Raw genomic sequence first — 113,323 nt, 5'->3', positions numbered from 1 at the left:
GCGCCGTCGAGCAGGCCGGGCACGAACCACTTGAACCCGACCGGCACCTCCAGCAGCGGGCGGCCGAGGTCGGCCGCGACCCGGTCGATCATCGAGGAGGAGACGAGCGTCTTGCCCACCGCCGCGGCCGGGCCCCACTGCTCCCGGGTACGGAACAGGTGGCCGATCGCCACGGCCAGGTAGTGGTTGGGGTTCATCAGGCCGCCGTCGGGCGTGACGATGCCGTGCCGGTCGGCGTCGGCGTCGTTGCCGGTGGAGACCGCGTAGTCGTTCCGGGCGGCGATCAGCGAGGCCATCGCGTTCGGTGACGAGCAGTCCATCCGGATCTTGCCGTCGCCGTCGAGCGTCATGAACCGCCACGTCGGGTCCACCAGCGGGTTGATCACCGTCAGGTCGAGGCGGTGCCGGTCGGCGATCTCCCCCCAGTACGCCACGCTCGCCCCGCCCATCGGGTCCGCGCCGATGCGCACTCCGGCGTCGCGGATCGCGTCGATGTCCAGCGCGGCGGGCAGGTCGTCGACGTACCGGGCGAGGAAGTCGTACCCCCCGGTGGTGTCGGCGGCGCGCGCCCGCGCGTACGGGATGCGTCTCACCTCCTTGAGCCCGGCGGCGAGGATCGCGTTCGCGCGGTCCTGGATCCACTTCGTGGCGTCGGTGTCGGCGGGCCCGCCGTGGGTGGGGTTGTACTTGAACCCGCCGTCGGACGGCGGGTTGTGCGACGGGGTGATCACGATGCCGTCGGCGAGGCCGCTGGTGCGGCCCCGGTTGTGGGTGAGGATGGCGTGCGAGACGGCGGGCGTCGGGGTGTAGCCGTCGCGGCTGTCGCGCAGCACGGTGACGCCGTTGGCGGCGAGCACCTCCAGCGCGTCGGCCTCGGCCGGCGCGGAGAGCGCGTGGGTGTCCCGGCCGAGGAACAGCGGCCCGTCGAGGCCCTGCTCGCGCCGGTAGTCGCAGAGCGCCTGGGTGACGGCGAGGATGTGGTCGGAGTTGAACGCGTGGCGCAGGCTGGACCCGCGGTGCCCGGAGGTGCCGAAGGAGACCTGCTGCGCCGGGTCGTCCGGATCCGGGTGCTCGGCGTAGTAGGCGGTGACCAGCCGGGGCACGTCGACCAGATCGTCGGGCTGCGCGGGCTGGCCGGCACGGGGGTGGGCCACTGCGGGATCCTCCTCGGGTTGCGGTGGTGCTGCTCAGGGCTCGACGCGCTGGCCCTTGCCGATCACGACGATGCCGTTGTCGGACACGGTGTAGCGCTGGCGGTCCTTCTCCAGGTCGACGCCGATCTCGGCGCCCTCCGGGACGTGGACGTTCTTGTCCAGGATCGCGCGCCGGACGACCGCGTGGCGGCCGATCTGGACACCCTCCATCAGCACGGCGCCGTCGACGTGCGCCCACGAGTGGACCTTCACCTTCGGCGACACGATCGAGTTCTCCACCAGCGAGCCGGAGATCACCGAGCCGGGCGACACCATCGAGCTGACCGCGCGGCCGACCCGCTCGCCCCAGGCGTGCACGAACTTGGCCGGCGGGTACGGCGGCTGCTCGGTGTAGATCGGCCACTCGAAGTTGTAGAGGTTGAACACCGGGTGCACGTTGATCAGATCCATGTGCGCGTCGTAGAACGAGTCGAGCGTCCCCACGTCCCGCCAGTAGCCGCGGTCCCGGTCGGTGCTGCCCGGCACCTCGTTGTCCTTGAAGTCGTAGACGTTCGCCTCGCCGCGCTCGACCAGCATCGGGATGATGCTGCCGCCCATGTCGTGCTTGCTGGTCTTGTCCGCCGCGTCGCGCTCGACCGCCTCGCACAGGGCCTTCGTGGTGAACACGTAGTTGCCCATCGAGGCGTAGATCTGGTCCGGCGCGTCGGGCAGCCCCACCGCGTCGGTGGGCTTCTCCCGGAACGCGCGGATGCGCTTGCCGTCCTCGCCGACCTCGATCACGCCGAACTGGTCGGCCATCGACAGCGGCTGCCGGATGCCGGCGACCGTCACCCCGGCGCCGGAGGCGATGTGGTCGTCGACCATCTGCCGGGGGTCCATCCGGTAGATGTGGTCGGCGCCGAAGACGATCACGTAGTCGGGCTGCTCGTCGTTGATCAGGTTGAAGCTCTGGTAGATCGCGTCGGCCGAGCCGGCGAACCACCACGGGCCGCGGCGCTGCTGCGCCGGCACCGGCGTGACGTAGTTGCCGAGCAGCGTCGACATCCGCCAGGTCTTGGTGATGTGCCGGTCCAGCGAGTGCGACTTGTACTGGGTCAGCACGACGATCTTGAGGAAGCCGGCGTTCGCCAGGTTGGACAGGACGAAGTCGACCATGCGGTACATCCCGCCGAAGGGGACGGCGGGCTTCGCCCGGTCGGTCGTCAGGGGCATCAGGCGCTTGCCCTCCCCGCCGGCCAGGACGATCGCGAGCACCTTGGCAGCCATGCTCAGACGCTAACGACCCGGAACCGACTTCACCACTCGGACGCCCACACTTGCGCACCGCGTGCGACACGCCGCTCTGCACTAGGGTGCGGGCATGGCACCGATGCGCGTCGACCTGCTCACCCGCGAGTACCCGCCGGAGGTGTACGGCGGCGCCGGCGTGCACGTGGAATACCTCGCCCGCGAGCTGCGCCGGCTCGCCGACGTGCGGGTGCACTGCTTCGGCGCGCCGCGCGACGAGCCCGGCGTCACCGCGTACGCGGAGCCGGCCGCGTTGGCCGGCGCGAACGCCGCGCTGCGGGTCATGGGCGTCGACCTGGAGATGGCCGCCGGCACGGCCGGCACCGACGTGGTGCACAGCCACACCTGGTACGCGAACCTGGCCGGGCACACCGCGAAGCTGCTGCACGGGGTGCCGCACGTGGTCACCGCGCACAGTCTGGAGCCGCTGCGCCCGTGGAAGGCCGAGCAGCTCGGCGGCGGGTACGCGCTCTCCTCCTGGTGCGAGCGGACCGCGTTCGAGGCCGCCGACGCGATCATCGCGGTGAGCGCGGGGATGCGCCGCGACGTGCTCACCGCGTACCCGGCGGTTAACCCGGACCGGGTCCGCGTGGTCTACAACGGCATCGACACCGCGCAGTACGCCCCGGACCGGAACACCGACGTGCTCGACCGGCTCGGCATCGACCCGTCCCGGCCCAGCGTGGTCTACGTCGGGCGGATCACCAAGCAGAAGGGCCTGCCGTACCTGCTGCGCGCCGCCCGCGAGCTGCCCGCCGACGTCCAGCTGGTGCTGCTGGCCGGCGCACCTGACACGCCGGAGATCGGCGCGGAGGTCGAGGAGCTGGCCGCCGAGCTGCGCGCGAAGCGGTCGGGGGTCGTCTGGGTGGCGGCGATGCTGCCCAAGCACGAGGTGATCCAGGTGCTCACCCACGCCACGATCTTCGTCTGCCCGTCCGTGTACGAGCCGATGGGCATCGTCAACCTGGAGGCGATGGCCTGCGAGACCGCGGTGGTGGCGACCGCCACGGGCGGCATCCCGGAGGTGGTGGCCGACGGCGAGACCGGGCTGCTGGTGCCGATCGAGCAGGCCGGTGACGGCTCCGGCACGCCGCTGGACCCGGAGCGTTTCGTGGCCGACCTGGCCGCGCGCATGAACGAGCTGCTGGCCGACCCGGAGCGGATCGCCGCGTTCGGCGCGGCGGGGCGGCGGCGGGCCGTGGAGCACTTCTCCTGGGACGCGATCGCCCGCCAGACGCTCGAGGTCTACCGCTCGGTGGGCGTGTAAGGAAGGGCCCCTTCTTAACGCCTCCGGTAGAGGAAGGGCCCCTTCTCAACAGCCCGCCCCTCGCGGTCGGCGGCGGATACAGTCCCCGGATGCCGGATGCGATCTTCGCCCATCCTCGGCTCGCGCCGGTCTACGACGCGTTCGACGGCGACCGGGACGACCTGGACGCGTACCTCGCGATCGCCGACGAGCTGGACGCGCGCGTGGTGCTCGACCTCGGCTGCGGCACCGGGAACCTGGTCCTGCTGCTCGCCCGGCACGGCCGTACCGTCGTGGGGGTCGACCCGGCCAGGGCGTCCCTCGCCGTCGCCCGGTCGAAGGACCGCGAAGGCCGCGTGCGCTGGGTGCACGGCGACGCCACGACGCTGCCACCGCTGCGCGCCGACCTGGCCGTGATGACCGGCAACGTGGCGCAGGTGTTCTGCGCCGACGACGACTGGGCGCGCACCCTGCGGGGCGTCCACGCGGCGCTGCGGCCCGGCGGGCATCTCGTGTTCGAGACGCGGCGTCCCGAGCGCCGCGCGTGGGAGGAGTGGGCGGCGGACACCGCGCCGGTGACCCGGGACGTGCCGGGCGTCGGGCCGGTGGAACGACGTCTCGAGGTCACCGCTGTGGACCTGCCGTTCGTGTCCTTCCGGTTCACGTACCGGTTCCCGGCCGACGGCGCCGTCGTCACGTCGGACTCGACGCTGCGGTTCCGCGACCGGGACGAGGTCGAGGCGAGCCTGGCGGCCGCCGGCTACCGGGTGCTCGACGTGCGGGACGCGCCCGACCGCGCCGGCCGGGAGTTCGTCTTCGTCGCCCAGCGGTCGACCTGAACGTCGCCGTCGGCGGGCCAGAGCGCCCGCAGCCCGCCGACCCTGTGCCCGAGGCGCGGAAAGAGGCCGTTCGTGGCACGGGGCCGGCCGCCGGAAGTCCGCCACCCGTTCGGTGGAACGCCATGGGTGCCTCAGCGCCCTTTTGACACCCATAGCGTTCCACTCACCGCAGCCCACGCTCGTTCGGTGGAACGGCACGGGTGCCTCACCGGCACGAACTCGACGCCCTCGTGAGCGGGTTGAGGGCTCAGGTGAAGTCGCCGAGCGCGAGAGGATCTCGCGCAGTAGGTTGAGCGGGTGACTGGACGGTTCCCGATCGAAGACGTCTCCCCCGTCGTCTCCTGCGGTCGCTACCCGGCCAAGGCGGTGGTCGGCGAGGTCGTGCCGGTGTCGGCGCGGGCCTACCGCGAGGGCCACGACGCGCTCGGGTGCAACGTGGTCTGGCTCGGCCCGGACGGCGCGGCCCGCCCGTTCACCCGGATGCGCCCGGGCGAACCCGGCCAGGACCGCTGGCACGCCACCATCCGCCCGGACGCGGTTGGCCTGTGGCGCTTCGCCGTGGAGGCGTTCCAGGATCCGTACTTAACCTGGCAGAACGCGGTCACCAAGAAGCTCGCCGCCGGCCAGGGCGCGGCCGAGCTGGCGAACGACCTGGCCGAGGGCGTACGGGTGCTGACCGCCGCGCTGGAGCTGGTGCCGAAGGCCGACCGGGATCGCGTACGCGAAGCCGTGCGGGCCCTGGCCGACGACGGCTTGGACCTGCCGCGGCGGGTGAGCGCGGCGCTGGACCTGGCCGACCTGCTCTGGGAGCACCCGGTCCGTGAGCTGGTCACCACCGGCGAGGAGCGCACGCTCTGGGTGGACCGGCCGCGGGCGCTCTTCTCCGCCTGGTACGAGTTCTTCCCCCGCTCCGAGGGCGCGGTCCCGGCGACAGTCGACGCGCCCGCCCGTTCCGGCACGTTCGCCACCGCCATGGAGCGGCTGCCGGGTGTCGCGGCGATGGGTTTCGACGTGCTCTACCTGCCGCCGATCCACCCGATCGGCCGGGTCAACCGCAAGGGCCGCAACAACGCGCTCACCGCCGGGCCAGACGACGTGGGCTCGCCGTGGGCCATCGGCGCGGCCGAGGGCGGCCACGACGCCATCCACCCCGACCTGGGTACGCCTGAAGACTTCCGCGACTTCGTCGCGGCCGCCGCCGAGCAGGGTCTCGAGGTGGCGATGGACCTGGCGTTGCAGTGCGCGCCGGACCACCCGTGGGTCACCGAGCACCCGGAGTGGTTCACCACCCGCGCCGACGGCAGCATCGCGTACGCGGAGAACCCGCCGAAGAAGTACCAGGACATCTATCCGCTGAACTTCGACAACGACCCCGAGGGCATCCGGGCCGAGGTGCTGCGGGTGGTGCTGCACTGGGTCGGCGAGGGCATCCGGATCTTCCGGGTGGACAACCCGCACACCAAGCCGTTCGACTTCTGGCACTGGCTGATCGCCGAGGTCAAGAAGGTCGACCCGGACGTGCTGTTCCTGGCCGAGGCGTTCACCCGGCCGGCGATCATGCACGGGCTCGGCAAGATCGGTTTCACCCAGTCGTACACCTATTTCACCTGGCGCACGACGGCGGCCGAGATGCGGGAGTACTGCGAGGAGCTGGTCGCCTCGGTCGACTGGATGCGGCCGAACTTCTGGCCGAACACGCCGGACATCCTGCACTCGTCGTTGCAGCACGGCGGCCCGCCGATGTTCAAGATCCGGGCGGTGCTGGCCGCGCTGCTCTCCCCCTCGTGGGGCATGTACGCCGGGTTCGAGCTGTTCGAGCATGTGGCCCGTCCGGGCGCCGAGGAGTACCTGGACAACGAGAAGTACGAGCTGCGGCCCCGGGACTGGGACGCCGCGCTGGCGCAGGGCCGGTCGCTGGCGCCGTTCATCACCACGCTGAACCGGGTACGCCGGGACAATCCCGCCCTGCACCGGCTGCGCAACCTGCGGTTCCACGACATCGACAACCCGGCGCTGCTGTGCTGGTCGAAGCACGACCTCCAGACCGGCAACACGGTGATCGTGGTCTGCTCGTTCGACTCCCGCGAGGTGCAGTGGGGCAACACCACGCTCGACATGCCGGCGCTCGGGCTGGACTGGCACGAGCGGTTCACCGTGCGCGACGAGCTGACCGGCGCCGAGTACGACTGGGGGCAGCGCAACGCGGTACGCCTCGACCCGTACCTGCAACCGGCGCACGTGCTCACCGTGCGCCGCCCGGCCGCACCGGCCCCCGCCGAACCGGAGCAGCCGGCCGCACCAGACCTGACAGTCGAAGACGTACCCGCCGACCTCTCCGGCGGCACCGCCCCGACCGCACCGGCCGACAAGGACGACGCCCGATGGACCAGCTGATCACCGGCGAGGTACACGACCCGCACGCCGTGCTCGGCGCGCACCCGGCCGGCGGGAGCACCACGATCCGGACGCTGCGCCGGGGCGCCGGCGAGGTGACGCTGCTCGTCGACGGCGAGGCGCACCCGATGAAGCGGGTGCACGACGCCGGTGTCTTCGAGGCGGTGCTCCCCGGCGAGGTGCTCGACTACCGGGTCGAGGTGGACGGCACGACGCACGACGACCCGTACCGTTATCCGCCCACGCTCGGCGACCTCGACCTGCACCTGATCGGCGAGGGCCGGCACGAGCGGCTCTGGGCGGCGCTCGGCGCCCGGGTCTTCGACGAGGGCGTCGCGTTCACCGTCTGGGCGCCGAACGCCCGCGCGGTGCGGCTGATCGGCGACGTCACCGGCTGGGCGCCGGACGACGGCTGGCCGATGCGGTCGCTCGGGTCCAGCGGCGTGTGGGAGATCTTCGTGCCCGGCCTGCCGGTGGGCACCCGCTACAAGTACCGCATCCTGGGCGCCGACGGCAGGTGGCGGGACAAGGCCGACCCGATGGCCGCGCGCACCGAGGTGCCGCCGGCCACCGCGTCGGTGGTGCACGAGTCACGGTACGAGTGGGGCGACGCGGACTGGCTCGCGCGCCGGTCGCGGCAGGCGCCGCACCAGGAGCCGATGAGCGTGTACGAGGTGCACCTGGGCTCGTGGCGGCCGGGCCTGGGCTACCGGGAGCTGGCCGAGCAGCTCACCGCGTACGTGCTGGAGATGGGCTTCACCCACGTGGAGTTCCTGCCGGTGATGGAGCACCCGTTCGGCGGCTCGTGGGGCTACCAGGTCACCGGCTACTACGCGCCCACCGCCCGGTTCGGCGACCCGGACGACTTCCGGTATCTGGTGGACCGGCTGCACGCCGCCGGCATCGGCGTGCTCCTGGACTGGGTGCCGGCGCACTTCCCCAAGGACGAGTGGGCGCTCGCGCGCTTCGACGGCACCCCGCTGTACGAGCACCCCGACCCGCGTCGCGGCGAGCACCCCGACTGGGGCACGTACGTCTTCGACTTCGGCCGCAACGAGGTGCGCAACTTCCTGGTCGCCAACGCGCTGTACTGGCTGGACGAGTTCCACATCGACGGGCTGCGCGTGGACGCGGTGGCCTCGATGCTCTACCTGGACTACTCCCGCTCCGACGGGCAGTGGGCGCCGAACGTGCACGGCGGCCGGGAGAACCTGGAGGCGATCGCGTTCCTCCAGGAGGTCAACGCCACCGTCTACCGGCACCACCCGGGCGTGCTGATGATCGCCGAGGAGTCCACCGCCTGGCCCGGCGTCACGAAGCCCACCTCCGAGGGCGGGCTCGGGTTCGGGTTCAAGTGGAACATGGGCTGGATGCACGACACCCTGCTCTACACCTCGAAGGACCCGATCTACCGGCAGCACCACCACCATCAGCTCACGTTCTCGCTGGCGTACGCGTGGAGCGAGAACTACGTGCTGCCGATCAGCCACGACGAGGTGGTGCACGGCAAGGGCTCGCTCGCCGGCAAGATGCCCGGCGACACCTGGCAGCGGCTGGCCACCGTGCGGGCGCTGCTGGCGTACATGTGGGCGCACCCGGGCAAGCAGTTGCTCTTCATGGGCTGCGAGCTGGCCGACGACAGGGAGTGGAGCGAGGAGCGCGGCCTCGACTGGTACCTCACCCACGACCCGGCCCGGGCGGGCGTGCAGCGGCTCGTCGCCGACCTGAACCGGGTCTACCGGGCCAGCCCGGCGCTCTGGGCGCAGGACACCGACCCGGCCGGCTTCCGCTGGATCGCCGGTGACGACGTCGCGAACAACACGGTGTCGTTTATTCGGATCGCGCCGGACGGGCAGACGCTGCTGTGCGTGGCGAACTTCTCCGCGCTGCCGCTGGACGACTACCGGATCGGCCTGCCCGCGGCCGGTACGTGGGCCGAGGCGCTGAACACCGACGCCCACCATTACGGCGGGTCCGGGGTGGGCAACCTGGGCGAGGTGCACGCGGAGAACATCCCCTGGCACGGCCTGCCCGCGTCGGCCTCCCTGCGTATCCCCCCGCTGGGCGTTCTCTGGCTCCTACCCGCAACTGCCTGAGTGCGAGTACCGCCAGAACAGCCACGGCGGCCGGCACTGAGACAGCGTCTTCGGTTGGGCGGGTTGGTTCAGCACTCGTTCTGTTCCTGGAAGTCGATGATCGCTTCGCCGTTGTCTCGAGCCCAGTCGGTCAGAACCTTGATCGGCTCGACCAGGGTCTGCCCGAGTGGAGTGAGGCTGTACTCGACGCGTGGGGGTGCCTCGGCGTAGGCGTGGCGTTCAACCAGGCCGTATGCCTGCAGGCGGCGCAGGGTCTGGGTGAGGACCTTGTGGGAGATGCCGCCGATGAGTTGGGCCAGCTCGCCGGGGCGCCGGGGTTGCAGGCTGAGTGCGAACAGCACGATCACCGCCCACTTCTCGGTGATGATCTCGACGGCCAGGCGGGTGGGGCAATCGGCGAGGAAGACCGGGCCCGGGGTGTCGTGCACAAAGTCGAAAGGTACCAGCGGGTTCCTATCGGCTCCGTAGCGTCTTGCGGCGAAGCCCTTCAGGAACGCAAGGAGCCATTCATGCCACGAGTAGTCGTGTTCGACGAGACCGGCGGTCCGGACGTTCTGCGCGTCGTCGACGAGCCGGTCGTCGAGCCCGCGGCCGGCGAGGTACGCGTACGGATCGAGGCCTTCGCGGTCAACCCGCTCGACCAGATGGTCCGGGCCGGGCAGTCCCCGCGGCCCGTGCCGTTGCCGCACGCGCGGCTGGGCGTCGAGGGGACCGGTGTGATCGACGCGCTCGGGTCCGGGGTGACCGGGCTGGCCGTCGGCGACCCGGTCATCCTCGGTGCGATACCCGACTTCGAGACCAGGGGTGCGTACGCCGAGTACACAGTGCTGCCGGCCGACCGGGTCGTGCCACGGCCCGCCGGGCTGGAGCCCGTCGCTGCGGCGGCGCTCTGGGTGTCGTACTTCACCGCCTACGGCGCGCTGGTGGACAGAGCCGGGATGCGGCCCGGGGACCAGGTCCTGATCACCGCGGCGTCGGGCGGTGTCGGGCGGGCCGCGATCCAGATCGCCAACCAGATCGGCGCCGTGCCGATCGCGGTCACCCGGCAGAGCGCCAAAGTGGAGAGCCTGTTGGCCGCCGGAGCCGCCGCGGTGATCGCCACCGACCGGGAGGACATCGGGGAGGCCACCCGGCGGCACACCGGTGGGGTGGGCGCCGACATCATCCTGGACGCTGTCATGGGCCCGGGCCTGGCCGAGCTGTCGCTGGCTGCGAAGCTCGGCGGCACCCTGGCCACGGTGGGCTGGCTGGACCCGCGCCCGGCGTCGTTCCCGGCGAATCCGTCACTGACCATCTATCGCTACATGAGTTTTGCGGACATGGTCGACCCGGTGACCGCCCGGCGCGTCGCCGCGTTCCTGGCCGCTGGTGTCCGCACCGGCGTGCTGCAACCGATGGTGGACCGGGTGTTCACGTTGAACGACATCGTCGAGGCGCACCGGTACCTGGAGAAGGGAACGGCGACGGGCAAGATCGTGGTGACGCCGTGACAGTCGGCCGCCGATCATGAGGTTGACGGCAGTTGTTGATCTCTAAAAGGCGGTCAACCTCATGATCGACGCGAAGAGGAGGGGCCGGCGGTCAGACCAGGTCGGCTTCTCGGAGGAGCTTCCAGAGGCCGGCGCCGTCGGGGGCGCTCAGCCACTTCTGGCCGACCGGGCCGGACGACGGCCGTCCGGCGGGGGCGGGCAGGCTGCCGGCCAGCACCGACTGGGTCGGCGACAGCTGCCGGATCGCCACCCCTGCTACGTGGTCCGGGTGCGCGGCGGCGAACTCCCGGTAGATCTCCGGGTCGTGCTGCCCGTCGTCGCCGATCAGCAGCCACCGCACCTCGGGGAACTCCCGGGACAGCCGGGCCAGCGTGGCCCGCTTGTGCTCCCGGCCGCTGCGGAACCACCGGTCGGCGGTCGGCCCCCAGTCGGTGAGCAGCAGCGGCCCGGCCGGGTAGAGGTGGCGGGACAGGAACCGGGTGAGCGTCGGCGCGACGTTCCAGGCGCCGGTGGACAGGTAGAACACCGGCGCGCCCGGGTGGGCGGTGGCCAGCCGCTCGTACAGCACCGCCATGCCCGGCACCGCCGTGCGGGCGTGCTCGTCCAGCACGAACGTGTTCCACGCGGCCAGCAGCGGCCGGGGCAGCGCGGTCACCATGACGGTGTCGTCGATGTCGGAGAGGATGCCGAACCGGACGGCCGGGTCGAGCACGCGGACCAGCGCCTCCACCGGTTCGGCGTCGGCGACGCTGAGGCGTACGCAGCCCCAGCCGGGGGTGAAGTCGGCCTCGATCACGGTGTCGACGAACCCGCTGCGGTCGGCGGTCACCTCCTGGCGCACGCCGTCGGCCTCGATGGTCACCCGGATGTGCTTGGCGGGCAGCGTGGCGAAGCTGCGCCAGCCCCGCACCTTGTCCAGGCGGCCCCGCCGCCGGGTGTCCGGGCGGCCCAGCAGCACCCGGCAGAGCACCCGCGCCCAGCCCGGGGCGCCGTAGCCCGCGTACGCGATGATGTTGGGCTGCCACCCGGTGCGCCGCAACCGGCGCTCGACCAGGCCGTGCACGGCGTCCTCGAAGCGCGCGGCGCGGTGCAGTCGCGGTACGGCAAGCTGGTCCGGTGGTGTGGGTGGCACGCTGCAACACTGCCACACCCGGCCGGGCCCGGCCACGCGAGTGATCCACACCGATCGGCCCTCGGAGCCGCGTTCCGCCGTGACAGACTGCGGTCGGGGCGACGACGGGGGCGTTGGTCGTGTCGACGACGAAGCGGGACCGGGTGCGGCCGCGTCCGGACGCGCCGGCGCTGGTGGCGTTGCTGCTCGGTGTGGCCGGAGTCGGCTACCGCCTGGTGCTGACGCTGCTCACGGTGCCCGCGTCGAACAGCGACGAGGCCACGTTCGGGCTGGCCGCGCTGCACATCGCCGAGCGCGGTGAGCGGCCGGTCTTCCTCTACGGCCAGCGCTACATGGGCGTGCTGGAGTCCTACCTGGCCGCGCCGCTGGTCGGCTGGGCCGGGCCGAGCTGGCCGGTGCTGCGGCTGCCGCTGCTCGCGCTGTTCGCGGTGTTCCTGTGGCTGGCGTACCGGCTGACCCGCCGCCTGTTCTCCCCCTGGCTGGCGGTCGTCGTGGTGGGCCTGCTGGCGCTCGGCTCGGAGCGGGTGGTCCGCGACCAGCTCACAGTGGTCGGCGGCCGTCCCGAGGTGAAGCCGGCGGTGCTGGCGATGCTGCTGCTCGCGGTCACGCTCGGCGAGGAGCGGGTCCGGCACCGCTGGCTGGCCACCGGCGCGTTCGGGCTGCTCGCCGGGCTGGCGCTCTGGTCGGACTGGCTGATCGCGCCGTACCTGCTGGTGGCGGGCGTGGTGCTGGTCCTGGCCATGCCCCGGGAGCTGATCGGCTGGCCGGGCGTGCTGCTGGTGGCGGGCTTCGCCGCCGGGATCGCGCCGGTGGTGAAGGACAACATCGTCGCGCCGGCCGGGCAGGACTCGCTGTCGGTGTTCCGGGAGATCAGCACCAAGGAGGGCGTCGCGCCGTCGCTGGCCGAACGGCTGCGCGGCGGACTGCTGGAAGGGGTGCCGCTGGCGTCCGGCCTGTGCCCGATGGACGGCTGCGCGCGCTGGGCGCAGTGGTTCGGCGTGCTCTACCCGGTGCTGCTGGTGGCCGCCGCGGCGCTCGGGCTGGTCGCGTACCGCCGGGCCGCCGACCACGCCGCGCGGGTCCGGGCCGCGGCGATCCTCGCGCTGGTAGTGGGCGCGGCGTTGACCCTGCTGGCGTACGTGCGCAGCCCGCTCGCCGCGACCGACCCGCTCGGCAACTCCAGGTACCTGTCGGTGCTGCAGATCTCGCTGCCGGCCGTGCTGTGGCCGCTCTGGCTGGCCGCCGCGCACGCGCTGCGCAGAACCGCCGGTCCGGCCGCCCGCCTCGGCGGCGCCACGGCGGCCGTGGTGCTGGCCGGGCTGACCGCCGCCACGCTGGCCGGGACCGTGGCGTTCCTGCCCGGCGTGCCGGGCGTACGGGAGGAGGAGCGCACGGCCCGCCGCCTGGCCGACACGGTGCGGAACGCCGGTCTGCACGAGGTGTACGGGGACTACTGGACCTGCAACCGGCTGATCTTCAACACCGGGGAGACGGTCGCGTGCGGTGTGCTCGACGGGGCGCTCACGCCGGGGCAGAACCGCTATCCGGCGTACTGGCAGCGGGTGGCGCGCGCGCAACAGCCCGGGTACGTGCTGGACGTCGGCTCCCCCGCCGAGCGCACACTGCGGCGGCTGCTTGGTGACCGCGCCGACGCGGCGGTGGTGGCCGAGGTGGGCGGCAGTCGCGTGTACCACCCCGACCGTGCCGTGCGGCCGTGGCGCTGAGCCCGGCCCGTACGCTGTGCCGGTGCTCATCCTGCTGCCCCCGTCGGAGGGGAAGGCCGAGGCCGGCACCGGCCGCCGGCTGGACCTGTCCCGGCTGTCCCTGACCGAGCTGAACCCGGCCCGGGAGGCGGTGCTGACCGCGCTCGTCGACCTGTGCGCCGGGCCGGACGAGGCGGCGGCCCTGGCCGCGCTGGGCCTCACCGAGGGGCAGCGCGGCGAGCTGCGCCGCAACGCCCGGCTGCGGGAGGCGGCGACCGCCCCGGCCGGGCGGCTCTACACCGGCGTGCTCTACGAGGCGCTGGGCCTGGACACACTGCCGCCCGACGCGCAGCGGGCGGCCCGCCGCCAGGTGCTGATCAGCTCCGGGCTGTGGGGCGCGGTACGCCTCGCCGACCGGATCCCGCCGTACCGCTGCCCGATCGGGGCGCGGCTGCCCGGGCTCGGGGCGCTGTCGGCGTACTGGCGTGGCGCGCTCGGGCCGGTGCTGGAGCCCGCCGCCGGACGCGGCCCGGTGCTGGACCTGCGCTCCGGCGCGTACGCGGCCACCTGGACGCCGCGCGGCGCGCTCGCCGAGCGGACGGTGACGGTGCGGGTGCTGCACGAGCGGACCGTGGACGGCACGCCGACCCGGTCGGTGGTGAGCCACTTCAACAAGGCGACGAAGGGCCGGCTGGTACGGGATCTGCTGCTCGCCGACGCCCGGCCGCGTACCGCCGACGCGCTGGTGGGGGCGCTGCGGGAGCTGAAGTACACGGTCGAGGAGGCGCCCCGGGCGGCCGGGCGGCCCCGGCAGGTCGACCTGGTGGTCACCGAACTCTGACCGGCGGGCTTCCCGCAAATTTTGCTCAAGGCTCGGCCGCATCGGTTCCCGACCCGGCCGTTGGCGGCAACGGTAGAGGTACCCCGACTCTGACCGAGGAGCTGCGCCGATGCTCGCCGAGCCCACCTCGCTGCTCGACCGCCCCCGCCCGTCCCCGCCGCTGGACTGGCTGACCCTGACCGACGCCTTCGAGATCGCCTGCATGGTGCGCTGCACGCCGCCGCCGGCCGCCGACGTACGCCGCCTGGACCCCGGACCGCACCGGGGCGGGATCGCCGAGTTCAACCGCGAGGACGCGGCGCACCGGATGCGGCAGCTGCTGGGTCGACTCGACGTGCCGGTGCAGCACGAACTGACCACCGGTGGCCTGCGCCGCCGCTACGAGCTGCACCGGCTGGCGGTGCCGCCGCAGCACCGGGCGGCGTACGCGAATCTGCTCACCACCGGCTGGCGGCAGGGCCGCCGGGAGCTGCTCGGCGGGCCGTTCCCGGGCGCCTCGGCGGCGCGGCGGCTCTGGCGGCCCCGGCTGGCGGCGGCGGCCTGGCGGGCGGCGCTGCTCGCCGGCGGCCGGCACGTACGCCGGCACTGCCTCGGCATCCGGCTGGCCGACCGTGACCTGGCCGCGGTGCTGGTCCGCAGCGCGGCGCTGCTGGAGGTGCCGGCGGCGTTGCGGCCGGGCGCGGGCTGCTTCCTGGTGATCGTGCCCAACGGAGAGCACCGGACCCGGATCACCGAGAGCGCGGAGCTGGCCGCCGCCGGCTGACCGGCCCGGCGGCGGGCTTGCGCGGCGGCGGGTGCACGGCGCAGAGTGCAGCCCGTGAGCCGACACTGGCCTGTGCGCGCCGCCGCCCCGCTCGTGCTGGTGCTGCTGCTCGTCTCCGGCCTGGCCGGATGCCGGGACGAGCCGGCCGAGCCGACCCGGATCCGCATCGCCACCGGCAGCCCGACCGCCGTCTACCACGCCTTCGGCCAGTCGCTCGCCGCCGTGCTCAACCGGGAGCTACCCGGGGTACGGGCCGAGGTGGTGGTCACCGCCGCCTCGGCGCAGAACGTCCGGCTGGTCGGGTCCGGCGCGGCGGAACTGGGCTTCACCCAGGCCGACGTGCTCCCGGCACGTGAACCCGAGCATCCGTCCGTGCTCGCCGTGGCCCGCGTCTACGACGACCTGCTGCACCTGGTCACCCGCGCCGGCGGCCCGATCCGCACGCTCGCCGACCTGCGCGGCCGGCGGGTCTCGGTGGGCGCCGACGGGTCCGGCACCGAGATCACCGCCACCCGCCTACTGGAGGTGGCCCAGCTCGACGGCGACCGGATCCGCCAGGAGCACCTCGGGCTGGACGACTCGATGGCCGCGCTGCGGGAGGACCGGATCGACGCGTTCTTCTTCTCCGGCGGACTGCCCGTACGCGGCGTCGCCGACCTGGCGGAGCGGACCTCGCTGCGGATCGTGGACCTGGGCGAGTGGACCGAGGCGCTGCGCCGCGGGTACGGGCAGGTCTACGTGACCCGGGACATCCCCCGCTCCATGTACCAGGCGGAGCCGGTCAGCACGGTGGCGAACCCGAACTACCTGATCGTCCGCGCCGACCTGCCCGCCGCGCTGGTGCGCGACGTGACCCGGCTGCTGATGGAGCGCCGGGCGGAACTGGCCGCCGCGCACCCGGCGGCGGGACGGATGAGCCAGCGGTCGGCGATCGTCACCACCCCGCTGCCGCTGCACCCGGGCGCGGCGCAGTGGTACCGCGCCGCGAAGCCCTGAGCCCGCGCGCGGTCAGCGGGTGGCCGGCTCGCCGTCGTGTCGCGGGCCCACCGGCTCGGCGGTCTCGGCCTCCCCGCCGGCCTCACCCGGATCGTCGGCGGGCGCCGGGAACCACAACTCGGCGACCAGGCCCCGGGGCTCGCCCCGGCGCATGGTGAGCCGGCCGTCCGAGGCGTCCACGAGCACCGCCGCGATGGTCAGCCCGAGTCCCGCGCCGTCCACGTTCTGCACGTCCGGCGCCCGCCAGAACCGTTCGGTGGCCTGGTCGAGCTGGCTGGCCGTCATGCCCGGGCCGGTGTCCCGGACGGTGAGCGTCGTACCGCCCTCGGCGGCGCGGACCGTCACCGTCACCTCTCCCCCGGCCCCGCTGAACTTCACCGCGTTGTCGATCAGGGCGTCCAGCGCCTGGTCGATGGCGGTGGGTACGGTGCGGGCGTACACCGGCTCGCCGTCCGCGTCCAGGCGCAGCGCGACGTCGCAGTGCCGGGCCAGCGGCAGCCAGGCGGACACCCGGGACGCGGCGGTGGCGGCGGCGTCCACGGTGACCCGCTGGTTCTCCTCCCGCTCGGCGCGGGCCAGGGTCAGCAGCGCGTCGAGCACGGTGGCCAGCCGGTCGGTCTCCTCCAGCGCCAGCCGGTGCTCGGCCCGCCCGTCCGCGTCGCTGAGGCTGGGACCCAGTTCCTCGACCCGCAGCCGCAGCGCGGTCAGCGGGTTGCGGAGCTGGTGGCTGGCGTGCGCGACGAAGGCGCGCTGCCGGTCCATCACGTCGGAGACCGCGTCGGCCATGTCGTTGAAGCTCGTCGCGAGCCGGCGCAGCTCGGGTGGGCCGAGCCGGGGGCGCACCCGCGCGGTCCGGCGGCCCTCGGCGATCTCGTGGGTCACCGCGTCCAGCTCGGTGACCGGGCGCAGCACCCAGCCGGCCAGCCCGAACGCGGTCGAGACGCAGGCCAGCACCGCGAGCAGGCCGATGCCGGCCAGCAGCAGCCACCACGCGCTGACGGTGCGGCGCACCCCGTCCGCCGGGCTGGTGGTCACCACCGCGCCGAGCACCTCGCCGCCGTCGTTGATCGGCACGGCCGTCACCACCGGCCCGCCGTCCCACGGCCAGACCGACTCGGGGCCGCTGAACTGCTGCCCGGACAGCGCGGTGTCGAGCGCCGCGCCGGTGCCCGCGCCCGGCTCCCAGGCCGACGAGGCGGCCACGGTACGGCGCTCCCGGTCCACCACCGCGGCACCGATGCCGTAGAGGGCGTCGTAGGCGGCCAGTTCCCCGTCGAGCGGACCGGGGCTGCCGCCGCGCAGCGCCGGGCCGGCGAGCGAGGCGAACCGGGTGGCGTCGGCGAGGCGGTCGGCGCGTACCCGGTCGGTCTCCCGGGAGGCCAGCGTGAACGCCAGCGGCGTCTCCAGGGCGATCAGGACGAGCACCATCAGCAGCAGGTAGCTGATCACCAGTCGGCGCCGCACGGGCCCCTCCTCACGCGCCGCGGAGCCGGTAACCGACCCCGCGCACGGTCTCCACCAGCGTCGCGTCGCCGAGCTTGCCGCGCAGCGACCCGACGTGCACCTCCACGGTGTGCCGGTCGGCCCAGGTGGTGCCCCACACGTCGAGCAGGATCCGCTCGCGCGGCACCGCCACCCCCGGCTGGCGGGCCAGCGAGAGCAGGATGTCGAACTCCTTGCGGGTGAGCGACACGTCCCGGCCGTCCACGCTCACCGTCCGGCCGCCGACGTCGATGCGCACCGGCCCGGCCTCGATGAGGTGACGCTCCGGGACGGTGTGCGCGGCGCGGCGCAGCACCGCCTCGATGCGCGCCTGCAACTCCACCATCGAGAACGGCTTGACCACGTAGTCGTCGGCGCCCAGCCGCAGGCCCAGCACCCGGTCGCGTTCCTCGCCACGGGCGGTCACCGCGATGATGCCGAGCTGGCTGCTGCGGCGGCGCAGCTCGCGGCACACCTCGGTGCCGTCGCCGTCGGGCAGCGTCAGGTCGAGCAGCACCAGGTCGCAGGGGGCGGCGGAGAGCGCCGCGGCGACTGTGGCGGCGTGTTCCACCTGGTAGCCGCGCCGGGTCAGCGCGGACGACAGCGCGGCGGCGACCCGACGGTCGTCCTCGACCAGGAGGATCCGCACCCGTTCCTCCCTCCGCTCGACGTGTGCCCTGCGAATGGTGGCAGACGCGCCGCCGGGACGCGAGGCCGCTCTAGGCTGCTGGCGTGATCTACAAGATTCTCTCCGACGACGAGTGGGCGCGGGCACGGGCGGACGGGCGGTTCGCCGGCACCGCGATGGACCGGCAGGACGGCTACGTCCACCTGTCCGCCGCCGACCAGGTGGTGGAGACCGCGCGGAGGTTCTTCGCCGGGGTCACCGGCCTGACCGTGCTCGCGGTGGACGAGTCCCGGCTCGGCGACGCGCTGCGCTGGGAGGAGTCCCGCGGCGGCGCGCTGTTCCCGCACCTGTACGCCGCGCTGCCGGTGGACGCTGTCGTCGCCGCGCATCCGCTGCCGGCCGACCGGCCCGCCGCCGACGCGGTGGCCGAACTGCTCGGGTGAGCGCTCGTTATGCTGCGTCGAGCCCGCCCGACGGCGCGACGCGCCCTGCCACGATGCGAGTTGAGATGACTGACAGCAACGACCGGTCCGCCTCCGTCTTCGTCCACCCGACGGCCGACGTGGAGGACGGCGCCAAGGTCGGCGACGGCACCAAGGTCTGGCACCTGGCGCACATCCGGTCGAGCGCGCAGGTCGGCGCCGGCTGCGTGATCGGCCGCAACGTCTACGTCGACGCGGGCGTCACGGTGGGCGACCTGGTGAAAATCCAGAACAACGTCTCGGTCTACCAGGGCGTGACCATCGAGGACGAGGTGTTCGTGGGTCCCTGCGCCGTGTTCACCAACGACTTCCGCCCGCGCGCGCAGAATCCGGACTGGACGATCACGCCGACGCTGATCCGGCGTGGCGCCTCGATCGGCGCGAACGCCACGCTCGTCTGCGGCATCGAGGTGGGCGAGTACGCGATGATCGCCGCCGGTTCGGTGGTGACCCGCGACGTCAAGCCGTACCAGCTGGTGGCCGGCAACCCGGCCCGGCCGAAGGGCTGGGTCGACGCCAAGGGCGAGGTCGTCTCCCGCGACGTCGACAACCCGCCGCACCAGGGCTGACCAGGCGACGAGGGGCGACGACCAGGCCGGTCGTCGCCCCTCGTCATGGGTACGCCTCAGCCGCAGAGCCGGCCGATCTCGTCCCGGAAGCGGTCCATCGGGTTCGACCCGGCCGGGCCGAGCAGGTACTCCTTCAGCTCCCGTCGCGCCCCGGTCATCGGGTCGTCGCCGGACCGCGTCACGTCGAGGATCTTCGCCAGCTCGCCGCAGTCCGCCGAGAGCAGGTACGCCGCGCGCGCGGTCGGGAACTGCCGGCGGAACTCGTCCTCGGACAGGCCGGCCGGGTTCGCCACCACGTACGGCCGCTCGCTCTGCACGAAGTCGGAGACCACGCTGGACACGTCGCTGACCAGCAGGTCGGTGACGTTGAAGCAGTCGAACAGCCCCGGCGTGCGGCCGGTGACCACCAGGTGCGCGGTCCCGTCCAGCGAGGACGGATCGGTGTCGCCGCCGGCCGCCTTGATCCGGCCCACGATGCGCTCGTGTACGGCCCGCGCCTTCGCCGACCGGCTGCCGGTCAGCGGGTGCGGCTTGTAGATGACCCGCACGTCACCGGCGGCGAGCAGCCCGGAGACGATCCGCTCCCCCATCAGCACCAGCGAGGTGTGGTACGGGTCGTCGTCGAGCCAGCCCTCCCAGGTGGGCGCGTAGAGCACGGTGAAGCGGTGGTCGGCGGCGCCGGAGCCGAACGTGTGCACCCCGGCGAGCTGCGGCCGGCCGACCTCCACGATGTCGCGGTCCAGCACGCCGACGTCGGCGCGCGCGTACCGCTCCCGCCCGGCCGGCCCGGCCACCCAGACCTCGTCGTACACCTTGCTGTACGGATTCACGCTCGCCTGCTTGTCGCTGTCGCCGTGGCCGACGAAGACGTGCTTGACGCCCGGTTCCCGCAGCAGGTGGATGTTGGCGCCGACGTTCGCGGCGTACAGCGCCACGCGCAGCGAGCTGAGGTCGAGGTTCATGAAGTCGACGCCGGCCGGCACGCAGATGACCGGCAGCCGGGTGTCGGCGAGCTGCTCGAACGCGTCAGCGGCGCGCAGCAGAACCACCGCGCGGCGACCGGTCGCCTCCACCGGCGCGAGCCACATGTTGGCCTGGTAGACGTCCTTGGCCGGGCCGGCGAAGTAGAGCGCGACCTCGGGCCGTTCCCGGGCCATCCAGTCGTGCACGGCCGGCAGCACGCCCGGCTGGCTGCCCCGGCCGCGCAGCGCGGTCAGCGCCAGCACCGCGGCGGTGACCAGGCCGACGGCGAGCGTCACCAGGCCGGTGACCACCACCGGGGCGACCCGGTCGAGCGCGGCGGCCACCACCGCCGCCGGCACCAGCAGCACGTTGAGCAGCGGCATGTTCAGCCCAGCCAGCCACCGCGCCCAGGCCGGCGGCACCGGGACGCGCCGCAGCGCGCCGAGGTCGATGTTGCGGGTGTACGCCGGGGGGTCGACCCGCCCGTCGATCACCTTCGTCAGCGCGTTCGTGGCTACCGCAACGGTCCAGAGCGCGGCGGGCAGCAGCAGCACCGCGATCGTGCCGGCCACGCCGGGGCGGGCCGAGACGACCACCAGCAGGACCACCGACAGGTCCCGCACCAGCCGCCGGAAGGTCTCGCCGAGCCCGGCCTTGTCGAGCAGTTCGGCGGTCGGAGTGTGCCGCCCGGCCAGAGCCAGTTCACCGGCGAAGGCGACCACGGCGGCCACCGCGAACGGCACCACCAGGCCGAGTACTCCGGAAAGGACCATGACCGCGTAGCCGAGGAGCGTCGCGCCCACCGCGGCGAGACCCTGCTGGCTGCGAATTCTGCTCAACAACGACACGCTCCCTGTCTGCCCCGACGTCGGCCAGGTTCGATTCGGACCGCTGCGACCCTAAACGGGTCACATGACACAAGTATTGCCGGGGTGTCCGGCAGGTGAACGGCGGACGCCGATCGGCTGGTGGCGACACGCGACGGGCCCCGGCCGTGATCACGGCCGGGGCCCGGTACGCGCGTGTGCGGTCAGCCTCCGATGACCACCCGGCGCACGCCGGTCCAGCGCTCCGGGTCGGTGACCCGCCGGCCGTCCACGAGCACCGTCACGCCGGGCAGGTCGGCCGGGGAGAGCGTGCGGTACTCCGCGTGGTCGGCCTGGATCACCGCGGCGCCGAGCGGCTCGCCGTCGTAGCCGGGCAGGCCGTGCGCGGCAAGCTCCTCGTTGCTGTACATCGGGTCCGACACGTACGGCACCGCGCCCCGGCGGCGCAGCGCCTCGACGGTCGGGAAGACGCCGGAGAAGGCGGTCTCCTTGACGCCACCGCGGTAGGCGGCGCCGAGCACCAGCACGCCGACCCCGGTCAGGTCGCCGTACGCGGCGGCGAGCAGGTCGACCGCGTACTCCGGCATGGCCGCGTTGGCCTCGCGGGCCGAGCGCACCACGGTGGCGGCCGGGTCGTTCCACAGGTACATCCGCGGGTAGATCGGGATGCAGTGGCCGCCGACCGCGATGCCCGGCGAGTGGATGTGGCTGTACGGCTGCGTGTTGCACGCCTCGATGACCTTGGTGACGTCCACGCCCACGGTGTCGGCGAAGCGGGCGAACTGGTTCGCCAGGCCGATGTTCACGTCCCGGTAGGTCGTCTCGGCGAGCTTGGCCAGCTCGGACGCCTCGGCCGAGCCGAGGTCCCACACGCCGTTGGGGCGGTCCAGGTCGGGCCGCTCGTCGAAGTCGAGCACCGCCTCGTAGAACCGGACGCCGTGCGCGGCCGACGTCTCGTCGATGCCGCCGACCAGCTTCGGGTAGCGGCGCAGGTCGGCGAAGACCCGGCCGGTGAGCACCCGCTCGGGGCTGAACACGAGGTGGAAGTCGGTGCCGGCGGTGAGGCCGGAACCCTCGGCGAGCATCGGCGCCCAGCGGTTGCGGGTGGTGCCGACCGGCAGCGTGGTCTCGTAGCTGACCAGCGTGCCCGGCTTCAGCCCACGGGCGATGGCCCGGGTGGCGTCGTCCATCCAGCCGAAGTCCGGCACGCCCTCGGCGTCCACGAACAGCGGCACGACCACGACGACCGCCTCCGACTCGGCGACCGCGGCGGCGGTGTCGGTGGTGGCCGACAGCAGGCCGGCGGCGACCGTCTCCTTCAGCTTGACGTCCAGGTCGGCCTCGCCCGGGAAGGGCACCGCACCGTCGTTCACCAGCTGGACGACCCGCTCGGAGACGTCGGCGCCGATCACCCGGTGCCCCTTGGACGCGAACTGCACGGCCAGCGGCAGACCGATCTTGCCGAGCGCGACGACGCAGATGTTCATGAACTACTTTCCTCCTCGGGGGAGCCGGCGCCGAAGACGGGCCGCGACCCGGCGAAGCGTCACCGGCCAGACGGTGAACGCCAAGTGACCTTTGTGGTTGTTGTTGATCGTGACCAGATGCAGTCGGGTGCCGTCGCGGTACACCACCCGGTGGATCAGCGGCGGCCGGAACCCCCGCACCGGGACGGCGGCGCTGTCCGCCACCCGGACCCGGACCGCCCGGGTCGTTCCCGCCGGACCGAGGTCGGCGGCCAGATCCGGGAGCCGGAACGTGGCCTCCACAGTCGTGCCCATCGGGTCGGCCGGCAGCAGCCGCACGGCGGCCTCCGCCTCACCCACCCGCACGGACATGTCCCCGCCGACCAGGTCGGCGAGATCCGGCCGGGGACTGCGGGCGAGGATCTGCACCCGCCGGTCACCGTCGGGCCCGGTCACCGAGCGTACCGAAACCGCGGTCAGCGCGGCGAGCCACCGGCTCGCCGCCGGCTCCAACTCGTACCATTCGTCACTCAGGCCACCCGCCTCACCGAAGCCCGGGAACGCGGCGAACCAGCGCTGGTCGCGGACCACCGTCGAGGGCAGGCCGTCGGCGGCGGTCAGCCGGATGATCGCCACCAGGTCCTCCGGCCGGCCGTACGCGGCCGTGCCGACGAGCACGCGGGTGGCCGCGTCGAGCCGGTCGCGGATGCCGTCGGTGAGGTACTCCCGGACCAGCTTGCCGACCCGCGACCGGACCTGCTCCCGGGTCTCGGCGTCGAGCTTGAGGTAGTCGGGGCGGAACAGCTTCGCGATCTCCCAGGCGAAGTGGCGCCGCAGCACCGCGTCGCGCCGCTGCCCCGGCTCCACCATGTCGGCCACGAACCGGACGATGCGCTCCACACACTCCAGCCGGGCGAGATGGTCGCTGCGGTAGGTGATGTTCGTGGAGTTGAGGCGCTTGACCGCGAAGTAGTAGTCGTAGTCGGCGAGCACCGAGATGCGGGCCGCCCGCAGGCACGCCTCCAACGTGAACGGCTGGTCGCTGCCGACCGCCATGTCCTCCGGGAAGCGCAGGTGGTGACGCTCGATCAGGTCCCGCCGGAACAGCTTCGTGTTCGACAGCGAGAACGGCAGCGGCGAGTCGAACAGGTCGATGTCGGACCGGGTCCGGTCGTAGATCTCCTGGTGCACGTAGCGCTTGTTCACGCCGACCATGCGGCCGAGCACCACGTCCGAGCCCCACCGGTCGGCCGCCGACACCAGCCGCTCCAGCGCCTCGCGGCCCAGGTGGTCGTCGGCCCCGATGAAGAATACGTACCGGCCGGTGGCCAGGTCCAGCGCCCGGTTGCTGGGGGCGGCCGGCCCGCCGGAGTTGGGCTGGTGCACCACCGTCAGGACCGAGGGGTACGCCGCCGCGAACCGCTCCAGCTCCGCGCCGCTGCCGTCGGTGGAGCCGTCGTCGACCGCGACGATCTGCAGCCGGTCGTGCCCGATCGTCTGGTTGACGAGCGACTCGAGGCAGGTGGTGAGGTCCGGCATGGTGTTGTACACCGCGACGACGACCGTGACGTCCGGTCGGCTCACCGCCCGGCCGCCGTCCGGGCCGAGGTGTCGATCGTGACGGCGCCCCGTGCCGCGGCTGCCGCCCCCAGGTCCGCCGCAGAGATCGCCCCGTCAGAACCCATGCCCGTCCGTCTCCGTGTCAACCACTGTCGCACGTGCGACCCGAGCGAGTGTACGACAAGCGCGGCGCGGGAGGCCGATGCCCGGCCGTGCCGGGAAGCCGGTGTCGCCGTTGCTACCCTGCACCCGGCTCCCGGGCGAGCGCTCCCGCCGGTCGCCGACGCCCCGGACGCCGACGCCGGGGGCGAAGATCACTCGGACAGGACCACGCATGACCGCACCGACGCGCGGCCAACAGCCGCCCGCGGAGACGGTTTCCCAGCACCGGGCCTCCTTCGGGCACCGGCTGGCGACCGCCTTCCGCAACGCCCTGCCCGCGCTCGTCGGCTACGTCGCCGTGCGAGCGGTGGGGCTGGTCACGCTCTGGCTCTGGGCCCGCGCCACCGGGGCCCGGCCGGCCGCGCTGCTCACCGGGTCCGACGGCGTGTGGTACCTGCGGATCGCGCGCGACGGCTACGACGGCTACGCCCGGGTCCAGAGCGACATGGCCTTCTTCCCGCTCTATCCCCGCCTGGTCGGGGCGCTGGAGCCGTTGACCCCGCTCGGCGCGCGCGCCACCGCGCTGGCGGTCGCCGCCGTCGCCGCGCTCGCCGCCGCCTGGGGTCTGTTCGCGGTCGGCGAGCGGCTGTACGACCGCCGCGTCGGCATCCTGCTCGCCGTGCTCTGGGGCGTGCTGCCGCACAGCATCGTGCAGAACATGAGCTACAGCGAGGGGATCTTCACCGCGTTCGCCGCCTGGTCCCTGTACGCGCTGCTGCGCCGCTCGTGGCTGCTCGCCGCCGTGCTCAGCCTGTGCGCCGGACTGACCCGGCCGACCGGCTCCGCGTTGCTCGCCGTGGTCTGTCTCGCGGCGCTGATCGCGGCGTTGCGCCGCCGCGACGGCTGGCGCCCGTGGGCCGCGCTGGTGATCGCGCCGGCCGGCTGGGTCGGGTACCTGGCCTGGGTGGGTTGGCAGACCGGGCGGCCGGACGGCTGGTTCCACATCCAGGACGCCGGCTGGGGCACCACCTTCGACTTCGGCGCCGACACGGTCCGGGTGGCGCAGCGCGTGCTGGCGCAGCCCACGGCGCTGACCATGTACGTGGTGACGCTCGTGGTGCTGATCGCGCTGGCGCTGTTCGTGCTCAGCGCCCTCGACCGGCAGCCCTGGCAGCTCCTGCTCTACAGCGGCCTGATCCTGCTCACCACACTCGGCGCGGCCGGCTACTACCACGCGAAGGCGCGCTTCCTGCTGCCCGCGTTCCCGCTCCTGCTGCCGGTCGCCGTCGCGCTGGCCCGGGCCGGCTGGGCCCGGGCCGTCACCGTGCTGGCCCCGCTGCTGATCGTCTCCGCCTACTTCGGCGGCTACGTCCTGATCATCTGGAACCGGTCGCCGTAGGCGCGCCGCTCAGTTGCTGAACGGCCGCACGTCCCAGAGCCACACGTCGTCGACCTGGCGGCCCGGCCCGTACAGGGCGTCGAGCACCACGCGCAGGTCTTCCTGCCGGCGGTGCTTGGGCAGCGCCACCGCGTCCGCCCGCCAGTAGCGGGCGTCGGCGCGGGCCTGGGCGACCTCAGCCGGCGTCACGTCGGTGCCGCGCTTGCCCTCCGCGACCAGCGTGAGCAGCTTCGCCGTCGGCTGCGGCTCGACGCCCCACCGCCCGGTCGGGTCGTCCTTGGACGTAGGGGCGAGGAAGTAGCCCTGCGGGACCGCGAACTCGGCCAGCGCCGCCGAGCCCCAGTAGACCGAGGTCATGTTCGCCACCGGCACCGGCACCAGGGTGCGGCCGGGGGCCACGTGGTCACGCCAGGTGCCGGCGGTGACGAAGTCCGGCACCGCGGGACGGCCCTGGGCCGGCAGCGGGGTGGGCAGGATCGGCACCAGCGCGGCAGCCACCGCGACGACAGCGATCCGGGCCGGCAGCCGGTCCCCGTCACGCGCGAGACTCGCCACCCGGTCCAGAGCCAGCGCCAGCAGGACACCCACGGCCATGGTGGTGATGAACCCGAAGCGGGCCACCACCACGGCGTCGAAGACCGGAAGGTGCTGCAGCAACGCGAACGGCGCCGGGATCGTGGTCCGCTCGGTGCCCCACGTCCAGGTGGTGCCCATCGACAGCAGCGCGCACACCACGGCGACCAGGGTCAGCACCCGGACGGTGACCTCCCTGCGCAGCCACCACGCGGCGGCGACCGCCACCACCACCAGCGACCAGCCGAAGAAGCTGACCTGCTCGGTGGTGTTCGGGCCCCACCCGCCGGCGCTGGTCGGGCTGCCGGCGATCGACTCGGTCGCGTAGCGCACGTAGGAGCCGAGCTTCAGGGCGTAGACGTCGGGGCCGCCGGGGTGCCCCATCCGGTGCTGCGGCCCGAAGAACTGCATCCACAGCGGGTACGCGGTGACGACAGCGACCAGCGCGCCGGCCACCCCCAGCCCGCCCAGCAGCCGGGGGGCGCGCCGCAACGCGACCTTCGGCGCCAGCGCGAGATGGGCCAGCGCGGCGAGCAGGCAGCCGAGCGCGAGCAGGAAGAGGATCTCCACGCTGATGAAGAACTGTGCCGCGATCAGCGCGCCGAGCACCAGCCCGTCCCGCAGCACCCGGCCGCCCCGGGCCAGCGCCAGCACCCGCCAGCCGATCAGCGGCACCAGCCACTGCGCGGTCATGTGCGGGTGCCCGTTGCTGTGCGACACCAACGCCGGCGCGAACGCGCAGAACAGGCCGCCGACGAACGCGGCGGCACGGGACCGCACCACGTGCCGGGACAGCACGTGGTACCAGGCGTAGCCGGTGCCGACCAGGTTGAGCGTCATCAGCAGCACGTACGCCGTCGGGGCGCCGAACAGCAGCGTCACCGGCGACAGCAGGATCCCGGGCAGCTGCATGCCGACGTTGGTCATCAGGTTCACGCCGTCGGGGGCGTTCTGCGCGGTGGTGAAGAACGGGTTCTCCAGGTGCCGGACCGCGTGCGCCGCGTACGCCAGCATCCACTCGTTGAATCCCTGGTCGTCCGGGCGGCTGCCGAGCAGGCGTCCGTCCGGGTTGCGCCACCCGCGGGCGGTCACCAGGAGCGCCCAGGCCAGGTAGACCGCCGCGACGACGCCGTCCCACCGGCTCCACCGCCGGACCGGCCGCTCGCCGGTCCCGTCGCCGGCCTCGGTGCGGCCGCCGTCGTCCGTCCCGGTCTCCGCCGGCTCCGGCGCCCGGCGGACCTCCGTGTCGCCGGGCGAGGTGTCGCCGGGAGTGGCCGCAGCGGGGTCGGTGGGACGGGTGTCCGGAACGGTCATGAGGCAGGAGTTTACGGCTGCGCGGCGTCGTCGCCCGGCACCCCCCGGGCCGCCCGCCCGGCGCGTCTCCACGGCCTGGTCAGCGCCGCGTCGAGCGCCGCCACGGCCAGCACCACCAGGCTGATCCGCAGGTAGATCGCCTCCTGGATGCCGAACCGGCTGTACTCCCCGGCGGACAGCATGAGGCTGGCGAGCACACTGACCAGGCTCACCACCACACCGAGCACGCCGGCCAGGACGAGCCACGGCCGCCGGCGGACCGCGCCGGTGAGCACGCACGCCAGCACTGTCGCCACGACGGCGCCGGCGAGCAGAGGAAGCACCAGGTCGCGGCGCGGGTACCAGACCCTCTCGACCGCGTCCGGCAGCATCGACACCGGGCGGCCGTACGTGTGCAACTCGGTGCTGCCCAGCGCCATCGGCAGGATCCGGCCGACCATGATCTCGCGGTAGTGATCCGGCTCGGCCATCGCGTACCGGAAGCCGATTGCCATCTCGTGCTCCTCGGCCCACCGCTGCAGTTCGGGGCAGTTCGCGTACGCCTCGGAGAACTTGCGGACGTTCCACCGCCGGACCAGGCTCGGGTCCTCGATCGCCACGCACCGCGGCATGCCGAGCTCGCGGTGGTAGACCTGCCGAATCTCCGGGTCGCGCTGCACCTCGACCATCAGCCGGTAGAGGAACGTCTCGTCGGTCTGCGAGCGGCCCGACGCGCTCCACCTGGCGAACGTCTCGTCGGTGGGACCGAGCAGCGCCGCGTTCCAGCCCAGCCCGGCGCCGATCGCGACCAGCGCCACCACCGCCGCCCAGCGGTGCGGGCGGCTGCGCCACGCCAGCACCGCCAGCACCGCCGGCACCAGCGCGATGAACAGCAGCATGTCCTGCCGGACGAACATCCACCACACGGTCACCACGACCGTGGCGGCGAGCAGCGGCCACGAGCGCCGGCGTACCCAGAGCACCAGCAGGCCGAACGCGAGCAGGCCGAGGCTGATGGAGAGCGACTCGGCGGTCAGCGTGTGGTCCCACACGTAGACCGCGCGGGTCAGCGCCAGCACGAACAGCGCGACCCCGGCGCAGACCCGGGCGGTCGTGCCGCGCAGCATCGTCCAGAGCGCCAGCACGAGCACCACCCACGCCGCGGTGCTGATCAGGGCCTGCGCCCACGCGCGGGCCGGATCGCTGCCGGCGAGCGTGTAGAGCAGCGGCGTGCCCCACAGTCGCGGCGCGTGCCCGGTGAAGGAGAGCGTCGCGGTCGGGTTCGGCCCGTCGAGCAGCCCGGCGTACGACCGGGTGTCGAAGGTGCGGAACGCCTCGGCCCGCGCGGCGATACTCAGCCGCGCGGCGACGAACGCGACGACCAGGCCCGCGAGCACGAGCTGCGCGGGGCGCGGCCGGGGACGCGGCCGCCGGGCGGCGGGCGGCTCAGCCGGCTCCTGCGGGCGCTCTTGAACGACCGACGACTCGACCATGACGGGATTTCCTCGCGCTCGTGCCGGCCTTGTCGGCGTCCAGAAGCGGAATGCCCCGATGTTAGCCTGGATCGCCCGCGTGGGGGTTCCCCTCACCGGCCGGCGCAGCCGGTTCCGCGGGGCGCCCACGGACGCCGCCCCGGTCGGACGGACAGTCAATCGGAGGGATCACCCACATGAAGGTCGTCAGCATCGTTGGCGCCCGGCCCCAGCTGGTCAAACTCGCACCGATCGCCGCGGCGTTCGCCGCCACGGAGCACGAGCACGTCATCGTGCACACCGGGCAGCACTACGACGCCGACCTCTCCGACGTCTTCTTCTCCGGGCTCGGCATCCCCGACCCGGACGTGCACCTGGGCATCGGTTCCGGCAGCCACGGCGTGCAGACCGGCAAGACGCTGGCCGCCCTCGATCCGGTGCTCGCGGCCGAACGACCCGACTGGGTGCTGGTGTACGGCGACACCAACTCCACGCTGGCCGGCGCGCTGTCCGCGGTGAAGATGCACCTGCCGGTGGCCCACCTGGAGGCGGGGCTGCGTTCGTTCAACCGCCGGATGCCGGAGGAGCACAACCGCGTCCTCACCGACCACTGCGCCGACCTGCTGCTGGCGCCCACCGAGGAGGCGGTGCGCCACCTGTCCGCCGAGGGCCTGGCCGCCCGTTCCGTGCTGGTCGGCGACGTGATGGTCGACGTGTGCCTGCGGGTCCGTGACGCCGTGCTGGCCGGTGACCAGCCGCGTCCCGAGCTGCCGGCCGGCATCGACCCGGACGCCCCGTACCTGCTGGCCACGCTGCACCGGGCGGAGAACACCGACGACCCGGAGCGGCTGGCTGCGCTGGTGGGCGCGCTCGCCGAGCTGCCGGTGCCGGTCGCCCTGCTGGCGCACCCGCGCCTGCTGGCCCGCGCCGAGGAGCACGGCATCAAGCTGGGTGGCGGCGCGCTGCACGTGGGCCGGCCGCTGCCGTACGGCGGCATGGTGGCCGCGGTGCTCGGCTCCGTCGGTGTGGTGACCGACTCGGGCGGCCTGCAGAAGGAGGCGTACCTGCTGGACCGGCCCTGCACCACGCTGCGCCCGGAGACGGAGTGGGTGGAGACCCTCGCGGACGACTGGAACCGGCTGGTTCCGGACCCGTCCGCGCTGGGTGCCGACGGCTGGGTGCGGACCGCCACCCGGCCCCGGCCGGCCGCCGCGCGGGGCAACCCGTACGGTGACGGCCGCGCGGCCGAGAACGTGGTCCGGGTGCTCGCCGAGCACGCCCGCTGAAATCGGACCGGCCCGCCGGGCGCCGTCGCGATCGACGGTGCCGGCGGGCCGCTTCACGTGGTGCGGCAGGCGGCGTCAGGCCGCCGCGGTGAGCTGCGCCAACGGGGGCGGGTCGAGCGAGGTGGTGGCGACCACGTTCGGGAAGCGGCGGGCCAGCCGCCAGCCGAGCGTGATGGACAGCGCGTCGGAGGCCACGATCAGGTCGACCGGGTCGCGCTCCAGGTCCAGTTCGGACAGCCGCTTGTCGGCCAGCCGGGACAGCACCAGCGGGCGCACGTTCGAGTAGGCCTTCATGAACACTCGCTTGTGGAACGCCCGGCTCAGGCGCTCCTGCCGCCGGCTGAGGCCGCTCGCCGTGCCGCCGCCGGCCAGCCGGCTCAGCCCGCGTGCCACCCGCCGGGGCCCGCTGGTGACCACGATCCGTTCGGTACGCAGCAGCGGATGCCGCTTCTCGGCGGCGCCGAGGGTGAACAGCCGCACGTTGGGCCGGCCGGCCAGGTCCGCCCAGTTGGTGTCGCTGAGGACCACCACGTCCAGCCGGGCGCCCTCGTCGAGGAGCCGCTCGGCCAGCGCCACGACCTTCTCGTGCGGTTTGTGGTTGAACGCCAGCAGCAGCGCCCGCGGCGTGCGGGACGCGCCCGCGGTGGGCGGCTGGTTGCCGGCTGCGTCGTCGAACGTCACGATGCGATCCTTCCCGCCTCGATCTTGCGCCGCACCATCGAGCGCAGCCTGGCCTCCAGCGGCGCCGTGACCGCCTGCCGGGTGAACGTGTCGGCGTGCGCGCGCGCCTCGGCACGCTGCTTCGCCGACATGTCCCGGGCCGCCTTGCCGGCGGCGATCATCGACTCGGCGATGTCGTGCACGTCGAGGCTCTCCGGGTTGAACCAGAGGGGATAGCCGGCCAGCACGTCCTGCGCGGCGATGCCGGGCGCGTGCACCGAGACGATCGGGCTGCCGCTCGCCATGTACTCGAAGATCTTCCCGGAGGTGACGTACCGCGCGCCGCCGGCCAGGAAGACCAGCACGTCGCTGTCCTGGTAGACCTTGCCGACCTCGGTCTTGGAGACCGGGCCCCGGTAGTGGATGCCGTACTCGGGCAGCGCGTGCCCCTGCTCGCCCTCGACCAGGCCGAGCCGCGCGATGAGGTCGGTCTTACCCTGCTTGAAGTAGCCGAGGTGACCGTGGATGTTCAGCTCCGCGTCGGCCAGGTCGGGATGCCGCCGGGCGATCTGGAACGCCTCGGCCATCTGCTCCACCGGCTGGGTGCTGTTCATGGTGCCGAGGAAGGAGAAGCGCAGCGGGCGGTCACGGTCCGACTCGGACGGCGGCGTGGGCGCGTCGAGCTGGGTCAGCAGATCCGGGTCCCAGCCGTTGGGGACCACCATCATCCGGTCCGCGGCGTTCGGGTAGCGGTCGGCGTACCAGGCCAGCAGCGGCTGGTTGACGAAGATCGAGGCGGAGGCGTCGCGCAGGATCCGGCGCTCCCAGCGCCAGGCGGGGTGGCCCGGCTCGTACCCCGGCTCCTCGGTGAACATGTTGAGCGTCCAGGCGTCGCGGTAGTCGACGGCGAACGGCACGCCGGTGGCCTTGTGGATCATCCAGGCGGCGGCGAACGAGGCGAACGGGTTGCCGGTCGCGAGCACCACGTCGAAGCGCCGCCGGGCGTGCATCCGCAGCGCCTTGCGCACCGACGCCAGCGCCCAGGACAGGTAGTGCTCGGGGAAGAACTTCTTCAACCCGAAGTTGTAGAGGTTGCGGGCCAGGATCGGCGACATGCCCCGGAACCGGCCGTAGGCGTGCAGGTCACGTTCCCAGGCGAAGTGGCTGATGTTGGGCCGCTCCACCTGGACCGACGGGTGCACGGTCTCGGCCAGCTGCTCGTCGACCGAGCCGATCACGCGGTGCAGGAACGACAGCGGCGACGCGAAGGCGGTCACGTCCCAACCGTGCTCGGCCAGGTAGTTCGCGGTGGCCCGGGCCCGGTACACGCCGCTGGCCCGCGACGGCGGAAAGTAGAAGGACAGGTACAGGATGCGCGGTCGGCGCGTCGGGCGCGTCATGGATTGTCCCCCTGGGCGGAATCCGGGTCGGGTCGGTTCTGGCCATCGGTCGCCACTCCAGAGTAGTCGTAACTGAAGCAGACTCTCGGGCTCGCGTGACCGCGTCGGCGCTCCAGCAGGCGCACCGCGTACGGCATCGCCACCGGATCGGTGACGACGAGCACATCCACCGTGGGACGCGCGCAGGCCCGGGCGAGAAGCCGGTCACGCTGGTCGCCGCGCATCCGCACGAACGCCCGGTGCGCCGGGTCGGCGAGGCGCCGCTGGAACGCCCGCTCGGCCCGCTTCGACACCTTCCGCAGCGGACCGCGGCCGATGGTCCGCAGCAGCTTGCGGGGCGCCTTGTACAGCGCCGCCTGTTCGACCCGGTCGGCCGGCAGCCGACGTTGCAGGGCGGCCAGGTCGATCACCCGCACGCCGGTGGCGAACGTCTCACGACTCCAGGGGCCCATCTTGTCGACCACCACGGTGGCGGCGCCCCCGTCGGCGATCACCTGGCGGGACTCCTCCACGACCGCGCGCCGCCGGACCGACCCGACGGACAGGAAAAGGACGTGCATCTCACTCCATCAGCTGCGGCGCCCGGCGTCAGACCGCCGGGTCGGCCTCGTCGGAGAACCACAGGCGGCGGTGCGTCTCGGCGACGGCGGCGTAGCCGTACCGGTCGGCGAGCGCCTTACGGGCGTGGGCCGGTTCGAGGTCGTCGGGGAACCGGGACCGCAGCCGCCGGTATCCGGCGACGATCGTCTCCGGGTCGTCTGTCACGTCGATCATCTGACCGGCGGCGTCCTCGATGCCGGCCAGCGTCCGCTCCGGACCGCCGCAGCGGGTGACCAGGACGGGCAGCCCGGCCGCGATCGCCTCGATGACCGCCACCCCGAACGTCTCGCGGCGGCTCGGGTGCACCAGCAGGTCGTGCTCCCGCATCAGCTCCAGCGCCCGCTCGGGCGGGACCGCCCCGGTGAACGTGACCGCGTCGGCCACCCCGAGCTCGGCCGCCCGGGCGGTCAGGCTCGCCAGCAGCGCGCCCTCCCCCACCAGCGTCAGCGTCAGTGCCGGGTCGTCCTGCCGGCACCGCGCGAACGCCTCCAGCAGCAGCGGTACGCCTTTGAGCTCGGAGAGCGCGCCGACGAACAGCCACCGGCGCAGCGCGGTGATCGGCGTCGGGCGGGGCCGGTCGAAGGAGATCGGGTTGGCGATCGCGCCGATCCGGTCCGCGTGGTGCGGGAACGCCTCGACCAGCGGGGCCCGGACGCCCTCGCCCACGGCGAGGAAACCGGCGCACCGGTCGAGCACCTCGTCGTACATCTCCCGGCCGCGGGCGGTCTCGAGCACCTTGTCCAGGAAGCTGGCGTGCTCGGTCACGTAGACCCGGGTGTCCGGGCCGGCGTTGCGGATCGCCGCCCAGCCGCTGGGCAGCCCGACGTGGGCGTGCACGACCGGTGCGGTGAGCGGACGGCCGCCGAGGGCCGCGCGCAGCGCCTCGTCGTGCCGGTCGGCGATCTCCGCGTGCCCCAGCCCGCGGGGCACCGGCACCGGGACGTAGACCAGGTCGGCGCCGCCGACGGTCGGGGTGCGGTGCCGGGCGTGGCCGAGCAGGACGCGGTGGGCGTCCTTGACCCGGCGCTCAGCCGCCGGATCGAGGGCGGCCACCCAGGCGTCGCAGTGATAGACGGTCATCCGGTCGGAAACCGGTGCGGTCGCGTCGACCATCGCCTGGACGAACGAGCCGCGGAAGGGCAGTTCGCGGGTCGGGAACCAGGGCGTGAGGACGACGACGTCCCGTGCTGAAGTTGCCGGCACCCGAACCTTCCTCGCCGCAAGTAGGGACCGCGCCACGTTAACATGCACGAACCGCGCTCGCCGACCACGCGGGTCGGCGTTGCGGCGCCAGCCTCCGCGATCGGAAGGACCCAGCCCAGATGGGCAGCAAGCTCGCAGCCGGCGTGCTCCGTCGCGTCACCGCTCCCCGGGTGGTGCGTCACCGCGCGGCGGCCCGTCTGATCCACGGCCTGGCGGCCGCGCCGCTGCTGCCGGCCGGCGCGCGGTCGTCGCTGGCCCGCCGCCTGCGCGCCGGCATGGTCCGGGCCGGCTGGCCGGCGGCGGAGTCCCGGGCCGCGCTGGTCGCGGTGGCCGGTGGCGTGGGCCCGGCCGCCCGTGCCGACCTGCTCGCGCAGGAGGCCGCCGACGAGATCGCCGAGGGACGCACCCCGGCCCACCTGACTGCCGCCGTCGAGGCCGACCTGGCCGAGGCGGACCGGGCGTACGCCCGGGGTGACGGCGAGGCGGCGGCCCGGCGGCTGCACCGGGTGCTGCACACCCAGTTCCACCGGGTGATCCACTTCGACCAGCTCGACTCGCCGCTGGCGGACGATCCGGCGGCGTTCCTCGCGCCGCTGCACGGCAGCGCCGTGGGTCGGGCGCTGCTGACGCCGCGCGGCCGCCGGCAGCCGGCCGCGCCGCCGCCGACGGACCGGCCGCAACGGGTGCTGCTGCTGCTCAACGGAAGCGCGCACTTCGTGCAGGCGATCCGGGAGCGCTACGCCGCCCACCCCGATGTGGAGCTGCGTTACGTGCGGCTGGACGACGACCCGGTGGCCGGGCCGCTGATCCGGCAGTCCAGGCGCATGACCGCCGAGGCGCTGCTGCGCGACACCGAGTACGGCAGGCAGGTCGAGGCCTGGCTGCGCCCGCACCTGGACTGGGCCGACACGGTGTTCGTCGACTGGGCCGTGGCGACCGCTGTGATGGTCGGCCTGGTCGACCCCGGCGACACCCGGGTGGTGGTCCGGCTGCACAGCTACGAGGCGTTCGGCAGGTGGCCGAACCTGATCGACTTCAGCCGGGTGGACGACGTGGTCTTCGTCTCCGAGCACCTGCGTGACTTCACGCTCCGGGTGGCGCCCGGGCTCACCGGCGCGCACGCGCCGCGTACCCACGTGTTGTGCAACGCGATGGACCTGGCGCCGTTCGCGCGGCCGAAGGACTCCGCGGCCCGGTTCACGCTCGGCCTGGTGGGCACCAGCGCGGTCGCCAAGGACCCGCGGTGGGCGATCGAGGTGCTGCGGCTGCTGCGCGCCGCCGACGAGCGGTACCGCCTGCTGCTGGTCGGCGGGAGCATCGACACCGGGATGAGCCGGGCGGCGCGCGACTACGCGGCGGCGCTGGAGACGGAGCTGGCCGAGCTGGCGCCCTCCGGCGCGGTGACCCGGCTCGGCCACACCGACGACGTGCCGGGTGTGCTGACCGGCATCGGCGTGGTGCTCAGCAGCTCGGTGCGGGAGAGCTTCCACTGTGCCGTGGTGGAGGGCGCCGCGAGCGGGGCGGTGCCGGTGGTGCGGGACTGGCCGTTCTTCGCCGGCGGGGAACACGGCGCGCGTACCGTCTTCCCGGCCGACTGGGTGGTCGCGACGCCGGCCGAGGCCGCCGCCCGCGTCCGTGCGGTCACCGCGGACGAGCAGGTCTGGCGGGCCGCCGGCGAGGCCGCGGCCAAGCACGCCTCGGCCACCTGGGACTGGTCGGTGAACGCGGCGTGCTTCGACCGTCTGCTGGGGATCGACTGACCGGGCCGGCCGGGCGTCGGTGACGCCCGGCCGGGCCGGTGTCAGGCCGGGGTCGGCTGCAGGCCGCGCCCGTCCCGGTCGGCGGCGGCCGGGCCCACGGCCACGGTACGGCCGTCGGACGCGGACTCCAGCAGGGCGGCGGCGACCTGGACGGTACGCAGGCCCTGCCGCAGGGTGACGATGTCGCTCTGCTTGCCCTCCACCGCGTCGCGGAACCGCTCGTGCTCGACCAGCAGCGGCTCCCGCTTCGGGATGGCGTAACGGACCATGTCGCCCTCGGCCACGCCGCGGAACGCGCGCAGCGCCTCCCACTCGGTGTCGATGGCGGCGTTGGCGTAGAAGGTGAGGTCGGCGGTGAGCGTGTCGGCCACGAAGCAACCCTTGTCGCCGGTGACGACGGTGGACCGCTCCTTGAGCGGGCTCAGCCAGTTGACCAGGTGGTTGACCATGGTGCCGTCGGCGAGCTGGCCGACGACGGCGACCATGTCCTCGTGCAGCCGGCCGCTGCGCGAGACCGTGCGGGCGGAGACCGAGGTGTACTCCTGGCCGGTCACCCACGCGGTGAGGTCGATGTCGTGGGTGGCCAGGTCCATCACCACGCCGACGTCGGCGATCCGGTGCGGGAACGGGCCCTGGCGCCGGGTGACGACCTGGAACACCTCGCCCAGCTCCCCGGCCTCCAGGCGGGTGCGCAGGCTCTGCAGCGCCGGGTTGTAGCGCTCGATGTGGCCGACGCCGGCGACCAGGCCGGCGGCCTCGAACGCCTCGACCAGCCGGGTCGCCGCGTCGACGGACTGCGCGAGGGGCTTCTCGATCAGCGCACAGACGCCGTTGGCGGCCAGCTCCATGCCGATCGGCTCGTGCAGCGCCGTCGGGCAGGCCACCACCGCGTAGTCGACGCCGAGGGCGAGCAGGTCGCTCAGCTCGGGTACGACGGGCGCGCGCAGCGTCCCGGTCACGTCGCCGGCCGGGTCGACTACGCCGACCAGCTCGACGCCGTCGAGGTTGGACAGCACCCGGGCGTGGTTGCGCCCCATGGCGCCGAGGCCGATCAGACCGGCGCGCAGCTTGCGACCTTCACTCACTGAGCTGTCCTTCGTTCGCGACTGCGGGGCTCGCAAACCCGACTCACTCCTCGCGCTCACCGGGCACCACCGGCCAGGTTCGCGCCCTCGGCGATCCGCTCCAGGTCGGCCTGGCTCAGCGACGGGTGCACCGGCAGCGAGACGACCTCGGCGGCGGCCCGCTCGGTCTCCGGCAGGTCCCACGCGCCCGGCTTGCCGTCCACGAGGTACGGCTTGAGCCGGTGGATCGGAGTCGGGTAGTAGACCGCGTTGCCGATGCCCAGCTCGGTGAGGCGGGCCTGGGCGGCGTCCCGGTTGCCGGTGACGCGCACGGTGTACTGGTGGTAGACGTGCCGGGCACCGTCGGCGACCGGCGGGGTGACCATGCCGGTGATCGCCGAGTCGAGGAACTTGGCGTTGGCGCGGCGCTGCTCGGTCCACTCGCCGAGCTGGGTGAGCTGCACCCGGCCGATGGCGGCGGCCACGTCCGTCATCCGCATGTTGGCGCCGACGATCTCGTTGGCGTACCGCTGCTCCATGCCCTGGTTGCGCAGCAGCCGCAGGGTACGGGCCAGCTCGGCGTCGGCGGTGCTGATCATGCCGCCCTCCAGGGCGTGCATGTTCTTCGTCGGGTAGAAGCTGAAGCAGCCGGCGGTGCCGAACGCGCCGACCGGGGTGCCGTTCAGCTCGGCGCCGTGCGCCTGCGCGGCGTCCTCGACCACGGCGAGGCCGTGCTGCTGCGCGATCGTCATGATCCGGTCCATCGCGGCCGGGTGGCCGTAGAGGTGTACCGGCATGATCGCGACGGTCTTCGGCGTGACGGCGGCGGCGACCGCCTCCGGGTCGACGCAGAAGCTGCCCGGCTCGATGTCCACGAAGACCGGCTCGGCGCCGACCAGCCGCACCGCGTTGGCGCTCGCGGCGAAGGAGAACGAGGGCACGATGATCTCGTCGCCCGGGCCGAAGCCGAGCGCCATCAGCGTCAGCTGCAGCGCGGAGGTGCCGGAGTTGACGGCGACGCAGTGCCGGCCGCCGACCAGGTCGCCGAACTCCTCCTCGAACGCCGCGACCTCGGGGCCCTGCACGACCCGGCCGCTCCGCAGCACCCGGACGGCCGCCTCGATCTCGGCCTCGCCGATGATCGGCCGTGCGGGGGGAATGAACTCTGGATGCGGCCCGGCCATGGGGCTTCCTCCTGTCGACACGTGGTTCATGGGAGACATTTCGGGGGATGCTACCGCTCTGTCAGGAAAACAATCGGGTCGCGCTGATTGTCCGACTGGATGTGACGTTCTGTTCATGATCGACGACGGCCCTCCGGGGGCGACCCGGGTCAGACTTCCACCTCGTCGCGCACAGGCCCCACGCATGCTACCCGCAGGGCGGCGACGATCGCGGCCGCCATCCGGGGCACCTCGGCGGGCTCCAGCGGGGCCCGGGAGATCGCCATCCGCCAGTACACCGGCCCCACGATGAGATCGACGGCGGCGCGCCGGTCGGTGTCCGGGGACAGCTCGCCGCGCTCGACCGCCCGGCCGATCAGGATCCGCCCCACCGCCTGCTGGTAGTCGTCCAGGGCGGCCTGCAGCTTCTCCGCGATCTGCGGGTTGCGGGCCGCCTCGGCCAGCAGGTCCGGGATGATCTGCGCGGCCAGCCGGTGACGCAGCGCACGCGCCATCACGTGCAGCAGGATCTCCAGGTCACCGAGCAGGCTGCCGGTGTCCAGCAGCGGGATGTTGCGGCCCGCCACGGCGGAGACCATGTCCAGCACCAGGTCGAGCTTGGACCGCCAGCGGCGGTAGATGGCGGTCTTGCTCACACCGGCCCGGCGGGCCACCGCCTCGATGGAGAGGCGACCGTAGCCGACCTCGGCCAACTCCTGCATCACGGCGGTACGGATGGCGCTGGTGATCTCCCCGCGCAGCACCGCCGCGCCGGCCGGGGCACGCCTCTTCTCGGTCGTCACGTGGAACAATGTAGCGCAACGACGGTACGGTTGCGTCCCGACGTTCGGTGGACTACCTTCCATGCAGCAGCGAGGCGGCTCCTCCCCGCCGGGCCACGCTGGATCTGTTCACCGCACTGCTCCCCATCAGCACGAAAGATCGGAGCGCCTGATCATGGCCAACACCGCGGTGGCCGACCCCGAATCCGGACTGAGCCGGGCCGAACTGGCCCGGCGGTACGGGTTGCGGGTCGCCGGGGAACGACCACCACTGGGCGAGTACACCCGCCGGTTGTGGGCGTACCGGCACTTCATGACCGCGTACTCGCGGGCGAAGGTCGCGTCCTCGCTGAGCAACACCCAGCTCGGGCAGCTCTGGCAGGTGCTGACACCGCTCACCAACGCGGCGGTCTACTTCCTGATCTTCGGCGTGATCCTGTCGCAGAACCGGAACGTGTCGAACTTCATCGCGTACCTGTGCACCGGCGTGTTCATCTTCATGTTCACCCAGACCGCGGTGTCGAACGGCACCAGCGCGATCACCGGCAACCTGGGCCTGATCCGGGCGCTCCAGTTCCCCCGGGCCGCGCTGCCGATCACGGTCACGCTGGTGCAGCTCCAGCAGCTGCTCATGTCGATGGTGGTGCTGGGCGCGATCGTGCTGTTCACCGGCGAGCCGGTGACCTGGCGCTGGCTGCTGCTCGCCCCGACGCTGCTGCTCCAGACGGTCTTCAACATCGGCCTCACCATGATCATGGCCCGGATCGGCTCCAAGATCACCGACCTCAAGCAGATCATGCCGTTCGTGATGCGCACCTGGCTGTACGCCTCCGGCGTGCTCTACCCGGTGGCGCTGTTCCGCCAGCACCTGCCGCACTGGGCCGCGAGCCTCCTGGAGTGGAACCCGCCGCTGGTCTTCATCGAGCTGGCCCGCTTCTCGCTGCTCAACTCCCACCAGCCCGATCTGGTCAGCTCGCCGCCGAAGCTCTGGGCGCTGGGCCTGTTCTGGGCGGTCGTCATGGGCATCGGCGGGTTCGTCTACTTCTGGCGCGGAGAGAAGGAGTACGGCCGTGGCTGAGCAGACCCTGCCGCTGAACGCCGGTCCCGTGATCGACTCGGGTCGCGTGCCCACAGTCGTGGTGGACGACGTGCACGTGATCTATCGGATCCACAAGGGCGCGAGCGGCGGCACCACACCGGTCTCCGCGCTCAAGCGGATCGTCTCGCGCACCAAGGCGCCGAACATCCGCGAGGTGCACGCGGTCAAGGGCGTGAGCTTCACCGCGTACCAGGGTGAGGCGATCGGCCTGATCGGCAGCAACGGCTCCGGCAAGTCGACGCTGCTGCGGGCCATCGCCGGGCTGCTCCCGCCGGCCCGCGGCGCGGTCTACACCCAGGGCCAGCCGTCCCTGCTGGGCGTCAACGCCGCGCTGCTCAACGACCTGTCCGGCGAGCGCAACGTGGTGCTCGGCTGCCTCGCCATGGGCATGCAACCGGATCAGGTCAAGAAGATCGCCCCGGAGATCATCGAGTTCTCCGGCATCAACGAGCGCGGCGACTTCGCCTCGCTGCCGATGCGCACGTACTCCTCCGGCATGGGCGCCCGGCTGCGCTTCGCCATCTCGTCGGCGAAGAAGCACGACGTGCTGCTCATCGACGAGGCGCTGGCCACCGGTGACCGCAAGTTCCGGGTCCGCAGCGAACAGCGGGTCCGCGAGCTGCGCGACAGCGCCGGCACCGTGTTCCTGGTCAGCCACTCCATCGGCTCGATCCGGGACACCTGCGAGCGGACCATCTGGCTGGAGGGCGGCGTCCTGAGGATGGACGGCCCCACCAAGGAGGTCTGCGACGCGTACGAGGGCCAGAAGTAGCCCGCCGGAGCGCACCGGTCCCGGGATCGCCCGGATCGGTGCGCTCCGCCGTCCGCGTTAAGGTTTTCGGATCCATCCCCTTTCACCCAGAGTGAGGTACGGCAATGACGCAGGACCACACCACCGCACCGGACGCCGCGCCGGCGAGCCCGGCACCCTGGCGACCCGCGCGTACGGTGGCCGTGATCCTCGCCGGGGGGACCGGCACGCGCCTCGGGCTGGGCATCCCGAAGCAGCTCCTCAAGATCGCCGGTAAGCCGATCATCGAGCACACCCTGGCCGTCTTCGAGGCCGCGCCGGAGATCGACGAGATCATCGTGCTGATGGCCACCGGTCACGTCGACGACGCGCGGCGCATCGTCGCCGACGCCGGCTTCCGCAAGGTCACCAAGGTGATCGAGGGCGGCGAGACCCGCAACGACACCACCCGGATCGCGCTCGACGCGGTCGGCGAGGGCGACGTCAACATCCTCTTCCACGACGCGGTACGCCCGCTGGTCAGCGCCCGGATCGTGCGCGAGTGCGTGAACGCGCTCTGGACGTACTCGGCCGTCGACGTGGCCATCCCGTCCGCCGACACGATCATCCAGGTCGACGCGGACGACTGCATCACCGACATCCCGGTCCGCTCCCGGCTGCGCCGCGGCCAGACCCCGCAGGCGTTCCGCTCCGGCACCATCCGCGAGGCGTACCGCCGCGCCGAGGGCGACCCCGACTTCGCCGCCACCGACGACTGCGGCGTGGTGCTGCGCTACCTGCCCGGCACGCCGATCAAGGTGATCGACGGCTCGGACGAGAACATCAAGGTCACCCACCCGGTCGACGTGCACCTGGCCGACAAGCTGTTCCAGCTCGCCGCCGCCCAGGCGCCCCGGCTGACCCACCGCGGCTACGCCGAGGAGCTGACCGGCCGGACCATCGTGGTCTTCGGCGGCAGCTACGGCATCGGCCACGACCTCGCCGAGCTGGCCCGCGGCTACGGCGCGCAGGTCTTCCCGTTCAGCCGCTCCACCACCGGCACCCACGTCGAGCGCGCCGAGGACGTCACCGCCGCGCTGAAGACCGCGTTCGAGGCCACCGGCCGGATCGACCACGTGGTGGTCACCGCCGGCATCCTGGAGAAGGGCGCGCTCGCCGAGATGGACTCCGAGACGATGGACCGTCTCCTGCACGTCAACTTCGTCGGCCCGGTCACCATCGCGCGCCAGTCGCTGCCGTACCTGCAGCAGACCAAGGGCCAGCTGCTGCTCTACACGTCCAGCTCGTACACCCGGGGCCGGGCCCGCTACGCGCTCTACTCGGCCACCAAGGCAGCGCTGGTCAACCTCACCCAGGCGCTCGCCGACGAGTGGGCCGAGTTCGGCGTACGGGTCAACTGCGTCAACCCGGAGCGCACCGCCACCCCGATGCGGACGCGGGCGTTCGGCGAGGAGCCGGAGCACACGCTGCTCTCCTCCGAGGCGGTCGCGCAGGCGTCCCTGGACGTGCTGATCTCCGAACTGACCGGCCAGGTGGTCGACGTGCGCCGGTCCCCCGGCGAGCAGGTCGCCGCCGTACCGGCGCAGCCCGGCGCCGACCGGTCCGAGCTGTCCACCGGCGCCTGAGACCGACGGGACGTGCCAGATGCGTGGTGACCTGGTCCGCAAGTTGCTCGCCCGAGTACTGACCACCGGGCTGGCGGTGCTGGCCTTCCTGGTCGTGGCGCTCACCGGCGCCACCGGCTGGGGCCTGGCCCTGGCCGTCGCGGCGCTCGCCGCCACCGCCTGGGAACGCCGGGTCCGGCCGTCCGCCGACGGTCTCGCCGAGACGGTGCTCGTCGCCGCCGGCATCCTCGTCGGCTACGCCCGGCGCCTCGACGACGGCTTCGACCCGGCCCTCGCGGCCACCGCGCTGGTCCTGCTCGGCCTGGTGCTGCTGGTCGGCCCGCTGCGGCAGGCCGGCGCGCTGGAGATCCGGGCGGCGAACCTTCCGGTACGCACGTGGACGCCGCTGGTCGCCGCCCGGCTCGGTGACGCGCTGCTGGTGCTGCTCGCCGTGGTGGCGCTCGCCGCCGCGCTGGCGCTGCCCGCCTTCACGGCGCTCGCCGCCGCGCTGCTCGTCGGCGCCGGCTGCGGGGCGGTCGCGCTCGACCTCGCCCGGCGCCGGTTCCGGCCGCCCGCCGGCGGGGGCCCGGTCGGCCGCGCGCTGCGCCGCCACCAGCCCGAGTTCGTGCTGCACTTCTCCGCGCCGCCCGGCTCCGAGTACCAGGTCACCATGTGGCTGCCGTACCTGGAACGGATCGGCCGCCCGTTCATGGTGGTGCTGCGCGAGCCGGAGCTCCTGCCGGCCGTCGCCGCCGCCACCCGCGCCCCGGTGGTCCTCTGCCCCACCCTGAAGGCGCTCGACGAGGCGCTGGTGCCCAGCCTGCGCGTCGCCTTCTACGTCAACCACGGCGCGAAGAACGCCCACCTGATCCGGTTCAACCAGCTCACCCACGTGCAGCTGCACCACGGCGACAGCGACAAGGCCCCGAGCGCCAACCCGGTCTCGGCCATCTTCGACAAGATCTTCGTGGCCGGGCAGGCCGCGATCGACAGGTACGCCCGCGCCGGCGTGGAGATCCCCGCCGACAAGTTCGTCGTGGTCGGCCGGCCCCAGGTCGAGGCCATCGAGGTACGCCGGGAGCCGGTCGCCGCGTCGGCGCACCCGACGGTCCTCTACACCCCAACGTGGACCGGGCACCACGCCGACGCCAACTACTGCTCGCTGCCGGTGGCCGAGACGCTGATCCGCCGGCTGATCGACCGCGGGGCGGCGGTGATCCTGCGCGCCCACCCGTACACCGACAAGAACCCGGCCTCGGCCCGCCAGCTCGCCCGGCTCACCGAGCTGCTCGCCGCCGACCGGGCCAAGACCGGCCGCCCGCACCTGTTCGGCGCCGCCGCGGCCCGCGAGCTGACGCTCACCGAGTGCGTCAACCGCGCCGACGCGCTGGTCTCCGACGTCTCCGGCGTCATCTCCGACTGGCTCTACTCCGGCAAGCCGTACGCGGTCACCGACACCGGCGCCGACGGCGAGCACTTCGTCGAGCGGTTCCCGCTCGCGGCGTCCGGCTACGTGCTGCGGCGCGACATGTCCAACGTGGACCAGGTGATCACCGACCTGCTCGACGCCGACCCGAAGGCCGCGCAGCGCTGGGCGGCGCGCACCCGCTACCTGGGCGACTTCCCCGCCGACGCCTACGCCGAGGCGTTCCTCGCCGCCGCCCGCCGAGAGCTGGAGGCCGACTGGGCGGTCCCGGCGCAGCGCGCCGTCGTGTAGGCCCCGCTCTACAGGTACGCGTCGAGCAGGGCGAGCACGGCGGCCGGGTCCTCGACGTGCGCGTTGTGGCCCAGGCCGGGCAGGGTGGCCACCGGCACGCCCAGCTCCTTGAGCTGCGCGTCGCTCACCATCGGGTCCTGCTCGCCGCGGGCCAGCAGCACCGGCACGCCGGTCGCGGCCAGCTGGGCGGGCAGCCGAGGCTCGCCGACCGCGAACGCGGCCGGGTCCATCGCCAGCCGCCAGCGGCCGTCGACCCGCCGCAGCCCCGCCTCCACCACCGGGTGGTCCGGGGCGAACAGCCCGGCCAGCCCCGAGACGCGCAGGTAGCGGCGGGCCGCCTCGTCCCGGGTGGCGAACCAGGTGACCGGCCGGGCGGCCAGCTCGCTCGCCTTCGCCAGCTCGGCCGGGGACCAGACCGCCTTGATGCCGAGCCCCACCACCGCGTCCACCGGAAGAGCCCGCTGCCGGGCCGCGAGCGCCAGCGCCACCACCCCGCCGAGCGAGTGCCCGAGCAGCACCAGCCGGTCGTGCGGGCCCAGCCGGAGCGGACCGAGCCCGTCCGCGACGCGCTGGGCCAGGGCGTCGAACGAGTAGCCGTCGAGCGGCGGCGACCAGCCGTGGCCGGCCAGGTCGGGGGCGAGCCAGCGCCCGGGCCAGCGGCGCTCCAGCAGTGGCGCCCAGGGCAGCCACACCTCGCCGGTGGCGCCCATGCCGTGCAGGAGAATCAGGTGCCGGTCCCCCGTCGCATCGCCCATTGGCGCAGTCTGCCACCGCCCGCCCCGGACACGCGAGACCGAACCCGCCCCGCCCAAACCGCCCGCCCTCGCCCTCGCCGCCGATCTTGGAGTTGTGGTGCCTCCCATAGCGGGGCGAGCCGGGCATACCAGGCGCCACAAGTCCAAGATCGGCGCGCCGAGAGGGCGGCGGGCGAGGGGCGGGCGGGGACGGGGAAGGCCGGCGCCCCGGGACGGGGTGCCGGCCTTCGCAGGGTGCGGGGCGGTCAGGCGGAGTAGCCGCGGCTGGCGATCCAGTGCGCCAGGTCGATCGTGGTGAGCCAGTACGACGGCAGCGACGGGTCGGCCGAGTCGGCGATCCGGACGGTCCGGCCGTCGTCCTTGTAGCCGATCACCGCGACGTAGTGGCCGCCGGGGAACGAGTGCCAGCCGCCGTTGGTGTCGGTGGCGGTGCCGGCGACGTTCGCGACGACCCCCCGGCCGTTGCTGATCGCCTCGACCACGTCGGCCTGGAGCCGGTCCATCTGGGCCGGGCTGGCCGAGCCGGGAATCATCCGGGTCCGGTACGGGTTGCCCTTGACCTGCTGGTTGAGCACGCGCGTGGTGTCCTCGGCCGAGTTGGTGCCCATCTCGGTGGTGCCGAGCGGGCCGGCGAGGGCGTCCTGGCTGCGCTCGATGCCGGTGGCGCTGAGCGCGTTGCGCACGGCGGCCGGGCCGCAGTAGTAGTAGTTGATCTGCGCCTGGTAGTCGTAGTCCAGCGTCTTGCTCGACGGCGGCTTCGGCGCGGCCTTGGTGACGTCCGGGTCCGCCGCGGCCTTCTTCGCCGACGGGGAGGCGCTGGGCGACTTGCTGGGCTCGGCGCTCGGCGACGCCGGCGGGACGCCGATACGCGCCTCGCTGCGGCTGGCGGGCTCGCCGAGCCGTGCGCCGAGTTCGGCGACCGAGGCGGTGTTCTCCTGCTGGACCGGGGCGTCCTCACCGGCGGCGAGGGCGGTGCCGGCGCCGGCGGCCAGCACGAGCGCCGCGGCCGATCCGGCGATGATCTGGTACGGGCGTTCGGTGGCGATCCGCCGCAGCTGACGCTTCAGGTGGTGCTTCACGAAATCCTCCACGGGGGGCGTGATCGGCACACGCCGGCCCGGCACGTGGCGGGGTTCACACGTGCTGGCAGGCCGGATGGGCCGGGGGAACGGGTACGCCCGCGATGCCGGGCGCCCAGGGGCGGTTTGCCGGTCGCGTCAGGCGAGCGCGGGTACCGCGGAGCCGTGGAGGCGGGGGGACGATCGAGGGGTGGGCACGAGGATGGGACTCCTTCCGTGGCCGCCGACCGGGTTAGCTGACGGATTCGGGCGGGAAGTACGCCCTACCGCGGCAGTGGCCGCGGATTCACCCCGATGGTGCTCATGGTTCCCCGGTTCGTGATGACACGATTAGGCGGGTCGGCGCGGCGTCGCCTTCTGCGATCGGGTACCGCACCGGACGCGCCGACACTACCGGCGGGTACTGCCCCTGCCAAGCGCTCCCACCTGCGTAAACATGATCCCCGGTAACGGATTTCGGAACAGCCGGTTACTCACTTCACTCAATGGGACAAGCGGTGGTGACGGCGCCCGGGAGGCGAAAAGGGGACAGACGGCGGGCGCGTGACCGGCAATGGCGCGGCTCATTGGCCTGTTCTGCGCTCCACGCCCGTTTCGGCGCCGGGGGTGAGCCGGCTCACCACATTCCGGGTAACAATTCGGTCGCCTCAGCCGACCCGGGCCGGACGCCAGCGGGCGTTGCGGACGGACGCGCCGACCGGCAGGGGGATCGTCGCCACGCCGCGGGACACCGGGGCGGGCCGCACCGCCAGGGTGGCCGCGTACGCCTCGGCGGCGAGCGTACGGGCGGCCTCGGCGGCCAGTTCGGCGTCCCGCCACGCCTGCCGCTCCCGCTCGGCGGCGCTCTCCCAGCCGGTCCGGCGCCGGTCCCGTACGGCCCGGGCCAGCACGATCTCCTGCTCGGCCGGGTGCCGGCGCGGGTCCCACCCGTTGCGGCGCGCCAGCACGTCGGCGAGTTGCCGGGCGGACAGGTCGCCGCGCCAGTGCGCCGTCATGGCGGCGTGGTGCAGCCAGCGCTCCCGGGCCGCGTACTCCGCCGGGGTGCGCGGGGTGCGCGGGGCGGCCAGCGCGGCGGCCCCGGCCAGGCGGCGGGCGGCGCTGTCCGCCTCGTCGTACGCGGTCCAGGCGCGTTCCGCCTCGTCCTGCGCGGCCAGCCACCGTTCCCGGCGGCGACGGGCCGTCTGGGCGGCCCCGGCGGCGGCCACCGCCACCTCCTCGGCGTACCGGACGAGGTCGTCGCGGCGCGCGGCGTCCTGGTCCACCGGATCGGCGGCTACCTCGGCGACGCCGTCGCGCTCGGGCCGGGCCACCAGCGCGGCGAGCAGGCCGAACGCGAGCAGCATCAGGAAGGACCAGATGGCGGCGGCCTCGGGGACCGCGGTGAGGAAGTGGTAGAGAGCGGTCTGCGACATGGTCGGCACCTCACGGGAAGAACCTGGCGGGAGACTCCGCACGGCCGGTCGGGGCGCGGCGCGGGGGCGCCGGGCCGGCGAAGGGCGGGTGCGGGATGACGTTCGGTGGGTGCGGTGACGGGCGCGGCCCGTGGGCGGATCAGCGGGCGGGCGGGGCCCGCAGGCCGACCGGCGCGGTGATCCGGCCGGCCGGGACCGGCTGCGGGTCGTTCGGGAGCGTGTCGGTGGCCCGTGCGGCGGGCGCGGGTGCGCCGTCGGGACGGGCCTGCCGCTCGGCGGCGCGGTCGGATTCCGGTCGCGGGGCGGTCGGCGTGCTCACGTACGCCGGGCCGGCTGGCGCGGCCGGGGCGGCGGCGGCCGGCAGCGTGGCCGCGCCGAACGAACAGGCGACGACCACGGCGAGACTGGCGAGCATCCGGGCGGTCCAGCGCGCCACCCACCACACGGGGCAGGTGAGCGCGATCGGAAGCACGGGTACAAATTACCGCCGAACCCCCAGTGACGCACCGCCGCACGGCGTGTCGCGGACCGACCGGCCGTCGTGTGCGCGTGTCAGTCCGGGCTACGCCGCCCGGCGTACTCGATGTCCTCGGCCGGACCGGAGACGGACCGCGCGCCGCAGTCGGCGGCCGCGCCCTCGGCGGGCCCGCGCGGAGCCGGCACGGCCGGTGCGCGCGACGCCGCGCGGGCCCGGCGGGTCGGGCCGAGCAGGCGCATCATCGGCACCTCCACCCAGCGGTGCAGCGCGGCGGCCAGCGCGAGCGTGAGCAGCAGGAAGCCGAGCACCGCCAGCGGCCCCCGCCAGCCGGGCAGGCCGGTCCCCCAGTCCCCGGTCAGCCGCAGCACGGTGACCATGACCAGCACGTGCACCAGGTAGAAGGCGAACGAGACCTCACCGAGCCAGATCATCGGCCGGGACCGCCAGGGGGTGGGCCGGCCGCGCACGTCGGCGTCCGCCGCCGCGGCGATGACCAGCAGGTACGCCACGGCGAGCAGCGCCGCCCAGAACTCGGCCGGGATCCACAGCGCGGCGACCACCCAGGTGGTGACGAACAGGCCGGTGGCGACCGCGAGGTTCGGTCCGCGCCAGCGGTGGCGGCGCATCAGCTCGGCGGCGGCCACCCCCATCCAGAACTCCAGCGACCGGGTCACCGGGAAGATCTGGGTGAACCACCACCGCTGCTCCTCCGGCACGAGCTGCTGGCCCGGCCACAGCGCCAGGATGAGCAGCGGCGCCGCGACCAGCACGGTCCGGAGCACCCCGGTACGGGCCCGGCGCAGCCACGGCACCACCAGCGGCAGGCACAGGTAGAACGCCAGCTCGCAGGAGAGCGACCAGCTCACGTTGTTGACGCTGTAGAAGTAGCCGTTCAGCGGGATCCACGCCTGGACCAGGAAGAAGTTGCCGATCGCCGCCCACGGCAGGACCGGGTCGGCGAACCAGGCCGCGACCGCCAGCGCCGCCACGAACGTCACCACGTGGTTCGGGTAGATCTTGGCGAGCCGGCGGCGCAGGAACGTCCACGCCCGCTCCCCGTCCCGGTACGACCAGACCAGGACGAACCCGCTGAGGATGAAGAAGAACTCGACGCCGGACAGGCCGAGGCTGAACGCCTTGTCCACCACCGCCTTCAGGTGCGGCTCGGCGACGATCCCCATGGTCCCGGCGTGGAAACCGAAGACCAGCAGCGCGGCGATCCACCGCAATCCGGTCAGCGACGGCAGGCGCGGGGCACGGGTGACAGTCGGCGCGCTGGTCATTCCGGGCACCCTACCCCGGAGTACCGGGACGTTCCCGGCGAGCCGACGGCCGCCGGGTCACCCAGGGACGGCGGATAGGATTTCCGTTCCTGCACGCGCGGGCGACGCCCGCCGGCACGCCGTGCCGTACGGAAGGTGAGCGAACCGGATGCACCAGCGGATCCTGCTCCGCGCCCGCAAGGGCCCGTTCGACGTCCTCACGCCGGAGGAGACGTTCGCCGGCAACTGGATCGGGGACAACAGCGGAAACCTGGTCTTCAGCCACGCCGCGCACAAGCTGCTGGCCACCTCCGCGGCGGAGATCACCGCGACCCGCACCCCGGCCGACCCGCGCCTCGCCGACGAGATCAACGAGCGGTACGACGTGTTCGTCGTACCGCTGGCGAACGCCTTCCGTCGCAGCTTCGTGCACCGCCTCGCCCCGCTGACCCGGCTGATCGAACGGCTGAAGATCCCGGTGGTGGTGCTCGGTGTCGGCGTGCAGACGAACGTCGACGGCGACCGTGAGTACCTGCGCCCGATCGACGAGCCGGTGCGCGCGTTCTGCAAGGCCGTGCTGGACCGGTCGCACAGCATCGGCGTACGCGGCGAGGTGACCGCGAGCTACCTGAACACGCTGGGCTTCTCCGACGTGGAGCAGATCGGCTGCCCGTCGATGTTCCTGCACGGCGACACGTTCCAGCTGGCGAAGAAGCAGCCGGAGCTGACCGCCGAGTCGAAGGTCGCGCTCACCATCTCGCCGTACGTCCGCTCGATGGCCTCGGTGGTCCGCCACCACCACGAGCGCTACCCGAACCTGTGCTACGTGCCCCAGGACCTGCGGACGCTCGGCACCCTGCTCTACGGCGACGCGCCCGAGCACCGCGGCCAGAGCAGCGACATCCCGCTGCACACCTCGCACCCACTGTTCGTCGAGGACAAGGTGCGCATGTTCGTCGACCCGTGGACCTGGATGGAACACCTCTCCGGGTACGACTTCGCGTTCGGCACCCGCATCCACGGCACCATCACCGCGCTCGTCGCCGGCACGCCCGGCTACCTGTTCGCGCACGATTCGCGCACGCTGGAACTGGCCCGCTACTTCGGCATCCCGCACCGGATCATGCGCGACGTGCCGGCCGACGTGGACGCCGCCGACCTCTACGCCGAGGCCGACTACACCGCGCTCACCGAGGGCCACAAGGCCCGCTTCGAGACCATCACCGCGTTCCTGCGCAAGCACGACCTCGGCATCTCGTTCGACGACGACGACAGCGCCGCCCGCTTCGACCAGCGGGTCCGCGAGACGGTGTTCCCGCCGGCCGTCCGGCCCGCTGCCGCCACCCCGCCGGCCGAGCTGCTGACCCGCATCGAGCGGCTGCGCGACGAGAACGCCAAGCTCACCGGGACCATCGACGCGCTGCGCTCGCAGCAGCTCCGGGAGCGGATCAAGCAGGCCGTCCCGGGCAAGGTCCGCCGGATGCTGCGGCGCTGATCGTCGTACGCCTGTTCTAAACAGGGTACGATCGGCGGCGTGCCCGACGTCGCGTACCAGCCTTCGATGCTCGACCTGGCCGAGCAGGGCCCGACCCTGGGCCCGCTCGCCGGGGCGGTGCGCCGCCACGAGCTGAGCCGGGGCGCCTGGGTCGACCACCTGCCCGGCTGGGTCCGGGGCTCCGACGCGGTGCTCGACACGCTGCGCCACGACGTGCCCTGGCGGGCCGAGCGCCGCACCATGTACGACACCGCTGTCGACGTGCCCCGGCTGCTCTGCTGGTACGCCGCCGGCCGGCCGCTGCCGCACCCGGTGCTCACCGCGGCCCGCGACGCGCTCACCCGGCACTACGCGCCCGAGCTGGGCGAGCCGTTCGTCACCGCCGGCATGTGCCTCTACCGCGACGGGCGCGACAGCGTGGCCTGGCACGGCGACACGCTGGGCCGCTCCGCGCACACCGACACCATGGTGGCGATCGTCTCGTTCGGCTCCCCGCGCGCGCTGCTGCTCCGCCCTCGCGGCGGAGGCGGCGGCAGCCTGCGGTTCCCGCTCGGCCACGGCGACCTCGTGGTGATGGGCGGCTCCTGCCAGCGCACCTGGGAACACGCGGTACCGAAGACCACCCGCCCGGTCGGCCCCCGCGTCAGCGTCCAGTTCCGTCCCACCGGCGTCGCCTGAGCCCGGGGCGGGCCCACATCCGTGCTGGGCACGTGCTAGAAACAACTCCCAGGGTCGATCACGCCCCCGTCACCCGATGACGCGAAGGGCGACCTATGACCCAGTCCCCCACCTCCCGCCGGTCCCCGTGGACGCTGCACGGCGACGGCCGCCAGGTACGCCCCGGCGACGTGGTCGCGCCCGACGAACGGCTCTCCTGGCCGCGCACCGTCGGCGTGGGCGTGCAGCACGTGGTCGCCATGTTCGGCGCCACCTTCACCGTCCCGCTGATCACCGGCTTCCCGCCCGCCACCACGCTGCTCTTCTCCGGGCTCGGCACACTGCTGTTCCTGCTGATCACCGGCAACCGGCTGCCCTCGTACCTCGGCTCGTCGTTCGCGTTCATCGCGCCGGTGCTCGCCGCGAAGACCGACGGCGGCATCGGCGCGGCCCTCGGCGGCATCGTCGTCGCGGGCGTCGCGCTCGCGCTCGTCGGCGTGGTGGTGCAGGTGGCCGGCTCCCGCTGGATCGACGCGCTGATGCCGCCCGTGGTCACCGGCGCGATCGTCATGCTGATCGGCCTCAACCTCGCGCCGGTGGCCTGGGACGGTGGCGGCGCCGGCACCGGCGTGAAGGCGCAGCCGCTGATCGCCGTGGTCACGCTCGTCGCGATCCTGCTCACCACTGTGCTGTTCCGCGGCTTCGTGGCGCGGCTGTCGATCCTCGCCGGCGTGGTGGTCGGCTGGGTGCTCGCCGCGCTGACCGGCAACCTCGACCAGCAGGCCGTACGCGGGCTGCGCCAGGCCGCCTGGGTCGGCTTCCCCGAGTTCCACACGCCGAGTTTCGACGCGCGCGCCGTCGTGCTGGTCATCCCGGTGATCCTGGTGCTGATCGCGGAGAACGCCGGGCACGTCAAGGCGGTCGCCGCGATGACCGGCCGCAACCTCGACCGCGACATGGGCCGGGCGCTGCTCGGTGACGGCGTCGCCACGGTGCTGGCCGGCTCCGGGGGCGGTTCCGGCACCACCACGTACGCGGAGAACATCGGCGTGATGGCGGCGACCCGCGTCTACTCCACCGCCGCGTACTGGATCGCCGGCGGCACGGCGATCCTGCTCGGCCTGTGCCCGAAGTTCGGCGCGCTGATCCTCACCGTCCCGGCCGGCGTGCTCGGCGGCGCCACCACCGCGCTGTACGGCCTGATCGCCATCCTGGGCGCCCGGATCTGGATCGAGAGCCGGGTCGACTTCCACGACCCGATCAACCTGTTCACCGCGGCGGTGGCGGTGATCATCGGCGCCGCCAACTACACGCTGACCGCCGGTGACCTGTCGTTCAACGGCATCGCGCTGGGCACGGCGGCCGCCCTGATCATCTACCACGGCATGCGCCTGATCGCGCGGCTGCGCGGCACCACGCCCGAGTCACGCCAGTCCCCCGACCCCGAACTCTGACCCCTCCCCTCCCCTCTCCTCCCCTCCCCTTCCGCCCGGCCCGGCCCGGCCTCGTTGATCATGAAGTTAGCGGCGCAAATTGTCCGACTCACACCCGCCAACTTCATGATCAACGGACCATTTGGCGCGCGATTGGGGCCGGCCCACGCGAGCGGGACACCCAGAGGGCCCGAAGTGCAAGATCGCGCGGGTGGCCCTAGCGGCCCGACGCCCTCGCAGCCAGGGCCAGCCAGCCCTCAACCACGTCGATCATGAGGTTAGCGGCGCTCGGTGTCCGTTTTGTCGCCGCTAACCTCATGATCGACCGTGCAGGGCCGAGGTCTTCCGCCAAAACACCCGGAATGTGCCCCATTACCCTAGGGCAGCCCTGCCCCCGGAGCGCCCGGGCGCGTTGATCAAGGAGTTTAGGGCCTGCAGAGGACACGAAGAGTCCGCAAACTCCTTGATCAACGCGTCGGGGCGGGAGGGGGCGGTCTCCCGCCGCCCTCCCCCAGCCGGCTCGTCAGTCGCGGTCGATGTGGTGACCCACCACCGTCGGGCCCAGCATCACGGCGAAACCGGAGCCGTCCCGGCGCGGGTCGGCCGGCGGCAGGTCCACCGGATCGCCGGTGGCGGTCGCGCCCACCGGCCGCGGGCCGATCCAGGCCACCGACAGCTCCACCTCACCCTTGAGGAACCGCTGCGCGCGTACGCCGCCGGTCGCCCTGCCCTTCGCCGGGTACGCCTTGAACGGCGTCACCTTCACCGTGGCGCCGGTCGACGTGACCACCATCGGCTCACCGTGCGCCGTGTCGTCGGTACGGATCGCGCCGAAGAACACCGCCCGCGCCCCGGCGGGCAGGTTGATGCCGGCCATGCCGCCACCCTTGAGCCCCTGCGGGCGTACCACCGAGGCGGCGAAGCGCAGCAGCGACGCCTCCGAGGAGACGAACGCCAGTGTCTCGGCGCCGTCGGTCAGCCAGGTCGCGCCGATCACCTCGTCGCCGTCCCGCAACGAGATCACCTCGAACTCTTCGGAGCGGACCGGCCAGTCCGGCGCGCACACCTTGACCACGCCGGCCCGGGTGCCGAGCGCCAGCCCGGGTGAGCCCTGCGCGGACGGCCCCAGCGGGGCCAGCCCGACGACCGTCTCGCCCGGCTCCAGCGGCACCAGTTCCGCAGCCGACATGCCGCCACGCAGCGACACCGTGCCGGACTGCTCCGGCAGCACCGGCAACGGCAACACGTCGATCTTGAAGGCGCGCCCGGCGCTGGTCACCAGCAGCACCCGGCCCCGCGCGGTGGAGTGCACGATCGCGCGTACCGCGTCGTGCTTGACCCGGCCGCTGCGCCGGCGCGCCTCGGCGGCCTCCTCCGACTCGGCCGCGGTCCGCGCCACCAGCCCGGTGGCGGAGAGGATCACCTGGCACGGGTCGTCGGCCACCTCCAGCGGGCCGGCCGGCACCGAGGCGGCCAGCACCTCCTTGAGGTCGCCGTCGACGAGCGTGGTGCGCCGCGGCGCACCGAACTGCTTGACCACGGCGGCCAGTTCGTCGGAGACGACCTTCCGAAGCACCTTGTCATCGTCCAGGATCTTCGACAGCTCGGCGATCTCGCCGCGCAGCTTCTCCTGCTCGGCCTCCAGCTCCAGCCGGTCGTACTTGGTCAGGCGGCGCAGCGGAGTGTCCAGGATGTAGCTCGCCTGGATCTCGGAGAGCTTGAACTTCTGCATCAGGCCGTCCTTGGCGGCCTGGGCGTCCTCGCTGGCGCGGATCAGCTTGACCACCCGGTCGATGTCGAGCAGGGCGATCAGCAGGCCGTCGACCAGGTGCAGGCGTTCCTCCCGCTTGCGCTTGCGGTACGCGCTGCGCCGGGTCACCACCTCGTAGCGGTGCGCCAGGAACACGTCGAGCAGTTCCTTGAGCCCGAGGGTGCGCGGCTGCCCGTCCACGAGCACCAGGTTGTTCACGCCGAAGGACTGCTCCAACGGGGTGAGCCGGTAGAGGTCGGCCAGCAGCGCCTGCGGGTTGACGCCGACCTTGCACTCGACCACCAGACGGGTGCCGTTCTCCCGGTCGGTGAGGTCCTTGACGTCGGCGATCCCGGTGAGCCGCTTGGTCTTGTTCACCTCGTTGGTGATGGCCGCGATGACCTTCTCCGCGCCGACGCCGTACGGCAGCTCGGTGACGGTGATGGCCTGCCGGCCGCGGCTGCCCTCCAGCGGGCCGATCTCCACCCGCCCGCGCATGCGCACCACGCCGCGCCCGGTCTCGTACGCGCGGCGCACCTCGTCCAGGCCGAGCAGCAGCCCGCCGGTGGGCAGGTCGGGGCCGGGCACGAACTCCATGAGCTTGTCGAGCGTGGCGTCCGGGTGGTTGATCAGCCAGCGGGCGGCCTGGACGACCTCGCCGAGGTTGTGCGGGATCATGTTGGTGGCCATGCCGACCGCGATGCCGGATGCGCCGTTGACGAGCAGGTTCGGGAACGCCGCCGGCAGCACCGTGGGCTGGGTCAGCGAGCCGTCGTAGTTCGGCTCGACGTCGACGGTGTCCTCACCCAGCTCGCCGGTGAGCAGCATCGCCTCCCGGGACATCCGGGCCTCGGTGTTGTGGTTGACGAAACCACCGGCCAGGAAGGAGTGGTCGGCGGATTCCACTCGAACGGAATAGACCTCCGCCGGCTCGTCAGGAGAGACCGCGACGACCTTCTCGTACCGATAGCCCGCATCCATCACGGGCAGGATCGTGGCAAGGATCTCGGTGTCCTTGATGCGGTCGATGATGCGGAGTCGTTCGGTTTCCCACCGCTCGACACGATCGAAGTTGTGGCTGGTGAGCCACTTGCGTCCGCTGCCCCGACGATCGAAGTCGATGCTGCTGCGCACGTAGTCGGCCACAAAGGGGACGTGGTCCTGACTAAGCCGATGCGGGCGCAGCGGCGCATGCCGCAGCATCTTGGCCAGCACCGCCTGCTTGGTACGGAGGAAGCCGACACGAGTTGCGAAAGCCCTGATGTTTCGCGTCCCGGAAACCACCAGGCGGTGCTCCACCGAGCCACTGGGCCGGGTGTAGTGGCGTCGACAGGCGATCACGCCGAACTCCGCGAGCAGTTCCTGGACCTCCCGAGCCAGACGCTCGCTGTAGCTGGTGTACTGGATGGTGAAGCTGCTGTTGGCGACGCGGACTCCGCCGTCGCCTTCGAAGAGGGCCATCAGGAAGGCCCGCTTGATGCCCCACCCCCCTGCCCAGACGAACTCCGGCACGAACTTGTCCCTCGCCTGGTGACCGATCAGCTCGGCGAGTGGGCTCGCCCGGAAGGCTTCCATCCCGCCGGCGACGTCCTGGACGTCAAGTTCGTGTATGCGGCGACGGTCTCGGCGCGTGTGCCGGTCGCTGACGTAGCGTCGTCCACCCACGACCTGGTCGTAGGCATGCAGGACCTCGCCGAAGAAATGCTCATCGGTATTGCTGAATCCTGCCCGCGACTCGCTCGCGAAGCCTTCAGAGACCCAGGCGCCACCGAGCACGCCGAGCATGTATTCGCGAGCGGTGGGGACGACCTGCTTCCATGCGTTCCGCGCGATACAGACCACCGAGCCCGGCGTCACCTCGTCGAGCCGACGCCACTGGAAGACAGGGACACCCACCGGAGCTTCGAGGCAGAGAACCAGATGATTCTCACTACCACGGAGGGAGAATCCGGTCTCAGTCGTGATCCGGAGCGTCGGGTGGACGCCCGAGTTGAAGACCTTGTTGACGCGAACCGCTTTGCCGTCCTTGTCGAGGACTTCGAAATCGGCCTCCGCCTCGCTGTTCGGCGGCAGGTCGACCACATCACCGATCCGTGGGCTGCTGCCATCGGCCAGGCGGATCCGGGTGTCACCCACGACGCAGTAGCGCGCCGCTGCCGGGCCGTCGTCCGGCGAGCCGAAGTTGCCGTGCCCGTCGATGAGCGGGACGTTGAGCGAGAAGTCCTGTGCCAGCCGCACCATCGCGTCGTAGATCGCGGTGTCGCCGTGCGGATGGTACTTTCCCATCACATCCCCGACAATTCGGGCACTCTTGACGTGGCCGCGGTCCGGCCGGTGGCCCTGCTCGTACATCGACCACAGAATCCGCCGGTGCACCGGCTTGAGCCCGTCGCGCGCGTCGGGCAGCGCGCGGGAGTGGATGACCGAGAACGCGTACTCCAGGTAGGAGTCCGAGACCTCGGTGACCAGCGGGTTGTCGAAGACGCGAGCGCCGGCCTGGTCGAAGGCGGCCAGATCCGCCTTCGCGCGGTCGTCCTTGCGGCGTGCCATGGTGCGGTTTCCTTCCGAGACGAACCCGTTGGTCAGGCGTCGATGGCGTCGCGGTCGACCCGGTCGGCGGAGTCGATCAGCCAGTTGCGGCGGGGCTCGACCTTCTCCCCCATGAGCAGTTCGAGGATCCGCTCGGCGGCGTCGACGTCGTCGAGCGTGATGCGGCGGACCGCCCGGGTGGCCGGGTTCATGGTGGTCTCCCACAGCTCGTCGGCGTCCATCTCACCGAGGCCCTTGAAGCGCGGGATCGGCGTGACGATCTGCTTGCCGGCCTTCTCCAGTTTGCGGACCGTCGCCTCCATCTCGGCCTGGGTGTAGGTGTAGACGGTCTGCGGGTTGCGCCCCTTCGTGGTGATCTTGTGCAGGGGCGGCATCGCCGCGAAGAGCCGCCCGGCCTCGATCAGCGGCCGCATGTAGCGGGCGAACAGCGTGATCAGCAGGGTACGGATGTGCGCGCCGTCGACGTCCGCGTCGGCCATGATGAGGACCCGGCCGTAGCGCAGGGAGGACAGATCGAACGTGCGGCCGGAGCCGGCGCCGAGCACCTGCACGATCGCGGCGCACTCGGCGTTGTCCAGCACCTGCTGGAGGTTGGCCTTCTGCACGTTGAGGATCTTGCCGCGGATCGGCAGCAGCGCCTGGTATTCGGAGGACCGCGCGAGGCGCCCTGTCCCGAGGGCGCTGTCCCCCTCCACGATGAACAGTTCACTTCTCTCGATGCCCGCGGCCCGGCAGTCGACGAGCTTGGCCGGCATGGCCGCGCCCTCCAGCGCGGTCTTGCGGCGGGCGGCGTCCTTCTGCTGCTTCTGGGTGAGCCGTACCCGGGCCGCGTCGACGATCTTCTGGAGCACCGTCCGGGCCTCGGCCTTGGTGCGCCGGTCGTCCAGCCAGCTCTTGAGGTGCGCCTCGATCAGGCCCTGGAGCACCTTGGTGATGCCGGCGGTGGACAGTTCGTCCTTGGTCTGCGAGGTGAACTGCGGCTCCGGGATGCGCACGTGCACCACGGCGGTCATGCCCTCCAGGACGTCGTCCAGGGTGGGCGCGTCCTCCTTGGGCTTGAGCAGGCCGCGGGCGTTGCGGGCGGCGTCGGCGAGGGTACGCGCCAGCGCCCGCTCGAAGCCCTTGCGGTGGGTGCCGCCGTGGGCGTTGCGGATGGTGTTGGTGAAGCACTCGACGGTGCGCTCGTAGCCGGTGCCCCAGCGGAACGCCACCTCGACCTCGGCGCGGCGCTGCACGTTGGACTGCATGACGCCGTTGGCGTCGGCGGCGTTCTCCCGGTAGGTGCCCTCGCCGGTGACCAGCAGCGTGCCGGAGACCGGCCGGTCGCCGGCCGGGGCGAGGTATTCCACCATGTCGGTCAGGCCGTTGGGGAAGTGGAAGCGTTCCTCGACCGGCTCCTCGCCGGTCTCGTCGCGCAGCCGGTAGGCCACGCCGGGGACGAGGAAGGCGGTGTTGCGCAGCTTGAGCCGAACCGCCTCGGTGTCGAGCGCGGCGCCGGTCTCGAAGTAGCGGGGGTCGTGCCACCAGCGGATCGAGGTGCCGGTGCGCTGGCCGCGCTTCATCGCGCCGACGATCTGCAGGCCGGGACCGGGGGTGAACGGCGCGTCGGGGCCGGCTCCGTCGAAGACGCCCGGCACGCCGTGGCGGAACGACATCGCGTGGATCTTGCCGCCGCGCCGGACGGTGACGTCGAAGCGGCGGGACAGGGCGTTGACCGCGGAGGCGCCGACGCCGTGCAGGCCGCCGGAGGTCTTGTAGCCGGAGCCACCGAACTTGCCGCCCGCGTGCAGGCGGGTGAGCACCAGCTCGACGCCGGAGATGCCGGACTTGGCGTGCACGTCGGTGGGGATGCCGCGGCCGTCGTCGTCGACCTGGACCGAGCCGTCGGCGTGCAGGATCACGTCGACAGTGGTGGCGTGACCCGCGACACCCTCGTCGGTCGAGTTGTCGAGGATCTCGTTGACGAGGTGACCCACGCCACGGCTGTCGGTCGAGCCGATGTACATGCCGGGGCGTTTGCGGACGGCGTCGAGGCCCTCCAGGTGCGTCAGGTCGTCGGCCCCGTAGAGGGTCTCAGGCTGTGCGGTCAACTGGTCGTACTCCCAGGTCTCGGCGGTGTGGTGCCGTTCACCGTGTGACTCCCCCACGATGATCGCCGGGCGCGGCGCGCCGGAGCGAGCCTAGCCGGATGCCCTGACAGGTCGGCGGTACCGGGGCGGTGCGTTGCGCGATCGGCCTCGCGGCCGGGTCCGCGCCGCCGCCGCGTACGGCGGTCCGGCGGGCGGACGGGGCGTCCAGGCGGCACAACGATCCGCACGCCCGATGTCTTCCCCGGCGACCCGTCGCAGGTGTCAGGGCATTGACGCCCGTCACACGCACGTGATCTGATCGCCATCCCAAAGAATCTTTCACGTTTCGATGTCTGGGAGGTCGGGCATGTCCGTGTTCCGTCGTTCCGCGCTCGCGGCGGCGCTGGCGCTCGCCGCGGTGGCGTTACCCGCCGCCGCGGCGCCCGCCCAGCCGGCTGCCGCCGCGCTGCCCACCGCCGCGGTGGCGCTGGGAGACAGCTTCATCAGCGGCGAGGGCGCCGGGGCGTACGCGCCGGTGGTGGACGTCAACGGGGTGGCCCAGGGCTTCCCCGGCTGGTCCGCCGCCAACGCCAACGCCTACTTCTGCCACCGATCGCCGAACGCCTCGCTGTTCCAGGCGAACCTGCCCGGCATCTCCGCGCGGTTCAACCTGGCCTGCTCGGGCGGCCAGCCGTACGACATCGCGAACGCCTCGTCGACGCGGGCCAAGGGACGGCAGGTGGCCGCCCAGCTCGACCAGCTCCGGTCGGTGGCCCGGACCCACGACATCGACCTGGTGCTCGTCGGCCTCGGCTCGAACAACAGCTCGTTCACCTTCGGCAGCGTGGCGGAGAAGTGCGCCAACCGGTTCATCGCCGACGCCTGGACCGGCTGGTGGGAGTTCTGGGCGTACCTGGGCGGGCCGGTGGAGCAGAAGCCGTGCACCGACGCCGACCTGGGCACCGCCGCGCAGTTCGCCGCCGCCACCGCGGAGACCACCACGGCGCTGCGGCAACTGCTCACCACGCTGGACGAGATCGACGCCGACGGCCAGCACCGGGTGGTGTTCCAGGACTACACCAACCCGCTGCCGTTCGAGCTGGAGCAGAGCTACTGGACCGAGGACAGCCGGGACGACACCCGGGACAAGTTCCGCGCGCTGGGCGCCGAGCGGTACGCGGCCGGGTGCCCGATCCACCGGGCCAGCCTGGCGCCCGGGCACCGTTTCTCGCAGGGGCTCGGCACGCTGGTCAGCTCGGTGCGCGGCACGCTCGCCAACGAGTTCCCGCAGGACGACCTGGTCTACCTGAACGTGCAGCGCGCGTTCGACGGGGCCCGGCTCTGCGAGTCGACCGGTAGCCCGGGCAACGCCCTGGCCACGCCGATCCGGCTGATGGACGGCCCGACCGGCACGTTCGTCACCAGTCTCTCCGGGTTCGACAAGCTCGACATCCAGCGGATCGCCAACGCCTGCGGCACGTACTTCCAGACCTGCCAGGAGTCGTGGCACCCGAACGCCGCCGGGCACAAGGTGCTCGGCCGGTGCCTGGCCGGGGCGGCGGCCACCGGCGCCCGTACCGTCTCCTGCGTCCGCGCCCCGGACGGCACGGTGAATGTGAGCTGAGCACGCCGGACCGGGCCGGGACGAACCGGCCCGGTCCGGCGTCAGGCCCGGATCGCGGCGCCGAGCACGTGCGGCGAGGCCGGGGCCGGCAGCCCGGTCGGCGGGAAGCGGAAGCGGTCCAGCGCGGTCACCTCGAAACCGGCGGCGCGGATCGCGGCCACCGTGTCCCGGGCGGTGTGGCAGCCGGCGCAGAACAGCGGCCAGAGCGTGGCGTCGGCCAGGCGCTGGGCCCGGCGCAGGCCGGGCGTGGCGGCCACCACGTGTTCGTAGAAGCGCAGCTCGCCGCCGGGCCGCAGCACCCGCCGCGCCTCGCGCAGCGCGACCGCCTGGTCCGGCACCGAGCAGAGCACCAGCGACACCACCACCGCGTCGGCGGCGCCGTCGGCGACCGGCAGTTCCTCGGCCAGCCCGGCGGCGACGGTGACCGGGACCGGGGCGCCCGGCGCGGCGGCGTGGGCCAGCGCGCGCAGGTGGGGTTCCGGCTCGACGGCGAGCACGCCGGTCACGCTCGCCGGGTAGTGCGCGAGGTTGCGCCCGTTGCCGGCGCCGACCTCGACCACCCGGCCGCGCAGCCCGGCGACCAGGCGGGCCCGGTGCCCGGCCACGCCGGCCTGGTCCATCGCGACGCTGGCGCGGGCGAAGAGCCGGGCGAAGATCGGATGGGAGACGGCCATCAGCGACCGGCCGGTGGCGCGCCGAGGCTGAGCAGGAGCGGGCCGGCGGATCCGTCGACCAGGTCGCCGAGGCGTACGCCGTCGAGCACGGCGAGGAAGGCGGCCTGGGCGCGGCGCAGCTCGCCGCGCAGCCGGCACTCCGCGATGAGCGGGCAGACCGGCTGCGCGCAGTTGACCACCTCGCCGTCGCCCTCGAAGGCGCGGACCACCTGGCCGACGGTGAGGTCACCGGCGTGTTCGGCGAAGGCGACGCCGCCGGAGCGGCCTCTGATGGTGACCAGGACGCCGATGCGTTGCAGCCGCTGCACCACCTTGGCGACGTGGCTGCGGGGCAGCGCGAGCCGGGTGGCGAGTTCGTCGACTGTGGCCCGGACCGGGGACGCGGCGGTGAGCATGGCGATCCGCAGCGCCATGTCGGTCGACCGGTTGAGCCTCACGCACCGACCCTAGCCATTCGGTGCCCTCGGCGACACAGGCAGATTCACGGTGACCCATGCCACCGCACTCCCGGGACCTTCGACCCTAAAAGAGGAATCCAGAAATCCTGTTTCGTGGGGATCGACCTGTTCGAGCCCCGGAAGGAGATTCGGTAGTGCTCACGGAATCCTCAGCAGCGATCGTGACCGCCACCCTGCCCGTCGTGCGGGCACACGGCGAGGCCATCACCGGCCGCTTCTACCAGCGGATGTTCGACGCCCACCCGGACCTGCTGGACCTGTTCAACCGGGGCAACCAGGCCACCGGCGCGCAGAAGGCCGCGCTCGCCTCGGCGGTGGTCGCGTACGCGGCGCACCTGACCGGCGACGGCGGCATGCCGTGGGGGCCGGTCCTGGACCGGATCGCGCACAAGCACGCCTCCCTCGGCATCACCGCCACCCAGTACCCGATCGTCGGCCGGCACCTGCTCGCCGCCGTCGCCGAGGTGCTCGGCGACGGCGTCACCCCGGAGGTGGCCGCCGCCTGGGACGAGGTCTACTGGCTGCTGGCCTGCGAGCTGATCGCCCGCGAGGCGCGGCTCTACGCGGGCGCCGGCGTACCGGAGGGCGGTCCGGTGTGGCGGGACTGGCGGGTCACCGGCCGGAACCGGGAGAGCGCCGACGTCGTCTCGCTCACCCTCGCGCCGGCCGGCGGCGGCGCCGCGCCCGGCTTCACCCCCGGCCGGTACGTCTCGGTCGCCGTCGACCTGGGCGGCGGCCGGGGACAGCAGATCCGCCAGTACAGCCTCTCCGGCCGTCCCGGCGCCGACCAGTGGCGGATCACCGTGAAGCGGGTACGCGGCGAGGGCGGCGCGCCCGACGGAATGGTCTCCGGTCACCTGCACGACCGGGTCGCGGTCGGCGACACGCTGCGACTGAGCCCGGCGTTCGGCGAGGTTGACGCGGCCGGCGGCGACGGGCCGCTGCTGCTGGTCAGCGCCGGGATCGGACTCACGCCGGCGATGGCGGCGCTGGCCCACCTGGCCGACCGGGATCCGGGACGCCGGGTGACGCTGGCGCACGCCGACCGCGCCGCCGAGGCGCACGCGCTGCGCCACGAACTGCCCGCGCTGCAGCAGCGGCTGCCGAACCTGGCCCTCCACCTCTGGTATCTCGACGCCGCCGGGGCCGACCTGCCCGGACTGAAGGCCGAGGTGTCCGCCGGACTGATCGACCCGGACCGGCTCGCGCTGCCCGCCGGGGTGACCGCGCACCTGTGCGGCCCGGTGGCGTTCATGAACCTGGTCCGGGCCAACCTGCTGCGCCGGGGCGTGCCGGGCGAGCGGATCGCCTACGAGGTGTTCGGCCCGGGGATGCTGCCGGGCTGACGCCCCGCGGCGAAACAGGACCTCCGTGGACCCGTTCTTCGGTACGGGGGCACGCGTCGACGCCCTGGCCAGGGCCGCGAGCCTCCACAGCGGAGCGGGCGGCGCGCGGAGAAGTCGACGATCTCCTGGTTAGGGGCGCAAGCCGAGGGTACGGGTCCCTCCATGCGCGTCCCCGGCATCAACGCGATCTTCCGGCCCCCACGGAAGCGGTGGACGCCGTCCCACCGGAAGCCGGGGCGCCGGCCACCCGCGTCGACACGCTCGTGGAGGCGGCGCGCCGGCTGACCGAGGGCGCCGACGCCGCGTACCGACTCGGCGCACGGGCACGCGAGGCGGCGAGGAAGCGGTCCGGTCCGGACCGATTCCTCGCCGACTGGGACCGGATCCTGGAGGACGAGAACATGCGCATCGCGATGATTTCCCAGCACGCCAGCCCGCTCGCCGCGCCCGGCGCGGAGGACGCGGGCGGCCAGAACACGCATGTGGCGGAACTCGCGTCCGCGCTCACCGTCGCCGGCCACGACGTCCGCGTCTACACCCGTCGTGACTCCCCCGCGCTGCCCGAGGCGGTCGACGCGCCCGACGGCTATCAGGTGTGCCACGTGCCGGCCGGTCCCGCGCGGCGGGTGCCGAAGGCCGACCTGCTGCCGCACACGGGCGAGTTCGGGGGCCGGCTGGCCGACACCTGGCGGCGCGGCGGCTGGACCCCGGACGTGGCGCACGCGCACTTCTGGACGAGCGGGCTGGCCACCGTGCACGCGAGCCGTCGCACCGGCGTGCCGACCGTGTTGACGTACCACTCGCTCGGCACGGTCAAGCGTCGCCACCAGGGCGTGCCGGACACCGGTCCACCGGGGCGCGCCGGTTACGAGCGGGCGCTCGGCCGGGCCGTGGACCGGGTCGTCGTGCAGTGCTCCGACGAGGTCGCCGAACTGGTCCGGATGGGCGTACCCCGGTCCCGGATGGCCCTCGTGCCGTCCGGCGTCAACGAGGCGGTGTTCCGCCCGGACGGCCCGGTCGCGCCCCGCGACCCGGCCCGCCCGCGCATCCTCACCGTCGGGCGGATGGTCGAACGCAAGGGCTTCCTGGACGTGGTCCGGGCGCTCCCAGCGGTGCCGGACGCGGAGTGCGTGGTGGTCGGCGGCCCGCCGGCCCACCTGCTGCCCGCCGACACGTTCGCCCGCCGGCTGTCCGCGCTCGCCGACTCGTGCGGCGTGGCCGACCGGGTACGGCTGCTCGGCGGCGTGCCGCGCGAGGAGATGGCCGCCTGGTACCGGTCGGCGGACGTGCTCGTGGCCGCACCCTGGTACGAGCCGTTCGGGCTCACCCCGCTGGAGGGCATGGCCTGCGGTGTGCCGGTGATCGGCACGAACGTGGGCGGCATCGCCGACAGCGTGGTGGACGGGCTCACCGGCGACCTGGTGCCGCCGCGTGACCCCCGCGCGCTCGGCACCGCCCTGCGGCGGCTGCTCGGCGACAACGTGCGCCGGTTCGCGTACGCCACCGCCGCGCTCGACCGCGTCCGCAGCCGGTACTCCTGGAGGCGCTGCGCGGAGCAGCTCGTCGCCGTCTACGGCGCGCTGACCACCGCGGCCCGGCCCGCACCGGCGGTGGCGTGAGGCGACCCCTTGCTACCCACCGGTAGGGTTCGGGCCGTACCCTGATCCGGGTGAGCGGGGACTACATCCAGGAGTTCGTGGACGTCGACGGCGCGCGCCTCGGCGTGCAGGTCTACCCGGAGCCGGCCGGTCCGCCCGGCGCGCCGGTGGTGCTGATCTGGCCCGCGATGGGTGTGCGCGCCCGCTACTACCGGCCGTTCGCCGCCGCGCTGCGCGAGGCCGGGCTCGCGGTGATCGTGGCCGACCTGCGCGGCACCGGCGAGAGCATCCCCGCGCCGTCGCGCGCCTGCCGGTACGGCTACCAGGAGATGGCCGCCGACGTCGGCGCCGTGCTCGACGCGCTCAAGCCCCGGCTGGACGGCCGCACCCGGCTGCTGCTCGGGCACTCCCTGGGCGGTCAGGTGGCGGTGCTGCACCAGGCGCTGGACGACGACGACCGGGTGGACGGGCTGGCCCTGGTGGCGGTGGGGCTGCCGTGGTGGCGGACGTACCCGGGTCTGCGCGGGTGGGGCGTGCTGCCGTACACCCAGGGGATCGCCGCGACGGCGCGGCTGCTCGGCGTCTGGCCCGGCTGGGGTTTCGGCGGCCGGCAGGCCGCCGGCGTGATCCGGGACTGGGCGCACACCGCCCGCACCGGCCGGTTCCCGGCGCTGGACGGGGTGGACACGGAGGCCGCCGTGCGGCGGATCCGCACGCCGGTGCTCGCGGTCAGCGTCGACGACGACCAGTACACGCCGCACGAGACGCTCGACCACCTCTGCGGGAAGCTGGCCGGCGCGCCGGTGACGCGGCACCGCTACACGGTCGCCGAGGCGGGCGCGCCGCTCGACCACTTCACCTGGGTACGCGCGTCGGCGCCGCTGGCCGCCCGGATCGCCGCGTTCGCGGGCACGCTCCCCCGCCGCTGAGCCGAGCCGGCACGCTCCCCGCCGGTGAGCCACGCCCGGGCGTGAGTCGCCCGATCGTGGGTATGCCGCACCGCCCGAACACGGCGGAGGGGGATCTGATGTCAGAACGGCACACCACGCTGCGCTCGATGCACGACCTGGGCCTGGCGGCCTGGTTCGGCGGTTCCCTGATGGGGGCGCTGGGCGTGAACGGCGCGGCGGCGCGGATCAACGACACGACCGAACGGCTGCCGGTGGCCTCGGCCGGGTGGGCGCGGTGGACGCCGGTCAACGCGGCGGCGATCGGGGCGCACCTGGCCGGCGCGGTCGGTGAGCTGGTCACCGAGAGCCCGCGGATGGCCCGCCAGGCGGGCGTGGGGAAGATGAGCGCGGTGAAGACCGCGCTGACGGTCGGCGCGCTGGCGGTGACCGGTTACAGCCGGTTGGTCGGCAGGCGGCTGGAGCGGGCCGGCGGGCCGCCGGTCGAGGGGACCACCGAGCCGAACCACCACACCCCGGCGAACGTCGCCGCCAGCCAGCGGCAGATGAAGCTGCTCCAGTGGGCGGTGCCGGCGATGACCGGCGCGCTGGTCGTGGTGTCGGCGTACATGGGTGAGCAGCAGAAGCCGGGGCAGGTGTTCCGGGGCATGCTCGACCGCGCGGGCGGGCTGATGGCCGCGCCGAAGAACATCGGCAAGGTCGCCGCCGTGGGCGCGGCCGGCCGTCACCTGGTCGGGGCGACCCGCTGACCACCGCGCGGCCGACGGCCCACATCGGGGTGGGCCGTCGGCCGCGCGGTGCACCGGGACCGGACCGGCCACGCCGGTGGCCAGCAGCCAAGGTGAGGTGACCATGACCAGCAGGGACCGCCCGGGTACGGGCGACGGGCGCGGGCCGGAGTCGGCCGCGCCGTGGGGCAGCACCGGCGGCTTCGACGCCGACCCGCCGTGGGGCGCGGGCGACGACGACCCGATGGACGAGGGCAGCGAGGAGACGGCGGTGCCCGAGGGACGGCTCGGTGAGCGCCGGGCGGCCGGCGCAGGACCGGGCGGCCCGAAGGCGGGCCGGCACGGGTTCGGGACCATGGAACCCACCCGGACGCCGGAGGCCGGGCCGGGCGCGCCGCCGGACCCGGCCCCGGCGGCGCGGACGTTCCCGGACGACCGCGCGGACGGCGACCTCGGCGACAACGCGCTGGAGGAGGCGACCGGGATGCGTCCGGAGACGCGTCAGTGAGAGCTCAGGAGCCGGTGCCGTCCGCGTCCGGGCCGCCGAGCGCGGACGGCTCGTTGTCCGGCACCGGTGACTCGGCCACGGGGTGCCCGGTGTCGTCGACCAGGCCCGGCGCCATGCTGCCGCCGTGCGCCTCCTCGGCCTCCCGGGTCGCCCGCGGGTCCCGCTCGTCCTCGTCGCGCCGCTGCTCCACCGATCCCCCTTCGCGGTCGTCCACGAACCCGGCGGTACCCGCAAGGAAGCCGGGAAAACCTCAGGCGCGCGCGGCGGCCGGGGCGACGCCGAGCAGGTCGGCCAGGCTCGCGGCGTCGCGCTGGGCCTGGTCGCCGCAGCAGTTGTTCATCAGCACGTGCAGTTCGGCGCACTGGTCGGCCAGCTCGCGCAGCAGCACCGACCAGTGCCGCAGCTCCCGCTCGCCGTAGGCGTAGCGGAACCGCTCCTGCTTGTCGCCGCTCTCCCAGGCCGTGCTGTGCCCGTGGAACCGGATCACGGCCAGATCGGTGGTGGCGACCAGGACCGGCGGCACCGAGGAGACGTGCCCCTGCGGCATGTCCACGCAGGCGTACCCGAGGTCGTGCTCGCGCAGGAACGTCACCGTCTCGGCCATCGCGTCCCCGTCGAACCAGGAGGAGTGCCGCAGCTCGACGGTGACCGGCCAGGGGCGGCAGCGGCGCGCGGCGTCCAGGATCCGCCGCCGGGCCGCGTCGCCGCGGGCCAGCCACGGCGGGAACTGCAACAGCACGGCGCCGAGCCGGTCGGCCGCCGCGAGCGGTGCCAACGCCGCGTGGAACCGGTCCCACAACTCGTCGTACGCCCCGGCGGGCAAGTCGCGCCAGCGGATCCGGTTCGGGCCGCCGGCCGGACGCAGATCCTTCGGCAGCGCGTCGATCGGGGTGTGGTGGCCGGTGAACAGGCGGAACGCCTTGACGTCGAAGGTGAACCCGTCCGGCGTCGCGGCCGCCCAGGCAGCCGTGGTCTCCGGCGCCGGCACCGCGTAGTACGACGTGTCCACCTCGACCAGTCCGAAGCGCTCGGCGTAGAAACCCAGCCGGCCGGCGGGCGTGTTGACGCCGCGCGGATACCACCCGGAACGGACCAGCATCTGGTCGGCCCAGGAGGACGTGCCCACCTTGATGACACCCATGTAATTCAGTTCACCGCGACCGCCGGACATCGGCAACCGGAGATGCCGTGCGGGCCGTGACCGGCACCGGGGTGACCGGCCTCACCGGCGTTCCGCCGCGCCGAAGTGTGACGCGGGGCCGGGTGGCGGCGCTGAGGGTCACGAGATGGACGCATCCGGCCTGGACCAGGAAACCGTCGAGCGGCTGCTCGCCGGCCGCCCCGGCGACACGTCGTCCGCTCCGCCGGGGCTGGTGGCTGTACTGGCCGCGGTCCGGACCGCGCCCGGCACGGGCGAACTCGACGGGGAGGCGGCAGCCGTCGCGGGGTTCCGGGACGCCCGGCGGGCACGCCGTCGCCGCCGCGTCCGTTTCGGCGTCCGGGTGGCCGTGTCCGCGCTCGCCGCGTCCCTCACCGGCGTCGCGCTCGCCGCGACCGGGAACCTGCCGCACGTCGCGCGCCCGGCGGCGACGCCGGTCGACGCCGCGCCGCCCGTGCCGTCGGCCCGCCCCGCCCTGCCGGCCCTCTCACCGGCGACCCGGGCGGCGCAGCAGTCCGCGCCGCCCGGACTCTGCGTCGCGTACCGGGCCCTCGCCGAGCCGGACCGGAGGCGCGCTCTGGCCACCCCCGCGTTCAGCGACCTCGTCGCCGCGGCCGGGGGCCACGAGCGCGTGCCGGACTACTGCGCCGCGCTGCTGGGCGACGACGACACGCCGGGGAAGGCCGACGGCGGGCGGGGCGGCGGCAGATCCGCTCACCCGGTCCAGCCGTCGGTCGGGCCGCCGGGGGCGGACGTCCTCCCGCCGGGGCAGGCGAAGCGGCCCGATGGCACCCCGCCCGGGCGGCGTACCGGCTGACGACCGGCTGGTAACTTGTGCCTCCGTGACCCCCCGGCGTCGCCGACCGGCGATCCTTCTCCGCCTCGCAGTGGTGCTCGCCGTGCTGGCCGGCATCGTGCTCACCGCGCTCGGCCCGGCCACGCTGACCGGCCTGCTGCCGTACTTCACCATCCAGAGCAACGTGGCTGTCGGCGTCCTCGCCGGCTACGCCGCCTGGTGCGCGCTGCGCGGTCGGCCGGAGCCGCCGAGCGTCCTCAAGGGAGCGGTGACCCTCTACATCACCATCACCGGCACGGTCTACCACCTGGTGCTGGCCAACCCGGCCAGCCCGTTCGCCATGGCGCAGCCGGACCGGCAACCGGGCGAGTGGTGGGGCAACCAGTTCCTGCACACGGTGGTGCCGCTGCTGGCGATCGCCGACTGGGCGCTGTTCGACAGACCGCCCGCGTCGGCCGACCCGCCGGCGCCGGTCCGGCCCGCCTCGCGGGAACCCACCGGCTCGGGCTGACGGACGCCGGGCGGGTCAAGCGGCCCGCCGGGCGTCCACGCCCGCCCGCAGCCGCCGGCTCGTGCCGCGCTCCCGGCCGTACGCGTCGGCCCGTCCCCACCGGCCCGGCACGTCGAGCAGCTCGATCCGCCCGTACCCGGCCGGGACCGCCGGGTTCACCAGCAGGTTGTCTCCGCAGGGGCGCAGCCCCAGCATGGTCGAGAGCAGCATCAGCAGGCCGCTCGCGGCCCACGACTGCGGCCGCCCGGCATCCGGCATCTGCACCGGGTACTTGGTGACCCCGCGGGGGTAGCCGGCGAAGGCCTCCGGGATCGAGCCGCCGAGCGTCTCCGCCGCCGCGAACACGCCGGCCGTGATGTCGCCCGCCTCCGCCTCGTAGCCGTACCGCCGCAGGCCCGCCGCGACGATCGCGTTGTCCCACGGCCAGACCGCGCCGAGATGCGCGCCCACCGGGTTGTACGGCAACTGCCCCTCGGCGTAGGTGCGGATGCCCCAGCCGGAGTACAGGTCCGGCCCGCACAGGTGCCCGGCCAGCGAGTCGGCGCGTTCCGGCTCGACGATGCCGCTCCACAGCAGGTGGCCGAGATGCGAGGTGAGCGCGTCGACGGGCTCGCCGTCCGGGGTGAGGGCCAGCGCGTAGTAGCCCCGCTGCGGCAGCCAGAAGTCGCGATCGAACCGTTCCCGCAGCCGCGCCGCGTCGGCCTCCAGGCGCTCGGCGTAGCCCGGGTCGCCCCAGAACTCCCGCGCCAGCCGGGCGCCGCGGATCCGCGCGTCGTACGCGTACCCCTGAAGCTCACAGGTGGCGCGCGGGTACGGCGGCACGACGCCGTGCCGGTCGACCACCGAGTCCGGGGAGTTGCGCCAGGTCTGGTTGGCCACTCCGCTCGCCGTGTTGCGCGGGTGGTAACGCAGGTAGCCGTCGCCGCACAGGTCGCCGTAGCGGGTCAGCCAGTCCAGCGCCATCCGGGCCGGATGACGCAGCTCGTGGATCAGGTCGACGTCACCGGTCCAGCGCTCGTACTCGTCGAGCAGGATCACGAACAGCGGCGTGGTGTCGGCCGCGCCGTAGTAGAGCGCGGTGGGCTGCTCGTCGAACGCGGCCGCCTCGCCGTACCGCAGCTCGGCGAGGATCTTGCCGGGCTCCTCCTCGCGCAGGTCGTCGAGCCGGCCGCCCTGCAGCATCGCCAGCATGTGCAGCGTGGCCGTGGTCAGCTCGGGCGTGAACGGGAGCGTCTGGAGGCAGGTGATCAGCGCGTCCCGCCCGTACAGCGTCATCGCCCAGGGCAGCCCGCCGACCGGCACCCGGTCGACGTACGCCAGCGGCGTGTACCGCAGCGCGGCCAGGTCGTTCAGCGCCTGCCGGTAGGCGGCGGTCAGCGCCGGGCGGTCGGAGACCAGTTGCGGGGCCTGGTCGAGCCACCGCCGCAGGTCGTCGCGCATGTCCTGCCGGACCTGCTGCCGGTGGGAGTCGATGCTCGCCCGCAGGTCCCGCCCCCGGGCCCCCTTGATGATCATCTCGACGTGCAGGTCGACGTGCCACGCACCCTGCGGCTCGACGCGGATCCGGAAGGTCATCCCGCTCCGGTCCACCTGCGCCGGGGCCGAGCTGGAGACGCACGTCCCCCGGGAGAACCGCCCGCGCTCGTACCGGATCCACAACCGCTGCCCGGCCGGATCGGGGACGATCGTCGGCCGGCGCGGGCCGGGACGCAGGATCTCCGACGTGTCGGCGAAGTCGCTGCCCATCTCCAGCCGCACCGTGTACTCGGCGGGCTCGGGTGAGTGGTTGAGCACCGTGATGCTCTCGTGGTACGCCTCGTCGATGAGGCGGTGCCGGATCACCGACACGTCGGCGTCCACATAGTGGCTGGCTGCGCCGGGCACCAGCACGAAGCGGGTCTCGAAGTAGGTCAGGTCGTCGCGGGACAGCGCGTTCAGCCGCTCGCCGTCGACGGTGAGCACCCAGTGGCTCAGGAACCGGGTGTCGAAGGAGAAGAGACCGATCGGCGCGCTGGGGTCGATCTCCATGTCGCCCTGCGCGTCACTGACCGCAAAGGCGTTTCCGGCGAGGACGTGGACCAGCTCCTGCTTCATCGGGCCACCGCCTGCCCGGCCGCCTCCCGGGGATGCCGGGCGTCCGGGTGCCCGGGGAAGATCCGGCGCAGCACCATCAGCAGCTTGAGGTCGCCCTCGACGGCGATGTCGTTGCGCAGCAACGCGGCGGCCGGATGCAGGAGGCCCGCCGCCATCCGGTCGAACACCTCCCGGTCCGCGCGGACCACCAGGTCGGCGTCCGCGGAGAGCCGGTCCACCCGGACGTCCTGACGGTCGACGGTCAGGTACCAGTGCTCGGTGCGGCCGTCGTCGTGCAGGTCCAGGCGAATGGTGCCGCAGGTGGTCTCGGGCAGGTCGGGGTTCCGGCCGGCGGCGGCCCGGGTCAGGTGTTCCGCGGCCGAGACGCTCATCGGGCCTCCTCGTCGGTCGTCGCGGCCACCCGCCTGACGGCGCCGGCCGTGCCGCGAGGATCCCCCCGCCCCGGGTGAGGCGAACTCACCCGGTCCGGGTGAGCCGCGGCGGTGACCCGGCAGCGGCCGGACGGGCCCGCTGGGACGGGGCCGGGCGGCGCTCAGCCCAGGATGAGCCCGCGCACGTAGGCGGCTTGGCCGACGTGCTGGAAGTCGTCGTCGAGCACGCTCACCAGCCGCACCCCGAGCGTCACCGGCGGATCCCAGTTCTCGTCCACCACCCGGTCCAGGTCGGCCGGGCGCAGCCCGCGCAGGTAGTCCAGGCTCCGGTCCACCACCGCCCGGTGGTAGTCCAGCAGCACGCCACCGTTCTCCGGGCGTACCGCGGCGATCTGCTCCGGGCCGTGCCCGAAGCCGGTGTCGGCGCGGTCGGGCCGCAGACCGCACCGCGCCGCCCAGTCGCCGCCGGCCCAGAGCTGCGGCTCGCCCATCACGTCGGCGACGTGGTCGTCCTGGATCCGGGTCAGGTGCCAGACCAGCCAGCCGACCGGGTTCGCCCCGTCGGCCGGCGCCCGCCGCAGCTGGGCCGCGTCGAGCCCGTCGAGCGCCCCGGCGACCAGATCGGGCAACCGCCCGTACGCCTCGATCAGCACATCCGTCGCGTCCACGCGCACCTCACTCCCCTGCCGTCTCGTGCGTCTTCCCGGGCAGTACCGCCCAGCGTGCCCGGCAAACCTCGTCGCGGGACCCGACATCTACTGTGATCGGGTGGTCGCGGCGCTGGAGCTGTATCTCGACACCGACGCCACCCGGCGGATCCGGGTGCTGTGGGACCTGCTCGAGTCCGACGGGGTGCCGAGCCTGCGGTCACTGCTGGCGCAGCGGCACCGCCCGCACGTCTCGCTCGCGGTGGCGCCCCGCCTGGACCCGCACCGCGTCGCCGAGGCACTCGCCGAAACCGTGGTGGCCGCGCCGCTGCGGCTGGAGTTCCAGCACGCCGGGCAGTTCGTCGGCCGGGTGCTCTGGCTCGGTCTCGCGCCGACGCCCGAGCTGCTGGCGCACCACGCCGAGGTGCACGACCGGCTGGCCCGGGCCGGCGTCGAGGTGGTGGAGCACTACCGGCCGGGACGCTGGGTGCCGCACTGCACGCTGTCCATGCGGGTGCCGAACCCGCTGATGGGGGCGGCGGTGCGGCGGTGCCTGGAGGTGCTGCCGCTGACCGCGACGGTGGTCGGCGCGGCGGTGGCCGACCACGCCCGAGACATCTCCCACCCCCTCCCCTGACGCACTCTCCCACCAAGATCCACACCATCTCGGCGAGCTGGCCGCATCAGACCACCTCCGATGCAGCCACCTCCCCGAACTGGTGTCGATCATCGGGGTCGACCGCGCGCGGCGGCCAGCACAGCTACGCGGACAACAACCAGACCGCACCAACCAGACCGGAGCGCAGCCCACCTCCGACAACTCCACCGACCTGCCGGATCCACGGAACATGATCCACACCAGCTCGGCGAAGTGGCGGCATCCCGATCCAAGATCGACACCAGGTCGGGGAAGTGGGGGCATCAGACCACCGTTGATGCAGCCACCTCCCCGAACCGGTGTCGATCTTGGGCGGGTCACTGCGGGGTGAGGTCGAGGAGGAACGTCGGGTGGTCCGGCTGTGGGCACGGGTCGCCCCGATGACCGAGCCGCTCGCAGGCGCTGTGGCCGATGCTGCGGGACATGGGCGTCGGCGACTCACCGCCGCAGGTCCACCGACGCGCACCGCACCGTACGCCTGCACGCCGGTACGGCGTTCCGGACCGGCGACGTGACGGGGTGGGCCGTTCCTTTTTCACGGCGGTGCGCCGCCGGGCCGGCGGCCGGGCGGTTCTGCAGTCCGGTACGCGCGTTCCCCGCACGGTGCCCGACATCGGTTCAGGATGCGGGCGCGACAGCGTGGCGGGACCGGGTTTCGCGCCATCTGCGGCTGCCCTGACGATCGCGGCAAAACCGACGCAAGCTGGTAAAAGCGCAGGTCAGAGCCATTCTGGCCACCCGAGGACGTGCGGCTGGAGCGGCAGCGAAACACGTCGAAGGAGAGCCTCATGGCCGCACCCGTCGTCCGTTCCGTCACCCCCGACCAGACCGTCCTGCTGCCCGGGCAGTCGACCACCGTACGGGTCGACGCCTACCACCCCGACTCGCGGCTGCTGACGCTCGCCGGCCGGGTCAGCGACCCCACCGGCGTCACCTGGGACAGCCCGGTCCGGGTGGATCTGAGCGTGCCACTGACCGTCCAGCTCGCCAGCGCCTCGCCGGGGGTGACGGTCACACCCAGCAGCGCCGAACCGGGCCGCTTCACAGTCACCGTGCTGGCCGGCCGGGGCACGGTGACGCTGACCGCGACGGCGCGTGACGGCGCCGGCCGCACCGGCACGGGCACCACCACGCTGACCGTGCCGCTGCTGGTCGGGATGAGCGCGGAGAAGGGCGCGCGGACCCAGCGGGCGGTGGCCGACTACCCGGGCATCCGTTACATGCGCGACTTCGGCACTGACGGTCCGGACGCGGACACGCTGCCGGAGCTGCCCGCGCTCAACGCCGGCAAGTTCGCCGACGCGCCGTCGGCCGTCATGCACGTCAGCTGGAAGGACGACGTCGAGCAGTTGGCGAGCTGGCTCGACGGCGTGAGCCGCCCGATCTACCTGACCTGGTACCACGAGCCGATGGGCGACGTGGCGCCGGCGACGTACCGGGCGACGGCGAGCCGGGTGACCCAGATCGTGGCCGCGCACCGCAACCGGCGGTGGGTGCTCGGGCACGGCCCGATCGTGACCCGCTACTGGCTGGACGAGGGACGCGGCAACCCGACCGACTGGGGTTATCCGGGCATGACCCACTACGGCGTGGACTGCTACTCGCGGGACACGGCCGCGTACTGGCCCGCCTCGCGGATGTTCGGGGTGGCCTTCGGCAAGGTGCGCGCCGCGTACCCGGGCATCCGGCTGCTGGTCCCCGAGTACGGGCTGACCCGCGTCGCCACCGACACCACCGGCGCGGGCCGGGCGCGCACGATCCGGGACCACGTCACCTGGCTGCGCCAGCAGAACGACGTGGACGCGATCGCGTACTGGAACAACTGGGCCGAGTTCGAGCTGGGCGACCCGCCGCCGGAGGCCACGGCCTGGCGCGATCTCCAGGTGGGCCCGGCATAGACTGGGCCGATGAGGCGGAGTCGGTGACCAGCGGGAGCGTGTCGTACCCGGGCTACACCCATGGCTGCCTCGCCTACGACGACCCGGCCGCGCTGCGCGCGCTGACGGTCGAGCAGGTCAGCGCCGGTCTCGCCGCCGGTGAGCAGGTCTGGGTGGTCTGTCCGGAGGATCGTGCCACTGTCACCGGCTGGCTGGCCTCGGTTCCCGGCCTCGACGCCGCGCGCCGGCGGGACGCGCTACGGCTGGTTCCCGTCGGCGAGGCGTACCGGCACGACGAGATCGTCGACCCCAACCGGCAGGTCGGGGCGTACGTGCGGGCCACCACCGAGGCGCTGACCGCCGGGCACACCGGCCTGCGGGTGCTGGCCGAGGCGACGAGCCTGGTCCGCACCCCGGCCCAGCGGGACGCCTTCGCCCGTTACGAGCACCGCATCGACCACTGGATGCGGCACCGGCCGATGTCGGCGATCTGCGCCTACGACCGCCGGCAGCTCGGCGACGCGGCAATCGCCGAGCTGGCCTGCCTGCACCCGGTGACGAACGCGGACGTGCTGTTCCGGCTGCACGCCGGCGACGGCGACTCGGTGGTGGCGCTGGCCGGCGAGCTGGACCCGACCAACCACCGGGACTTCGCCGCCGCGCTGGAGCGGGCCGACCCGCGGCCGGTGGCGGGCCGGGTCGTGTTCGACGCCGCCGAGCTGCGTTTCGTGGATCACCGCAGCCTGCTGCACCTGCGTGACCACGCCCGCCGCCACGACGCCGTCGCGGTGCTGCGCACCCCGCACCGGACCCCGGCCCGGCTGGTCGAGCTGCTCGGCCTGACCGGGGTACGGGTGGAGGTGCTCGGATGAGGAGCGGCGCGGCCTCCGGTCACGTGGGCTACTTCCACGAGGCGTTCGTCTACGACTCCGATGAGGAGCTGCTGGCGGTGGCGCTGCCGTTCCTGCTGGACGGGGTCGCGGCCGGCGAGCCGACGGCGGTGAATCTGGACGAGCGCAACGCGGAGCTGGTGCGCCGGGCGCTGCCCACCGGCGCCGAGGTCACGTTCCTGCCGGTCGGGGACCTCTACGCCCGGCCCAGCGTCGCGCTGCGCTCCTACCGGGAACTGCTCGCGTCTTACGTGGCGGCGGGCGCGGCGCAGATCCGGATGGTCGGCCAGCTGCCGCCGGTGCTGCTCGGCTCGACCTGGGACTGGTGGGCCCGCTACGAGTCGGCCATCAACCACGTCTACGACGACTTCCCGCTCTGGGGCATCTGCGCCTACGACCGCCGCAGCACCCCGTCGCACGTGCTGGCGGACGTGGCGCGTACCCACCCCCGGGTGGCGCGGCCGGACGGCGGGCACGAGACGGCCGATCTCTACACCGACCCGATGAGCTACCTGACCGAGCCCCGCCCGGTGCCGCTGGACCCGGTGCAGCGGACGACGCCGCTGGTCGAGCTGATCGACCCGACGCCGGCCCGGGCCCGGGCGGAGGTGCGCGCCGCCGACGACGGCCTGCTCGCGCCGGACAGCGCCGACGGGCTGGTCATCGCGGTGAGCGAGGTGGTGAGCAACGCGCTGCGGCACGGCGAGCCGCCGGTGCGGATGCGGCTGTGGCGCGCGCCCGACCGGATCGTGGTCACCGTCCACGACCGGGGCCCCGGGCCGAAGGATCCGTACGCCGGACTGTTGCCGGCCGGCGACGGCTCCGACGGCGGGTTGGGTCTCTGGATCAGCCACCAGAGTTGCGACCACGTGACGCACCACCGCGACGCGGGCGGCTTCACCATCCGTCTGACGGCGGGGAACCCGCACTTCCCGGTCTGACCGCGACGCCGGTCGGCCGGGCAGGGGCGGGGCGGGGCGAGACGCGCGCGCGGACGCGGTACCGTAGCGCCTCATCGTGCCCTGCGGGGCGGTCATCCGCCGGCCTGGCGCTGGCGAACCGACGGAGGATGGCGCATGTCCAACGGCGACGATCCGTTCGCACCCCACGACGACGTGTCCGCGCGCCCGCGCTTCGATCCGGCGCTGCGCGGCTACGACAAACGTCAGGTGGACCGGTACGTCGAGCAGGTCGACGCCGAGGTCAGCGCGCTCACCGCCGCGCGGGACCGGGCGTACGCGCAGGTGCGTGACCTGACCGCGCAGGCGCAGCGGGCGCAGGCCGAGGCGGCCGAGTTGCGCGAGCGTCCGGCGGCGGCGGTGGACCGGGCGTCCTTCCGGGACCTCGGCCCGATGGTCGACCAGATCCTGGACCTGGCCGAAAAGCAGGCCGGGCAGATCACCGACGTGGCCACCCGGCGCGCGGAGGAGTTCCAGGCGCAGGCGGAGAAGCTGCTGGCCGCGGCGCAGGAGCAGGCCGCTCGGGAGCGGCGCGAGCTGGACGAGGAACTGTCCGCGCGCCGGGCCGAGCAGGAGCGGGTGGACGAGGAGCGGCTGGCCGCGGCACAGGCGGAGCTGGCCGCCGTGCGGGAGCTGGCGGAGAAGCTGCGCGTCGAGGGGCAGGCCGCGCACGACCGGGCCCAGCAGGAGGCGAAGCGGATCACCGAGCAGAGCGCGCAGCAGGTCGAGCAGGCGCGTTCGGCGTCCGAGGCGCTGGTGAAGGCCGCGCGGACGCAGATCCAGCAGGAGGTCCAGGCCAACCGCAGCAAGGCCCAGCAGGAGCTGGCCCAGTGGCAGGCCACGATGGCCAAGGAGCTGGACGAGCGGCGGGCCGCCGCCGAGCAGGAGCTGGCCGACCGGGCCGCCGCCGCGGAGAAGGACATCGCCGCGCTGGTCGCCGAGGCGCAGCAGTACGCCACGGAGGTCCGGGAGCGGGCCGACGAGGAGACGACGGCGCACCAGGAGCAGCTCGCCGGCGTGCAGCGGGAGATCCAGCAGCGGCAGGAGACGCTGACCGGGCTCAAGGCGGAGCTGGAGACGGTCTCCCGGAAGCTGGAGGAGACCCGCCGGGAGATCGGCACGATCGAGCGCAGCGGCGCGGAGCTGGAGGAGCGGCTGGTCGGCGTACGCCGGGAGCTGGCCGCCGAGAGCAGGCGGCTCGACGAGGCGCGGCGCGCGGCGGACCTGGCCGAGCAGCACGCCAAGGAGACCCGGGCCCGGGTGCAGCGGGAGGCCAAGCGGGTCGCCGACCTCGCCGCGGCGGCGGTCATGGCGGCGGCTGCGGGCGGTGGGGAGACCGCCGAGTACCCGCAGGTGTCGGCGCGTCCGGCGGTCACCGTCGCGCCCGACGCGGCGCCGCGGACCGGGGACGGGCGGACCGGGGACGGGCGGACCGAGCCGGACGCGGCCGAGCCGGAGCAGCCCGTCGTGGAGCCGTTCGTCGAGCGGCTGGACGGGCCGAGCTTCGACGCGTTCGCGGTCCGCACGCCGGCTCCGCGCGGGGCGCCCGAGGTGGAGACCACGGGTACGGACAACGGCGTGCCGGCTACCGCCTGAGCGATCGGCGCCACCGGTCCGGGCCGGGCCGGTGGCGCCGCATCTTGCCCATCGACCTTGCTCTATGCAAATATTTGGATCGATCTGCTGGTGCATCTCGATCTTTATTCGGGGGTTGACGGGTATGCGGAAGATCTCCTCCATCGGCGCCGCCGTCGTCCTGACCGTCGCCACGGCGGGCGCCGTGGTGACCGGTACGGCCGGACCGGCGAGCGCCGGGTGCAGCCACTCGCACTCCAACGTCGACAGCAAGTTCGGTCAGCTGTTCAACGCGACGAACGTCAACATCCGCACCGGCCCGCACACCACCTGCGCCTCGCTCGGGTACGGGCAGCTCAACCACAACGTCGACTTCCACTGCTTCGCCAGCGGCGACCGGGTCACCGCTGGCGGCAAGACCACCTACACGTGGACGTACCTGCGGGACGTCACCACAGGTGTCTCCGGCTGGGTCGCCGACGCGCTGCTGGACAACCTCGGCGGCAACGTCGCCTGCTGAAGACGGGCAGGTAGAGCCGTACGCCACCCACCGGATCCCGGTCGGTGACGGCCACGTCCTGTACGTGGAGGAGGTGGGCCGGCCGGACGGCGTACCCGTGGTGTTCCTGCACGGCGGGCCCGGCGGCGGCCTGGTGCCGGCCGCGCGCCGGTTCTTCGATCCGGGGCGCTACCGGGCCGTGCTGTTCGACCAGCGGGGGGCCGGCCGCAGCACCCCGCACGGCGAGGTGCGCGCCAACACCACCTGGCATCTGGTGGCCGACCTGGAGACGATCCGGCGGCGGCTGGGCATCGGCTCGTGGCTGGTGTTCGGCGGGTCGTGGGGCACCACGCTCGGCCTGGCGTACGCGCAGGCGCACCCGCAGCGGGTCACCGGCCTGGTCCTGCGCGGCGTGCTGCTCCTGCGCCGCGCCGAGCGGGACTGGTTCTACCAGGGCGGACTGCGGCATCTCCAGCCCGAGGAGTGGGAACGGTTCGTCGCCCCGGTCCCGCCGGGCGAGCGCGACGACGTGCTGGCCGCGTACCACAGGCGGCTGCACGGCCCGGACGAGGCGCAGGCCCGGGTCTGGGCGCAGGCCTGGGGACGCTGGGAGGCGGTCAACTCGTCGCTGTGCCCCGACCCGGAGCTGCTCGCCCACTTCACCGCCGACGAGCACGCGCTGCCGGTGGCCCGGATCCTGTCGCACTACGCCGTGCACGGCGGCTTCCTCACCGAGGGCCAGCTGCTCGACGGCGTGGACCGGATCCGCCACCTGCCCGCGGTGATCGTCAACGGCCGGTACGACCTGTGCTGCCCGCCGGTGTCCGCGTACGACCTGGCCCGCCGGTGGCCGGAGGCGACGTTGCGGATCGTGCCCGGTGCCGGGCACTCCGCGGCCGAGCCGGCGATCGCCCGCGAGGTGCTGCGCGCGCTCGACGAGGTGACCGCGAGGGTCGAGAGCCCGGCCGGCGAGCCTGGTCATCCGGAAGCGCCGCTGGCAGGATCGGCCGGGTGACGGGTGGGCTGTACGCGGTCAGCGACCTCCATGTGTCGTACGCGGAGAACCGCGCGGTGGTGGACGGCCTGCGACCGGAGACGGCGGACGACTGGCTGATCGTGGCCGGCGACGTGGGCGAGGTCTTCGCCGACATCGAGCGGACGCTGCGGCTGCTGCGCGACCGGTTCGCGACAGTGGTGTGGGCGCCGGGCAACCACGAGCTGTGGACCCACCCCAACGACCCGGTGACGTTGCGCGGGGTGGCCCGCTACGACGCCCTCGTCGCGATGTGCCGCGAGCTGGGCGTGCTGACCCCGGAGGACGAGTACGCGGTGTGGCGGGGCGACGGCGGCCCGGTCACCGTGGCGCCGCTGTTCGTGCTCTACGACTACTCGTTCCGCGCGCCCGGCACCACCACCAAGGAGGAGTCGCTGCGCGTGGCGTACGACGCCGGTGTGGTGTGCACCGACGAGATGCTGCTGCACCCCGACCCGTACCCGGATCGGGAGTCCTGGTGCGCGGCGCGGCTGGAGCAGACCCGGCGGCGGCTGGAGGCCACCGACCCGGCGCTGCCGACGGTGCTGGTCAGCCACTGGCCGCTGGTGCGCCAGCCCACCGAGGTGCTCTGGTTCCCGGAGTTCGCGCAGTGGTGCGGCACCGACCGGACGGCCGACTGGCACGTGCGGCACCGCGCCGCCGTCGCCGTCTACGGCCACCTGCACATCCCGCGCACCACCCACTACGACGGGGTGCGGTTCGAGGAGGTGTCGCTGGGCTACCCGCGCGAATGGCGGCGTCGCGGCGGCGAGCCGGCGCCGATGAAGCGGATCCTCTGACGTCCTGGACGGCCGCTGGCTGCTCACCGGCGTGACGGTGCCACGCCGGTCCTGACCAGTGATTCCGCGATTGTTCCGGTTTGCCCGCCCTCAGCTGGGGTACGGCCGAAGGGGCCTGGACATTTAGCTGTAGGAGGACAGGTCCTGATGGAATCCAGCAAGCCCGCCCAGATCGTCAAGGGTGTCGTCGAAGCCGCCGTCGAGAAGGTCGGCGACGCGCTGACTCCGGACGTGCCGGGCGCTCCCGGCAGCGCGCCACCACCGCTGGAGGAGCCGACCACGCCGCACGGGCCGCTGCCGCCCAAGGCCGAGCAGGGCGCGCCGGACACCCGGACCCCGACCGGCGCCGAGACCGGCGTACCGAAGATCGCCAAGGGGCAGCAGGGCGCGTACCTCACCACCGCCAACGGCGCCCGGCTGCGCGACACCGACCACTCGCTCAAGGCCGGTCCGCGCGGCCCGGTCCTGCTCCAGGACCACCACCTGCGGGAGAAGATCACCCACTTCGACCACGAGCGGATCCCGGAGCGGGTGGTGCACGCCCGGGGCGCGGGCGCGCACGGCACCTTCGTCGCCAACGGCGCCGCCGAGAAGGTCACCCGCGCCGGTTTCCTGAAGCAGGGGCGCGAGACGCCGGTCTTCGTCCGCTTCTCCACCGTGCTGGGCTCGCGCGGGTCGGCCGACACGGTCCGCGACACCCGCGGCTTCGCCACCAAGTTCTACACCGACGAGGGCACGTTCGACCTGGTCGGCAACAACATGCCGGTGTTCTTCATCCAGGACGCGATCAAGTTCCCGGACGTCATCCACGCCGGCAAGCCGCACCCGGACCGGGAGATCCCGCAGGCGCAGAGCGCGCACGACACGTTCTGGGACTTCGTCTCGCTGCACACCGAGGCCCAGCACCACACCATCTGGAACATGTCCGACCGGGGCATCCCACGGTCCTACCGGACCATGGAGGGCTTCGGCGTGCACACGTTCCGCCTGGTCGACGAGGCCGGCGCGACCGTGCTGGCCAAGTTCCACTGGAAGCCGAAGCTCGGCGTGCACTCCCTCACCTGGGAAGAGGCCCAGATGATCAGCGGCATGGACCCGGACTTCCACCGCCGCGACCTGTACGACGCCATCGAGGCCGGCGCGTTCCCCGAGTGGGAGCTGGGCATCCAGGTCTTCCCGGACACCCCGGAGGAGACGTTCGCCGGGATCGACCTGCTCGACCCGACGAAGATCGTGCCGGAGGAGCTGGCGCCGGTGCAGGCGATCGGCACCCTCACCCTCACCAAGACGCCGCGCAACTTCTTCGCCGAGACCGAGCAGGTGGCGTTCCACGTCGGACACCTGCCGCCGGGCATCGACGTCACGAACGACCCGCTGATGCAGGGCCGCCTCTTCTCGTACGTGGACACGCAGCTCACCCGCCTGGGCGGGCCGAACTTCACCCAGATCCCGATCAACCGGCCGCACGCCGACGTCAACGACATGCTGCGGGACGGCTTTCACCAGCACGCGGTGCACGCGGGCGTGGCGCCGTACCGGCCGAACTCGCTCGACGGGGGCAACCCGTTCCCGGCCGGCGACCGGGAGCACGCGTTCGTGGACACGCCGGTGACGGTGGCCGAGGCGCCGAAGGTGCGGGCCGCGCCGGCTTCCTTCGACGACCACTACAGCCAGGTACGCCTGTTCTGGCAGAGCATGTCGCCGGTGGAGAAGGAGCACATCATCCGGGCGTACACGTTCGAGCTGGGCAAGTGCTACCACCAGGCGATCAAGGAGCGGCAGCTCCAGTGCCTGGCCAACGTCGACCCGGTGCTGTGCGAGCAGGTCGCGACCGGTCTGGGCCTGCCGGTGCCGCAGCCCACCGTGCCGCTCGCCGAGGTGCAGCCCAGCCCGGCGCTGTCCCAGGTGGGCCGGGAGTGGCCGGCCGACGGCCGGATGGTCGGCATCGTGGTCGACGCCCAGGCCGACCTGGGCGACGTGCACGACGTACGCCGGGAGGTGTTCGCCGCCGGCATGGTGCCGCTGCTGATCGCCGCGCACGGCGGCACCGTCGACGGGCTGCCGGTGCAGCGCACGTTCGCCACCGGCCGCTCGGTCGAGTTCGACGCGGTGCTGCTGGCCGGCGCTCCGGCCCCGGCGCCGGACGCGCTGCCGGCCCGCGACGCCAAGGCCGGCGCGGCGGGCTCGGCCACCGTCGACCCGCGGGTGCTGCTGCTGGTCGAGGAGGCGTGGCGGCACGCCAAGGTGATCGGCGCCTGGGGCGCGGGCGCCGAGGTGCTGAACCAGGCCGGTGTCACCGGCACGCCGGGCGTGGTCACCGGTGGCTCCGGCGCCGAGGTGCTCGCCGAGGTGCAGCGGCTGATGGCGGCGCACCGGGTCTGGGAGAGGTTCCCGGCCTCGGTCGCCTGACCTCGAAGTCGCGCGTGGGGCGGTCCCGGACGGGGCCGCCCCACGCTGTGCGTACGGCCCGCCCGGCGGGGACCGGCCTCACCAGCGGTTGCGGGCCTCCTCGGCCCAGCCGACCAGGCCGTCCAGGTCCACGCGCCCGCCGTCGTCGGTAGCGGCCCAGCCGGTGAAGTGCCCGAAGCACTGGTGGGTCTCCCCGGCCAGCACGAGCAGGTTGGTGCGCGCCACCCGCTCGTGGAACGGGTGGAACGTGACGTCCACCCGGTCGCCGGTGATCCGCCACGGCCGCAGCCAGTCGGCGCGGTCGTACTCCCAGGTCAGATCCGCGCCGATCTTGTGCAGCCGCCCGGCGACGAAGACCGCGTTCTCGGTCGAGCCGGTGCCGTCGGTCCACTTGCCGCCGAGCTGGATCGACCGGCCCGGCCCGCTGCCGGCCGCCCAGTTCCACCGCACCGCGTACCGCCACTTGCCCCGGCCGTGGTCGAGCGCCGCGTACGCCCCCTCCCCCACCGGGTACGCCGTGCCGTCCACGGTGATCGTGCCGTGCACCGGACGGCCGATGTCCTTGACCGTGTACTGGAACCGGCGGGTGCTCCACGGCACCACCACGCCGAGCGACTCGTGGCCGGGCGGCAACGGCACGGTCAGGTCCACCTCGACGCCGGGCGCGCTGGCGCGCAGCGTACTGCCGTCGGGGCCCTGGTCCACGGCGATGGTGAGGTTCCCGCCGCGGGCCCGGACCGGGCCGTCGCCGCTGACCGGCGGCAGCACGGTGCCCCGGGCGAACGGCACCACCGCCTCCGCCGTCGTCTCCCGGCCGGTGCTCCGGTCGAGCAGGTAGAGGCTCTGCACCCCGGCGTAGTCCAGTGACGACGCGACCAGGCCGAGGATGTGCGTCGGGGTGACCACGCCCCAGTGCTCCCACCGCTTGGCCCGGCCCCACCCGCGCAGGTTCGCCCGGTGCAGCGGCCGGCGGCTCCAGCCGACCGCGTCCGGGTTCAGCCGCCCGTCCGGCCGGCACAGGTCGACCGGCTCGGTGATCTCCCGCTCATGCGTCATCGCCGCAGGCTACCGGCGGCGACGCGGGCCCGGCGGGCGGCCTCGTCAGCCGTCCCGCCGGGCAGTTACGTCAGCGGCCCTGCTTGGCGCGGCAGATCTCCACCGGCACCGCCGGGGCGCCGTCGACCGGCGCCGGGTCCTCCGGGGTGGGCGCGATGCCGCCAGCCGAGATGCGGTCCAGCGTGGCCAGCCCGGCCGCGTCGACCTGACCGAACACCGTGTAGTTGGGGCGCAGCGCCGAGTCGGCCTGGACCAGGAAGAACTGGCTGCCGTTGGTGTCCGGGCCGGCGTTGGCCATGGCCAGCGTGCCGCGCGCGTACAGGCGGCGTACGCCGGTCGGGTCGGTCGGCGCGGGCGGCAGGTCGGTGGGCAGCTCGTCGCGGTAGCGGTAGCCCGGGCCGCCCTCGCCGGTGCCGGACGGGTCGCCGCACTGCAGCACGGTCAGCGTCGGGTACGCGGTGAGCCGGTGGCAGGGCGTCCGGTCGTAGAAGCGCTTACGGACCAGGTGCAGGAAGCTCTGCACCGTGCACGGCGCCTGCTCGCGGTCCAGCGTCAGCCCGATCGGCCCCTGGTTGGTGCGCAGCGTGACCCGCACGGTGCCCCGGTCCGGCGTGCGGCGCGGGTCCGGCGGCAGCGGCACCGGACGGGCGGCCGGCTCGTCCGGCGTGGGCGTGTACGCGCACGGCCCCTTGGTGGGCGCCGGGTCGGCGGCGGGCGCCGCGGTCGCGGCGACACCTGCGGCGGCGACGATCGTCGCGGCGGCCACGCTCACCCCGGCGAGGCGGGCCAGCAGGGGTAATGCGGCGTGCGTTCGGGTTTCGCTCGACACGGTGGTCCTCCCTGGACTCGTGGTACCAGAACGACCGGAGTCTATGGATCGGGTGGGGTGATGTCGACGCGCACGCCTCACGGGTCGCCGGGAAAGTCGGTTGCCCGCCCGCGCCACCTCCGCGAGGCTGAGCGGCATGACGTTCTGACGGATCACACCCCGCCCGCAGGCCCCTCCTCGCCGCCTGCCGTTCCCCGGCCTCTCTCTTTCCGCAGAAACGAGCGTCTGTGTCCGCGTACCCCTCCGGGCGGGCCGTCGTGCCCGCCACCGTCTCCGTCTTCTCCTCCCCCGGCAGCTGGATCGAGTCCGCCGCGCTCGACCAGTGCCGTCAGGTCGCCGCCCTGGACGGCATGGCGCACGTCGCCGCCATGCCCGACCTGCACCCCGGCAAGGGCGCGCCGATCGGCGCCGCGATGTCCTCCACGGTGCTGTATCCGTTCCTGGTCGGCTCCGACATCGGGTGCGGCATCGCGGTGTTCCCGATCGCGCTGCGCCGGGTCGTACCGGAACGGCTCGCGGCCCGGTTCCCCGACCTGGACCGGGCGCTCGACCCGGACGCCGACGACCCGGCGTGGTCGGTGCTGGACGGCGACATCCCGGCCGGGCACCTCGACGGGCTCGGCACCGTCGGGCGCGGCAACCACTTCGTCGAACTGGCCCGCGTCGGGCCGATCCTCGCGGCGGAGCACGCCACGCGGCTCGGGCTGGACGCCGGTGACCTGGTGCTCGTGGTGCACTCCGGATCACGTGGGCTGGGCGAACGGATCCTGCGCGAGCACACCGAGACGCACGGCGCCGGTCCCGCGCCCGACCCGGACGCCTACCTGACCCGGCACGACGCGGCGGTGCGCTGGGGGTCGCTCAACCGGCGGCTGCTGGCCGCGCGGGTCGCGTACGCGCTCGGCGCCGAACCCACCGAGCCGGTCGTCGACCAGTGCCACAACCTGGTCGAGATCCGCGACGGGCGCTACCTGCACCGCAAGGGCGCGGCGCCGGGCGACGGGCGGGACGTGCTGATCGCCGGCACCCGTGGCACGCCCTCCTATCTGGTGGCCGCGCACGCCGGGCCGGACGCCGGCTACTCGGTGGCGCACGGCGCCGGGCGCAAGATGTCCCGCGCCGACGCGCTGCGCCGGGGCCGGGCCAAGCACACCGTCGAGGAGCTGCGGCGTACGCCGGTCGGCTCGATAGTGGTGTGCGGCGACCGGCAGTTGCTGTTCGAGGAGGCGCCCACCGCGTACAAGCGCATCGAGCAGGTCGTCGGCGACCTGGTGACGCACGACCTCGCCACCCCGGTCACCACCACGGTTCCGCTCGTCACCTACAAGACGCCGGACGTGGGCCGCAAGGGCCGCCGGTGACCGAGCTGCTGCTGTCCGCCGGGCGCGGACCCGCCGAGTGCGCGTGGGCGCTGGCCCGGCTGCTGTCCCGCCTGGAGGCCGAGGCGGCCCGGCGGGGTCTGCGTACCGCGCGGGTCGAGACGGTGCCCGGCGACCGGGCCGGCACCTACCGGTCGGTGCTGGTCCGGATCACCGGCGCCGGGGCGGAGGCGTTCGCGGCCGGGTGGACCGGCACGCTCTGCTGGCAGGCGCCCAGCCCGTACCGGACCGGCCACGGGCGCAAGAACTGGTACGTCACCGCGCGCCCGTGCCGGACCGACGTGGTGGTCACGCCGTTCCACGAGGCGGACGTCGAGTTCGTGCCGTGCCGCACCGGCGGGCCGGGCGGTCAGCACCGCAACAAGGCCAGCACCGCCGTCCGGGCCACGCACCGGCCGTCCGGCCGGACCGTGGTGGTGGACACCGAACGGCACCTGCACCTCAACCGCCGGATCGCGGTCGAGCTGCTGCGACAGCGGATCGCCGCCGACGACGACGCGGCCCGGCGCGCGGGCGTCGACGCCCGCTGGCGGATCCACGACGACCTCGTGCGCGGCGACCCGGTACGGGTGGAGCGGCCCTGACGCGGCCCGATCCGACGTCGCTGACCGGCCCGGCTACCGTGGTCGCGGCGACCGGGCGGCCCCGGCCCGCCGCGGCGCGAGCGCGAGGAGGACGGATGCGACGGAGAAGGACCGGTCTGACGGCGGCGCTGGCGACAGGGGCCCTCTCACTCGCCTCTTGCGGTGCCAAGCGCAGCGTGTACTCCTCCGACCGGGGGCAGGTCACCGACGGCGCCTGCGACATGGACCGCGTCCGGTGAGCCCGCTCGTGCGGCGCTTCCGCGCCGTGGTCGCCATGTGGATCTTCGTCGGCGCGGGCGGATTCCTGCTGGCCGGGTTCCTCGGCCTCGCACTGCTGACCCAGACGGGTCCGTTCGCGGCCGCGTCGACCTTCTCCGCCGCCGCCGAGTTCGCCCCCGGCGCCGAGATCAAGGTGCGGGACACCGGCGTACGCCCCGGCAACATCCTGATCCTCGCCACCCCGGCCACAGTCGACCCCGCCACCGTGCGGTGCACCGCGAAGAGCCGGGTCTACTCCACCGGCGAGCAGCGGACCAGGGAGCTGACCGGGGCCCGGCCCGAGGGGACCGCGGCGGTGATGCGCGACCGCGGCGACCCGCGGCAGTTCACTCCGGTGCTGGCCACCGACGGCATCGGCTGGATGGGCACCGACTTCGTGAGCTGCACCGGCGCCGGCGCGGAGGCGTTCGCGCTGACCACCGCCGAGGGCATCCAGAGCGACCGGTTCCGGCTCGGCGCCGGACTGCTGCTCATGCTGCTCGCCCCGGTCCTCGCCGGGCTCGGCTGCCTCGCGCTGTACTTCACCCGGAAATGGAACCGGGAGGCGGCGCAGCGCGGCGACTCGACGAGCTGGCCCTACCGGTGACCGGGCCGCGCCTGCACGTCGGCTGTGCCATGTGGACGCACAGGTCCTGGTCCGGCCGCTTCCTGCCGCATCCGCTGCCCGCGCACGAGCGGCTGCGCGCGTACGCCGGGTGGTGCGACGCCGTGGAGGGCAACACCACGTTCTACGCGACCCCGGCCCGGGAGACGGTGGCGTCCTGGGCCGAGCAGACCGGCCCGGCCTTCCGCTTCCTGCCGAAGCTGCCGAAGGCGGTGACGCACGAGCACCGGCTCACCGGCGGCGAGGCGGCGCTGCGCGCGTTCCTGCACGCGATGGAGCCGCTCGGGCCCCGGGCGGACGCGCTCTGGATCCAGCTGCCCGGCTCGTTCGGCCCCGGCGACGTGCCCGACCTCGACCGGTTCCTGCGCACGCTGCCCGACACCCACAGGTACGCCGTCGAGGTCCGCCACCCCGCCTTCTTCACCGAGCCCGGCGCGGTACGCGCGCTGGAGGCCACGCTGCACCGGCACGGCGCGGAGTGGGTGCCGTTCGACACCACCGCGTTCTTCCGTACGCCGCCCACCAGCGACGCGGAGCGGGAGGCGTGGACGCGCAAACCGCGCCTACCGCTGCGTACCCGGGCGCTGACCGACCGGCCGATCGTGCGCTACCTGGGCCGCGACGACCCGGCCCGCACCGTCGAGGGCTGGCAGCAGTGGCTGGACGTGGTCACCGGCTGGCTGCGGGAGGGCCGCTCGCCGACGGTGTTCGTGCACACACCGGACAACGCGGACGCGCCCGAGCTGGCCCGCCGCTTCCACGACCAGGTCCGCGAGCGCGTGCCCGGGCTCGCGCCGCTGCCGGAGCCGGAGCCGGTCGGCCCGGCCACGCTGTTCTGAACGCCGGCGTGGATCCGCCTGCGCGGCCGGGCTGCGCGTGCCCGGCCGCGCGGACCCGGACCTCAGCCCGGCCGGCCGCCCTCCGGCGGGGGCAGGCGATCGTCGTACACGCCGGAGCGGCCCGCGTACCGCTCGCCACGCAGGAACGGCAGCGGGTTCGGGGTGCAGCCGTGCAGGCCGAGCGTCTGCTGCTGCATCACCGGCGCCGGGCGGCCCCGCCCCGGGCAGCGCTCGTGCCCGTGACCCAGGCGGTGGCCGACCTCGTGGTTGACCACGTACCGGCGGTACGCGGCGAGGTCGCTGCCGTACGCGGGCGCGCCGAGCACCCAGCGGGCCACATTCACCACGACCCGGTCCCCGTTACGGCAGGACGTGTACCGGTCCAGCCCGTCCCCGCACAGGTCGTCGCGCGTGCCGGGGGTGGCGAGGTAGACGGTGAAGTCGGCGGGCCCGTCGGCACCGACGCGACGCAGGGCGATCCGCCCGTCGGTCGTCCAGCCACCCGGGCCGGCGAGGATGCCGGTGACCTGCGCCCCGAAGTCGGCCGCTGGCAGACCCGTGATGTCGCGCTCCACCGCCACCCGGTAGCGCAGCAGCCGGCCCGTACCCCCTGTGGTGGCCGGCTCGGCGGCAGCGAACCGCCACCGGTTGCCGCCCTCGGCGGGATAGCCGATCCGCGCCGGCCGGGGCCGGACGGGCGCCGCCGCCGACGCGGCCGGCGCGGCAGCGGACGGCCCGGCCGGCTCGGACGGCGTGGCTGCGGGCTGGTCGGCCACTGCCGGTGTGCAGCCGGCCAGCGCCACCGCCAGCGCGAACACCGCCGCGCCACCGCGTGTCCGGTCCACGGTCCTGGTCATCTCGACTCCCCTCGGTGCCCGGTCGGGGGCACGGGGATGAGGACGGGTGGCCCGTCGCGAAAGTTGGTGCGGCGGGGACTCAACCTTTTCCGCTGCCCGCACGTCCCTACCGGGGTGAGAGGTGCAGAGGACCGGCATGGCCCGGGGTGACGCGGAGTTCGTCGAGTTCGCGCGGGCGTGCTCCGGGCGGCTGACGCACGCCGCCTTCCTCATGACCGGCAACCACCACCACGCCGAGGACGCCGCGCAGACCGCGCTCGTGCGCACGTACGCGTCCTGGTCCCGGATCCGCAACGGCGACCCGTACGGCTACGCCCGGTCGGTGCTGGTGAACCACCTCGTCGACACCTGGCGGCGGCCGATCCGCGAGTACCCGAGCGACGACCTCCCGGAGCGAAGCGGCGGCGACCTGGCCGAGGAGGTGGCGACGCGGCGGTGGCTGGTCACCGCGCTCGGCACGCTCACCGCGCGGGAACGCGCCGTCGTCGTCCTGCGTCACTACTTCGACCTGCCGGAGGCCCAGGTGGCCCGCGAACTCGACGTGTCCGTCGGCACCGTCAAGAGCACCTCGTCCCGGGCGCTGGAGAAGCTGCGTACCGCCGGCCTGTCCGCGCCCCGACCGCAGGAGACGTGCCGGTGACCGAGATGGACGAGCTGCGCCGGGCCATGCGGGCGACCGAGCGGGCCGGTGGTCTGGACCTCGACGACATCATGCGCCGGGGGCGGCGGCTGCGCCGGCGGCGGCGGGCCGGCGCAGCCGTGGCGGCGATGACGGCGGTGCTCGCCGTGGCGTTCGGCGTCGAGGCCGTGGCGACGCGGCCCGGCCCGCCGAACCTCCCGGGCGGGGAGCCAGCCGCCACCGCGTCCGCCGGCCCTCCAGCGCCCACGCCGACGGCCGCGCCGGCCCCGACCCAGTCGCCGCTACAACCGCTCGGGACCGTCGTGGACAGCGGCATCCGGTACGGCGCCGACGCGCGCGTGTTCTTCATGGTCCCGATCGACGTGCCGGAACTGCCGCGTGTGACGATCGGCCTGGTCGCCGGCCGCCGCGCGCCGGACGGCCACCTGACCTCCGACTTCCTGGTGAACGACGTGACCGGCAGCGACCGCCGGGCGGGGTTCCACGAGATCGGGTACGACCAGCAGCGGGCGCCCACCGACACGTCGGTACCGACGTTCGGCTACTTCGTCGGGCCGGCGGCCCGCATCGTCGGGACAGTCGACGGCCGGCAGGTCGAGGCGAAGCTGGCCAGGTGGAGCGAGGACCCCCAGGTGGTGATCTTCTGGTTCGACCCGAAGACCCTGACTCCGGGAACCCGCCTGGACGGCATCACCGCCCGAGACCCCCAGGGCCACCGCCTGTAACCCACCCGCCCGCTCCCTCCCCCGCGTCTTGCGCGTTGATCAAGGAGTTTGCGGACTGGCACCGCCCCGACAAGGACACAAACTCCTTGATCACCGGGAAGGGAGGGGCCGGGCGTGAGAGCCCATCCCGCCCCGAGCTCCCTGGTTCGCCGACTCGAGCCGCCCCGCGCGCCCTCCCTCGCCTCGGCGCCCCGAACCACCCGTAGATCTTGGTACGAAACGGCCCCCATGGGGGCGCTCTCGTACCAAGATCTACGACTGCTCCCGGGATACGGACCACGGATCTCGGGCCATGGGAGACCCGACGCGCCTGGGACGGGAAGGCGAGGCTGGCACCGGCCCTCGCCGGCGATCTTGCACTTTCCACCCGGTCAGATGGGGCATTCAGGACATCTACCGGCCCGCAAGTGCAAGATCGCGGGAGCGGGGAGGGGGCGGGAGGGGGCGCGGGGTGGGGGTGTGAGGATCGGGGGCATGCGTGCTGTGGTGTTCGAGCGGTTCGGGGTGCGGCCGGAGGTTTGCCGGGTGGATGATCCGGTGCCGGCGGCGGACGGGGTGGTCGTCCGGGTCGGCGCTACCGGGTTGTGCCGCAGCGACTGGCACGGCTGGCAGGGCCACGACCCGGACATCCGCCTGCCGCACGTGCCGGGGCACGAGTTCGCCGGCGTCGTCGTGGCGGCCGGCGCGGACGTACGCGGCTGGCGGCCCGGCGACCGGGTCACCGCGCCGTTCGTCTGCGCGTGCGGGCGGTGCCCGTCGTGTCTCGCGGGCGACCAGCAGGTCTGCGAGCGGCAGACCCAGCCGGGCTTCACCGGCTGGGGCTCGTTCGCCGAGCTGGTCGCGGTACGGCACGCCGACGTGAACCTGGTCCGGCTGCCGGACGAGCTGGACGAGGCGGCCGCCGCCGCGCTCGGCTGCCGGTTCGCCACCGCGTTCCGGGCCGTGATCGCGCAGGGCCGGGTGGCCGCCGGTGAGTGGGTGGCGGTGCACGGCTGCGGCGGCGTCGGCCTGTCCGCCGTGATGATCGCGGCGGCGAGCGGGGCACGGGTGGTGGCGGTGGACGTGTCGCCCGGCGCGCTGGAACTGGCCCGCCGCAGCGGCGCCGCTGTCTGCGTGGACGCGAGCACGCTGGGCGGTCCCGCCGAGGTGGCCGCCGCGATCCGGGACGCCACCGGCGGGGGCGCGCACCTGTCGCTGGACGCGCTGGGCGCTCACGCCACCTGCGTGGCGTCGATCGAGGGCCTGCGCCGGCGCGGCCGGCACGTGCAGGTCGGGCTGCTGCCCGCCGCGCAGGGACGCCCGGCGCTGCCGATGGACCTGGTGATCGCGTACGAGCTGGAGCTGCTCGGCAGCCACGGCATGCCGGCCCACGCGTACCCGGAGATGCTGCGGCTGGTCACCGCCGGGGTGCTGCGCCCGGCCGACCTGGTCACCCGCACCATCGACCTGGACGCCGCGCCGGACGCGCTGGCCACCATGGACCGGCCGGCCGTTGCCGGGATGTGCCTGATCCGCCCCTGAGAACGGGCACGGGCCGGCCCGGCGCCGGGAGACCCGGCGCGGACCGGCCCGCGAGGCCGTCCGGTCAGTCGGTGACGGTCACCGTGACGGTACGGGGTGGCTGCTGGTACTGCCCCCGGTTGTCCATGCCGCGGATCGTCACCGTGTACGTGCCGGCCGGGATCACCGGCGACGTGTACGCGAAGTTCGACCCCGGCGAGCCCGGGCTGGTGAGGAACGTGGCGATCCACGGCCAGCTGGTCGGCGCGCCCGCCCGGCCGAACGTGCCGGCCGAGTTCATGCCCTGCCCGGCGCTGTTGCCGATCTGCACCTCGACCTTCTGCATCCCGCCGTCGTCCACGGCCCGGCCGGTGATCACGATCCGGCCGCCGGTGTACGCCTGTCCCTCGACCGGCGTGATGCTCGGCTCCAGCGTCGGGTCGGTGTCACCCGGGTAGACCAGGTAGCGGGCGGTCGCGCCGCTGGTCGAGTTGTCCTGCTGGCCGGCGGTGTCCACGGCCCACGCCTCGACGCTGTACGTGCCCCGGGTGGGCAGGTCGATCGAGAGCGTGAACGCGGTGCTGGTCGCGCCGGGCGAGGCGAGCGTCGCGTCGACAGTGGCGAACGCGGCGGCCATGGTGCCGTTTGGCTGCACGTACCGGCCGGTGTCCAGGTCGCGCAGCGCGATCCGGACCGCCCGTACCCCCTTGTCGTCGGTGGCGGTGCCGGCCAGGTCCAGGTGCAGCTGGTCGATGTCCTGGTTGGTGCCGGTGAAGCTGAGCAACCCGTTGGGGAAGGCGTCGCCGGGCACCTGAGCGGTGACGGTGAGCCGGCCCATGTTGTTGCTGGAGGTGGTCAGGCCGAGCTTGTCGGTGGCGCGTACCCGGAAGTCGTAGACGCCCGGGGTCAGCGGCACGGTGGTGAACGCCCAGTCGAACGTCGCGGCGTCGAGGTTGGCCGGGGAGATCCGGTGGTAGCCGGCGACCGAGTCGGCGCCCCACGTGCCGTCGGTGGCGAGCGCCTCGCGGGTGGTGTTGTTGCGCAGGTAGATCTCCACCGACTTGAGCGCGTCGTCGTCGTTCGCCGTACCGGCGAACGTGATCGTGCCGCCGGGCGCGACGGTGAGCGGCGCCGGGTTGCCCGGCGGGGTCATCGCCACCGGCGAGGTGATCGCCACGGTCGGCGGTACGCCGTTGGCGGAGACGGTCCAGTCGCGGGTGTCGCCGCGCAGGTCGCTCTGCCCGGTGGTGTCGACGGCGGTGGCGGTCATCTTCCACTGTCCCTCGGTGGGCAGCGTGACCTCGTACTGCCAGGTGGTGGACGTCGCGCCGATCACGTCCGGCTCGCCGCGGAACGTGTTGTAGACGGCGGCGACGGTGCCGTCGTCCTGCAGGTACCTGTTGTCCGGCGTGCGGAACGAGTAGATCAGCGAGTTGACACCCTTGTCGTCGGTGGCGGTGCCGGAGGCCACGAACGTCTGCGTGGCGAGCAGGCCGGCCGACGGTGAGCTGATCCGGGTCGACGGCGGCAGGTCGTCGAAGCGGAACGTCTCGATCTTCTTGACCGCCTTTGTGGTGTCGCCGGCACCGTTGCGGTCGAACGTCTTGGCCTGCAACTGGTAGACGCCGGCCGGCAGCGTCACCGGCAGGCTCCACGTGGTGGAGGTGGCGTTCGGCGCGGCGAGCGTCGTGTTGATCGCCTTGAACGCGCCCCAGGTGGTCATGTCGGCCTGGAGGTACTTGCCACTGTTGCGGTCCTGGATCTCCAGCTGGACGCGGGCCACTCCGGCGGGGGCGAGCGCCTGGCCGCTGATGGTGAACTCCTCGCCGGCCGGCTTCACCGCGCCCTCGATCGGCGTGGTGACTGTGGTGTCCAGCGGCGTGGGCGCGGGCTCCTTGGAGAGGTCGAAGAAGGCCACCCGGCCGGTGGTCTTGCCGCCCTTGACGTTGCCGTCACCGCCGACGAGCAGGCCGCGCGAGGTGGCGAGCATCGCCTTCTCGCCCTCGTACGAGTTGGAGCCGGGGTTCCACTCCAGCGCGGTGCCGGTGAGCGGGTCCAGCGCGCCGAGGTGGTCGCGGCGGACCACCTGGTCGCCGAGGCCGTAGCCGCTGAGTCCCTGGCCGGTGCCGTAGCCGACGTTGTCCAGGCCGGGCCACGGCACGTTCGACGTGGGCGACTCCTGCCAGCTGAAGTGCCCGCCGACGTAGACGGCGGTGTCGGTGATCGCGACCGAGTAGATGCTGTCGAAGTGCCGCGAGATCCAGAGCGGCTCGACGTGGTCGTTCCCGGTCAGCGGGTACGCGATGGCGGTGTCGTTGATCGGCGGCCGGTCGCCGCCGGAGCCGCTGGTGACCACGAAGTACGAGTCGTCCGGCGCGATGTCACCGGCGAAGACGCGCTGGATGCCGCCGACGAAGGAGAGGTTGTCCTCCCACAGCCGGGTACGCCAGGGCAGCAGCGCCTTGCTGGCCGTACCGATCAGGGCCACGCCGTAGCGGTCCTGGCCGGCGATCTGGCGGCCGGTGTGCACGACGAGCAGCTTGCTGCGGTCGTGGGTGAGCTTGAGCTGCTGCACGGTGAGCATGCCGCCGACGCCGATGCCGCCGGTCAGCGGCAGGTTGAAGCCGGTGTCGACGGCGCCCGTGGTGGGGTTGAGGGCGGCCAGGCCGCTGCGGCTGACCCCGTTGACGGTCGCGAACTGACCGCCGACGTAGACCGCGTTGCCGCTCACGGCGAGCGCGGTGGCCCGCGCGTTGGCGGTGGCGGTGAACGCGGCGATCGGCGCGCCGGTGGTCGGGTTCAGCCGGGCGATCTTGCGCTTGGTGACGCCGTTGATCGTGTTGAACGTGCCGGCGATGTAGAGCGACGAGCCGTCCGGTGACGCCTCCACCGCGGCGACCGCGCCGTCGATGACCGGCTTGAACGCGGTGTCCACCTTGCCGGTGTCCAGGTTGTACGACGCCAGGGACTTTTGCGCGATCGCGGACCCGCCGACGTTCGCGATCGAGGTGAACGTGCCGGCGATGAAGACCCGGTTGCCGATCACCTCGATGTCGGTGATCTCGCCGTTGGTGATCCGCGGCGTGTCGGTGCGGGGCGTGGTCGGCATCAGCCGGGTGTCCCCGGGGGTGACCAGCGCCCGGGTGGCGGTGGTACGCGCGGCGCCGAGCGCGGCGCTGCTCCCGGTCGCCTGGGCGCCGGTCCGGCCGGCCGCGCCGGCGTCCCGCACGACGACGGTGCCGGCGAGCGCCGGTACGCCCACCACCACGACCGCGCCGGCGGCGATGACCGCCACCGCGCGACTCCAAACTCGCATCGAGATGACTCTCCCTGTCCGCCGGGACGGCCCCCCTCGGGTGATTCCCGGGTCCCTCCGTCCGCGTGCCGGACGCCACCGTAGGAGGCAAAGACATTTCGCGATACGTGCCGCACCGGTAATCGACCGGTCGCCATCAATTCCGGCCACACCGGCAGGCCCGCTCCTCCGATCGGACCACGGGTTCCGCCGTCCGGCCGCCGCGGCGTTCAGTCGCCCCGCACCCGGGGGTGGCGGTGGTCGGTGAGCCGCAGGCCGACGCCGCGTACCGCCGCGATGGTGACGCCGGTGCCCAGCTCGTCGAGCTTGCGTCGCAACCGCTTCACCAGGGACTGCACGTCGGCCCGGCCGTGCGTCGGGGCGTCGCGCCAGACCGCCCGGTGCAGCTCGGCGTAGCTCCACACCCGTACCGGCTCGGCGGTCAGGCAGGTCAGCAGGTCGCGCTCCAGCCGGGTCAGGGCGGTCTCGCGGTCGCCCCACCGGGCGGTGGAGCGCGCTGCGTCGATCACCAGCGCGCCGTCCGGCGCGGGCTTCGGCTCGGGTACGGGCGGACCCGGCGCGCCGGCCGGGTCCGGCGCGTCCGCTGTGATCAACTCGCGCAGCTCGTCCAGATCGGCGACCATCAACAGTGGCGCGACGCCGTCGAGCAGCTCGGTCAGCCGCAGCCGTTCGGCCGGGGACGACGTCACGCCGATGACGAGCGAGAAGGGCCGCTCCGGCGGCTCGGTGCCGGAGTTCGCCGCGTTCGTGCCGTCAGTCGTCACCGCGCCCCACCGTGACAAAAACTGTCAACAAGCCATCCGGTCCGGGGGCCTGTTGGTGACATGTTGCTCACGTACGGTCATTGATCGTTCCCTCATGTCGATCATAGTGTCCATTCAGGTGACCGGCGTAGACCCGCACGGACACCTAGGGGGCCTGGGGGGTTCTGGTAATACCGGTGCGACCAGTCGGGAGAGCGCGTCTCCTGGCCCTTCTGCCATGGCTCGATCATCAGCGGGTCATCGGAACAGGAGGCAGCACCGATGCTGAGACGTCCACACAGATGGGGCCCGGCCCGGCGGCTGGTGAGCGCGGGCGCCGCCCTGGTGCTCGCCGCGACCGCGCTGGCCGCCACCGGCACTGGAGCACAGGCCGGCACGGGTACCGGCGCGTCGGCCGGCGACAAGATCCGCCCCGAACTCACCCGGCAGCTGGAGGGCAAGAGCGAGGGCGACTTCTGGATCCACTTCTCGGGCAAGGCGGACCTGGGCAAGGCCGCCGCGATCAAGGACTGGAACGAGCGCGGCGCCGCCGTCGCGGCGGCGCTGAAGAAGACCGCCGCGGAGAGCCAGGCCAAGATCCGCGCCGAGCTGGACCGCTCGGGCACGAAGTACCAGAGCTTCTGGGCCACCAACGCCATCAAGGTCACCGACGGCTCGCTGACCATGGCGCAGAACTTCGCCGCCCACTCCGAGGTGGACGGCCTGTACGCGCCGATCGAGTACAAGCTCCCCGAGACCATCCCGGGCACCGACGAGAAGTCGGCGAACGCGCTGGAGTGGGGCATCGCCAACATCAACGCCGACGACGTCTGGTCCCAGTACGGCGTCAAGGGCGCCGGCATCACGGTGGCCAGCATCGACAGCGGCGTCCAGTTCGACCACCCGGCGCTGGTGAACTCGTACCGCGGCAACAACGGTGACGGCACCTTCGACCACAACTACAACTGGTTCGACGCGGCCGACGAGTGCGCCACCGCGCCGTGCGACTCCGACGGCCACGGCACGCACACCATGGGCACCATGGCCGGCGCCGACGGGGCCAACCAGATCGGTGTCGCCCCCGAGGTCAAGTGGATCGCCGCGAACGGGTGCTGCCCGTCCGACGCCGCGCTGGTCTCCTCCGGCCAGTGGATGCTGGAGCCCACCGACCTCAACGGGCAGAACCCGGACGCCAGCAAGCGGCCGAACATCATCAACAACTCGTGGGGCACCAGGACGCCGTCGAACGAGCCGTTCATGGAGGACGTCACGAACGCCTGGACCGCGTCCGGCATCTTCGGCGTCTGGTCCAACGGCAACAACGGCCCGTCCTGCCAGACCAGCGGCTCGCCGGGCAGCCTGGCCAGCAACTACTCGGCCGGCGCGTACGACGTCAACAACAACATCGCCAGCTTCTCGTCCCGGGGCACCGGGCAGAACGGCGAGATCAAGCCGAACATCTCGGCGCCCGGCGTCAACGTGCGCTCCAGCGTGCCGACCAACTCGTACGCCAGCATCAGCGGCACCTCGATGGCGGCGCCGCACCTGGCCGGCGCGATCGCGCTGCTCTGGTCGGCGGCGCCCACCCTGGTCGGCGACGTCCCGGCGACCCGCGCGCTGCTCGACGACGCGGCGATCGACAAGGGTGACACCCAGTGCGGCGGCACCACCGACGACAACAACGTCTACGGCGAGGGCCGGCTGGACGCGCTCGCACTGCTCGCCGCCGCCCCGATCGGGGACAACGGCACGCTGGCCGGCAAGGTCACCGACGCCGCCACCGGCGCGGGCATCGCCGGCGCCACCGTCACGCTGTCCGGCGCGGCGGACCGCACGCTGACCACCGGCGCCGACGGCACGTACTCCTCGCTGCTGCCGGCCGGCGACTACCAGGTCGTCGTCTCCACCTTCGGGTACGCCACGCGCACGCTGTCCGCGACCGTCACCGCGAACACGACCACCACGCTTGACGTCGCGCTCACCGCGGTGCCGAGCGTGACGGTCAGCGGGCAGGTCACCGACGGGTCCGGGCACGGCTGGCCGCTGTACGCGAAGGTGAGCGTCGAGGGCACGCCGATCTCCGACTACACCACGCCCACCACCGGCCGCTACAGCCTGTCGCTGCCGTCCGGGGCGACCTACCGGCTCACTGTCGAGCCGCAGTACGCCGGCTACCTGACCACCACCAAGGAGGTCACCGTCGGCTCGGGCAACGCTGTCGCCAACATCGCGGTGCAGGCGAACCCCGAGGCGTGCACCACCGCCCCCGGCTACACCGTCAGCTCCGACGGCGAGTACGAGACGTTCGACGGCACGGGCGTGCCGGACGGCTGGACCGTGGTGGACAACGCCGGCACCGGCCAGGTCTGGGAGTTCACCGACGCCGGTGAACGCGGCAACCTGACCGGCGGCAGCGGCAACTTCGCCATCATCGACAGCGACAACTACGGCAGCGGCGGGCAGCAGGACACCTCGCTGGTCAGCCCGGTCGTCGACCTCACCGGCGTGACCACGCCGGTGATCCGGTTCAACCAGGACTACAACTGGCTCAACAGCGACCGCGCGGACGTCGACCTGAGCCTCGACGGCGGCACCACGTGGAGCAACGTGCTGCGGCAGGCGGCCGACGTGCGCGGCCCGCGGGTGACCGAGGTGCCGATCCCGCAGGCGGCCGGCCAGTCGCAGGTGCGGGTGCGCTTCCACTACTACGAGGCCAGCTGGGAATGGTGGTGGCAGGTCGACAACGTCCTCATCGGCAGCACGCTCGTCTGCAAGCCGGTCAAGGGCGGCCTGGTGCTCGGCCACGTCCGCGACAAGAACGACAACAGCTACGTCAACGGCGCCACGGTGACCAGCAAGGACCGCCCGGCGGAGAAGGCCACCACGGTGGCCACGCCTGACGACACCGAACTGCCCGACGGCTTCTACTGGATGTTCTCGTCGCTGACCGGCAAGCACCCGTTCACCGCCGGCGCGGGCAACTACGTGAGCCAGACCAAGCAGGTCACGGTCGAGGAGGACTGGGCCACCGCGGCCAACTTCCAGCTCGCCGCCGGCCGGCTGTCGGTGAAGCCGGCCTCGATCACCGGCACGGTCCGGATGCCCAGCGGGAAGGTCAGCAAGACGTTCACCGTGACGAACACCGGCGGGGCGCCGGTCAACGCCGAGTTCAGTGAGCGCGACGGCGGGTTCGTGCTGCAACGGGCCGACGGTTCCCAGTTGTCCCAGCAGGCGCTGCTCGGCTCGACCGGCGCGCCGGTCCAGCGGCTGACCGCCGCGACGTCGTTCGCGGCCCGCTCGTCCGGCAAGTCGTCCACCGCGATCGGCGCGGCGGCGGCCCCGCAGGCGGACCCGTGGACCACCATCCCGGGCTACCCGTCGAACGTGATGGACAACCGGGTCGTCAGCGTCGACGGCAAGGTCTACTCCATCGCCGGTGGCGACGGCACCACGTCGAGCGCCAAGAACTACCGGTACGACCCGATCGCCCAGGCGTGGACCGGCATCGCCGACCTGCCCGGCGCGCGTAACGCCATGACGGTCGGCGTGCTCGACGGGAAGATCGTCGCCACCGGTGGCTGGGGTGCCGCCGGACCGGACGCCGCCACCTTCTCGTACGACCCGGCGGCGAACACCTGGACCCGCAAGGCCGACAACCCGGCGCCGCGCTCGGCGGCTGGCCAGGCGGTCGCGGACGGCAAGTTGTACGCGATCGGCGGCTGCACCACCGCGAGCTGCACGCCGATGTCCAACTCGGTGGTCCGCTACGACCCGGGTGCGGACGCCTGGGAGACGCTGCCCGCGTACCCGAAGTCGGTGGCGTTCCTGTCCTGCGGCGGGATCGACGGCACCGTCTACTGCACCGGCGGCAACGACGGCACCACGTCGCAGAAGGCCGGGTACGCCTTCGACCCGTCCGCGAACGCCTGGACCGCCATCCCGGACGCGCCGGCCGACAGCTGGGCCTCCTCGTACGCGGTGGCGAACGGCAAGCTGCTGGTCGTCGGCGGGTCGCAGGGCGGCGCCATCACCAACGCCGGCTTCGCCTTCGACCCGGCGACCAACTCGTGGGCGAACCTGCCCAACGCCAACACCCCCCGTTACCGGGGTGGCGCGGCCTGCGGGTTCTACAAGATCGGCGGCTCGTCGGGCAGCTTCACGGCCACCAAGGACAGCGAGGTCCTGCCCGGCTTCTCCGAGTGCTCGGAGGCCGCCGCCGACGTGAGCTGGCTGACCGTCGACAAGTCGAAGGTCACGCTGGCGCCCGGTGAGAAGGTCACCGTCACCCTCACGATGACGGCGAACGTCGACCAGCCGGGCACGTACTCGGCGTCGGTGGCGATCAAGGAGGACACCCCGTACACGGTGGAGCCGGTGGCGGTCACCATGATCGCGCAGCCGCCGACCACCTGGGGCAAGCTGTCCGGCACGGTCTCGGGCAAGAGCTGCCAGGGCGCGACGGCGCCGCTGGCGGGCGTGACCGTGCAGGTCGACTCCTGGGCGAACTCCTACACCTTCACGACCGACGCCGAGGGCCGGTACGCCTACTGGATGGACCGGCGCAACAACCCGCTCACGTTGATCGTCGCGAAGGACGGCTGGAAGCCCCAGACGCGCCAAACGAAGATCAACAGCAGCACGCCCACGGTGGAGGACTTCACCCTCTCCCCCACCCGCTGCTGACCCGAAACACACATGAGTCGGCCCGCCCGGTGCCCCGCACCGGGCGGGCCGCCCCACGCCACCCCCTCTCTCCCCCGCGATCTTGCACTTACCGCCCCGGCAAGGCGCACAAAAGCCCCACCCGAGGGGCCGCAAGTGCAAGATCAGCGGCGCGGGGCGCGGGCGGGGCGGGGGCAGGGTGGGGGAGGGCGGGGTCAGGGTGGGGTCAGGCGGAAGCCGACGCCTCGGACGGCGTGGATGGTGGCGGGGACGTTGAGGCGGGCGAGCTTGCGCCGGATGCGGCGTACCACCGAGTGCATGTCCGAGCCCCGCCCCAGGTGGTCGTTGCCCCAGACCGCGCGGTGCAGCCGGGCGTACGTCCACACCTGACCGGGCGTGCCGGCCAGGCAGACCAGCAGGTCGTGCTCCAGCGGCGTCAAGCCGACCTCGCGCTCCCGCCAGCGCAGCACCCGCCGGTCGGAGTCGACACCCAGCTCCAGCCCGGACGACGGGACGGAGGACGCGCCGGACGACGGAGCGGGCGACTCACCGGCGGGTTGCGGCCGGGACGGCGGCGGGCCGGACGGACGACGGACCAGGTCGAGGAAGCGGCGGGCCTGGTGGACGCTGGAGACGATCAGGAACGCCTCGGTGCCGCCGAGCAGCTGGGCGAGCTGCCGTCGCTCGGCCGACGAGGACGCGACGCCGATGACCAAGGACGGCATCCCTGTCATCCGTTCCCACCTTTCCGGCAGGTTGAACCGCAACGCCGGGCGGTCGCCAGGCACGACGATGCGGGGCACCTGGCTTGCGGAGTTCGACCCGAGGGGTGCGGGGAGCTGCGGTTTCGTGAGGCTTCGGGGTGAACTACCGGGATCATATAGCCGAGCACCGATGATTGGTATAGCAGTTAACGTCGATGTAACTGCACGCGGTTCGGCACGCGCGTACCGATGAGAGCCGGGACGTACGCCGGTCCAATGCGTGTGATCACGCACATGCTCTCCCTGGCCGGCGGGACGCCGACCCGCGCGGACATCGCCGCCCGCTGCGCCGAACTGGCCGAGGCGCTGCGCGGCCGAGACCGGGGCGTGGTGGTGTGCGACGTGTCCGCTGTCGCCGCGCCCGACCTGGTCACGGTCGAGGTGCTGGCGCGGCTGCGCCTGACCGCGCGCCGCTTCGGCTGGGGGCTGGAGGTACGCGGGGCGGGCGACGACCTACGCGAGCTGGCCGGCCTGCTCGGGCTGGCCGGCGCCCTCCTCCAGCCGGTCGGGCAGCCCGAACAGCGGGAACAGGCGGTCGACGTCGAGGAAGTTGTTGAGCGACGTGATCCGGCCGCCGGAGACGCCGATGACGATCAGCGCCCACGGCACATGTCCTGAGCCGTCGGGGTCACGCCGGTAGTGCCCGAACGCGGGCATTCCGTTGGCGGCCGTCGGCACCAGCCGGGACCCGCGGCAGCCGCTGCCGGTGCCGGCCATCCAGTCCGCGATGTGCGCGGGGCCGCGCAGCCACAGCGGCAGCGGCGGCATCGACAGCGTCGCGTCCTCGTGCAGCAGCGCGGTCAGCGCCGTCAGGTCGTACGCCTCGAACGCGCGCACGTAGCGGGCGAGCAGCGCCTGCTGCTCCTCGTCGAGCGGACGGCGCGCGTCGGCCTCGGTGTCGGCCGAGGCGAGCGTGGCCCGCGCCCGCTGCAGCGCGCTGTTGACGCTCGCCACCGACGTGTCCAGCAGATCGGCGACCTCCTGGGCGGACCAGGCGAGCACCTCGCGCAGGATCAGCACGGCGCGCTGCTTCGGCGGCAGGTGCTGCAACGCCGCGACGAACGCCAGCCGCACCGACTCGCGGCCGGCGACCACCTCGGCCGGGTCGGCGACCTCGGGCAGGACCCGGTCGTCGGGCGCCGGGCCGACCCAGATCTGCTCCGGGCGCGGCTCGCCGGGATGGGTGGCCGTGCCGACGCCCGCCGGGCCGAGGTCCATCGGCCGGACCCGGCGCTGCGCGCTGGTGGCCATGCTGAGGCAGACGTTCGTGGCGATCCGGTAGAGCCAGGTCCGCAGCGCGGACCGCCCCTCGAACTTGTCGAAGTTGCGCCAGGCCCGGACGAAGGTGTCCTGCACCGCGTCCTCGGCTTCGAAGGCCGAACCCAGCATCCGGTAGCAGTAGCCGGTCAGCTCCGACCGGTACGCCTCTAGTTGTGCCTCGACGGGAACGCTTGCCACCTCGCTCACCCGGCTGAAACTAGCCCACATGCTGCATGAACGCGAGTACCCCGAGCGCGCGGCGATGAGTACGCCCCGTCCGCCCGGTCCACCGGTGGTCAGGTCAGCACATCCGAGGAGCACCGATGACCACCACCGAGCGCGACGAGAACCACGCCCCCGGGCGGTACGCCGACGTCAACGGCGTACGCCTCTACCACGAGACACACGGCAGCGGACGGCCGATGATCCTGCTGCACGGCGGCCTCACCTCGGGCGAGATGTTCGCGCCGATCCTGCCCGTGCTCACCGCGAAACACCAGGTCGTCGTGGTGGACCTGCAGGGGCACGGCCGCACCGCCGACGTGGACCGGCCGCTCGACATGGCGCTGATGGCCGACGACGTCGCCGCGCTGATCGACCACCTCGGGCTGGACCGGCCGGACGTGGTCGGCTTCTCCCTCGGCGGCGGCGTCGCCCTGCACGTCGGTTTCCGGCACCCGGAGAAGATCGGCCGGCTGGTCGCCGCGTCCGCGCACATCCGCCGCGACGCCGTCTACCCGGACATGCTGGCGCAGCAGGGCCAGGTCAACGCCGCGGCGGCCGAATACCTGAAGGACACCCCGATGTACGAGCTGTACGAGCGGGTCGCGCCGCGTCCGGAGGACTTCCCCCGGCTGCTCGACAAGATCGGCGAGGCGATGCGGAAGGACTTCGACCTCGCCGACCAGGTGCGTGCCCTGCGGGTGCCGACGCTCGTGGTCGCCGCCGACGCCGACATGGCCCCGCCGAGCCACTTCGTGGAGGTGTTCGAGCTGCTCGACGGCGGCCGGCGCGACGGCGGCTGGACCGGCGAGGGCCGCCCGGCGGGCGGGCACGCGCTGGCGATCCTGCCCGGCCTGACCCACTACGACATCGACCAGTCGCCGCTGTTCGCCGCGGTCACCCTGGACTTCCTCGACCGGGACCGCTGACCCGCGCGCGTGTGCCGCGTCCCGTACCGGGGTACCGCTTCCGGAGGAACACCGGTGAGGAGGACGAGATGACCGACCCCAGGTACGCACCGATCGGGCTGGCCACCGCCGGGCAACTGGTCCCCGACGACGGACAGACCGGCGGCGGTGAGGTCGTCGGCGCCGACGACGCGGCTGCCGACGCCGCCCGGGCCGGCGCCGACGTGGACCTGTCCGGGGCCGACCGCGACAGCGACGGCACCCCGGTGGGCGCCGCCGACGCCGAGGCCGACCGGCGGCGCGCCGCCGGCGAGTGACGCTCTCCGCCCCGCCGCCCGCACGAGGTGGCGGGGCGGAGCCGTCCCTCACCGGTCGACCGGCAGTTCGACGTCGGGCAGGTGCCCGAGCGCCCGGATCGCGGTGACGGCGGCGTACCCGTCGGCCAGCCAGGCGATGTCGGTGCCGGGGACCGCGCGGACCGCGTTCTCCTCCACCGCCGTACGCACGAACCCCTCGCCACGCTCGGCGACCGACACCTGCACCTGACCGAACGGCGCGAGTGTCGCCTGCCGCAGCCCGGCCACCTGATCGGCCGGCAGGTCGGGCACGTTGAGGTTGAGCACCGTGCCCGGGTCCGCCTCGGCCAGCCAGGGCAGCAGCGTCGCGGCCAGCTCGGCGGCGGTCGCCCAGTGGCGGGACTCGTCGTCCACGCTGTCCAGCACCGCTATCGCCGCGCCACCGCTGCCCGCGCTCGCCGCCGCCGGGGTGAGCACGTCGAGCGACACGGCGAGCGCGCGGATGCCGTTGTTGCCGGCGGTCAGAGCCGCGCCGACGGTGCCGGAGTGCAGGACCGCGTGGCCGGCGTTGGCGCCCCGGTTGATGCCGGACAGCAGCAGGTCCGGCACCGGCCCGAACACGCCGAGCCCGGCCAGCACCGCGATGTACGCGGGTGAGGCCGCCACCGCGTACGCGGGCACGTCGGGCAGGCCGTCCAGCTCGGTCTCGCCGAACACCAGCCGCCCGTCCTCGGTCACCGCGGACAGCGCCGCGCTCATCCCGCTCGCCTCGTGCCGCGGCGCGGCGACCACCACGTCCAACCCACGTTCGTACGCGGCCCCGGCCAGCGCGCGGATGCCGGGGGCGTGCACGCCGTCGTCGTTCGTCACCAGCACCCGGGGTGGCCGGTCAGCCGTCATCGTCGCCACCGTCCAGCGGGGTCAGCCGCACCCGGCCGGCCAGTTCCCGTACCGCCTCGGCCCGGCCGGTGCCCAGCCCGTGCCGGGTCACGTTGAGCGCGCCCGCGGCGGCCCCGACGTGCAGCGCCTCCCGCATGTCGCCGCCCCGGGCCAGCACCGCCGCCACCCCGGCGGTCATCGAGTCACCGGCGCCCCGGTGGTCGGCCAGCTCCAGCGGCGGGGCGTGCACCAGCAGCGCCTCGCCGTCCTCCGGCAGCGCCAGCGCGGGCTCCCCGGCCCGGCTGATCAGCACCGTCCGCGCGCCCCGATCCTGGCAGCGCCGGCCGGCGTCGCGCAGCGCCTCCACGCTGTCGTCCTTGGCCAGGCCGTCGTCGAGCAGTTCCTCGTGGCTGACCTTCAGCACGCTCACCCCGCCGTCGAGCACCGCCTCCAGGTACGGCCCGGACAGGTCGGCCACCACGGTTCCGCCGTTGGCGCTCAGGTCGGCGGCGAGCCGCCGGTAGATGTCCGGGTCCACCACACCCGGGTCGGCCGGTCCGCTGAGCACGCTCACCGGGGCACGCAGCCCTTCGGTGAGCGTCACCGTGTACAGCTCGTCGATGTCGTGCCGCACCATCGGCACGCCCGGGTTCTCGGCGATCTCGGTCCGCTCGCCGTCCCGCCGGTCGTGCACGTACCAGCCGGTGCCGGACTCGCGCCGCACCATCCGTACCGTGACGTCCTCGTCGTCGAGCAGCTTGCGGACCGCGTCGCCGACCTCGCCGCCGAGGCCCACGCACATGGTCACCGGCACGCCGAGCGCGGCGATCATCCGGCTCTGCCACACGCCCTGCCCGCCCGGGTGCAGATGCAGCTCGGTCGCTTCGCCCTGCTGCTCGATCGTCACCGTCAACAGCGGGGCCGGGGCGAACACCATCACCTTCTGCTCCATCCGCCAGTGTTGCCCGCTGACCGGCCCCGGTAATCCCCCAGGTCAGCGCGGGCGCGCGGCGGCGCGGCGGCGCCGCAGATACGGCAGCGCGAACAGGTAAAGGCCGCTGATCAGGAGCAGTGCGAGCGGCAGCAGCGGCACGTAGGAGACCCACACGATCGGGTCCTTCTGCGCCAGCGCCACGAAGGTGATCACGACGGTCACGGTGAAGGCGACAGAGAGCCAGCGGTGCAGTTGGCGGATGCGCGTATCCATTGATGCCTACCTCCCGGCGGTGGCCTCCCCGGCGGGGAGGCCCGTGCCGGAAACGCTAGGTCGGGGCGCCCGCCCAGGGCTTCTCGATTCCTGACCGGTCCGCGCCGCCGTGCGCACGGGACCCTTTGCCCGGCCGCCCTACCCTGCCGACAAGAGCAGCCGAGCCACGGGGGCAGGCATGCAGATCATCGAACACAGCGTCATCGGCACCCGCTCCGCCGTGCTCCGGCTACGCCGGCCCGGCAGCCGGTTGGAGTTCCTGGTGTTCCCGATGCTCCACGTGGCGAGCCCGGCGTTCTACGCAGCGGTCACGAAGCGGCTCCGCGAATGCGACCTGCTCGTCGTCGAGGGCGTCAGCGGCCGGTCGGTGGTCGGCTCGGCGTTGACACTCACCTACCGGGCCATGCCGGCCAACCGGCGCTCCGGCCTGGTGACGGACCCCATCCCGTACGCGTCCCTCGGCGTCGAGGTGCTCAACCCGGACGTGTCGGCGGCGGAGTTCGCCGAGGGCTGGCGGGCGATGCCGCTGCGGTACCGCCTCCAGATGTGGCTGGTGATCCCGTTCGTGACGGTGATGCAGTTCTTCGGCGGCACCCGGCGTCTGCTCTCACCGGAGATCGAGGTGAACGACCTGCCGTCGGCCACCGACGAGCGGTACGCCGACCACGAGTTCACCGAGCACGCCGAGCGCGCGTTCGGCGGCGAACGCGACGAGCGGCTGCTCGCCGCGTTGTCCGAGCTGATCCGTACCCGGTCCTCCGAGCGCATCGACGTGGCGGTCGTGTACGGCGCCGGGCACGTGCCGGCGATCGTGCGCGGGCTCTTCGAGCTGCACGGATACCGTCCCCGCGCAGCCGAATGGCTCACCGTTCTGGAGCGGTGAGCCGGACGCTCAATCGGCGGCCAGCTCCGGCCGGTGTTCCTTGATCCACTCCTGGACGTCCGACTTCAACCAGACCTTGCCCTGCACGAGGTCGGCCACCGGCTCCGGGAAGTTGCGGTTACTGGTGATCACGTAGACCCGCTGCTTGCTGATGCCGCCCAGCATCACGCGAATCTCGGCTGCGCCCACCAGCTCCATACGCCGGACGCTAGACAGTTGACCTGGCTCCTTGACTCGGGTCAACGCCTCGGTCACCGTATGGGGTATGCCGACATCCTCGCCGCCGGGCCGCCCGCCCAGAACGATCCGGCCGCACGTGGCGATCCGGCCGCTGTGGCTCTGCCGGGTCTGCGCCGGCCCGTGGCCGTGCCAGCCAGCGCGCCTGTTGTTGCTGCTGGAATACCGGCGGGACCGGGTGGCGCTGTCGATCTACATGGCGACATGCCTGTTCGACGCCGCCGCCGACCTGCTGAGACTCAACCCCGATCCGGGCCCACGTCCCGACGAACTGTTCCAGCGGTTCGTCGCGTGGACGAGGCACACCTGAGCGGACAGGTCACTCTCGTCCCGCCGGGCCCGCTGACCAGTCGTCCACCCGCATCCGCGACGGCGACCTCGCTGTCTCAGAGCGCCGCACGAACCCGGCGACGGCGAGCGCGCTCATCGTGGTGGCCACGGCAGCGGCCAGCACCAGGAGGGTGGTCTCCACCTGCACCGTACGCATGTACTCGCCGCCGTTCGCGGTGGCCGACGCGTAGCGCACGGCCGCGAGCGGGTTGAGCAGCACCGCGGCGATGCCGGCGGTCCAGGCCGCCCTCGGTAGCCGCTCGTCGCCGGGACGGACGGTCCGCCGGGCGGCCCAGCAGCCGAGGGCCGCGAACGTGACGAGCAGCGTGACCGGCAGCAGCCAGAGCACGGCGGGCAGCAGGTCGCGGAGGGGCACCACGGCGTCGAGCAGCTCCACCGGGAAACTGGCGCCGTCGTGGGTCACCACGCCGATCCGGTGGCGGTAGGCCGCGAGCGCGACCAGCGTGCAGCCGATGTGGACGGCGATCAGGGCGACGAGGGCGGACAGTGCGGCGCGGCGGGCGGACACCGGGCCGAGGCTACCGCCCGCGCGCTCCGGCGGGGGGCCGCCCGCACCGCGGCGGTCAGACACTCAGGGCGAGATCGGCGACCTCGGCCGCGCAGCCCCAGGACAGCGTCACCCCGGCGCCGCCGTGGCCGTACGCGTGCACCAGCCGCCCGTCCGCCGGGTCGATCTCGACCCGGGGGCCGCCGTGCCGGGCCGGCCGCAGCCCGATCCGCTCCCCCAGCACCGGCGCGTCCGCGAGTTGCGGCACCAGCGCCACGCACCGGCGGCGGATCGCCGCCGCCTCCTCCGGGTCGGGACGGGTGTGCCACACCCCCGCCTCGTAGGTGCCGCCGAGCACCACGTCGTGGCGGCGCGGATGCACGTACGTGATGCCGGCCGGGTCGCCCTCGTCGCGAACCGAGACGGTCAGGCCGGGGTTCGCCACCAGCAGGACGTGCCCGCGCGCCGGGTACACGGCCGGGTCGGCGGCGAGCCGCCCGGCGGCCAGACCGGTCGCGTTGACCACGACCGGCGCGACCTCGTACGCCTCGGCGAGCGTGCCCAGCGCACGGCGGACGACCCGGCCGCCGCCCGACTCCAGGCGCTCCCGCAGCCAGGTGAGGTACGGGGTCATCTCCACCGACGGGGCGGTGAACCGCAGCAGCGCGGTGTACGGCGGCTCCGCCGGCTCGACCGTCAGATCGCCGCAGGCGTCGGCCCACCAGGGCGGCCCGGCGTAGCGGTGGCGCAACCACATCCGGGTGGGCCGGTCGACCACCCCCGGCACGCCGTCGGCCGCCTGGCGGCGCAGCTCGGCGTGGGTGTCCCGGGCCCAGCGCAGCACCCGTGGGTCCTCGTCGGTGTGGCTCGGGTACCAGACGGCGGCAGCCACGGTGGAGACCGTGTCGGCCGGGTCGTGGGCGGTCAGCACGGTGACCCGGGCGCCCCGCCCCTGGAGCGTGAGCGCTGTCGTCAGCCCGACGACGCCGCCGCCGACCACCACCACGTCCGCCTCGGTCATGTTCCGCTCCCGTCACCCGTACCCGTGTGTTCCTGCCGATGGTGGCCGCCCGGACGCCCGGTGTCCAAGACGGATCGGGCGGCGCACGGGACAAATCGCTTTGTCCGTCTCGGTTACGCTCGTGGCGTTTGGCCTTGGGGAGGTCTCATGAGTGCGGATCCTTCGATGAGCGGCGACTTCACCCGCATGCTCGACGCGACGATGGCGGCACTTCGGACAGTGGGTCCGCCGCCGGCGGACGAGCCGGAGACACCGGCGGTCGGCGAGGCCGCCGACGGGCAGGTCCGCGCCGAGATGGGACGCGACGGCAAGCTCCACGCGCTGCACGTCGAGCCGCGGCTGATGCGGCTCGGCTCCGAGGAGCTGACCGCGCACATCGTCAGCGCGGTGAACGCGGCGATCGACGGGCTGCGTACCGGCGAGAATCCGCAGGTCGCGGACATGTCGCAGTTGCGGGAGCAGTTGCAGGAGGTACGGGACACCGCCGTTCCCCGGCTCGGGTCGTTCCTCGACGCGCTGACCGAGGCGCAGGAGCGGATGGCACGCGGCGGGCAGCGATGAGCGGCGGCGGCTTCGAGGTGCACCCGCCGCTGATCCGGGCCGCCGGGCGGGGCGTCACCGACGCGGCCAAGCGGTTCACCGGCGAACTGGAGGCGTTCAAGGCACGGATGCAGGGCTACGGCGAGCCGTGGGGCGCCGACGACATCGGGTCGCTCATCGGCATCGCCTACACCGAGGTGGCGAACTACATCTTCGACTGCGTCGGCATGGCCGCCGACGAGTTCACCGCAGCCGGCGCCGACATCGCCGGGATGGCCGACTCGTACGAGCGGGTCGACGAGGACGGCGCGGGCGCCATGCGTTCGCTGGCCGGCGGGCTGGGCTGAGCCGTGGGACTGCAACTACCGGGTGAGCTGGTCACCGCGCTCGGCTGGATCGGCTACACCTGGCCGGCCGCCGACGAGGAGAAGCTCTTCGAGATGGGCCAGGCGTGGCTGGAGTTCGGCGGCCGGATCGGGGCGGCGGCCGGCGCGGCGGACGCGGCTGCCGCGCAGGTGTGGACGCAGAACGTCGGTCCGGCGATCGCGGCGTTCCAGAAGTGGTGGGGCGGCGAGCAGAACGGGCCGCTCGTGCTGCACGACAGCATGCCCGCGGCGATGCTGCTCGGCGCCGGGCTGATCATCTGCGCGGCGATCGTCCTGGCGCTGAAGATCGCGGTGATCGTGCAGCTCGCCATCCTCGCGTTCGAGGTCGCCCAGGCGATCGCCACCGCCGTGGTCACGTTCGGCGCCTCGCTGGCCGAGATCCCGATCTTCCAGATCATCACCCGGGAGATCGTCGGCGCGCTCATCGACCAGGTCATCGGGAGACTGCTCGATGCCTAGCCCGAGGCGCGGCCGGGGCGCCGCCGCGAAACCGGCGGCCGGCAAGATCGTCCGCAAGGCGGTCGAGAAGCTGGAGAAGCCGATCGTCCGGGTCACCGGGCCCAACCGGAGCCTGCCGACGAAGGTCGTCCGGGTGCAGCGCCGGGACTTCCACGCCACCGCCCAGTTCCGGCGCAAGATGGCCGCGCTGAAGAAGCTCAGCGACGACGGCAAGCTCTACAAGGCCACCAACCCGGTGGCCCGCGACAAGAACCTCACCGACGGGTACAAGGACCGGATCCGCCAGAAGATCTGGGACAAGTACTGGCCGCACGACAAGGACCTCGCCAACCGGCTCAGTCAACGGCTCAGCGACTACCACCCCGACCACGTGTGGGAACTGCAGCTCGGCGGGCCGGACACCGTCGACAACCTCAAGCTGCTGCATGGTAGAACCAACACGGACATCGGCTCCCAGATCTGGGGGCAGATCCAGAATCTGCCGGACGGAACCCCGATCCGAATAGAGGTAGTGGATTGACTTCCGATCTCGCGCAGCTTCTCGCCGAACTCCGCGCCGACCTGGCCGCGGACGAGCCGGCCAGTCTCGCGTACGGGCAGATCGGCGACCCGGCCGACGAGGGCGACGTGCCGGCGGAGCTGCCGGACGGCGTCCGCGAGTTCCTGCTCGTGGCCGACGGCCTGCGGGCCGGCGCGTTCGAGCTGGCCTCGACCGGCCGGCTGCCCGGTGTCCAGTACTTCCTCGACTACGCGCCCAACTTCTCCCCCATCGGCCAGGACAAGGGCGGCTGGCTGGTCGTCGGCACACGCAGCGACGAGCCGATCTTCCTGGAGCGCGCCACCGGGGCGGTCTGGTACTTCCCGCCGACCGGCACCGAGTGGTTCATGGGCGACAGTTTCGAGGAACTGGCGCCCGACCTCGACTCGTTCGTGCACTACTACGTGCTCGGCCCCGGCTACGCCGAGCTGGTCACCGACGACGACGGGTGGTACGCGTTCCTCGACCGGCAGGGCCTGCTCGACGAGGCCGAGGACGAGGACGAGGCGCAGCCGTGACAGTGACCCGCGAACAGCTCACCGCCTTGTGGGGTGAGCGGGGTGTCATCTACTTCCCCGACCAGCGTTTCGACGCGATCCTCGGGCCGCTCGGGCCGGAGGTGTTCCCGCCCGACGGCGCGCTTCCGGTCGAGGTGCCGATCCTGTTCACAGTGGACGTCTCGGTCCCCGACGTCGAGCTGTTCTCCACGCTGTCGATCGAGCTGGGCGACCAGGGCCCCCGCCCGTACGTCGTGCTGGGCGCCTCGCCGGAGGACCCGGCGCTGCTGTTCTGCCTGGACGCGGGCACCGGCGCGGTGATCCTGCTGGACCTGGAGACACCGAACCTGGAGACGGTGAACAGCACGTTCGCCGCGTTCGTGGAGTTCCTCTACCGGCTCGGCCAGCTCATCGCCACCGACCCCGGCGGGCGGGAGCGGGCCGCGCGGGCGGCGGCGATCCGCGACGACCTGCGTCCGGTCGACCCGGTCGCGTTCGCCGAGCCGGAGTCGTGGTGGAACATGGCCTTCGACGAGCTGGAGTCGACCGCCTGACGTCAACCGGCCGCCGCCGCCCCGTGATCGTCAGCTGCCGGCCGGCACCTGGTCCTTGATGTCGTCGTACCCGGCCGCGCCCGGCGCCGGCGCCGGGGTGTAGATCACCCGGATCACGCCGGTCGGGTACGCCTCCGTCGCGGCCACCCGCAGGTGGTACGGCGCGTCGCCCTCGTCGAACAGCCGGCGGCCCTTGCGGGCGGCGACCGGGTGCACCAGCAGCCGCAGCTCGTCCACCAGGCCCGCGGCGAGCAGTTGCTGCACCACCGAGATCGAGCCGGGAATGAGGATGCCCTTGATGCCGGCGTCGGCCTTCAGCGCGCGCACGGCGTCGGTCAGGTCGCCCTGGATCAGCTCCGAGTTGCGCCAGGAGAACTCCAGCGGCTGGCGGGACACGACGACCTTGCGCATGTCGCCGAGCTGCTTGGCGAACGGCGCGTCCTCACCGCCGGCGGCCTCCCGGTCCGGCCAGGCGCCGGCGAAGCTGTCGTACGTCTCCCGGCCGATCAGCAGCACGTCGGAGGTGTCGTAGTCCTCGGTGACGGCGCGGCCCATGTTGTCGTCGAAGTACGGGAAGTGCCAGTCGGGGTCGATCTCGGCGACACCGTCGGCCGAGATGAACAGCGTGGAGATGACAGTGGCCATCGCGGGGCTCCTTCTCAGGTGGGTTCGACGGGTAGACCGCCGCACCGTGGCAAACTCATCGGCCCGCGACGACGTCACCGGGGTCGGAACGTGAAATCCGGCGGAGCGCCCTCGCCCGCCCGGCGCCGCCAGCGGGTCAGCCCGGGGTGAGGACGCAGAACTCGTTGCCCTCCGGGTCGACCAGCACCCGCCACGGGATGTCGGCCCCGCCCAGGTCCGCGTCGGTGGCGCCGAGCGTCCGCAGGCGGGCGGTCTCGGCGTCCAGGTC

Annotated in this window: 102 protein-coding genes, 4 pseudogenes and 1 riboswitch (2 of these 107 running past the window's edge); of the genes and pseudogenes, 57 read left to right on the top strand and 49 right to left on the bottom strand. The window is 73.3% G+C overall.

The genetic code is table 11. The annotated features are described in order from the left end of the window. Together pgm and glgC are read right to left on the bottom strand one after the other, a co-directional pair. Window positions 1–1,154 carry the 5' portion of a phosphoglucomutase (alpha-D-glucose-1,6-bisphosphate-dependent) gene (gene pgm / locus A4R25_RS18075; RefSeq protein WP_064447490.1) on the bottom strand. Its footprint begins 490 nt before the window's first position, so the window shows 1,154 of its 1,644 coding nt (coding positions 1–1,154); it begins with the start codon at window positions 1,152–1,154; its stop codon lies off the left edge, out of view. 33 nt (window positions 1,155–1,187) lie between these two features. Continuing rightward, a complete protein-coding gene (glgC, locus tag A4R25_RS18070) occupies window positions 1,188–2,420 on the bottom strand; it encodes a glucose-1-phosphate adenylyltransferase (protein ID WP_043325096.1) in 1,233 nt (410 codons plus the stop codon). 94 nt (window positions 2,421–2,514) lie between these two features. Here glgC and glgA point away from each other — a divergent pair, with 94 nt between their 5' ends. From glgA to glgB, 4 genes are all read left to right on the top strand, one after another. Next, window positions 2,515–3,708 (top strand): glycogen synthase, encoded by a 1,194-nt coding sequence (gene glgA, locus A4R25_RS18065; RefSeq protein WP_064447489.1) that lies wholly within the window; start codon window positions 2,515–2,517, stop codon window positions 3,706–3,708. 89 nt (window positions 3,709–3,797) lie between these two features. Beyond that, the gene (locus tag A4R25_RS18060; protein ID WP_064447488.1) at window positions 3,798–4,526 is read left to right on the top strand and encodes a class I SAM-dependent methyltransferase; all 729 of its coding nucleotides are present in this window, start codon (window positions 3,798–3,800) and stop codon (window positions 4,524–4,526) included. Window positions 4,527–4,823: 297 nt separating this feature from the next. After that, on the top strand, window positions 4,824–6,920 hold the full coding sequence (locus A4R25_RS18055) for an alpha-1,4-glucan--maltose-1-phosphate maltosyltransferase (protein ID WP_064447487.1): 2,097 nt from the start codon (window positions 4,824–4,826) through the stop codon (window positions 6,918–6,920). Then, window positions 6,908–9,016, top strand: coding sequence for a 1,4-alpha-glucan branching protein GlgB (gene glgB / locus A4R25_RS18050; protein ID WP_064447486.1), 2,109 nt, complete (start codon window positions 6,908–6,910; stop codon window positions 9,014–9,016). The genes A4R25_RS18055 and glgB overlap by 13 nt, the downstream gene beginning before the upstream one ends. A gap of 68 nt (window positions 9,017–9,084) precedes the next feature. On the opposite strand, the gene A4R25_RS18045 is transcribed toward glgB, so the two are convergent. Beyond that, on the bottom strand, window positions 9,085–9,444 hold the full coding sequence (locus tag A4R25_RS18045) for a helix-turn-helix domain-containing protein (RefSeq protein ID WP_064447485.1): 360 nt from the start codon (window positions 9,442–9,444) through the stop codon (window positions 9,085–9,087). 81 nt (window positions 9,445–9,525) lie between these two features. Between A4R25_RS18045 and A4R25_RS18040 the strand changes: the two genes are divergently transcribed. Then, the gene (locus A4R25_RS18040) at window positions 9,526–10,506 is read left to right on the top strand and encodes a zinc-dependent alcohol dehydrogenase family protein (RefSeq protein ID WP_064447484.1); all 981 of its coding nucleotides are present in this window, start codon (window positions 9,526–9,528) and stop codon (window positions 10,504–10,506) included. A 91-nt stretch (window positions 10,507–10,597) separates the two neighbouring features. Here A4R25_RS18040 and A4R25_RS18035 read toward each other — a convergent pair whose 3' ends face one another. Further along, window positions 10,598–11,638: an App1 family protein gene (locus A4R25_RS18035; protein ID WP_043330371.1), complete on the bottom strand. Its 1,041-nt coding sequence runs from the start codon at window positions 11,636–11,638 to the stop codon at window positions 10,598–10,600. 119 nt (window positions 11,639–11,757) lie between these two features. On the opposite strand from A4R25_RS18035, the gene A4R25_RS18030 reads away from it, so the two are divergent. The 4 genes from A4R25_RS18030 to A4R25_RS18015 all read left to right on the top strand — a co-directional run bounded on the left by A4R25_RS18030 (window position 11,758) and on the right by A4R25_RS18015 (window position 15,941). Then, window positions 11,758–13,362 carry a hypothetical protein gene (locus A4R25_RS18030; RefSeq protein WP_064447483.1) on the top strand — a complete coding sequence of 535 codons (1,605 nt, stop codon included), beginning with the start codon at window positions 11,758–11,760 and terminating at the stop codon, window positions 13,360–13,362. Window positions 13,363–13,378: 16 nt separating this feature from the next. After that, window positions 13,379–14,182, top strand: a complete 804-nt coding sequence (gene yaaA / locus A4R25_RS18025) for a peroxide stress protein YaaA (protein WP_082931064.1) — start codon at window positions 13,379–13,381, stop codon at window positions 14,180–14,182. 109 nt (window positions 14,183–14,291) lie between these two features. Further along, window positions 14,292–14,945: a hypothetical protein gene (locus A4R25_RS18020; RefSeq protein ID WP_030499746.1), complete on the top strand. Its 654-nt coding sequence runs from the start codon at window positions 14,292–14,294 to the stop codon at window positions 14,943–14,945. 54 nt (window positions 14,946–14,999) lie between these two features. After that, complete coding sequence (locus A4R25_RS18015) at window positions 15,000–15,941, top strand: TAXI family TRAP transporter solute-binding subunit (protein WP_082931063.1); 942 nt, start codon at window positions 15,000–15,002, stop codon at window positions 15,939–15,941. A 12-nt stretch (window positions 15,942–15,953) separates the two neighbouring features. On the opposite strand, the gene A4R25_RS18010 is transcribed toward A4R25_RS18015, so the two are convergent. Both A4R25_RS18010 and A4R25_RS18005 read right to left on the bottom strand, forming a co-directional pair. Further along, window positions 15,954–17,405 (bottom strand): HAMP domain-containing sensor histidine kinase, encoded by a 1,452-nt coding sequence (locus A4R25_RS18010; protein WP_064447481.1) that lies wholly within the window; start codon window positions 17,403–17,405, stop codon window positions 15,954–15,956. Window positions 17,406–17,415: 10 nt separating this feature from the next. Continuing rightward, window positions 17,416–18,072, bottom strand: coding sequence for a response regulator transcription factor (locus tag A4R25_RS18005; RefSeq protein WP_043325105.1), 657 nt, complete (start codon window positions 18,070–18,072; stop codon window positions 17,416–17,418). 83 nt (window positions 18,073–18,155) lie between these two features. On the opposite strand from A4R25_RS18005, the gene A4R25_RS18000 reads away from it, so the two are divergent. Both A4R25_RS18000 and A4R25_RS17995 read left to right on the top strand, forming a co-directional pair. Then, on the top strand, window positions 18,156–18,494 hold the full coding sequence (locus A4R25_RS18000) for a DUF952 domain-containing protein (protein WP_064447480.1): 339 nt from the start codon (window positions 18,156–18,158) through the stop codon (window positions 18,492–18,494). Window positions 18,495–18,559: 65 nt separating this feature from the next. Next, window positions 18,560–19,102, top strand: coding sequence for an acyltransferase (locus A4R25_RS17995; protein ID WP_030499741.1), 543 nt, complete (start codon window positions 18,560–18,562; stop codon window positions 19,100–19,102). Window positions 19,103–19,158: 56 nt separating this feature from the next. On the opposite strand, the gene A4R25_RS17990 is transcribed toward A4R25_RS17995, so the two are convergent. The 3 genes from A4R25_RS17990 to A4R25_RS17980 all read right to left on the bottom strand — a co-directional run bounded on the left by A4R25_RS17990 (window position 19,159) and on the right by A4R25_RS17980 (window position 23,942). Further along, on the bottom strand, window positions 19,159–20,907 hold the full coding sequence (locus A4R25_RS17990; protein WP_064447545.1) for a CDP-glycerol glycerophosphotransferase family protein: 1,749 nt from the start codon (window positions 20,905–20,907) through the stop codon (window positions 19,159–19,161). Between the two features lie 188 nt (window positions 20,908–21,095). Beyond that, window positions 21,096–22,379, bottom strand: a complete 1,284-nt coding sequence (locus A4R25_RS17985; RefSeq protein WP_043325107.1) for a nucleotide sugar dehydrogenase — start codon at window positions 22,377–22,379, stop codon at window positions 21,096–21,098. A gap of 3 nt (window positions 22,380–22,382) precedes the next feature. Further along, a complete protein-coding gene (locus A4R25_RS17980; protein ID WP_043325108.1) occupies window positions 22,383–23,942 on the bottom strand; it encodes a glycosyltransferase in 1,560 nt (519 codons plus the stop codon). Window positions 23,943–24,252: 310 nt separating this feature from the next. Between A4R25_RS17980 and A4R25_RS17975 the strand changes: the two genes are divergently transcribed. After that, the gene (locus A4R25_RS17975; RefSeq protein ID WP_064447479.1) at window positions 24,253–25,419 is read left to right on the top strand and encodes a hypothetical protein; all 1,167 of its coding nucleotides are present in this window, start codon (window positions 24,253–24,255) and stop codon (window positions 25,417–25,419) included. A 9-nt stretch (window positions 25,420–25,428) separates the two neighbouring features. Here the strand turns inward: A4R25_RS17975 and A4R25_RS17970 are convergent, their stop codons facing one another. Together A4R25_RS17970 and A4R25_RS17965 are read right to left on the bottom strand one after the other, a co-directional pair. Next, window positions 25,429–27,306, bottom strand: a complete 1,878-nt coding sequence (locus A4R25_RS17970) for a hypothetical protein (RefSeq protein WP_064447478.1) — start codon at window positions 27,304–27,306, stop codon at window positions 25,429–25,431. A gap of 11 nt (window positions 27,307–27,317) precedes the next feature. Further along, window positions 27,318–28,778: a hypothetical protein gene (locus A4R25_RS17965; protein WP_064447477.1), complete on the bottom strand. Its 1,461-nt coding sequence runs from the start codon at window positions 28,776–28,778 to the stop codon at window positions 27,318–27,320. A gap of 176 nt (window positions 28,779–28,954) precedes the next feature. On the opposite strand from A4R25_RS17965, the gene wecB reads away from it, so the two are divergent. Continuing rightward, complete coding sequence (gene wecB / locus A4R25_RS17960; RefSeq protein WP_043325111.1) at window positions 28,955–30,043, top strand: non-hydrolyzing UDP-N-acetylglucosamine 2-epimerase; 1,089 nt, start codon at window positions 28,955–28,957, stop codon at window positions 30,041–30,043. 75 nt (window positions 30,044–30,118) lie between these two features. Here the strand turns inward: wecB and A4R25_RS17955 are convergent, their stop codons facing one another. The 4 genes from A4R25_RS17955 to A4R25_RS17940 are packed head-to-tail and all read right to left on the bottom strand — an operon-like array spanning window position 30,119 to window position 33,906. Continuing rightward, window positions 30,119–30,724, bottom strand: coding sequence for a hypothetical protein (locus A4R25_RS17955; RefSeq protein WP_064447476.1), 606 nt, complete (start codon window positions 30,722–30,724; stop codon window positions 30,119–30,121). Then, complete coding sequence (locus A4R25_RS17950; protein WP_030499733.1) at window positions 30,721–32,103, bottom strand: glycosyltransferase; 1,383 nt, start codon at window positions 32,101–32,103, stop codon at window positions 30,721–30,723. Before A4R25_RS17950 ends, A4R25_RS17955 begins: the two co-directional genes overlap by 4 nt. Continuing rightward, on the bottom strand, window positions 32,100–32,663 hold the full coding sequence (locus tag A4R25_RS17945; RefSeq protein WP_051611092.1) for a hypothetical protein: 564 nt from the start codon (window positions 32,661–32,663) through the stop codon (window positions 32,100–32,102). The genes A4R25_RS17950 and A4R25_RS17945 overlap by 4 nt, the downstream gene beginning before the upstream one ends. 28 nt (window positions 32,664–32,691) lie before the next feature. Continuing rightward, a complete protein-coding gene (locus A4R25_RS17940; RefSeq protein ID WP_223201138.1) occupies window positions 32,692–33,906 on the bottom strand; it encodes a glycosyltransferase in 1,215 nt (404 codons plus the stop codon). Between the two features lie 119 nt (window positions 33,907–34,025). Here A4R25_RS17940 and A4R25_RS17935 point away from each other — a divergent pair, with 119 nt between their 5' ends. Continuing rightward, window positions 34,026–35,666 carry a glycosyltransferase gene (locus A4R25_RS17935; protein WP_064447475.1) on the top strand — a complete coding sequence of 547 codons (1,641 nt, stop codon included), beginning with the start codon at window positions 34,026–34,028 and terminating at the stop codon, window positions 35,664–35,666. Between the two features lie 41 nt (window positions 35,667–35,707). Here the strand turns inward: A4R25_RS17935 and A4R25_RS17930 are convergent, their stop codons facing one another. The 3 genes from A4R25_RS17930 to A4R25_RS17920 all read right to left on the bottom strand — a co-directional run bounded on the left by A4R25_RS17930 (window position 35,708) and on the right by A4R25_RS17920 (window position 38,696). Continuing rightward, window positions 35,708–36,751: a Gfo/Idh/MocA family protein gene (locus A4R25_RS17930; RefSeq protein ID WP_043325113.1), complete on the bottom strand. Its 1,044-nt coding sequence runs from the start codon at window positions 36,749–36,751 to the stop codon at window positions 35,708–35,710. A gap of 56 nt (window positions 36,752–36,807) precedes the next feature. After that, window positions 36,808–37,914, bottom strand: a complete 1,107-nt coding sequence (locus A4R25_RS17925; protein ID WP_043325114.1) for a DegT/DnrJ/EryC1/StrS aminotransferase family protein — start codon at window positions 37,912–37,914, stop codon at window positions 36,808–36,810. Window positions 37,915–38,063: 149 nt separating this feature from the next. Next, window positions 38,064–38,696 (bottom strand): TetR/AcrR family transcriptional regulator, encoded by a 633-nt coding sequence (locus A4R25_RS17920; RefSeq protein ID WP_043325115.1) that lies wholly within the window; start codon window positions 38,694–38,696, stop codon window positions 38,064–38,066. Between the two features lie 154 nt (window positions 38,697–38,850). On the opposite strand from A4R25_RS17920, the gene A4R25_RS17915 reads away from it, so the two are divergent. The 4 genes from A4R25_RS17915 to A4R25_RS17900 all read left to right on the top strand — a co-directional run bounded on the left by A4R25_RS17915 (window position 38,851) and on the right by A4R25_RS17900 (window position 43,846). Then, window positions 38,851–39,753, top strand: a complete 903-nt coding sequence (locus A4R25_RS17915) for an ABC transporter permease (protein ID WP_043325116.1) — start codon at window positions 38,851–38,853, stop codon at window positions 39,751–39,753. After that, window positions 39,746–40,546, top strand: coding sequence for an ABC transporter ATP-binding protein (locus A4R25_RS17910; RefSeq protein ID WP_030499725.1), 801 nt, complete (start codon window positions 39,746–39,748; stop codon window positions 40,544–40,546). Before A4R25_RS17915 ends, A4R25_RS17910 begins: the two co-directional genes overlap by 8 nt. Before the next feature lie 104 nt (window positions 40,547–40,650). Beyond that, window positions 40,651–42,150, top strand: a complete 1,500-nt coding sequence (locus A4R25_RS17905) for a bifunctional cytidylyltransferase/SDR family oxidoreductase (protein ID WP_043325117.1) — start codon at window positions 40,651–40,653, stop codon at window positions 42,148–42,150. 19 nt (window positions 42,151–42,169) lie between these two features. Beyond that, window positions 42,170–43,846, top strand: coding sequence for a CDP-glycerol glycerophosphotransferase family protein (locus tag A4R25_RS17900; RefSeq protein WP_064447474.1), 1,677 nt, complete (start codon window positions 42,170–42,172; stop codon window positions 43,844–43,846). 8 nt (window positions 43,847–43,854) lie between these two features. On the opposite strand, the gene A4R25_RS17895 is transcribed toward A4R25_RS17900, so the two are convergent. The 5 genes from A4R25_RS17895 to A4R25_RS17875 all read right to left on the bottom strand — a co-directional run bounded on the left by A4R25_RS17895 (window position 43,855) and on the right by A4R25_RS17875 (window position 48,853). Beyond that, entirely contained in the window at window positions 43,855–44,601 is a 747-nt protein-coding gene (locus A4R25_RS17895; protein ID WP_064447473.1) for an alpha/beta fold hydrolase, read from the bottom strand. Between the two features lie 245 nt (window positions 44,602–44,846). Continuing rightward, the gene (locus A4R25_RS17890) at window positions 44,847–45,680 is read right to left on the bottom strand and encodes a C39 family peptidase (RefSeq protein WP_064447544.1); all 834 of its coding nucleotides are present in this window, start codon (window positions 45,678–45,680) and stop codon (window positions 44,847–44,849) included. 206 nt (window positions 45,681–45,886) lie between these two features. Then, window positions 45,887–46,027: riboswitch (cyclic di-AMP (ydaO/yuaA leader) on the bottom strand. Between the two features lie 300 nt (window positions 46,028–46,327). After that, entirely contained in the window at window positions 46,328–47,092 is a 765-nt protein-coding gene (locus tag A4R25_RS17885) for a hypothetical protein (RefSeq protein ID WP_064447543.1), read from the bottom strand. 139 nt (window positions 47,093–47,231) lie between these two features. Continuing rightward, on the bottom strand, window positions 47,232–47,564 hold the full coding sequence (locus A4R25_RS17880; RefSeq protein ID WP_064447472.1) for a hypothetical protein: 333 nt from the start codon (window positions 47,562–47,564) through the stop codon (window positions 47,232–47,234). Window positions 47,565–47,644: 80 nt separating this feature from the next. Then, complete coding sequence (locus A4R25_RS17875) at window positions 47,645–48,853, bottom strand: acyltransferase (RefSeq protein ID WP_064447471.1); 1,209 nt, start codon at window positions 48,851–48,853, stop codon at window positions 47,645–47,647. 148 nt (window positions 48,854–49,001) lie between these two features. Here A4R25_RS17875 and A4R25_RS17870 point away from each other — a divergent pair, with 148 nt between their 5' ends. The 3 genes from A4R25_RS17870 (at window position 49,002) to A4R25_RS17860 (ending at window position 52,438) form a co-directional block, all read left to right on the top strand. Then, window positions 49,002–50,327, top strand: coding sequence for a polysaccharide pyruvyl transferase family protein (locus A4R25_RS17870; RefSeq protein ID WP_064447470.1), 1,326 nt, complete (start codon window positions 49,002–49,004; stop codon window positions 50,325–50,327). A 66-nt stretch (window positions 50,328–50,393) separates the two neighbouring features. Further along, entirely contained in the window at window positions 50,394–51,005 is a 612-nt protein-coding gene (locus A4R25_RS17865) for an alpha-ketoglutarate-dependent dioxygenase AlkB (RefSeq protein WP_064447542.1), read from the top strand. 95 nt (window positions 51,006–51,100) lie between these two features. Beyond that, window positions 51,101–52,438: a uracil-xanthine permease family protein gene (locus tag A4R25_RS17860; protein WP_064447469.1), complete on the top strand. Its 1,338-nt coding sequence runs from the start codon at window positions 51,101–51,103 to the stop codon at window positions 52,436–52,438. A gap of 502 nt (window positions 52,439–52,940) precedes the next feature. On the opposite strand, the pseudogene A4R25_RS32170 reads toward A4R25_RS17860, so the two are convergent. The 4 genes and pseudogenes from A4R25_RS32170 to A4R25_RS17850 all read right to left on the bottom strand — a co-directional run. Then, window positions 52,941–55,022: pseudogene (locus A4R25_RS32170) on the bottom strand (DNA gyrase subunit A); the annotation flags it as partial. A 393-nt stretch (window positions 55,023–55,415) separates the two neighbouring features. Then, window positions 55,416–56,009 (bottom strand): annotated as a pseudogene (locus tag A4R25_RS32165) (LAGLIDADG family homing endonuclease); the annotation flags it as partial. A gap of 81 nt (window positions 56,010–56,090) precedes the next feature. Beyond that, window positions 56,091–56,717: pseudogene (locus A4R25_RS32160) on the bottom strand (DNA gyrase subunit A); the annotation flags it as partial. Window positions 56,718–56,749: 32 nt separating this feature from the next. Next, window positions 56,750–58,864: a type IIA DNA topoisomerase subunit B gene (locus A4R25_RS17850; protein ID WP_176722910.1), complete on the bottom strand. Its 2,115-nt coding sequence runs from the start codon at window positions 58,862–58,864 to the stop codon at window positions 56,750–56,752. Window positions 58,865–59,153: 289 nt separating this feature from the next. On the opposite strand from A4R25_RS17850, the gene A4R25_RS17845 reads away from it, so the two are divergent. After that, on the top strand, window positions 59,154–60,410 hold the full coding sequence (locus A4R25_RS17845; protein WP_043325125.1) for a hypothetical protein: 1,257 nt from the start codon (window positions 59,154–59,156) through the stop codon (window positions 60,408–60,410). 41 nt (window positions 60,411–60,451) lie between these two features. Here A4R25_RS17845 and A4R25_RS17840 read toward each other — a convergent pair whose 3' ends face one another. Together A4R25_RS17840 and A4R25_RS17835 are read right to left on the bottom strand one after the other, a co-directional pair. After that, window positions 60,452–61,084 carry a class I SAM-dependent methyltransferase gene (locus tag A4R25_RS17840; RefSeq protein WP_043325126.1) on the bottom strand — a complete coding sequence of 211 codons (633 nt, stop codon included), beginning with the start codon at window positions 61,082–61,084 and terminating at the stop codon, window positions 60,452–60,454. Continuing rightward, window positions 61,084–61,521: an Rrf2 family transcriptional regulator gene (locus tag A4R25_RS17835; protein WP_064447467.1), complete on the bottom strand. Its 438-nt coding sequence runs from the start codon at window positions 61,519–61,521 to the stop codon at window positions 61,084–61,086. Before A4R25_RS17835 ends, A4R25_RS17840 begins: the two co-directional genes overlap by 1 nt. 155 nt (window positions 61,522–61,676) lie before the next feature. Between A4R25_RS17835 and A4R25_RS17830 the strand changes: the two genes are divergently transcribed. From A4R25_RS17830 to A4R25_RS17810, 5 genes are all read left to right on the top strand, one after another. Continuing rightward, complete coding sequence (locus A4R25_RS17830) at window positions 61,677–62,888, top strand: globin domain-containing protein (RefSeq protein ID WP_064447466.1); 1,212 nt, start codon at window positions 61,677–61,679, stop codon at window positions 62,886–62,888. Window positions 62,889–63,289: 401 nt separating this feature from the next. Continuing rightward, window positions 63,290–64,507 carry a glycosyltransferase gene (locus A4R25_RS17825; protein ID WP_064447541.1) on the top strand — a complete coding sequence of 406 codons (1,218 nt, stop codon included), beginning with the start codon at window positions 63,290–63,292 and terminating at the stop codon, window positions 64,505–64,507. Window positions 64,508–64,557: 50 nt separating this feature from the next. Next, a complete protein-coding gene (locus A4R25_RS17820; protein WP_064447465.1) occupies window positions 64,558–65,415 on the top strand; it encodes an alpha/beta fold hydrolase in 858 nt (285 codons plus the stop codon). Between the two features lie 98 nt (window positions 65,416–65,513). Continuing rightward, window positions 65,514–66,143: a hypothetical protein gene (locus A4R25_RS17815; protein ID WP_043330386.1), complete on the top strand. Its 630-nt coding sequence runs from the start codon at window positions 65,514–65,516 to the stop codon at window positions 66,141–66,143. Window positions 66,144–66,246: 103 nt separating this feature from the next. Next, entirely contained in the window at window positions 66,247–66,630 is a 384-nt protein-coding gene (locus tag A4R25_RS17810; RefSeq protein WP_064447464.1) for a hypothetical protein, read from the top strand. A gap of 4 nt (window positions 66,631–66,634) precedes the next feature. Here the strand turns inward: A4R25_RS17810 and A4R25_RS17805 are convergent, their stop codons facing one another. Together A4R25_RS17805 and A4R25_RS17800 are read right to left on the bottom strand one after the other, a co-directional pair. After that, complete coding sequence (locus tag A4R25_RS17805; RefSeq protein ID WP_064447463.1) at window positions 66,635–66,844, bottom strand: hypothetical protein; 210 nt, start codon at window positions 66,842–66,844, stop codon at window positions 66,635–66,637. Window positions 66,845–66,880: 36 nt separating this feature from the next. Beyond that, on the bottom strand, window positions 66,881–67,771 hold the full coding sequence (locus A4R25_RS17800) for a DUF72 domain-containing protein (RefSeq protein WP_064447462.1): 891 nt from the start codon (window positions 67,769–67,771) through the stop codon (window positions 66,881–66,883). A gap of 145 nt (window positions 67,772–67,916) precedes the next feature. On the opposite strand from A4R25_RS17800, the gene A4R25_RS17795 reads away from it, so the two are divergent. After that, on the top strand, window positions 67,917–68,606 hold the full coding sequence (locus tag A4R25_RS17795) for a hypothetical protein (protein WP_064447461.1): 690 nt from the start codon (window positions 67,917–67,919) through the stop codon (window positions 68,604–68,606). Window positions 68,607–68,631: 25 nt separating this feature from the next. Further along, complete coding sequence (locus tag A4R25_RS17790; protein ID WP_231915567.1) at window positions 68,632–69,096, top strand: Pr6Pr family membrane protein; 465 nt, start codon at window positions 68,632–68,634, stop codon at window positions 69,094–69,096. A 15-nt stretch (window positions 69,097–69,111) separates the two neighbouring features. Here A4R25_RS17790 and A4R25_RS17785 read toward each other — a convergent pair whose 3' ends face one another. From A4R25_RS17785 to A4R25_RS17775, 3 genes are all read right to left on the bottom strand, one after another. Continuing rightward, window positions 69,112–71,190 carry a glycogen debranching N-terminal domain-containing protein gene (locus A4R25_RS17785; protein ID WP_064447460.1) on the bottom strand — a complete coding sequence of 693 codons (2,079 nt, stop codon included), beginning with the start codon at window positions 71,188–71,190 and terminating at the stop codon, window positions 69,112–69,114. After that, a complete protein-coding gene (locus A4R25_RS17780) occupies window positions 71,187–71,561 on the bottom strand; it encodes an SCP2 sterol-binding domain-containing protein (protein ID WP_064447459.1) in 375 nt (124 codons plus the stop codon). Before A4R25_RS17780 ends, A4R25_RS17785 begins: the two co-directional genes overlap by 4 nt. 161 nt (window positions 71,562–71,722) lie before the next feature. After that, window positions 71,723–72,229 carry a DinB family protein gene (locus A4R25_RS17775; protein ID WP_043330388.1) on the bottom strand — a complete coding sequence of 169 codons (507 nt, stop codon included), beginning with the start codon at window positions 72,227–72,229 and terminating at the stop codon, window positions 71,723–71,725. A 100-nt stretch (window positions 72,230–72,329) separates the two neighbouring features. Here A4R25_RS17775 and A4R25_RS17770 point away from each other — a divergent pair, with 100 nt between their 5' ends. The 9 genes from A4R25_RS17770 (at window position 72,330) to A4R25_RS17730 (ending at window position 82,908) form a co-directional block, all read left to right on the top strand. Beyond that, a complete protein-coding gene (locus tag A4R25_RS17770; protein WP_064447458.1) occupies window positions 72,330–72,845 on the top strand; it encodes a 2'-5' RNA ligase family protein in 516 nt (171 codons plus the stop codon). 809 nt (window positions 72,846–73,654) lie between these two features. Further along, a complete protein-coding gene (locus A4R25_RS17765; protein WP_043330389.1) occupies window positions 73,655–74,764 on the top strand; it encodes a hypothetical protein in 1,110 nt (369 codons plus the stop codon). 23 nt (window positions 74,765–74,787) lie between these two features. Further along, a complete protein-coding gene (locus A4R25_RS17760) occupies window positions 74,788–75,615 on the top strand; it encodes an MEDS domain-containing protein (protein ID WP_043325135.1) in 828 nt (275 codons plus the stop codon). Further along, window positions 75,612–76,574 (top strand): anti-sigma factor RsbA family regulatory protein, encoded by a 963-nt coding sequence (locus A4R25_RS17755; protein WP_043325136.1) that lies wholly within the window; start codon window positions 75,612–75,614, stop codon window positions 76,572–76,574. The genes A4R25_RS17760 and A4R25_RS17755 overlap by 4 nt, the downstream gene beginning before the upstream one ends. A 135-nt stretch (window positions 76,575–76,709) precedes the next feature. Beyond that, window positions 76,710–78,188, top strand: coding sequence for a hypothetical protein (locus tag A4R25_RS17750; RefSeq protein WP_064447457.1), 1,479 nt, complete (start codon window positions 76,710–76,712; stop codon window positions 78,186–78,188). 124 nt (window positions 78,189–78,312) lie between these two features. Next, window positions 78,313–78,687 (top strand): hypothetical protein, encoded by a 375-nt coding sequence (locus A4R25_RS17745; protein ID WP_064447456.1) that lies wholly within the window; start codon window positions 78,313–78,315, stop codon window positions 78,685–78,687. A 64-nt stretch (window positions 78,688–78,751) separates the two neighbouring features. Then, window positions 78,752–79,681 carry a prolyl aminopeptidase gene (gene pip, locus A4R25_RS17740; RefSeq protein ID WP_231915566.1) on the top strand — a complete coding sequence of 310 codons (930 nt, stop codon included), beginning with the start codon at window positions 78,752–78,754 and terminating at the stop codon, window positions 79,679–79,681. Further along, the gene (locus tag A4R25_RS17735; RefSeq protein WP_064447455.1) at window positions 79,678–80,499 is read left to right on the top strand and encodes a metallophosphoesterase; all 822 of its coding nucleotides are present in this window, start codon (window positions 79,678–79,680) and stop codon (window positions 80,497–80,499) included. Before pip ends, A4R25_RS17735 begins: the two co-directional genes overlap by 4 nt. A gap of 147 nt (window positions 80,500–80,646) precedes the next feature. Then, window positions 80,647–82,908 (top strand): catalase, encoded by a 2,262-nt coding sequence (locus A4R25_RS17730; RefSeq protein ID WP_064447454.1) that lies wholly within the window; start codon window positions 80,647–80,649, stop codon window positions 82,906–82,908. Between the two features lie 78 nt (window positions 82,909–82,986). Here A4R25_RS17730 and A4R25_RS17725 read toward each other — a convergent pair whose 3' ends face one another. Beyond that, window positions 82,987–83,964, bottom strand: coding sequence for a DUF2804 domain-containing protein (locus tag A4R25_RS17725; protein WP_064447453.1), 978 nt, complete (start codon window positions 83,962–83,964; stop codon window positions 82,987–82,989). 70 nt (window positions 83,965–84,034) lie between these two features. Continuing rightward, window positions 84,035–84,793 carry a peptidylprolyl isomerase gene (locus A4R25_RS17720; RefSeq protein WP_013474698.1) on the bottom strand — a complete coding sequence of 253 codons (759 nt, stop codon included), beginning with the start codon at window positions 84,791–84,793 and terminating at the stop codon, window positions 84,035–84,037. A 227-nt stretch (window positions 84,794–85,020) separates the two neighbouring features. On the opposite strand from A4R25_RS17720, the gene A4R25_RS17715 reads away from it, so the two are divergent. From A4R25_RS17715 to A4R25_RS17700, 4 genes are all read left to right on the top strand, one after another. Continuing rightward, complete coding sequence (locus tag A4R25_RS17715; RefSeq protein ID WP_064447452.1) at window positions 85,021–86,154, top strand: RNA ligase RtcB family protein; 1,134 nt, start codon at window positions 85,021–85,023, stop codon at window positions 86,152–86,154. After that, entirely contained in the window at window positions 86,151–86,756 is a 606-nt protein-coding gene (prfH, locus tag A4R25_RS17710) for a peptide chain release factor H (protein WP_064447451.1), read from the top strand. The genes A4R25_RS17715 and prfH overlap by 4 nt, the downstream gene beginning before the upstream one ends. A gap of 235 nt (window positions 86,757–86,991) precedes the next feature. Then, window positions 86,992–87,621 carry a hypothetical protein gene (locus A4R25_RS17705; protein WP_064447450.1) on the top strand — a complete coding sequence of 210 codons (630 nt, stop codon included), beginning with the start codon at window positions 86,992–86,994 and terminating at the stop codon, window positions 87,619–87,621. A 29-nt stretch (window positions 87,622–87,650) separates the two neighbouring features. Continuing rightward, window positions 87,651–88,478 (top strand): DUF72 domain-containing protein, encoded by an 828-nt coding sequence (locus A4R25_RS17700; RefSeq protein ID WP_064447539.1) that lies wholly within the window; start codon window positions 87,651–87,653, stop codon window positions 88,476–88,478. Between the two features lie 62 nt (window positions 88,479–88,540). On the opposite strand, the gene A4R25_RS17695 is transcribed toward A4R25_RS17700, so the two are convergent. After that, window positions 88,541–89,335, bottom strand: coding sequence for a DUF3152 domain-containing protein (locus tag A4R25_RS17695; RefSeq protein ID WP_064447449.1), 795 nt, complete (start codon window positions 89,333–89,335; stop codon window positions 88,541–88,543). Window positions 89,336–89,471: 136 nt separating this feature from the next. Between A4R25_RS17695 and A4R25_RS17690 the strand changes: the two genes are divergently transcribed. The 3 genes from A4R25_RS17690 (at window position 89,472) to A4R25_RS17680 (ending at window position 92,221) form a co-directional block, all read left to right on the top strand. Beyond that, complete coding sequence (locus A4R25_RS17690; protein WP_043325145.1) at window positions 89,472–89,975, top strand: SigE family RNA polymerase sigma factor; 504 nt, start codon at window positions 89,472–89,474, stop codon at window positions 89,973–89,975. Window positions 89,976–89,980: 5 nt separating this feature from the next. Continuing rightward, entirely contained in the window at window positions 89,981–90,700 is a 720-nt protein-coding gene (locus A4R25_RS17685; protein ID WP_304441235.1) for a hypothetical protein, read from the top strand. A 474-nt stretch (window positions 90,701–91,174) separates the two neighbouring features. Next, window positions 91,175–92,221, top strand: a complete 1,047-nt coding sequence (locus A4R25_RS17680; RefSeq protein WP_064447448.1) for a zinc-dependent alcohol dehydrogenase family protein — start codon at window positions 91,175–91,177, stop codon at window positions 92,219–92,221. Between the two features lie 64 nt (window positions 92,222–92,285). Here the strand turns inward: A4R25_RS17680 and A4R25_RS17675 are convergent, their stop codons facing one another. Continuing rightward, complete coding sequence (locus A4R25_RS17675) at window positions 92,286–95,516, bottom strand: Ig-like domain-containing protein (RefSeq protein ID WP_064447447.1); 3,231 nt, start codon at window positions 95,514–95,516, stop codon at window positions 92,286–92,288. Window positions 95,517–95,725: 209 nt separating this feature from the next. Then, window positions 95,726–96,280 (bottom strand): winged helix-turn-helix domain-containing protein, encoded by a 555-nt coding sequence (locus tag A4R25_RS17670; RefSeq protein WP_064447446.1) that lies wholly within the window; start codon window positions 96,278–96,280, stop codon window positions 95,726–95,728. Window positions 96,281–96,541: 261 nt separating this feature from the next. On the opposite strand from A4R25_RS17670, the gene A4R25_RS17665 reads away from it, so the two are divergent. Continuing rightward, a complete protein-coding gene (locus A4R25_RS17665) occupies window positions 96,542–100,942 on the top strand; it encodes a S8 family serine peptidase (RefSeq protein WP_064447445.1) in 4,401 nt (1,466 codons plus the stop codon). Between the two features lie 194 nt (window positions 100,943–101,136). Here A4R25_RS17665 and A4R25_RS17660 read toward each other — a convergent pair whose 3' ends face one another. Further along, the gene (locus A4R25_RS17660; RefSeq protein ID WP_064447537.1) at window positions 101,137–101,655 is read right to left on the bottom strand and encodes a winged helix-turn-helix domain-containing protein; all 519 of its coding nucleotides are present in this window, start codon (window positions 101,653–101,655) and stop codon (window positions 101,137–101,139) included. A 219-nt stretch (window positions 101,656–101,874) separates the two neighbouring features. Between A4R25_RS17660 and A4R25_RS31850 the strand changes: the two are divergent. Further along, window positions 101,875–102,108: pseudogene (locus A4R25_RS31850) on the top strand (hypothetical protein); the annotation flags it as partial. A 30-nt stretch (window positions 102,109–102,138) separates the two neighbouring features. Here the strand turns inward: A4R25_RS31850 and A4R25_RS17655 are convergent. Beyond that, window positions 102,139–103,173 (bottom strand): sigma-70 family RNA polymerase sigma factor, encoded by a 1,035-nt coding sequence (locus A4R25_RS17655; protein ID WP_064447444.1) that lies wholly within the window; start codon window positions 103,171–103,173, stop codon window positions 102,139–102,141. 95 nt (window positions 103,174–103,268) lie between these two features. Here A4R25_RS17655 and A4R25_RS17650 point away from each other — a divergent pair, with 95 nt between their 5' ends. Continuing rightward, window positions 103,269–104,096, top strand: a complete 828-nt coding sequence (locus A4R25_RS17650) for an alpha/beta fold hydrolase (protein WP_064447443.1) — start codon at window positions 103,269–103,271, stop codon at window positions 104,094–104,096. A 68-nt stretch (window positions 104,097–104,164) separates the two neighbouring features. Further along, window positions 104,165–104,392, top strand: coding sequence for a hypothetical protein (locus tag A4R25_RS17645; protein WP_043330397.1), 228 nt, complete (start codon window positions 104,165–104,167; stop codon window positions 104,390–104,392). Between the two features lie 48 nt (window positions 104,393–104,440). On the opposite strand, the gene surE is transcribed toward A4R25_RS17645, so the two are convergent. Genes surE through A4R25_RS17630 form a run of 3 tightly spaced genes read right to left on the bottom strand, consistent with a single transcriptional unit; the run spans window position 104,441 to window position 106,457 of the window. Continuing rightward, window positions 104,441–105,271 (bottom strand): 5'/3'-nucleotidase SurE, encoded by an 831-nt coding sequence (gene surE / locus A4R25_RS17640; protein ID WP_064447535.1) that lies wholly within the window; start codon window positions 105,269–105,271, stop codon window positions 104,441–104,443. Next, on the bottom strand, window positions 105,261–106,202 hold the full coding sequence (locus A4R25_RS17635) for a 1-phosphofructokinase family hexose kinase (RefSeq protein WP_231915565.1): 942 nt from the start codon (window positions 106,200–106,202) through the stop codon (window positions 105,261–105,263). Before A4R25_RS17635 ends, surE begins: the two co-directional genes overlap by 11 nt. A 42-nt stretch (window positions 106,203–106,244) precedes the next feature. Next, window positions 106,245–106,457, bottom strand: coding sequence for a hypothetical protein (locus A4R25_RS17630; RefSeq protein ID WP_064447442.1), 213 nt, complete (start codon window positions 106,455–106,457; stop codon window positions 106,245–106,247). A 178-nt stretch (window positions 106,458–106,635) separates the two neighbouring features. Between A4R25_RS17630 and A4R25_RS17625 the strand changes: the two genes are divergently transcribed. Continuing rightward, window positions 106,636–107,340 (top strand): hypothetical protein, encoded by a 705-nt coding sequence (locus A4R25_RS17625; protein ID WP_064447441.1) that lies wholly within the window; start codon window positions 106,636–106,638, stop codon window positions 107,338–107,340. 9 nt (window positions 107,341–107,349) lie between these two features. Here the strand turns inward: A4R25_RS17625 and A4R25_RS17620 are convergent, their stop codons facing one another. Continuing rightward, complete coding sequence (locus tag A4R25_RS17620; protein WP_043325157.1) at window positions 107,350–107,538, bottom strand: hypothetical protein; 189 nt, start codon at window positions 107,536–107,538, stop codon at window positions 107,350–107,352. Window positions 107,539–107,605: 67 nt separating this feature from the next. On the opposite strand from A4R25_RS17620, the gene A4R25_RS17615 reads away from it, so the two are divergent. Next, window positions 107,606–107,887, top strand: coding sequence for a hypothetical protein (locus A4R25_RS17615; RefSeq protein WP_064447440.1), 282 nt, complete (start codon window positions 107,606–107,608; stop codon window positions 107,885–107,887). Window positions 107,888–107,896: 9 nt separating this feature from the next. Here A4R25_RS17615 and A4R25_RS17610 read toward each other — a convergent pair whose 3' ends face one another. Together A4R25_RS17610 and A4R25_RS17605 are read right to left on the bottom strand one after the other, a co-directional pair. Further along, entirely contained in the window at window positions 107,897–108,436 is a 540-nt protein-coding gene (locus A4R25_RS17610; protein WP_064447439.1) for a hypothetical protein, read from the bottom strand. Window positions 108,437–108,491: 55 nt separating this feature from the next. Beyond that, entirely contained in the window at window positions 108,492–109,436 is a 945-nt protein-coding gene (locus tag A4R25_RS17605; RefSeq protein WP_064447438.1) for an FAD-dependent oxidoreductase, read from the bottom strand. A gap of 147 nt (window positions 109,437–109,583) precedes the next feature. Between A4R25_RS17605 and A4R25_RS17600 the strand changes: the two genes are divergently transcribed. Genes A4R25_RS17600 through A4R25_RS17575 form a run of 6 tightly spaced genes read left to right on the top strand, consistent with a single transcriptional unit; the run spans window position 109,584 to window position 112,410 of the window. Beyond that, window positions 109,584–109,997 (top strand): YbaB/EbfC family nucleoid-associated protein, encoded by a 414-nt coding sequence (locus A4R25_RS17600; RefSeq protein WP_043325160.1) that lies wholly within the window; start codon window positions 109,584–109,586, stop codon window positions 109,995–109,997. After that, entirely contained in the window at window positions 109,994–110,323 is a 330-nt protein-coding gene (locus A4R25_RS17595) for a hypothetical protein (RefSeq protein WP_064447437.1), read from the top strand. Before A4R25_RS17600 ends, A4R25_RS17595 begins: the two co-directional genes overlap by 4 nt. A 3-nt stretch (window positions 110,324–110,326) precedes the next feature. Continuing rightward, window positions 110,327–110,821, top strand: coding sequence for a hypothetical protein (locus tag A4R25_RS17590; RefSeq protein WP_064447436.1), 495 nt, complete (start codon window positions 110,327–110,329; stop codon window positions 110,819–110,821). Continuing rightward, the gene (locus tag A4R25_RS17585; protein WP_043325163.1) at window positions 110,814–111,341 is read left to right on the top strand and encodes a hypothetical protein; all 528 of its coding nucleotides are present in this window, start codon (window positions 110,814–110,816) and stop codon (window positions 111,339–111,341) included. The genes A4R25_RS17590 and A4R25_RS17585 overlap by 8 nt, the downstream gene beginning before the upstream one ends. Next, window positions 111,338–111,877, top strand: coding sequence for an SUKH-4 family immunity protein (locus A4R25_RS17580; protein ID WP_064447435.1), 540 nt, complete (start codon window positions 111,338–111,340; stop codon window positions 111,875–111,877). Before A4R25_RS17585 ends, A4R25_RS17580 begins: the two co-directional genes overlap by 4 nt. Beyond that, entirely contained in the window at window positions 111,874–112,410 is a 537-nt protein-coding gene (locus A4R25_RS17575; protein ID WP_013285189.1) for an SUKH-4 family immunity protein, read from the top strand. Before A4R25_RS17580 ends, A4R25_RS17575 begins: the two co-directional genes overlap by 4 nt. 30 nt (window positions 112,411–112,440) lie before the next feature. Here the strand turns inward: A4R25_RS17575 and A4R25_RS17570 are convergent, their stop codons facing one another. Beyond that, a complete protein-coding gene (locus tag A4R25_RS17570; protein WP_064447434.1) occupies window positions 112,441–113,055 on the bottom strand; it encodes a dihydrofolate reductase family protein in 615 nt (204 codons plus the stop codon). Window positions 113,056–113,191: 136 nt separating this feature from the next. Next, window positions 113,192–113,323, bottom strand: partial view of a VOC family protein gene (locus A4R25_RS17565; RefSeq protein WP_064447433.1) — the final stretch only. The gene runs 606 nt beyond the window's last position; 132 of the gene's 738 nt are visible here — the last part of the coding sequence; its start codon lies beyond the right edge, outside the window; its stop codon occupies window positions 113,192–113,194.

Origin of the sequence: Micromonospora sp. NBRC 110037 (assembly GCF_001652995.1) — a bacterium.
Lineage (GTDB): Bacteria > Actinomycetota > Actinomycetes > Mycobacteriales > Micromonosporaceae > Micromonospora > Micromonospora chalcea.
This window is presented reverse-complemented; position numbering and strand designations above follow the sequence as displayed.

Coding starts and splice junctions, on each gene's coding strand:
- A4R25_RS17665 (WP_064447445.1), top strand. CDS start 96,542: ATGCTGAGACGTCCACACAGATGGGGCCCGGCCCGGCGGCTGGTGAGC.
- A4R25_RS17970 (WP_064447478.1), bottom strand. CDS start 27,306: ATGACCGTTCCGGACACCCGTCCCACCGACCCCGCTGCGGCCACTCCC.
- A4R25_RS17625 (WP_064447441.1), top strand. CDS start 106,636: ATGCAGATCATCGAACACAGCGTCATCGGCACCCGCTCCGCCGTGCTC.
- A4R25_RS18060 (WP_064447488.1), top strand. CDS start 3,798: ATGCCGGATGCGATCTTCGCCCATCCTCGGCTCGCGCCGGTCTACGAC.
- A4R25_RS17975 (WP_064447479.1), top strand. CDS start 24,253: ATGACCGCACCGACGCGCGGCCAACAGCCGCCCGCGGAGACGGTTTCC.
- A4R25_RS17815 (WP_043330386.1), top strand. CDS start 65,514: ATGTCAGAACGGCACACCACGCTGCGCTCGATGCACGACCTGGGCCTG.
- A4R25_RS17810 (WP_064447464.1), top strand. CDS start 66,247: ATGACCAGCAGGGACCGCCCGGGTACGGGCGACGGGCGCGGGCCGGAG.
- A4R25_RS17620 (WP_043325157.1), bottom strand. CDS start 107,538: ATGGAGCTGGTGGGCGCAGCCGAGATTCGCGTGATGCTGGGCGGCATC.
- A4R25_RS17800 (WP_064447462.1), bottom strand. CDS start 67,771: ATGGGTGTCATCAAGGTGGGCACGTCCTCCTGGGCCGACCAGATGCTG.
- A4R25_RS17655 (WP_064447444.1), bottom strand. CDS start 103,173: ATGTGGGCTAGTTTCAGCCGGGTGAGCGAGGTGGCAAGCGTTCCCGTC.
- A4R25_RS18040 (WP_064447484.1), top strand. CDS start 9,526: ATGCCACGAGTAGTCGTGTTCGACGAGACCGGCGGTCCGGACGTTCTG.
- A4R25_RS17840 (WP_043325126.1), bottom strand. CDS start 61,084: ATGGCCGTCTCCCATCCGATCTTCGCCCGGCTCTTCGCCCGCGCCAGC.
- glgC (WP_043325096.1), bottom strand. CDS start 2,420: ATGGCTGCCAAGGTGCTCGCGATCGTCCTGGCCGGCGGGGAGGGCAAG.
- A4R25_RS17780 (WP_064447459.1), bottom strand. CDS start 71,561: ATGAGCGTCTCGGCCGCGGAACACCTGACCCGGGCCGCCGCCGGCCGG.
- A4R25_RS17895 (WP_064447473.1), bottom strand. CDS start 44,601: ATGGGCGATGCGACGGGGGACCGGCACCTGATTCTCCTGCACGGCATG.
- A4R25_RS17600 (WP_043325160.1), top strand. CDS start 109,584: ATGAGTGCGGATCCTTCGATGAGCGGCGACTTCACCCGCATGCTCGAC.
- A4R25_RS17900 (WP_064447474.1), top strand. CDS start 42,170: ATGCGTGGTGACCTGGTCCGCAAGTTGCTCGCCCGAGTACTGACCACC.
- A4R25_RS17680 (WP_064447448.1), top strand. CDS start 91,175: ATGCGTGCTGTGGTGTTCGAGCGGTTCGGGGTGCGGCCGGAGGTTTGC.
- A4R25_RS17985 (WP_043325107.1), bottom strand. CDS start 22,379: ATGAACATCTGCGTCGTCGCGCTCGGCAAGATCGGTCTGCCGCTGGCC.
- A4R25_RS17645 (WP_043330397.1), top strand. CDS start 104,165: ATGACCGACCCCAGGTACGCACCGATCGGGCTGGCCACCGCCGGGCAA.
- A4R25_RS17570 (WP_064447434.1), bottom strand. CDS start 113,055: ATGGCCACTGTCATCTCCACGCTGTTCATCTCGGCCGACGGTGTCGCC.
- A4R25_RS17605 (WP_064447438.1), bottom strand. CDS start 109,436: ATGACCGAGGCGGACGTGGTGGTGGTCGGCGGCGGCGTCGTCGGGCTG.
- A4R25_RS17675 (WP_064447447.1), bottom strand. CDS start 95,516: ATGCGAGTTTGGAGTCGCGCGGTGGCGGTCATCGCCGCCGGCGCGGTC.
- A4R25_RS17785 (WP_064447460.1), bottom strand. CDS start 71,190: ATGAAGCAGGAGCTGGTCCACGTCCTCGCCGGAAACGCCTTTGCGGTC.
- A4R25_RS17905 (WP_043325117.1), top strand. CDS start 40,651: ATGACGCAGGACCACACCACCGCACCGGACGCCGCGCCGGCGAGCCCG.
- glgA (WP_064447489.1), top strand. CDS start 2,515: ATGGCACCGATGCGCGTCGACCTGCTCACCCGCGAGTACCCGCCGGAG.
- A4R25_RS17950 (WP_030499733.1), bottom strand. CDS start 32,103: ATGACGCGCCCGACGCGCCGACCGCGCATCCTGTACCTGTCCTTCTAC.
- A4R25_RS17995 (WP_030499741.1), top strand. CDS start 18,560: ATGACTGACAGCAACGACCGGTCCGCCTCCGTCTTCGTCCACCCGACG.
- A4R25_RS17690 (WP_043325145.1), top strand. CDS start 89,472: ATGGCCCGGGGTGACGCGGAGTTCGTCGAGTTCGCGCGGGCGTGCTCC.
- glgB (WP_064447486.1), top strand. CDS start 6,908: ATGGACCAGCTGATCACCGGCGAGGTACACGACCCGCACGCCGTGCTC.
- A4R25_RS17825 (WP_064447541.1), top strand. CDS start 63,290: ATGCGCATCGCGATGATTTCCCAGCACGCCAGCCCGCTCGCCGCGCCC.
- A4R25_RS17885 (WP_064447543.1), bottom strand. CDS start 47,092: ATGTCGCAGACCGCTCTCTACCACTTCCTCACCGCGGTCCCCGAGGCC.
- A4R25_RS17935 (WP_064447475.1), top strand. CDS start 34,026: ATGGGCAGCAAGCTCGCAGCCGGCGTGCTCCGTCGCGTCACCGCTCCC.
- A4R25_RS17870 (WP_064447470.1), top strand. CDS start 49,002: ATGCACCAGCGGATCCTGCTCCGCGCCCGCAAGGGCCCGTTCGACGTC.
- A4R25_RS18020 (WP_030499746.1), top strand. CDS start 14,292: ATGCTCGCCGAGCCCACCTCGCTGCTCGACCGCCCCCGCCCGTCCCCG.
- A4R25_RS17865 (WP_064447542.1), top strand. CDS start 50,394: ATGCTCGACCTGGCCGAGCAGGGCCCGACCCTGGGCCCGCTCGCCGGG.
- A4R25_RS17875 (WP_064447471.1), bottom strand. CDS start 48,853: ATGACCAGCGCGCCGACTGTCACCCGTGCCCCGCGCCTGCCGTCGCTG.
- A4R25_RS17635 (WP_231915565.1), bottom strand. CDS start 106,202: ATGGAGCAGAAGGTGATGGTGTTCGCCCCGGCCCCGCTGTTGACGGTG.
- A4R25_RS17755 (WP_043325136.1), top strand. CDS start 75,612: ATGAGGAGCGGCGCGGCCTCCGGTCACGTGGGCTACTTCCACGAGGCG.
- A4R25_RS17945 (WP_051611092.1), bottom strand. CDS start 32,663: ATGCACGTCCTTTTCCTGTCCGTCGGGTCGGTCCGGCGGCGCGCGGTC.
- A4R25_RS17925 (WP_043325114.1), bottom strand. CDS start 37,914: ATGGCCGGGCCGCATCCAGAGTTCATTCCCCCCGCACGGCCGATCATC.
- A4R25_RS17730 (WP_064447454.1), top strand. CDS start 80,647: ATGGAATCCAGCAAGCCCGCCCAGATCGTCAAGGGTGTCGTCGAAGCC.
- A4R25_RS17725 (WP_064447453.1), bottom strand. CDS start 83,964: ATGACGCATGAGCGGGAGATCACCGAGCCGGTCGACCTGTGCCGGCCG.
- A4R25_RS17700 (WP_064447539.1), top strand. CDS start 87,651: ATGTGGACGCACAGGTCCTGGTCCGGCCGCTTCCTGCCGCATCCGCTG.
- A4R25_RS17630 (WP_064447442.1), bottom strand. CDS start 106,457: ATGGATACGCGCATCCGCCAACTGCACCGCTGGCTCTCTGTCGCCTTC.
- A4R25_RS17845 (WP_043325125.1), top strand. CDS start 59,154: ATGTCCGTGTTCCGTCGTTCCGCGCTCGCGGCGGCGCTGGCGCTCGCC.
- A4R25_RS17615 (WP_064447440.1), top strand. CDS start 107,606: ATGCCGACATCCTCGCCGCCGGGCCGCCCGCCCAGAACGATCCGGCCG.
- wecB (WP_043325111.1), top strand. CDS start 28,955: ATGAAGGTCGTCAGCATCGTTGGCGCCCGGCCCCAGCTGGTCAAACTC.
- A4R25_RS17660 (WP_064447537.1), bottom strand. CDS start 101,655: ATGACAGGGATGCCGTCCTTGGTCATCGGCGTCGCGTCCTCGTCGGCC.
- A4R25_RS17595 (WP_064447437.1), top strand. CDS start 109,994: ATGAGCGGCGGCGGCTTCGAGGTGCACCCGCCGCTGATCCGGGCCGCC.
- A4R25_RS17695 (WP_064447449.1), bottom strand. CDS start 89,335: ATGACCAGGACCGTGGACCGGACACGCGGTGGCGCGGCGGTGTTCGCG.
- A4R25_RS17765 (WP_043330389.1), top strand. CDS start 73,655: ATGGCCGCACCCGTCGTCCGTTCCGTCACCCCCGACCAGACCGTCCTG.
- A4R25_RS17745 (WP_064447456.1), top strand. CDS start 78,313: ATGCGGAAGATCTCCTCCATCGGCGCCGCCGTCGTCCTGACCGTCGCC.
- A4R25_RS17795 (WP_064447461.1), top strand. CDS start 67,917: ATGGACGCATCCGGCCTGGACCAGGAAACCGTCGAGCGGCTGCTCGCC.
- A4R25_RS17650 (WP_064447443.1), top strand. CDS start 103,269: ATGACCACCACCGAGCGCGACGAGAACCACGCCCCCGGGCGGTACGCC.
- A4R25_RS17685 (WP_304441235.1), top strand. CDS start 89,981: ATGGACGAGCTGCGCCGGGCCATGCGGGCGACCGAGCGGGCCGGTGGT.
- A4R25_RS17750 (WP_064447457.1), top strand. CDS start 76,710: ATGTCCAACGGCGACGATCCGTTCGCACCCCACGACGACGTGTCCGCG.
- A4R25_RS17965 (WP_064447477.1), bottom strand. CDS start 28,778: ATGGTCGAGTCGTCGGTCGTTCAAGAGCGCCCGCAGGAGCCGGCTGAG.
- A4R25_RS17860 (WP_064447469.1), top strand. CDS start 51,101: ATGACCCAGTCCCCCACCTCCCGCCGGTCCCCGTGGACGCTGCACGGC.
- A4R25_RS17915 (WP_043325116.1), top strand. CDS start 38,851: ATGGCCAACACCGCGGTGGCCGACCCCGAATCCGGACTGAGCCGGGCC.
- surE (WP_064447535.1), bottom strand. CDS start 105,271: ATGACGGCTGACCGGCCACCCCGGGTGCTGGTGACGAACGACGACGGC.
- A4R25_RS17585 (WP_043325163.1), top strand. CDS start 110,814: ATGCCTAGCCCGAGGCGCGGCCGGGGCGCCGCCGCGAAACCGGCGGCC.